This is a genomic window from Bacteroidota bacterium (assembly GCA_018266835.1).
Lineage (GTDB): Bacteria > Bacteroidota > Ignavibacteria > Tepidaquicellales > Tepidaquicellaceae > JAFDZO01.
Genome location: JAFDZP010000004.1, coordinates 115,343 through 230,685, shown reverse-complemented (window position 1 = coordinate 230,685; position 115,343 = coordinate 115,343). Strand labels below are relative to the sequence as shown.

General features: G+C 36.5%; 108 protein-coding genes, 2 tRNA genes and 1 other RNA gene (2 of these 111 running past the window's edge). 56 read left to right on the top strand and 55 right to left on the bottom strand.

The window, feature by feature from the left end; genetic code table 11:
• From JST55_12100 to JST55_12090, 3 genes are all read right to left on the bottom strand, one after another.
• Positions 1 to 795, bottom strand: partial view of a hypothetical protein gene (locus JST55_12100; GenBank protein MBS1494249.1) — the 5' portion only. The gene continues 33 nt to the left of window position 1, outside the view; 795 of the gene's 828 nt are visible here — the first part of the coding sequence; its start codon is at positions 793 to 795; its stop codon lies beyond the left edge, outside the window.
• Positions 792 to 1,787, bottom strand: a complete 996-nt coding sequence (locus tag JST55_12095; protein MBS1494248.1) for a M20/M25/M40 family metallo-hydrolase — start codon at positions 1,785 to 1,787, stop codon at positions 792 to 794. Before JST55_12095 ends, JST55_12100 begins: the two co-directional genes overlap by 4 nt.
• A gap of 61 nt (positions 1,788 to 1,848) precedes the next feature.
• Positions 1,849 to 3,066: a PQQ-binding-like beta-propeller repeat protein gene (locus tag JST55_12090; protein MBS1494247.1), complete on the bottom strand. Its 1,218-nt coding sequence runs from the start codon at positions 3,064 to 3,066 to the stop codon at positions 1,849 to 1,851.
• A 97-nt stretch (positions 3,067 to 3,163) separates the two neighbouring features.
• On the opposite strand from JST55_12090, the gene JST55_12085 reads away from it, so the two are divergent.
• A complete protein-coding gene (locus JST55_12085; GenBank protein ID MBS1494246.1) occupies positions 3,164 to 3,661 on the top strand; it encodes a GNAT family N-acetyltransferase in 498 nt (165 codons plus the stop codon).
• On the opposite strand, the gene JST55_12080 is transcribed toward JST55_12085, so the two are convergent.
• The 4 genes from JST55_12080 to JST55_12065 all read right to left on the bottom strand — a co-directional run bounded on the left by JST55_12080 (position 3,662) and on the right by JST55_12065 (position 9,836).
• Complete coding sequence (locus JST55_12080; GenBank protein MBS1494245.1) at positions 3,662 to 6,058, bottom strand: hypothetical protein; 2,397 nt, start codon at positions 6,056 to 6,058, stop codon at positions 3,662 to 3,664.
• A 23-nt stretch (positions 6,059 to 6,081) separates the two neighbouring features.
• Complete coding sequence (locus JST55_12075; protein ID MBS1494244.1) at positions 6,082 to 7,011, bottom strand: T9SS type A sorting domain-containing protein; 930 nt, start codon at positions 7,009 to 7,011, stop codon at positions 6,082 to 6,084.
• 12 nt (positions 7,012 to 7,023) lie between these two features.
• Entirely contained in the window at positions 7,024 to 8,352 is a 1,329-nt protein-coding gene (locus tag JST55_12070; GenBank protein MBS1494243.1) for a T9SS type A sorting domain-containing protein, read from the bottom strand.
• An 857-nt stretch (positions 8,353 to 9,209) separates the two neighbouring features.
• Complete coding sequence (locus tag JST55_12065) at positions 9,210 to 9,836, bottom strand: DUF1211 domain-containing protein (protein ID MBS1494242.1); 627 nt, start codon at positions 9,834 to 9,836, stop codon at positions 9,210 to 9,212.
• Between the two features lie 82 nt (positions 9,837 to 9,918).
• Here JST55_12065 and JST55_12060 point away from each other — a divergent pair, with 82 nt between their 5' ends.
• The 15 genes from JST55_12060 to JST55_11990 all read left to right on the top strand — a co-directional run bounded on the left by JST55_12060 (position 9,919) and on the right by JST55_11990 (position 23,303).
• On the top strand, positions 9,919 to 10,698 hold the full coding sequence (locus JST55_12060; GenBank protein MBS1494241.1) for a hypothetical protein: 780 nt from the start codon (positions 9,919 to 9,921) through the stop codon (positions 10,696 to 10,698).
• Between the two features lie 145 nt (positions 10,699 to 10,843).
• A complete protein-coding gene (gene icd, locus JST55_12055) occupies positions 10,844 to 12,172 on the top strand; it encodes an NADP-dependent isocitrate dehydrogenase (protein ID MBS1494240.1) in 1,329 nt (442 codons plus the stop codon).
• 11 nt (positions 12,173 to 12,183) lie between these two features.
• Complete coding sequence (locus tag JST55_12050; protein ID MBS1494239.1) at positions 12,184 to 12,981, top strand: class I SAM-dependent methyltransferase; 798 nt, start codon at positions 12,184 to 12,186, stop codon at positions 12,979 to 12,981.
• 17 nt (positions 12,982 to 12,998) lie between these two features.
• Entirely contained in the window at positions 12,999 to 13,640 is a 642-nt protein-coding gene (locus JST55_12045; protein ID MBS1494238.1) for a DUF1211 domain-containing protein, read from the top strand.
• Positions 13,641 to 13,776: 136 nt separating this feature from the next.
• Positions 13,777 to 14,406, top strand: a complete 630-nt coding sequence (locus tag JST55_12040) for a DUF4920 domain-containing protein (GenBank protein ID MBS1494237.1) — start codon at positions 13,777 to 13,779, stop codon at positions 14,404 to 14,406.
• 76 nt (positions 14,407 to 14,482) lie between these two features.
• On the top strand, positions 14,483 to 15,046 hold the full coding sequence (locus tag JST55_12035) for an NUDIX hydrolase (protein MBS1494236.1): 564 nt from the start codon (positions 14,483 to 14,485) through the stop codon (positions 15,044 to 15,046).
• A 16-nt stretch (positions 15,047 to 15,062) separates the two neighbouring features.
• Positions 15,063 to 15,803 (top strand): M15 family metallopeptidase, encoded by a 741-nt coding sequence (locus JST55_12030; protein ID MBS1494235.1) that lies wholly within the window; start codon positions 15,063 to 15,065, stop codon positions 15,801 to 15,803.
• Positions 15,804 to 15,872: 69 nt separating this feature from the next.
• Positions 15,873 to 16,952: a T9SS type A sorting domain-containing protein gene (locus JST55_12025; protein MBS1494234.1), complete on the top strand. Its 1,080-nt coding sequence runs from the start codon at positions 15,873 to 15,875 to the stop codon at positions 16,950 to 16,952.
• 157 nt (positions 16,953 to 17,109) lie between these two features.
• Entirely contained in the window at positions 17,110 to 18,681 is a 1,572-nt protein-coding gene (locus JST55_12020) for a bifunctional response regulator/alkaline phosphatase family protein (protein ID MBS1494233.1), read from the top strand.
• Positions 18,682 to 18,729: 48 nt separating this feature from the next.
• Complete coding sequence (gene tsaE / locus JST55_12015) at positions 18,730 to 19,167, top strand: tRNA (adenosine(37)-N6)-threonylcarbamoyltransferase complex ATPase subunit type 1 TsaE (protein ID MBS1494232.1); 438 nt, start codon at positions 18,730 to 18,732, stop codon at positions 19,165 to 19,167.
• Positions 19,168 to 19,174: 7 nt separating this feature from the next.
• Positions 19,175 to 19,822: a tRNA (adenosine(37)-N6)-threonylcarbamoyltransferase complex dimerization subunit type 1 TsaB gene (tsaB, locus tag JST55_12010; GenBank protein ID MBS1494231.1), complete on the top strand. Its 648-nt coding sequence runs from the start codon at positions 19,175 to 19,177 to the stop codon at positions 19,820 to 19,822.
• Positions 19,819 to 20,616: a DUF1573 domain-containing protein gene (locus JST55_12005; protein ID MBS1494230.1), complete on the top strand. Its 798-nt coding sequence runs from the start codon at positions 19,819 to 19,821 to the stop codon at positions 20,614 to 20,616. Before tsaB ends, JST55_12005 begins: the two co-directional genes overlap by 4 nt.
• A 119-nt stretch (positions 20,617 to 20,735) precedes the next feature.
• Positions 20,736 to 21,575: an acetyl-CoA carboxylase carboxyltransferase subunit beta gene (locus tag JST55_12000; protein MBS1494229.1), complete on the top strand. Its 840-nt coding sequence runs from the start codon at positions 20,736 to 20,738 to the stop codon at positions 21,573 to 21,575.
• Positions 21,576 to 21,598: 23 nt separating this feature from the next.
• A complete protein-coding gene (locus tag JST55_11995; protein MBS1494228.1) occupies positions 21,599 to 22,459 on the top strand; it encodes a pantoate--beta-alanine ligase in 861 nt (286 codons plus the stop codon).
• Between the two features lie 97 nt (positions 22,460 to 22,556).
• Positions 22,557 to 23,303, top strand: coding sequence for an NTP transferase domain-containing protein (locus JST55_11990; GenBank protein MBS1494227.1), 747 nt, complete (start codon positions 22,557 to 22,559; stop codon positions 23,301 to 23,303).
• Between the two features lie 35 nt (positions 23,304 to 23,338).
• Here JST55_11990 and JST55_11985 read toward each other — a convergent pair whose 3' ends face one another.
• Positions 23,339 to 23,536 carry a KTSC domain-containing protein gene (locus JST55_11985; protein MBS1494226.1) on the bottom strand — a complete coding sequence of 66 codons (198 nt, stop codon included), beginning with the start codon at positions 23,534 to 23,536 and terminating at the stop codon, positions 23,339 to 23,341.
• A 114-nt stretch (positions 23,537 to 23,650) separates the two neighbouring features.
• Between JST55_11985 and glmM the strand changes: the two genes are divergently transcribed.
• The 4 genes from glmM (at position 23,651) to JST55_11965 (ending at position 28,619) form a co-directional block, all read left to right on the top strand.
• Positions 23,651 to 25,027, top strand: a complete 1,377-nt coding sequence (glmM, locus tag JST55_11980; GenBank protein ID MBS1494225.1) for a phosphoglucosamine mutase — start codon at positions 23,651 to 23,653, stop codon at positions 25,025 to 25,027.
• Positions 25,028 to 25,099: 72 nt separating this feature from the next.
• Positions 25,100 to 26,110, top strand: coding sequence for an ABC transporter ATP-binding protein (locus tag JST55_11975; GenBank protein MBS1494224.1), 1,011 nt, complete (start codon positions 25,100 to 25,102; stop codon positions 26,108 to 26,110).
• 56 nt (positions 26,111 to 26,166) lie between these two features.
• On the top strand, positions 26,167 to 27,417 hold the full coding sequence (locus tag JST55_11970) for an imidazolonepropionase (GenBank protein ID MBS1494223.1): 1,251 nt from the start codon (positions 26,167 to 26,169) through the stop codon (positions 27,415 to 27,417).
• Between the two features lie 53 nt (positions 27,418 to 27,470).
• Entirely contained in the window at positions 27,471 to 28,619 is a 1,149-nt protein-coding gene (locus JST55_11965) for a PQQ-dependent sugar dehydrogenase (GenBank protein ID MBS1494222.1), read from the top strand.
• Between the two features lie 2 nt (positions 28,620 to 28,621).
• Here the strand turns inward: JST55_11965 and JST55_11960 are convergent, their stop codons facing one another.
• The 3 genes from JST55_11960 to JST55_11950 all read right to left on the bottom strand — a co-directional run bounded on the left by JST55_11960 (position 28,622) and on the right by JST55_11950 (position 32,199).
• On the bottom strand, positions 28,622 to 29,392 hold the full coding sequence (locus JST55_11960; GenBank protein MBS1494221.1) for a 1-(5-phosphoribosyl)-5-[(5-phosphoribosylamino)methylideneamino] imidazole-4-carboxamide isomerase: 771 nt from the start codon (positions 29,390 to 29,392) through the stop codon (positions 28,622 to 28,624).
• Positions 29,393 to 29,399: 7 nt separating this feature from the next.
• Positions 29,400 to 31,688 (bottom strand): hypothetical protein, encoded by a 2,289-nt coding sequence (locus JST55_11955; protein MBS1494220.1) that lies wholly within the window; start codon positions 31,686 to 31,688, stop codon positions 29,400 to 29,402.
• Between the two features lie 202 nt (positions 31,689 to 31,890).
• Positions 31,891 to 32,199 (bottom strand): tetratricopeptide repeat protein, encoded by a 309-nt coding sequence (locus JST55_11950; protein ID MBS1494219.1) that lies wholly within the window; start codon positions 32,197 to 32,199, stop codon positions 31,891 to 31,893.
• A 159-nt stretch (positions 32,200 to 32,358) separates the two neighbouring features.
• On the opposite strand from JST55_11950, the gene JST55_11945 reads away from it, so the two are divergent.
• The gene (locus JST55_11945; protein ID MBS1494218.1) at positions 32,359 to 35,349 is read left to right on the top strand and encodes a S8 family peptidase; all 2,991 of its coding nucleotides are present in this window, start codon (positions 32,359 to 32,361) and stop codon (positions 35,347 to 35,349) included.
• 281 nt (positions 35,350 to 35,630) lie between these two features.
• On the opposite strand, the gene JST55_11940 is transcribed toward JST55_11945, so the two are convergent.
• Both JST55_11940 and JST55_11935 read right to left on the bottom strand, forming a co-directional pair.
• Positions 35,631 to 36,344 (bottom strand): hypothetical protein, encoded by a 714-nt coding sequence (locus JST55_11940; protein ID MBS1494217.1) that lies wholly within the window; start codon positions 36,342 to 36,344, stop codon positions 35,631 to 35,633.
• A 445-nt stretch (positions 36,345 to 36,789) separates the two neighbouring features.
• Positions 36,790 to 37,344 (bottom strand): pyridoxamine 5'-phosphate oxidase family protein, encoded by a 555-nt coding sequence (locus JST55_11935; protein MBS1494216.1) that lies wholly within the window; start codon positions 37,342 to 37,344, stop codon positions 36,790 to 36,792.
• Positions 37,345 to 37,699: 355 nt separating this feature from the next.
• On the opposite strand from JST55_11935, the gene JST55_11930 reads away from it, so the two are divergent.
• Both JST55_11930 and JST55_11925 read left to right on the top strand, forming a co-directional pair.
• The gene (locus JST55_11930) at positions 37,700 to 38,929 is read left to right on the top strand and encodes an ammonium transporter (GenBank protein ID MBS1494215.1); all 1,230 of its coding nucleotides are present in this window, start codon (positions 37,700 to 37,702) and stop codon (positions 38,927 to 38,929) included.
• A 138-nt stretch (positions 38,930 to 39,067) separates the two neighbouring features.
• Complete coding sequence (locus JST55_11925) at positions 39,068 to 40,174, top strand: porin (protein MBS1494214.1); 1,107 nt, start codon at positions 39,068 to 39,070, stop codon at positions 40,172 to 40,174.
• A 155-nt stretch (positions 40,175 to 40,329) separates the two neighbouring features.
• On the opposite strand, the gene JST55_11920 is transcribed toward JST55_11925, so the two are convergent.
• The 3 genes from JST55_11920 to ppk1 all read right to left on the bottom strand — a co-directional run bounded on the left by JST55_11920 (position 40,330) and on the right by ppk1 (position 44,686).
• The gene (locus JST55_11920; protein MBS1494213.1) at positions 40,330 to 40,860 is read right to left on the bottom strand and encodes a transposase; all 531 of its coding nucleotides are present in this window, start codon (positions 40,858 to 40,860) and stop codon (positions 40,330 to 40,332) included.
• A 157-nt stretch (positions 40,861 to 41,017) separates the two neighbouring features.
• Positions 41,018 to 42,508: a carbamoyl-phosphate synthase large subunit gene (gene carB, locus JST55_11915; protein ID MBS1494212.1), complete on the bottom strand. Its 1,491-nt coding sequence runs from the start codon at positions 42,506 to 42,508 to the stop codon at positions 41,018 to 41,020.
• A 27-nt stretch (positions 42,509 to 42,535) separates the two neighbouring features.
• Positions 42,536 to 44,686 carry a polyphosphate kinase 1 gene (gene ppk1, locus JST55_11910; protein ID MBS1494211.1) on the bottom strand — a complete coding sequence of 717 codons (2,151 nt, stop codon included), beginning with the start codon at positions 44,684 to 44,686 and terminating at the stop codon, positions 42,536 to 42,538.
• 134 nt (positions 44,687 to 44,820) lie between these two features.
• On the opposite strand from ppk1, the gene JST55_11905 reads away from it, so the two are divergent.
• The 10 genes from JST55_11905 (at position 44,821) to JST55_11860 (ending at position 53,670) form a co-directional block, all read left to right on the top strand.
• Positions 44,821 to 45,108, top strand: coding sequence for a hypothetical protein (locus JST55_11905; protein MBS1494210.1), 288 nt, complete (start codon positions 44,821 to 44,823; stop codon positions 45,106 to 45,108).
• Positions 45,109 to 45,214: 106 nt separating this feature from the next.
• Entirely contained in the window at positions 45,215 to 46,861 is a 1,647-nt protein-coding gene (locus tag JST55_11900; protein ID MBS1494209.1) for an endonuclease, read from the top strand.
• Positions 46,862 to 46,962: 101 nt separating this feature from the next.
• On the top strand, positions 46,963 to 48,156 hold the full coding sequence (gene kbl, locus JST55_11895; protein ID MBS1494208.1) for a glycine C-acetyltransferase: 1,194 nt from the start codon (positions 46,963 to 46,965) through the stop codon (positions 48,154 to 48,156).
• A gap of 28 nt (positions 48,157 to 48,184) precedes the next feature.
• Positions 48,185 to 48,607, top strand: a complete 423-nt coding sequence (locus tag JST55_11890) for a hypothetical protein (protein ID MBS1494207.1) — start codon at positions 48,185 to 48,187, stop codon at positions 48,605 to 48,607.
• A 23-nt stretch (positions 48,608 to 48,630) separates the two neighbouring features.
• Entirely contained in the window at positions 48,631 to 49,965 is a 1,335-nt protein-coding gene (locus tag JST55_11885) for an LptF/LptG family permease (GenBank protein ID MBS1494206.1), read from the top strand.
• Positions 49,966 to 50,062: 97 nt separating this feature from the next.
• A complete protein-coding gene (locus tag JST55_11880; GenBank protein ID MBS1494205.1) occupies positions 50,063 to 50,482 on the top strand; it encodes an HIT family protein in 420 nt (139 codons plus the stop codon).
• Between the two features lie 193 nt (positions 50,483 to 50,675).
• Positions 50,676 to 50,774: signal recognition particle sRNA small type (gene ffs, locus JST55_11875), an RNA gene on the top strand.
• Between the two features lie 41 nt (positions 50,775 to 50,815).
• Positions 50,816 to 51,823 carry a Gfo/Idh/MocA family oxidoreductase gene (locus JST55_11870; GenBank protein ID MBS1494204.1) on the top strand — a complete coding sequence of 336 codons (1,008 nt, stop codon included), beginning with the start codon at positions 50,816 to 50,818 and terminating at the stop codon, positions 51,821 to 51,823.
• A 37-nt stretch (positions 51,824 to 51,860) separates the two neighbouring features.
• Positions 51,861 to 52,574: a response regulator transcription factor gene (locus JST55_11865; GenBank protein MBS1494203.1), complete on the top strand. Its 714-nt coding sequence runs from the start codon at positions 51,861 to 51,863 to the stop codon at positions 52,572 to 52,574.
• A 13-nt stretch (positions 52,575 to 52,587) separates the two neighbouring features.
• Positions 52,588 to 53,670 (top strand): ATP-binding protein, encoded by a 1,083-nt coding sequence (locus JST55_11860; protein MBS1494202.1) that lies wholly within the window; start codon positions 52,588 to 52,590, stop codon positions 53,668 to 53,670.
• A gap of 12 nt (positions 53,671 to 53,682) precedes the next feature.
• Here JST55_11860 and gatA read toward each other — a convergent pair whose 3' ends face one another.
• From gatA to lon, 26 genes are all read right to left on the bottom strand, one after another.
• The gene (gene gatA, locus JST55_11855; protein MBS1494201.1) at positions 53,683 to 55,110 is read right to left on the bottom strand and encodes an Asp-tRNA(Asn)/Glu-tRNA(Gln) amidotransferase subunit GatA; all 1,428 of its coding nucleotides are present in this window, start codon (positions 55,108 to 55,110) and stop codon (positions 53,683 to 53,685) included.
• A gap of 96 nt (positions 55,111 to 55,206) precedes the next feature.
• Positions 55,207 to 55,398 carry a twin-arginine translocase TatA/TatE family subunit gene (locus JST55_11850; protein MBS1494200.1) on the bottom strand — a complete coding sequence of 64 codons (192 nt, stop codon included), beginning with the start codon at positions 55,396 to 55,398 and terminating at the stop codon, positions 55,207 to 55,209.
• 33 nt (positions 55,399 to 55,431) lie between these two features.
• A complete protein-coding gene (gene purQ, locus JST55_11845; protein MBS1494199.1) occupies positions 55,432 to 56,103 on the bottom strand; it encodes a phosphoribosylformylglycinamidine synthase subunit PurQ in 672 nt (223 codons plus the stop codon).
• A gap of 8 nt (positions 56,104 to 56,111) precedes the next feature.
• Complete coding sequence (purS, locus tag JST55_11840; GenBank protein MBS1494198.1) at positions 56,112 to 56,369, bottom strand: phosphoribosylformylglycinamidine synthase subunit PurS; 258 nt, start codon at positions 56,367 to 56,369, stop codon at positions 56,112 to 56,114.
• Positions 56,370 to 56,450: 81 nt separating this feature from the next.
• The gene (locus tag JST55_11835) at positions 56,451 to 57,284 is read right to left on the bottom strand and encodes a hypothetical protein (GenBank protein ID MBS1494197.1); all 834 of its coding nucleotides are present in this window, start codon (positions 57,282 to 57,284) and stop codon (positions 56,451 to 56,453) included.
• 48 nt (positions 57,285 to 57,332) lie between these two features.
• Positions 57,333 to 57,935, bottom strand: a complete 603-nt coding sequence (locus tag JST55_11830; protein MBS1494196.1) for a sigma-70 family RNA polymerase sigma factor — start codon at positions 57,933 to 57,935, stop codon at positions 57,333 to 57,335.
• A gap of 56 nt (positions 57,936 to 57,991) precedes the next feature.
• Positions 57,992 to 59,014, bottom strand: coding sequence for a hypothetical protein (locus JST55_11825; protein ID MBS1494195.1), 1,023 nt, complete (start codon positions 59,012 to 59,014; stop codon positions 57,992 to 57,994).
• A 397-nt stretch (positions 59,015 to 59,411) separates the two neighbouring features.
• Entirely contained in the window at positions 59,412 to 59,882 is a 471-nt protein-coding gene (locus JST55_11820; protein MBS1494194.1) for a peptidylprolyl isomerase, read from the bottom strand.
• A gap of 154 nt (positions 59,883 to 60,036) precedes the next feature.
• Entirely contained in the window at positions 60,037 to 60,714 is a 678-nt protein-coding gene (locus tag JST55_11815) for a peptidylprolyl isomerase (GenBank protein ID MBS1494193.1), read from the bottom strand.
• 32 nt (positions 60,715 to 60,746) lie between these two features.
• The gene (locus JST55_11810) at positions 60,747 to 61,295 is read right to left on the bottom strand and encodes a peptidylprolyl isomerase (GenBank protein ID MBS1494192.1); all 549 of its coding nucleotides are present in this window, start codon (positions 61,293 to 61,295) and stop codon (positions 60,747 to 60,749) included.
• Positions 61,296 to 61,455: 160 nt separating this feature from the next.
• Positions 61,456 to 62,487, bottom strand: a complete 1,032-nt coding sequence (pheS, locus tag JST55_11805; GenBank protein ID MBS1494191.1) for a phenylalanine--tRNA ligase subunit alpha — start codon at positions 62,485 to 62,487, stop codon at positions 61,456 to 61,458.
• A gap of 77 nt (positions 62,488 to 62,564) precedes the next feature.
• Positions 62,565 to 62,912: a 50S ribosomal protein L20 gene (gene rplT / locus JST55_11800; protein ID MBS1494190.1), complete on the bottom strand. Its 348-nt coding sequence runs from the start codon at positions 62,910 to 62,912 to the stop codon at positions 62,565 to 62,567.
• A gap of 66 nt (positions 62,913 to 62,978) precedes the next feature.
• Positions 62,979 to 63,173, bottom strand: coding sequence for a 50S ribosomal protein L35 (rpmI, locus tag JST55_11795; protein MBS1494189.1), 195 nt, complete (start codon positions 63,171 to 63,173; stop codon positions 62,979 to 62,981).
• Positions 63,166 to 63,885, bottom strand: coding sequence for a translation initiation factor IF-3 (locus JST55_11790; protein MBS1494188.1), 720 nt, complete (start codon positions 63,883 to 63,885; stop codon positions 63,166 to 63,168). The genes rpmI and JST55_11790 overlap by 8 nt, the downstream gene beginning before the upstream one ends.
• A gap of 4 nt (positions 63,886 to 63,889) precedes the next feature.
• A complete protein-coding gene (gene thrS / locus JST55_11785; GenBank protein MBS1494187.1) occupies positions 63,890 to 65,854 on the bottom strand; it encodes a threonine--tRNA ligase in 1,965 nt (654 codons plus the stop codon).
• A 184-nt stretch (positions 65,855 to 66,038) separates the two neighbouring features.
• Positions 66,039 to 66,112, bottom strand: a tRNA-Val gene (locus JST55_11780).
• Between the two features lie 103 nt (positions 66,113 to 66,215).
• Positions 66,216 to 67,535: a T9SS type A sorting domain-containing protein gene (locus JST55_11775; protein MBS1494186.1), complete on the bottom strand. Its 1,320-nt coding sequence runs from the start codon at positions 67,533 to 67,535 to the stop codon at positions 66,216 to 66,218.
• A gap of 68 nt (positions 67,536 to 67,603) precedes the next feature.
• Positions 67,604 to 68,701, bottom strand: coding sequence for an MBL fold metallo-hydrolase (locus tag JST55_11770; GenBank protein ID MBS1494185.1), 1,098 nt, complete (start codon positions 68,699 to 68,701; stop codon positions 67,604 to 67,606).
• A gap of 11 nt (positions 68,702 to 68,712) precedes the next feature.
• Positions 68,713 to 69,906 (bottom strand): hypothetical protein, encoded by a 1,194-nt coding sequence (locus JST55_11765; GenBank protein MBS1494184.1) that lies wholly within the window; start codon positions 69,904 to 69,906, stop codon positions 68,713 to 68,715.
• Between the two features lie 76 nt (positions 69,907 to 69,982).
• Positions 69,983 to 70,219: a 50S ribosomal protein L31 gene (gene rpmE, locus JST55_11760; GenBank protein MBS1494183.1), complete on the bottom strand. Its 237-nt coding sequence runs from the start codon at positions 70,217 to 70,219 to the stop codon at positions 69,983 to 69,985.
• A gap of 77 nt (positions 70,220 to 70,296) precedes the next feature.
• Positions 70,297 to 70,800 carry an HAD hydrolase family protein gene (locus tag JST55_11755; GenBank protein MBS1494182.1) on the bottom strand — a complete coding sequence of 168 codons (504 nt, stop codon included), beginning with the start codon at positions 70,798 to 70,800 and terminating at the stop codon, positions 70,297 to 70,299.
• Positions 70,801 to 71,499, bottom strand: a complete 699-nt coding sequence (gene nth / locus JST55_11750; protein MBS1494181.1) for an endonuclease III — start codon at positions 71,497 to 71,499, stop codon at positions 70,801 to 70,803.
• 133 nt (positions 71,500 to 71,632) lie between these two features.
• Positions 71,633 to 72,526, bottom strand: coding sequence for an agmatinase (gene speB, locus JST55_11745; GenBank protein MBS1494180.1), 894 nt, complete (start codon positions 72,524 to 72,526; stop codon positions 71,633 to 71,635).
• A gap of 215 nt (positions 72,527 to 72,741) precedes the next feature.
• Positions 72,742 to 74,076: a DNA polymerase III subunit gamma/tau gene (gene dnaX, locus JST55_11740; GenBank protein ID MBS1494179.1), complete on the bottom strand. Its 1,335-nt coding sequence runs from the start codon at positions 74,074 to 74,076 to the stop codon at positions 72,742 to 72,744.
• Positions 74,077 to 74,096: 20 nt separating this feature from the next.
• Complete coding sequence (locus tag JST55_11735) at positions 74,097 to 75,362, bottom strand: exo-alpha-sialidase (protein ID MBS1494178.1); 1,266 nt, start codon at positions 75,360 to 75,362, stop codon at positions 74,097 to 74,099.
• 76 nt (positions 75,363 to 75,438) lie between these two features.
• Entirely contained in the window at positions 75,439 to 77,898 is a 2,460-nt protein-coding gene (lon, locus tag JST55_11730) for an endopeptidase La (GenBank protein ID MBS1494177.1), read from the bottom strand.
• Positions 77,899 to 78,175: 277 nt separating this feature from the next.
• Here lon and JST55_11725 point away from each other — a divergent pair, with 277 nt between their 5' ends.
• Positions 78,176 to 79,414 carry a DUF4263 domain-containing protein gene (locus JST55_11725; GenBank protein MBS1494176.1) on the top strand — a complete coding sequence of 413 codons (1,239 nt, stop codon included), beginning with the start codon at positions 78,176 to 78,178 and terminating at the stop codon, positions 79,412 to 79,414.
• Positions 79,415 to 79,480: 66 nt separating this feature from the next.
• Here JST55_11725 and JST55_11720 read toward each other — a convergent pair whose 3' ends face one another.
• Positions 79,481 to 80,395: a GIY-YIG nuclease family protein gene (locus tag JST55_11720; protein MBS1494175.1), complete on the bottom strand. Its 915-nt coding sequence runs from the start codon at positions 80,393 to 80,395 to the stop codon at positions 79,481 to 79,483.
• A 1,336-nt stretch (positions 80,396 to 81,731) separates the two neighbouring features.
• On the opposite strand from JST55_11720, the gene JST55_11715 reads away from it, so the two are divergent.
• From JST55_11715 to pssA, 6 genes are all read left to right on the top strand, one after another.
• The gene (locus JST55_11715; protein ID MBS1494174.1) at positions 81,732 to 82,805 is read left to right on the top strand and encodes a hypothetical protein; all 1,074 of its coding nucleotides are present in this window, start codon (positions 81,732 to 81,734) and stop codon (positions 82,803 to 82,805) included.
• A gap of 462 nt (positions 82,806 to 83,267) precedes the next feature.
• A complete protein-coding gene (locus JST55_11710) occupies positions 83,268 to 84,380 on the top strand; it encodes a hypothetical protein (GenBank protein MBS1494173.1) in 1,113 nt (370 codons plus the stop codon).
• 317 nt (positions 84,381 to 84,697) lie between these two features.
• The gene (locus tag JST55_11705) at positions 84,698 to 85,396 is read left to right on the top strand and encodes a hypothetical protein (GenBank protein MBS1494172.1); all 699 of its coding nucleotides are present in this window, start codon (positions 84,698 to 84,700) and stop codon (positions 85,394 to 85,396) included.
• 142 nt (positions 85,397 to 85,538) lie between these two features.
• Positions 85,539 to 86,252 carry a phosphoribosylaminoimidazolesuccinocarboxamide synthase gene (locus tag JST55_11700; protein MBS1494171.1) on the top strand — a complete coding sequence of 238 codons (714 nt, stop codon included), beginning with the start codon at positions 85,539 to 85,541 and terminating at the stop codon, positions 86,250 to 86,252.
• 10 nt (positions 86,253 to 86,262) lie between these two features.
• Positions 86,263 to 86,937 carry a phosphatidylserine decarboxylase family protein gene (locus JST55_11695; GenBank protein MBS1494170.1) on the top strand — a complete coding sequence of 225 codons (675 nt, stop codon included), beginning with the start codon at positions 86,263 to 86,265 and terminating at the stop codon, positions 86,935 to 86,937.
• Between the two features lie 62 nt (positions 86,938 to 86,999).
• Positions 87,000 to 87,764 (top strand): CDP-diacylglycerol--serine O-phosphatidyltransferase, encoded by a 765-nt coding sequence (pssA, locus tag JST55_11690; GenBank protein MBS1494169.1) that lies wholly within the window; start codon positions 87,000 to 87,002, stop codon positions 87,762 to 87,764.
• A 145-nt stretch (positions 87,765 to 87,909) separates the two neighbouring features.
• Here the strand turns inward: pssA and JST55_11685 are convergent, their stop codons facing one another.
• The 3 genes from JST55_11685 to JST55_11675 form a co-directional block, all read right to left on the bottom strand.
• Positions 87,910 to 89,073 carry a cysteine desulfurase gene (locus JST55_11685; protein MBS1494168.1) on the bottom strand — a complete coding sequence of 388 codons (1,164 nt, stop codon included), beginning with the start codon at positions 89,071 to 89,073 and terminating at the stop codon, positions 87,910 to 87,912.
• A 193-nt stretch (positions 89,074 to 89,266) separates the two neighbouring features.
• Positions 89,267 to 90,013, bottom strand: coding sequence for a DUF3667 domain-containing protein (locus tag JST55_11680; GenBank protein MBS1494167.1), 747 nt, complete (start codon positions 90,011 to 90,013; stop codon positions 89,267 to 89,269).
• A 63-nt stretch (positions 90,014 to 90,076) separates the two neighbouring features.
• On the bottom strand, positions 90,077 to 90,823 hold the full coding sequence (locus tag JST55_11675) for a DUF3667 domain-containing protein (GenBank protein ID MBS1494166.1): 747 nt from the start codon (positions 90,821 to 90,823) through the stop codon (positions 90,077 to 90,079).
• A gap of 291 nt (positions 90,824 to 91,114) precedes the next feature.
• Between JST55_11675 and JST55_11670 the strand changes: the two genes are divergently transcribed.
• The 4 genes from JST55_11670 (at position 91,115) to JST55_11655 (ending at position 93,198) form a co-directional block, all read left to right on the top strand.
• Positions 91,115 to 91,681, top strand: a complete 567-nt coding sequence (locus tag JST55_11670; GenBank protein MBS1494165.1) for a CDP-alcohol phosphatidyltransferase family protein — start codon at positions 91,115 to 91,117, stop codon at positions 91,679 to 91,681.
• 70 nt (positions 91,682 to 91,751) lie between these two features.
• The gene (locus tag JST55_11665; protein ID MBS1494164.1) at positions 91,752 to 92,033 is read left to right on the top strand and encodes an HU family DNA-binding protein; all 282 of its coding nucleotides are present in this window, start codon (positions 91,752 to 91,754) and stop codon (positions 92,031 to 92,033) included.
• 76 nt (positions 92,034 to 92,109) lie between these two features.
• On the top strand, positions 92,110 to 92,556 hold the full coding sequence (gene ruvX / locus JST55_11660; GenBank protein ID MBS1494163.1) for a Holliday junction resolvase RuvX: 447 nt from the start codon (positions 92,110 to 92,112) through the stop codon (positions 92,554 to 92,556).
• On the top strand, positions 92,557 to 93,198 hold the full coding sequence (locus JST55_11655; protein ID MBS1494162.1) for an ATP-binding protein: 642 nt from the start codon (positions 92,557 to 92,559) through the stop codon (positions 93,196 to 93,198).
• A gap of 62 nt (positions 93,199 to 93,260) precedes the next feature.
• On the opposite strand, the gene JST55_11650 is transcribed toward JST55_11655, so the two are convergent.
• Complete coding sequence (locus JST55_11650; protein MBS1494161.1) at positions 93,261 to 94,133, bottom strand: hypothetical protein; 873 nt, start codon at positions 94,131 to 94,133, stop codon at positions 93,261 to 93,263.
• Between the two features lie 254 nt (positions 94,134 to 94,387).
• On the opposite strand from JST55_11650, the gene JST55_11645 reads away from it, so the two are divergent.
• On the top strand, positions 94,388 to 95,239 hold the full coding sequence (locus JST55_11645) for a hypothetical protein (protein ID MBS1494160.1): 852 nt from the start codon (positions 94,388 to 94,390) through the stop codon (positions 95,237 to 95,239).
• 11 nt (positions 95,240 to 95,250) lie between these two features.
• Here the strand turns inward: JST55_11645 and JST55_11640 are convergent, their stop codons facing one another.
• Positions 95,251 to 95,847 (bottom strand): hypothetical protein, encoded by a 597-nt coding sequence (locus tag JST55_11640; protein ID MBS1494159.1) that lies wholly within the window; start codon positions 95,845 to 95,847, stop codon positions 95,251 to 95,253.
• 82 nt (positions 95,848 to 95,929) lie between these two features.
• Here JST55_11640 and JST55_11635 point away from each other — a divergent pair, with 82 nt between their 5' ends.
• Positions 95,930 to 97,717: a tetratricopeptide repeat-containing sensor histidine kinase gene (locus tag JST55_11635; GenBank protein ID MBS1494158.1), complete on the top strand. Its 1,788-nt coding sequence runs from the start codon at positions 95,930 to 95,932 to the stop codon at positions 97,715 to 97,717.
• Positions 97,718 to 97,720: 3 nt separating this feature from the next.
• A complete protein-coding gene (locus tag JST55_11630) occupies positions 97,721 to 98,287 on the top strand; it encodes a HAMP domain-containing histidine kinase (protein ID MBS1494157.1) in 567 nt (188 codons plus the stop codon).
• Positions 98,288 to 98,308: 21 nt separating this feature from the next.
• On the opposite strand, the gene ftcD is transcribed toward JST55_11630, so the two are convergent.
• The 7 genes from ftcD to JST55_11595 all read right to left on the bottom strand — a co-directional run bounded on the left by ftcD (position 98,309) and on the right by JST55_11595 (position 104,945).
• Positions 98,309 to 99,925, bottom strand: a complete 1,617-nt coding sequence (gene ftcD, locus JST55_11625; GenBank protein MBS1494156.1) for a glutamate formimidoyltransferase — start codon at positions 99,923 to 99,925, stop codon at positions 98,309 to 98,311.
• A gap of 16 nt (positions 99,926 to 99,941) precedes the next feature.
• Complete coding sequence (locus JST55_11620) at positions 99,942 to 100,667, bottom strand: class I SAM-dependent methyltransferase (protein MBS1494155.1); 726 nt, start codon at positions 100,665 to 100,667, stop codon at positions 99,942 to 99,944.
• Positions 100,668 to 100,681: 14 nt separating this feature from the next.
• The gene (locus JST55_11615; protein ID MBS1494154.1) at positions 100,682 to 101,539 is read right to left on the bottom strand and encodes a Cof-type HAD-IIB family hydrolase; all 858 of its coding nucleotides are present in this window, start codon (positions 101,537 to 101,539) and stop codon (positions 100,682 to 100,684) included.
• An 86-nt stretch (positions 101,540 to 101,625) separates the two neighbouring features.
• Positions 101,626 to 101,702 (bottom strand) — tRNA-Asp (locus tag JST55_11610).
• A 237-nt stretch (positions 101,703 to 101,939) separates the two neighbouring features.
• The gene (locus JST55_11605; GenBank protein ID MBS1494153.1) at positions 101,940 to 103,439 is read right to left on the bottom strand and encodes a hypothetical protein; all 1,500 of its coding nucleotides are present in this window, start codon (positions 103,437 to 103,439) and stop codon (positions 101,940 to 101,942) included.
• A gap of 27 nt (positions 103,440 to 103,466) precedes the next feature.
• Positions 103,467 to 104,243 carry a cation transporter gene (locus JST55_11600; protein ID MBS1494152.1) on the bottom strand — a complete coding sequence of 259 codons (777 nt, stop codon included), beginning with the start codon at positions 104,241 to 104,243 and terminating at the stop codon, positions 103,467 to 103,469.
• Positions 104,244 to 104,363: 120 nt separating this feature from the next.
• Entirely contained in the window at positions 104,364 to 104,945 is a 582-nt protein-coding gene (locus JST55_11595; GenBank protein MBS1494151.1) for a helix-turn-helix transcriptional regulator, read from the bottom strand.
• A gap of 179 nt (positions 104,946 to 105,124) precedes the next feature.
• Between JST55_11595 and JST55_11590 the strand changes: the two genes are divergently transcribed.
• The 9 genes from JST55_11590 to rpsA form a co-directional block, all read left to right on the top strand.
• Entirely contained in the window at positions 105,125 to 107,524 is a 2,400-nt protein-coding gene (locus JST55_11590; GenBank protein MBS1494150.1) for a S8 family peptidase, read from the top strand.
• A gap of 129 nt (positions 107,525 to 107,653) precedes the next feature.
• Positions 107,654 to 107,968, top strand: a complete 315-nt coding sequence (locus JST55_11585; GenBank protein MBS1494149.1) for a winged helix-turn-helix transcriptional regulator — start codon at positions 107,654 to 107,656, stop codon at positions 107,966 to 107,968.
• A 19-nt stretch (positions 107,969 to 107,987) separates the two neighbouring features.
• Entirely contained in the window at positions 107,988 to 108,434 is a 447-nt protein-coding gene (locus tag JST55_11580; protein ID MBS1494148.1) for an SRPBCC domain-containing protein, read from the top strand.
• A gap of 7 nt (positions 108,435 to 108,441) precedes the next feature.
• Positions 108,442 to 108,870: an SRPBCC domain-containing protein gene (locus JST55_11575; protein ID MBS1494147.1), complete on the top strand. Its 429-nt coding sequence runs from the start codon at positions 108,442 to 108,444 to the stop codon at positions 108,868 to 108,870.
• Between the two features lie 20 nt (positions 108,871 to 108,890).
• Complete coding sequence (locus tag JST55_11570; GenBank protein ID MBS1494146.1) at positions 108,891 to 109,310, top strand: SRPBCC domain-containing protein; 420 nt, start codon at positions 108,891 to 108,893, stop codon at positions 109,308 to 109,310.
• Between the two features lie 183 nt (positions 109,311 to 109,493).
• On the top strand, positions 109,494 to 111,347 hold the full coding sequence (locus JST55_11565; protein MBS1494145.1) for a T9SS type A sorting domain-containing protein: 1,854 nt from the start codon (positions 109,494 to 109,496) through the stop codon (positions 111,345 to 111,347).
• Positions 111,348 to 112,729: 1,382 nt separating this feature from the next.
• Complete coding sequence (locus JST55_11560) at positions 112,730 to 113,626, top strand: hypothetical protein (GenBank protein MBS1494144.1); 897 nt, start codon at positions 112,730 to 112,732, stop codon at positions 113,624 to 113,626.
• A 453-nt stretch (positions 113,627 to 114,079) separates the two neighbouring features.
• Entirely contained in the window at positions 114,080 to 114,766 is a 687-nt protein-coding gene (locus tag JST55_11555) for a (d)CMP kinase (GenBank protein MBS1494143.1), read from the top strand.
• A 246-nt stretch (positions 114,767 to 115,012) separates the two neighbouring features.
• Positions 115,013 to 115,343 carry the beginning of a 30S ribosomal protein S1 gene (rpsA, locus tag JST55_11550; GenBank protein MBS1494142.1) on the top strand. The gene runs 1,571 nt beyond the window's last position, so 331 of the gene's 1,902 nt are visible here — the first part of the coding sequence; its start codon is at positions 115,013 to 115,015; its stop codon lies off the right edge, out of view.

The following is a 115,343-nucleotide window of genomic DNA, read 5'->3' as shown; positions in this document are numbered from 1 at the left end:
AAACTTTTTATTATGTATTTCAACGTGGTTCAATACGTCACTATTGTTTTGAATTAACTTAAGGTGACTACACATATCTTTTTCGACAACAATTATTTTACAATACGGTATATAGAAAATATGATGAAAGTCTCCTAAATCCGAATCCTTGGGAATACGACCTGCTAAATAATATTTTACAAATAAATACGAACAATACAATCTGATTCCTTTAAATAATGAAATATTTAATTTTGATCTAAGATTTTTAATAAAACCTGGATTGATATAAAACAAAATTTGTTCAGTAAGCTGTGTTTCAAACTTTTTTAATTGATTAAGTCCGTACTTTCCATCCTTGTTAGGTGAGAAATTTTTCTTAAAATTAATAATATTTTCACACATCTTGCTAATAAACTCTTTTTGGATTACTCCAGCTTCTCTTACTAATTTTAAACTATTAGTTACGATCCCGTTTGCATCCTTTTCAAACAACAAACTCTTCGTTTCAAAACATAGACTTCTCTTAGTAAGCTGTGCCGGATAACTTTCTATTTCTTGATCAATTATTTCCTGGTAATTTAAAAATGGTTTTGAAAATAATAAAACTCCTGTCAAATTCTTAAAAAGTCTATCCGCTTCGGATATTTCTATAAAGTTAATATTTGAAACCGCCAATAGTAATTTGTTATGCATGCAATACATAGCAAATTTATACCTGATATTTTCGTCGGATGAATCTGCATTTTTTGATATATAACTTAAAATACCTGTATCTAAATAGATATAATCTAAAAATGGAAGTTGTATATTCATACATTTTTTTCCTTCAGCTTCCTGAAAATCTTCTTCACATCCTCAACAGCTCGGTACATATCTTTTATTTTTATTTGCTCATCAGCGGTGTGTGCGACTAATATTGTTCCGGGTCCATAGAGTAATTTATTCGGGACATTTGTAAATGAGGGAGCATCAGTGCCATAGGCTACGATGCCGGTTTCAAATCCTTCGAGCCCGAGAAATTTTAGCGGACCTTTATTGAAAGGATATTCAAGCTCTGTATTCTCATCTTTAATGATCTCAAGTTTTTCTTTGTATGTATCGTGACTTGCGAATGTGGTGCGGATAAAAAGATTAAACGTAACAAGGTCAGGCACAACGTTCTGCGCGTTATCTGATCTCAGCCACCCGATATTGTAAGTAGTTTCTCCCATTACATCATCAACTGGAAATCCAATGTTATCAAGCCGGTCAAGAAATTTTCTCATTCTGTTAATTGCATTGTCACCAAACTGCGGATATCCCGAATGACAGTTCTTTCCCCGTATGGTTACCTTAATTAAGTTCGTTCCTTTTGATGCAAGTATAAGCTTGTTCTCAGTCGGCTCGCCGACAATTATATATTTCGTATTAGTAAGCAGATTGTTTGCCTGCTTTGCTCCGACAGAACCCGTTTCCTCTCCGAAAGTCATAAGCAATCCGAAATCTTTCTCTCCTTCTGCAATGAGCTCGTTCGTAGCCTGCCATAGATAAGCAAGCTGTCCCTTTGCATCACATGAGCCGCGGCCGTAAATAATCTCATCCGTAAAAGTCGGCGGGATGTATGGCGGGACAGTATCCGTGTGCGAGTTGAATACTATCTTCGGCTCGCCTAGCTTAAAAAATAAATTTACTCTTCCGTCGGGAGTGTCCTGAATATCACATGTCATTCCCTTTGGAGTATATTTCTCCGCTATGAAGAGTGCAATATCTTTTTCGGTGCCGGTAGTGGATTCAATTTTAAGAATGTCGGAAAGAAAGTTCAGCATTGTAAAATTTTTTGAGAAACTAAATATTACAATGCTGAACTAAAAGGCGAAAGTTATTCAGTTATCTGCCGAGACAGTAAACATTTCCCTCACTGCTGCTGAAAATTATTTCATTATCTGTAATTGCAGCCGTTGAGTAAATCGCTCCGCACTTATCCAGCGCTGCCTGAAATCCCTCATCATCTTTTACAATATCGATTATATTATCTCTGTAATCGTCATCCGGTTTGAAATAATTCAGATGATATTTATTGTAACCTTCGGTGGAGAACGTCCATTTTATTTTTCCGGTGTACAGATCAATGGCAAAGAATTTTCCTATGACGGTTCCTAAGTAACACATGTTCTGACTGAATGCGCAGTTTGCGAAGCACTGTGTTTTTAATTCTGTGCTCCATTTTGTTGTTTCATATGCGCGGTGAATGGCAAATAAATTTTTCGGGTCAGAAGTGGATAGATATATTATGCTGTCTCTGTCAGGCCGCCAGCTAACTTCAGTTGCCCATCCGGGAGTGAACTCCCTGTTCCATCTGCAGACACCTTTATCTTTATCTATTGCATATAAATTATAATCGCGCGCTGCTATGTAAACTGTTTTACCTATTGCATTGGGAGAAAACTGCACTTCTCCCTTCGGGAAAAAATTGTGCCCGACTGTTTTGAATTTCCATATTAAACTTCCGTCAGATAAATTCAATCCGTAAACGTTGCCGTCGAATGACCCGAAGTATATTTTATCGTCAAGTATTGCAGGAGTAGAATGCACTACATCTTCCGTGTGATAGCTCCAGACCTTGCTCCCATCCGAGACATTCACTGCATACATGTTCCCGTCTCCCATTCCGAAGTAAATTATATTGTTATGAACAACAGGTGATGACTGGTGGTAATCATTTATATCGTATTGCTTATCGGAAGCTTTAAAGGTCCAGATTACTTTCCCGTCTGATTTTTCCAGACAATATAAGTTTCCGTCGAAGCTGTTAAAGAATATTTTATTGTCGAGAATTGACACTGTAGAGCGTATTCCTCCGCCGGTTTTGAATTTCCATTTTTCCTTTCCTGATTTTAAATCAAGGACATATAAGCAGCTATCGAGACAGCCGACGTAAACTAAATTTCCTTCAATTACAGGTGTAGATATAAACGGCTGAGTGGATTTGAATTTCCATTTTACTATAGGAATAGTAGTGAAATCCTGAGGGTATGTCTGTGAAAATAAATGACTGCAGATAAGCAGTGAGAGTCCGATTAAAATATACCTGTAAATTTTTTCCATGCAATTTTCTAAATTTACATAAGCCCTTATGTATATTTCTAAACTAAACAATTATTTTTTAAATTTCAATAAATAGTATTTTGCATTATTATTGTGAATGAATATTTCAATAAACGATATTACAATCAGAACTGATTTAAAGGCAGGTGATATAGGCTACATTACATATCTGCACGGTATCTTTCATCACAATGAATGCGGGTACGGGCTGCAGTTTGAAGCATACGTTGCAGAGGGACTTACAGAGTTTTTCAAAAATTATAACCCCGATAAGGAAAGAATGTGGATATGCGAACACAACAATAAAATCATCGGCTCACTTTTATTAATGGATAGAGGTAACGATACTGCGCAGTTAAGATATTATATACTTGAACCGGAATACCGCGGCATAGGATTAGGAAGAAAGCTGATGGATTTCTTTATGGAATTCCTGAAAGAAAAAAATTACAGGCAGTGCTATCTCTGGACAACAAATGAACTAAAATCTGCAGCGGCACTCTATATTAAATACGGATTTGAACTCTCCGAAGAAAAAGAAACGGACGACTTCGGCAAACACGTTACCGAGCAGAGATATGATTTGTTTTTATAATTAACTGACCGGCTCCAGCTTAAAAAGCTTTCCTTCCCCAGGATTGAACCAGCCTAAATCTATACTTTCAATATTTCTTTTATCAAAGGTTGTCACAATTGTATTTGTCCCTAAATCTATTACTTTCCAGTTATTGTAATTATTCAATTTCCCTTTGCCGTATTTCAGTCTTACATATCTTCTTCCGTCAGGATTACCTGCAGTTACAGGCGAGCATCTTCTGTTAACTATCATAAAAAACTTTGCATCGCGCTCTGAAGGATTATTAAATACAGCAGCCTGTATATATCTTTTTTCAGGACACTCTGCAAATGTTCCTGCCGGAGCGCTGCCTTCAGAACAGCCCGTATTTTCCGGCCTGTAGGTTATCAGATCATTTATAAATGTTTCATCTCTTAAAGCATTTTTTTCACTCTGATAGATATAAGATTTCCCCGTATAATCAAAACTCATTATATACGGCTCCCACTTCAGCAGAAGCTCATTCATACTTTTATATTTTTCCCACTTCGGCTGGCCGTAACTGTTTATATATCTCGGCGACGGATAATTTGTTCCCGGCTCAGGAGGATTGCAAAGTCCGCGCGCATGTGTTTTGCTATCCTCGACATAGCCATACCAGAAATATAAAATTCCTTTTGCGCCGTAGCTTACTGCAAGCGCATTAGTCAGCTCTGCTTCTTCATTTGTAGGCTCTCTTAAAAAATGAGTAGGATATGACCAAAGATGCGCCTGGGGCATATAATAAAACGGTATCGAGCTCAGCCCGGAAATTTCCTGCGAGTGCTTCAGTATATATGTCAGCGATAAAGCATACCTGTTCATCTTTGTATCATCAAGATTCTGCTGCAGCCAGTCGTCATATGCATCGGGAGATAACGGATATCTTCCGAGCGTCAGCTTCGCTTCATCAAATTTATTGTCCTTTAATGTATAGGGAATTGTAGATTCCCTCGCTGCCGGCATTTTATAGAAGTGCTCTTTATCCCAGCCCTCAAAATTGTAGCATTGTGTTAGCACGCTTTTTATTCCGAGGTAGTCCACTAAATATTTTTTTATCTGCGCAGGAGTAAACGTGTAGCCCCAGTCTTCGAATCTGAACTGTTTGAACATATCATGATTATAATTGCACAGCAGCGAAAGCCTGTGCCCGGTAAGACTGTCAATCATGTGATTTACAAATTTCATCGAAGGCATATGGTTGAACGAAAACTCCTCAATATAAAAATCCCCCGTCTTATATCCTGTCTGAAGCGCGCTGTATGCAAGCTTTATTTCCCCTTCAAGCCAGTCAGTCAGTTTTTTTTCATGCATCGTCAGAAGCCTGTGGGCGGGAGTGTTTTCCACGCGCACATAATCTATCCACATATCGCAGTTATCATACCAGTAAACTTTAAAATCTACATAGGATTTTCCTCCGTAGTTTCCGTCGTTATTGAACCACAGCGGCTTATCCTTCTGACTTATAAATAAATTATTTGTATCGCCCTCCTGAAAATAATACTGCTCTTTATAATTTCCGTCATACAGCGAATCCTTTCCGCCCTTAAAATTTCTTACGCGCAGAATTTGTATAAGCGAGTCATTCCCTTTCATGTTCTTTATTACAACTTTACATACACGCCTTTCATAGTTCCCCGCATCATTTGCAAAAGATGCATCAATCCTTACTCTCGGCAAAATATACCAGTCGTAAAGCTGGTCACCGATATATGAATACGGCCAGAAGTTATTTGTCTGCTCTTCATTTGCCCTCAGTCCCTTTACTATATACTGCGCATTTGCGCCTGCTATAGGAGAGTGAAGACATTTCTTTACAATCTCACCGCCCCCATCATATGAGTTATCCTTTATATCAGTAAACCTAACACCGTCTGCCAGAGAAGTATCGTATGCATAAAAGCCGTAGTCATCTTCGGCATTTATTTTTTCGCACTGATAATCGCTTCTCTGCCCGAAGCACAGATACTGAATTTTCGACCTGTCAATAAAAGTATATAATCCGCTGTCCGAGTTCTGATGGATTTTATTGAATACATCCGATGCATAATCGGATACGGGAGCTTCAAATTTATCGCCCGGTATATCTATCCAGTTTTTGCCGAAATCATTTGCGTCGTTATAATTAAGAGTGGGATTTGTATACTTCTGCCAGAAGTTGAATTTCAGCTCGCTCCGTATATGGCTGTAATTTCTGTCCCATGCATCATCCAACGCGCCTATTAAAAATCTGTTATCTTCGCGCGGAGTGCTTTGACTATACTTCACGGCTCTGAACGGAATTTTATAAGATTCGTTACCGGATAAATTATTTTCCGCTCCCTTTAAAATAAATATTTTTGCAAAAGATAAAATCAGCAGCAATATTACAAAGGATATAATCAGTTTTTTCTTCATTTATAAATTTAACCCGCTCTTCATTACTTTACCAGTAACATTTTTTTAGTTTCTTTATAGTTATCAACCTGCAGGGAGTAGAAATAAATTCCCGAGGGTAAATTCGCTCCGATAAACTCCGCTGAATAACTTCCCGCAGATTGTTTTTTATTAACTAAGGTCTGAACTTCTTTTCCCTGTAAATCAAATACCTTTAATGTTACAAAGCTGTTAATTGCTAACTGATAACTGATAATTGTAGAGGGGTTGAACGGATTAGGATAATTTTGTGACAGAGAATATTCTACCGATGTAATTGAGTTTAAAGAATTTATTCCTGAAGGCACTGTACTAGTATCTCCGTACAGAACATTATTTATAATACACCCTTTTAATTCAGATGTTTCATAAACTCCGCCTATCTGCGGACCGCCGCCTGAATATGTATAATAAACCAAACCGAAATTCAAATCATAAGTATTTGTATATGAATAAGAATAAACCGGACTTGAATAGCCTTTACTCATCTGGCGTGAAATATTCATTTGGTTAAACAACGGATGATTTGAGGCACCCGAACATACCTTTCCGCTTCCGCAGCCCTTGCTTGTATCACCTAAATTTACGCACAGGCTATCAAAAAGCATTTCTTTATAGTAATTGGGACATATATTTCCTGTATCTAATGTGAATAAATTGCCGGTTGTACTATCCATTCGCCACCAGTAATTTTTATATCCGCAATAATAGCTCATAAAAAAGTATTTTCTGGAATTTAAAACAGTATCTCTTTGAATTATGGTTTTATAATACCGCGTAACAGTATTAACAGGAAAATAAGTTGATACTACATTTTTAAATACAAAGACATTGCCTGATTTTAACGGAAAGTTTTCTCCAACACATTGCGCTGATAAGTTGTTCCAAGCCTGCATAGATAAAAATACTAATACAAAAAGTATAATCTTCTTCATAATAAAGCTCCTTTATTTTATGAGCAGCATTTTTTTTGTTTCCTTATAATTTTCTGTTTGCAGTGTGTAGAAATAAACTCCGGATGATAAATATGAAGCATTAAAATCTATTGAGTAACTTCCAGCAATTTGTTTTTTATTAACTAAAGTTTCAACTTCTTTTCCGCTTAAATCAAATACTTTTAATGTTACGTAATTCGTAATTCGTAATTCGTAATTGATTTTTGTAGAAGGATTGTATGGGTTAGGATAGTTCTGAAATAACTTAAAATCAGACACCGTTTCATTTAAACTATTTGAAATTTCGGTTAAATAAATTGTAGTATCACCTCCGGTAACAGTATGAATACCGAAAGAAGGCAGAACTGTATATGCCCATCCGTGAAGATTATCAGAAAAATCTATAAAATTATAAGTAGCATTATTTGGAATCGCAACAGGATCAGGAATTTGATAACCCCAGTTCACTCCGCCGTTTGTTGTCTTCCATACAACAGCCCTGTAAGATAATCCGATTCTGTATTTTCCTCCCACAGCCCAGATTGTATCTCTATTTAATACTTTAAAACTAAGAAATCCGGCATCAGGTATTTGAGGAGGATAATATTTAGACCAATTCAGCCCTCCGTTTGTTGTTTTCTCAAAATAAGTTGCAAAAGGTGCTTTACAGCCATTTAAAGTATCCCAAAAATACATTTGGGTGAACCCTCCTGAGTTAGGAATATCAAACCAGTTATTACCTGCATTGGTTGTTCTGATTATGTGGGCTGAAGGTGATGTGGAATAGGTGATAAATCCCGTATTATAATTTATCATATATACTTTTGATGGATTGCCGCTTCCAACCACATTATATTTTCTCTGCCAGTTTACTCCTCCGTTTGTAGTGAGAAATGCTCCACCAAAAGTAGGATTATCATCTACAAGCCACAACGTATCTTTATTTAAAACAAACATATCGTTCGAGTATATCTCAGGTAACTGAATTGTTATCCAGCTGTTTCCGCCATTTGTAGTTTTATAAAGTGTATCGTTATTGCTTGAAACATATCCTGTATTCTTATCTATGAAACCTATCTTTGTGAATTTATAAGTTCGGATAAAAACTATATTCCAATTGTCTCCACCGTTAGTAGTTTTTAAAATGTAACAATTATCTGTGCTTGAACCATCCGTGCAGGCAAATCCAGTTAACGAATCCAAAAACTTTAAATCAGTCAGCTGCCTTCCGCCTAAATCAGGCATGCTCTGTTGATACCAATATTGAGTGGATACATAGTAATAGGTAAAACCTGTAAGGAAAATTAATGCAGATACGATAAACAAGATGTGCTTTCTCATAGCAGTGTGCTGAATCTGTTTTAACTTATTGCAAGGGAGAGTAATATTAAAGGCATATATTACGTAACCGGCTCCATGCCGGAATTTTTTTATCTTCCCTACTAATAGGGAGAAATATTTTGTCTTCACTGCTAATAAACTTACTTCATAGTGGATTTGTGCGGCGTGTATTATATTTAGAATTAAATATTGCAGGGGCGTATTGCATACGCCCTTCATTAATTATATTAAGAATACAAAATGTGACAATAATGTGACAATGCAAATTTTGAATAATCAAAAGTGAAAAAAGGAAAATGTTACAATTTTGCGACTTTGAACTCATAGTTCATAACTGATTTCTTATTTTGCAGAAAAACCCGACCAAAACCCGACATTTTTTTGAAATATTTTTATTGTAAATTTAACAAAAGTATGATTCTGAAGTGAAAACAAAGAATGTGATTCGCCATGGCGAACGTTCCGCTTTTTAAGAAGGAGTAGACATAAATGTTACATAAATGCGACTATACAACATTTGCAATCCCCCCCTTATTAAGGAGGGGGGAAGTGGGTGGTTAACAACAAATAAAATGTGACATAATGTTACTTTGTACTCTTGAGTATATTCTAATTTTGAAGGAAAACCCGACAAAAATCCGACATTTTTTTAAATATTTCTATTATAAATTCAATGAAAGTGCGATTTTGAAGTGAAAATGAAAAATGCGACTTTTTTGCTATTTTTTTTTAAAAGCATCTTGATAGTTAGTCAGGGGAATCCCGCTAAAGCTGGACAGGCAACAACGGCGAAATTGATACCGCCCCCTCAGTCCCCCTCCTTCTAAAAGGAGGGGGAGGATAGGAATGCGACATTTTTACGACTTCTTCTTCTCTACCAATCTTGCAACAACATAGATAAGAGGGATTACATACATAAGAGTCAGACTTATACGTGGACTGAAAAGAGCAACTACAGCACAGATACCGAATGCAAGGGGTACGGAGTAAATCAATTTTGTTGTCCCTCTTATATACTCTTTTGAAAGGTCTTTATCTACCAATCTGTAATTTTTGCAGGCATAGCTCCAGTGAACTGCAAGCGCAAGTCCGATGACGAGCAGGTTAAGAGAATAAAGAAGCTGCGGCATTTCAAGTCCTGTATATTTCATAAGTAATGCAGTAGTAAAAGGGACTAAGCCGACTGCAGCAAGGAAGAATATATTTATCCATAGCAGATTTCTATCTGCCTGCTTGATGTACTTGAACTGAAGCTGGTGTCGTGTCCAGTAAAATCCCAGCAGGAGAAAGCTTACAAAATAATTTTCAAACTGCGGAATCATATTGTAAAGCTTATCACGAAGAAATATTTTTCCGCCTTCGGAAATTACTCCGTCAGGGACATCTAATTTGAAGATGAGAAGGGTCATGGCAATGCCGAAAACACCATCGCTTAAGCCCTCAATTCTGTTTGTAGCTAAGTTTTCCTTGCTGTTATTTTCCATATAAAAAAAATGTATTAAATAATAAAAATATTTAAGTTAAATTAAAAGGAACGTTTTATATTCCAATAAAGTTATCCCCAGTATGGAAAAAAACAAAAGCAAGTCGCTATTAAGATGGTTTGTCTTAATAGTAATTGCCATACATGTACTTTATAACGAGCTGTTCGATTTGCTTTTTCCCGTAAGCACAATTGCATCAATATCTGCTAAGTATAAAAGTTTGTTCACACCTGCCGGATACACATTCAGTATCTGGGGAGTGATTTATATTGCTCTTATAATTTACGGCATCTATCAGGTACTTCCCTCACAGAGAAATAAAGAAATCTACAATAAGATTGCGCTTCCGCTGATGATATCGCTTCTGTTGGGTATCTGGTGGAATATTTCATTTCATCTTGAGCTAATAGGTTTCAGCGAGATTGCAATCTTTCTTATGCTTGTATCTGCTTTTTATATTTACAAAATTGTAGAGCAGTCAATTTTTCTGGGTGAATCGGAAAAAACTCTTCTAATACCATTCAGTCTTTATTTCGGATGGCTTACTGTTGCAAATGTTGCAAGCTTTACTACATGGCTTGTTTACATTGGTTCAAAGGGAAGTGTTTTTGGTGAGCTTGATTTTGTAAGAATACTGATGGGAATAATTGTAGTTGCCGCAATTATTATAAGCGGAATTTATTGGGATTATTGGTATATACTTGCAATCGCCTGGGGTTACATAGGCGTTTATATGGAAAAGAAGAATGATCATCTTCCGATAGCATTAGCAGCTTTTGTTTGCTCTGTTGTTTTAATCATCTGGGGCGTTGTGCTTATTTCTGTTAAAAGAAATCCCAGATCATTGAACTCAAGACGATAGATTAACAAGAAAAACAGCACAAGCCTTATCCGTTAAGTTGTGGTTTATCAGTTATTTATACTATATAAACTGACTATATATCAACTCAATTACTACATTTAATTCCCGCCAAAATTTGTTTAATTTGTACTAATTTAGATTATAAATGAAGAATATAATAACAATATCGAACGGCGTTTTGCACGTTCCCGATAGTCCCGTAATTCCATATATAGAGGGCGATGGAATAGGACCGGATGTATGGAAAGCAACACAGCAGGTTCTGGATTCAGCAGTTGAAAAAGCATATGCAGGCAAGAGGTCAATAAACTGGCTTGAAGTTTTCGCCGGAGAGAAGTCATTCAAGTTAATGAACAGCTGGCTTCCGACTGAAACGATTGACGCATTTAAGTTATTCAAGATTGGAATGAAGGGTCCGCTTACAACTCCCGTCGGCGGCGGAATACGTTCACTGAACGTTGCGCTTAGACAAACGCTTGACTTATATGTCTGCTTACGTCCCGTAAAATACTACCAGGGGATTGAAACACCAATGAAACATCCTGAGTATGTTGACATGGTAATATTCAGAGAGAACACGGAAGATATTTACGCAGGGATAGAATTCAAATCAGGCACCGCAGAAAACGTAGCAATGCTTAAGTTACTGAGAACGGATTATCCCGACCAGTTTAAGAAAATAAGGTTCGGAACTCTTGACCACGTGAATGAATTTTTAACGCAGGCAGGAAGAGAAACAGTTGATAAGGTTGAGGTTGGCATCGGCTTAAAGGTGATTTCAAAAGCAGGAACAGAGCGACTTATAATAGCAGCCGTAAAGCATGCAATCGAACACAAACGAAAAGCAGTTACAATTGTACACAAGGGAAATATAATGAAGTTCACCGACGGTTCATTCCGTGACTGGGGATATGACATTGCTGAGAAGATGTTTGCCGATAAGATTTACTCCTATAGAAATTACGAAAAGCTTATGGCTGAAAAAGGTAAAGATGCAGCAGAGAAAGAAAAATCGCAGGCAGTTGCAGAAGGCAAGATTTTGATATGGGATTCTATTATGGATAACACATTGCAGCAGGTGCTTACAAATCCTAAGGACTTTGATGTAATAGCTACATTGAATTTAAACGGCGACTACTTATCCGATGCCATTGCAGCGCAGGTAGGCGGTATAGGAATTTCACCGGGCTCAAACATAAACTATATTTCAGGACATGCTATATTCGAGGCAACACACGGCACTGCTCCTACGTTTGCAAATAAAGATGTTGCAAATCCTTCATCATTGATTCTCTCGGGAGTAATGATGCTTGACTACCTCGGATGGGGCGAAGCAGCAGACCTGGTAGAAGAAGGGCTTAAGAAAACAATATTGAGCAAAAAGGTTACATTCGATTTAGCACGCGATATGGAAGGAGCAAAAGAAGTTAAATGCTCTGAGTTCGCTCAGGAAATAGTAAACAATTTTAAATGACATTTTAACAAATGAGAAATTGCCCTAACTGTAATTCAGGTGAATATAAAATTTATCTCACAGAGGGCGATTTCAAAATTGTTAAATGCAGCAATTGTTCACTGGTATATTTGCTTAATATACCGGATGAATCAGAAATATACGAAGACTACTACAAGATAGAATTTTCGAAGGAAGATTATACAAAAATTTCGAAATTCCCCCACCTCGCAGAAATTTACACAATCAACGAGCAGCGATTATATTACATAAAGAAATTAAAACCAAGCGCTTCTATTTTAGATATCGGCTGCGGGACAGGATTATTTCTGCAGACTGCAAAAAATTACGGCTATGATGTTTCAGGAATTGATGTCTCTCAGACAGCTTTAGCATTTGCACGGGACAGCTTTGGATTAAATGTATCAGATGCAAAAGTTGAAGATTTAATTGCACAGAATAAAAAATATGATATAGTTTCTTTATGGCATGTGCTTGAGCATTTTGCAAATCCAAAAGAAGAGCTGAAAAAGATAAAGCAATTGTTAAATCCCGGCGGAGTGTTATTAATTGAAGTCCCGAATCTCAACAGTATAAAATTCAAGCTCTCAAAATCAAAGTGGAAGGGCGGCAATCATCCGCTGTATCACAGGTCATTTTTTACTGCTGATTCTTTAAAGAAAACGCTTGAGCTGGCAGGATTTGCTAAAAGTGAAAGATTGAAAATCTCCTATGAACTTGAGGGAAAATCCGCTGTGTATAATAAGTCAAAGGATTTATTTAATATGTTTGCAATGGATGCTTTTTTAGATTTTGCAGCTTACAATTAAATCCATTGTAATTTTTTATGCCTCATAAAAAAATTGATTACAATTTAATCTCAGGTCAGAAAATTCAGAGGACTGAAGCTCTTGCAGACGGAGTTTTTGCCGTTGCAATGACTTTGCTTGTTCTCGATATCAAGGTGCCGATTAGTGATGCAATTCATTCGGAGGCTGACCTGCTTACGGCATTAGGAAAATTGCTTCCCACAATGCTCAGTTATTTTATGAGCTTTATGACTCTGGGAATTTTCTGGATGGCACACTCATCTCAGTATTCTTATATAGAGCGGACCGACCGGCATTTAAACTGGATATCAATTTTTTATCTTATGTTTGTTTCGCTTGTGCCTTTCACAACTGCTTTTATAAATGAACATGATAATTACAGGCTTTCGATAGGATTGTACTGGCTGAACATCCTGATGCTGGGCATTTTAATTTATATACACTGGAGCTATGCTTACAGACATAATTTTATTGCATCAGAATTTGATAAAGAGGCAATCAACAAAGCTATTAAGAAACGGATTCTTATTGCTCAAACATTGTATGCATTTGGAGCGTTGCTTTGTTTTATAAATACAAATCTAAGTATTGGTGTTATACTTTTAGTGCAGATAAATTATGCATTTGCGTTTTCATTCAGAAAGAAAAAAATTAAATAAGATTACCGAGTGAATTTTATCTCTCATTTGAAATTTTTAAATTAAAACTTATGTTTTTTCCTTTGTGAAGATTTTCACTTCAATAATTTTTATTAATGATAAACCTTAAATTTTTTGAAAATTAACCAATAAAGTCATGCTTAACACAATTAAAAATTTTACTTTAGTCCTGGTATTGGGATTATTTATTTCATCATTCTCGCTTGCGCAGGATACAACTCCTACAACAGATGCTCCTCAGCCCATTGACGTACCTATGCCGGTTGAACCTGTGAAAGATGCAAAAACTGACGGCAAGCTTTACGGTGAAGCTCCGAAATCATCTGCAACAGTTGTAGCATTTGCTGACTTAATGGCAGCACCTGAAAATTTTGACGGTAAAGAAGTAGTAGTAAAAGGAAATGTTAACGATGTATGTCAGGCAGAAGGTTGCTGGTTAGTTTTAGGCGATGGCAAAAAAGAAGTTTTAGTTAAAACTCTTCACGTATTTGTAGTTCCAAAAGACAGCTATGATAATGCTGCTGAAGTAAACGGTGTTTTCAAAATAAAAGAAATCAGCGAAGAGCAGGCAAGACATTTAAATGATGAATCAAAGAATACAAAGATAAAAACAGAAGACATAAAAGGACCGCAGAAAACATTTTTAATTGAAGCATCCGGAATAAAGTTAAGCAAAGGTGACGGAAAATCAGGCGCAGAGCAAAAAGATGATTCATGCTGCGATAAATCAAAGAGCAAAACCGAATGCAAAGATAAAAAAGATTAATTCAAAATTTTATATTTTTTAATAAGGGTGCGTAAGTTTCTTATCCACCCTTTTTTATTTTTATCTGATATAACAAATGAGCGATACTGAAAAAATTAAGAACGATAAATTCTGGAAAGTGATTGATTCAAAGTACGGCTTCAAAGGTAACTGGATTGATCTGAAAGTTGAAAAAATAATTCAGCCGACGGGCAAGCAGATTGAATTTGAAGCGCTTAATTATCACAGAGGCGGAGTAGGTGTAGTTGCAGAAAATGAAAACGGTGAAATTATTTTAGTAAAGAGTTACAGGTATATTAGTGATACAACTGCGTGGGAAGTCCCTGCAGGAACGGTACCGCCGGAACAATCTCACCGCGATTGCATAATAGAAGAATTGAAGGAAGAGGCAGGCTCAGTTGTTGCAGATGAAGATTTGAAATATATAGGGAGTTATTATCCGTCAATCGGTTCAAGCAATCAGATCTTTTATTGCTACCATGCAAGGAATGTAAAACAGATAACAAAAGAGTTCGATAAAAATGAAATTCTCGATGTAAAATGGTTTTCTAAGAATAAAATAAAGAAAATGATTTTAGACGGAGAAATTAAAGACGGCTTTACCTTATCAATTCTTATGAAGGTATTTTTATTTTGTTAAAAATTAATTAGTGCAAATGAAAAAGATTATATTTTTATTTCTGTTTACCCCATGTTTACTTTTCTCGCAATCAAGCTCAGTCAAGATGAATAAACTTGGGATGTCTTATCCTGACTTTATAGATTCAGCTTCGAGCAATACGGTTTATTTTAAGGATGGAACGCAGATGCCCTATGATGACGGAGTTAAAAAAGATTATGAAACGATGCTCGATGATCCTGATCTTGAAGACATGATGTCAATGGATTACACTCCCGGAAGCGACTGGGACTCTCCCCCCGCAAAAAATTTTGAGCCGGGCAGAATAAGAAATGAAGAGTTTTTTGAAATGATGTACGGCAACTCCGCAAAGGCTGTTGAAAGCAATTTAGTAAATATTGCATGGATGCCGAAGTCAACCAATTCAACTGTATCTATAACTAAAGTTAACGGCGTAGATAAAAGACTGAAAGAAGTTTCAGATGAGCTTGATGCTCTTCCTGAAAACCTTAAAAAATATGTTACAACAACTGCAGGTACCTTTTACTGGAGACCGATTGCAGGCACTAACAGAATGAGCATGCACAGCTACGGCGTTGCAATAGATATAAATACAAAATATTCCGATTACTGGCAGTGGAATAAAAGCATGAAGTACGTGAACAGGATACCTATGGAAATCGTTGAGATATTCGAAAAGCATGGATTTATATGGGGCGGCAAATGGTATCATTATGATACGATGCACTTTGAGTATCGCCCGGAATTACTTCCATAAAATTTTTATAGTATAATTTTTTTAATTCATATATTAATTCTTTTATTAATTCTTCTTTAAAAAACCCTAATGAAAAAACTTTTTTTCCTTCTTACTTTTTTGCTTTTTGCAAATTTCTCTTACTCTCAATACAGCAGTCCTGAAAGCGTTGCTTATGATTCAACCGGCAAAAGATATATCATCGCCAATACGAATACAAACAGCCTTCTTGCAAGAAGCCAGAACGGTACTGTAACAACATTTGTATCAGGTGCTTCTTCACCACACGGACTCGCGATTTATAACGGCAACGTTTACGTAGCATGCAATGGAACGGTAAGAGGATATAAATTATCAGATGCGAGTTTAATCCTGAATGTAAATTTGGGAGCAACTTTTTTAAATGGTATGGATGTAGATGCAAATGGTATTCTTTATATTTCGGATTTTTCAGCTAAGAAAATATATAAGTTAAATGTAAACACTCAGGCATTCTGGGTTTATGTTGCCAATACAGTTTCAACTCCCAACGGAGTTTGCGTTGATGCTCCAAGGAACAGAGTTTTATTTTGCAACTGGGGAAGCAACGCTCCTGTGAAAGCAATCAATCTTGCTGATTCATCCGTTTCAACTCTGGTAACAACTACATATTCTAATTGCGACGGAATTAAAATGGACAGAAATAATAACGTGTATGTTTCTACATGGGGCAGCAGCGGTGTGTTTAAATACGATGTGAATTTTTCCGCCCCGCCTACTTTGGTTATAACGGGATTAAGCAGCCCTGCAGATATTTTTATCAATAAAAGAAGCGATACACTTGTAAGTCCTAATACAGGCAACAGCACAGTGTCATTTCATTTTTTGAATAATCCGACAAGCATCGGAAACAGCAATATTGAAGTGAAAGATTTTAGTCTGAATCAGAATTATCCGAATCCTTTTAATCCTGTTACTTCAATAAGCTTTAATCTTAACAAGCAGGGATTTGTAAATTTATCCGTCTATAATATTAACGGCAAGAAAGTTAGTGAGCTTATTAATGCAAATATGAATGCAGGTTTCCAAAGTGTTTCGTTCAATGCTGAGAATCTTGCATCAGGAATTTACACATACAAATTAAGTGTTGAAGGACAGTCAGTTTCGAAGAATATGGTGTTAATAAAATAGTAATAGAAACAGTTTTACGTATTAACTTTACAAATGAACTTTTTCTTTATAAATTCGTTTAAATTATTAGTTTAAAACTTAAAGATAGCATATGAAAGCATTTTACCTTTTCTAATTCTAAATTAAACGAAAGGTAGAATTTATGTTTACACAAACTATGTCTGCAGCAGGTAGAAATAACATTTTATGGATAGACGATGAAATAGAGCATCTGAAATCGAACATCATGTATCTCAAAAATAAAGGGTACAATGTTGATGAAGCAACAAACGGAGAGGACGGAATTTCTCTCGTACGAAATAAAGATTTTGACTTAGTTTTTCTCGATGAAAATATGCCGGGCAAAGGCGGATTGCAAACTCTATCAGAGTTAAAAGAGCTACGACCTTCTCTTCCCGTTGTGATGGTAACAAAAAATGAAACTGAATCGCTGATGGAAGATGCCATCGGCAGTAAGATCTCAGATTATCTTATCAAGCCTGTAAATCCTAATCAGGTACTTCTCGTCTGTAAAAAAATTCTTGAGTCAAAACGCATTACAGGTAATCAGGTCTCGCGCGATTATATTCAGGGCTTCAATGAAATTTCAATGGCTCTGATGAATGATCCTTCATGGCAGGACTGGGTAGATATACATGTAAAGATGACAGGATTTGAAATGGAACTTGATGCTCATCCGAATCTTGGACTTAAGCAAACACTCACTGATCAGCGCAAAGAATGTAATATTGAGTTTTCAAAATTTGTTGAAAAAAATTACGTTCACTGGGTAAATGAAACCAGAGATAAACCGGACTTATCAAACCAGATTGTAGATAAATACGTTATACCCCATCTTGATACTCATAAGTCAACTTTCTTTTTTGTAATTGACTGCATGAGATTAGACCAGTGGATGGTTATGGAAAGGTACCTGCATGAGTATTTTAAAATACAGAAAGATTATTATTACTCGCTGCTTCCTACGGCGACTCCTTACAGCAGAAATGCAATCTTCGCGGGATTATATCCTTCTGATTTAGAAAAACATTATCCTGAGCTATGGAGAAAAAATGATGACGATGAGAACAGTAAGAATAACTATGAAAAAGAATTTATGCAGAAGCTTCTTGATAGAAGAAAAATAAAACTACGTAATGAACTGAAGTACACGAAGATTATGGATTCTGATTTCGGACGCGGAATTGAAAATAAAATTCAATCATATTGCAATAATCAGCTCAATGCGATAGTTATAAATTTTGTAGATATGATGGCTCACTCACGAAGTGATTATGCTATATTGAAAGAAATTGCTCCGGACGAATCTGCATACCGTTCATTAACTGCATCATGGTTTGAGCATTCATCATTCTTTGGAATGTTAAGACAGCTTGCAAATAAACCGGACGTGAAAGTTGTAATCACAACTGACCACGGAAGTATAAGATGTCTGCACGGTGTGAAAGCGCTTGGCGACAGAGAAACATCTACAAACCTTCGTTACAAATGCGGAAGAAATGTAAAGGCAGAATTAAGAAATGCTTTATTCATTAAAGATCCTGTTGAATATAAACTTCCTAAGAGAAGCGGAATTGTAAATTATATTATTGCAAAGGAAGATTTCTATTTTGTATATCCTACGGATTATCACAAATATTTGAATCAGTACAATGATACTTTCCAGCACGGCGGAATTTCTATTGAAGAAATGATCCTGCCTGTGATTACGCTGGAACCAAAATTATAAATATTAAAAACGTTCTCCGTCCCAAACCCCTGTTTGGGACGGTAATTTATTTCTATTCCTATTAATAAAATCATTACATATTCACCCGAAGAAACACTTGAAGCAGGATATAATTATGCTTCATCTATAAATTTATCGGATGTAATAGGATTTACAGGTGAGCTTGGTTCAGGCAAGACACAGTTCATTAAAGGCATTTGTAAATTTTTTAATGTTAAGGATGTTGTTAACAGTCCAACATTTTTAATTGTCAATGAATACAAAGGAACAATAGATAACAAGAGTATAGATATTAATCATTTTGATTTATACAGATTGAAAAACGAATCTGAACTTCATTCCATAGGATTTGATAATTACATAGGTGAAAATTCTATTTGTCTGATTGAGTGGCCTGAACTGGCTGCTGAGCATTTAGGCATTAAACTTAAATCCGTTAACTTTGATTACGGAGAAAACGAAAACGAAAGAATAATAATTTTTTGAATATACCTTGAATATACTATTAATAGATTCCTCATCACGCAAAATTGAGTTTGCTCTCTTTACTGAAAGCAAAGAATTATTTCGTCATGTTTTGCCTGAAGAAGAAAACGCCGATGTTTTGATTTACAGAATAACTCAACTCTGCACAGGAAATAATTTTTTATTAAAAGATCTGGATTACGTTTCCATTTCAAACGGTCCGGGCTCATTCACAGGGTTACGAATCTCATCTGCAATTGCAAAAGGAATTTGTTTTGCATCGGATGCAAAGCTGATTGAAATTAATTCACTCGATATTCTTGCCAACAAGATTGAATCAGATAAAACAATTGTATCGCTTATTTTTTCCAACTCAAGAACAAATGAATTCTACTTTGCCAGATATAAAAAATCAGATAAGCAGCTTGAAAGAATTTCAGACTACAGCATATCTCTTCTTTCAAGCATAATTAATGAAGAAGATTTTTTTGTTACAAATGAGAAAGTTGAAGGCTTTGATGAGAAGGTTATGATATTGGATTCTTCCGGCTTAATTTCCCAGTACGAGTTGACGTTAAATTATATTTCACTAAATAAATTTTCTGATTATAATACATCGGAACCTTTCTATATGAAGGAATTTATTCCGCTAAAATCGCAAAAAAAACTTATATGAATATCAAAAAATTCTACTTATCATTATTCTTTGTTTTAATTCTCGGATTGATTCTTTCCGTCAATCTGAAGAGCTCGGATATTCTGGGTAATGTTACATTTACCGGCGGTCCGAAAATAGTATTCGCTGAAAAGCAGAGAGACTTCGGAAAGATATTACAGGGAGATATTATTCAGTATGAGTTTGATTTTACCAATGAAGGTGACTCAGAGCTTGAAATAACAAATGTACAGACTTCATGCGGATGCACAGCAGCAACAGCAGGCGAAAAGAACACTTACGCTGCAGGTGAGAAAGGAAAAATAAAAATTACTTTTAACTCAAACGGTAAAGTCGGCAAGGTTGAGAAGACAGTTTTAATTCAGTCAAACTCCCCTGCCCCTAACGACCAGATAATTCTTACTCTCAACTTCGATGTAAAACTTCCAAGCGAAGAAGAGAAAAAGCACATGACTATAATGGCAGGGCAATCAATTTTTGACGGCGCTTGTAAAGACTGTCACGTAACCAAAGGAATCGGAAAAATCGGCAAAGAACTTTACGATGCAGATTGCGGAATCTGCCACGGTGACCCGAAAGATCACAAGCCGCACGGACCTATAGATAAAAACTCAGCCTCAAAATATTCTGACGACCAGTTAATAAATTATATAAAAGCAGGTTCACCGAATCAGCCGACAATGATGCCGGGCTTCCATAAAGATAACGGTGGTCCACTTACAACAGACGAAATAATGACATTACTTGCCTATATAAGAAGCGACTTGTCTGTCAATTCATTCATAAAAGAATAAATTTTAAAATCCCGTTCTTTGCAATGCATGCAGGGAACGGGAATTACTCTCCAAAACGTCTTTCAAATAATAAACTTTTCTTACTATCAAAATTCAAAAAAACCTTGTAAATTTAGCGAATGGCATGGTTTAAGCGAAATAAGGAAAACATTCAAACAGATACACCTAAGCAAGACGTTCCTGACGGTATGTGGATTAAGTGCCCCGAGTGCGGCGAACTTATGCACAAAAAACAGTGGGAATCAAATTCTTACCTTTGTATAAAATGTGATTATCATTTTAGAATAGGAAGCAAAGAGTATTTCAAACTCATTCTTGATGAAGATTCATTAAAGGAGTTTGACAGAAAAATGAAGTCGGTTGACCCGCTTCATTTCACAGATACAAAGCCCTATGCAAAACGCGTAGAAGATACTATAAAGAAAACTGATTTGTACGATGCGATAAGAACTGTTACCGGAAAAATAAACGGTAAGGAAGTTGTTATTGCCTGTATGGATTTTGATTTCATAGGCGGAAGCATGGGAAGTGTAGTAGGCGAAAAAATCAGCAGAGCAGTTGATAAGGCAATAAAAAATAAAAGTCCGCTTATTATTATTTCATCAAGCGGCGGCGCAAGAATGATGGAAGGCGCAATATCACTAATGCAATTGGCGAAGACAAGCGCAAAGCTTGCAAAATTAGACGAAGAAAAAATTCCATATATTTCATTACTTACAAATCCTACAACGGGCGGAGCATCTGCATCATACTCGATGCTTGGTGATTTCAATATTGCCGAACCGAAAGCTTTGATTGCTTTTGCTGGTCCCAGAGTTGTAAAGCAGGCAACGGGAAAAGAACTTCCTAAAGGATTTCAGAAATCAGAATTTTTACTAGAGCACGGCTTCATTGATTTTATTGTGAACAGAAAAGATCTTAAGCTTAGGTTATCTCAGCTTCTAAATTTAATAAATTAATTCTTCTAAATAAAATTTCATTCATGAAAGTTATCAAAGAGATTGCTGCAATGCAGGATGTTGCAGATTATTTCAGATGTGTGGGGAAAAAAATCGGCTTTGTTCCAACTATGGGATTTCTTCACAAGGGACATACATCTCTTATTGATAAAGCAAAAGAAGAAAATGATATCGTTGTTGTAAGCATATTTGTGAATCCTACTCAGTTTCTTCCCGGAGAAGATTTCGAAAAATATCCTCGTGACTTTTTAAAAGATTATTTTGCATGCGAGAAGGCAGGAGTTGATTATATTTTTCATCCTTCAGCAGAGGAAATGTATCCTCCGAAAAACAAAACCAGAATTTCAGTTTCGGATATATCAGATACTTTGGAAGGCAAGGCAAGACCAAACCATTTTACAGGTGTTGCAACAGTTGTTGCAAAGCTGTTTAATATTGTTAAACCCAACTCAGCTTACTTCGGACAAAAAGATGCTCAGCAGGCAGTTGTTATAAAACAAATGGCTGAAGATTTAAATTATGATTTAAAAGTTTCCATATGTCCCACAGTCCGTGAAGATAACGGACTTGCAATGAGTTCAAGAAATTCTTACTTGTCGGATTCAGAAAAGACTGAAGCATCTGCAATTTATAAAGCTCTTGTTGAAGGCAAGAAAATGATAACCGATAAAAAAGCTTCTGATGCCAACGCTATAATAGGAAAGATAGGTGAAGTATTAAAATCAAATTCAAAAAATCTAACGATTGAATTTATCGAGATAACGGATAACAGTGAACTGAAAAAAATATATGACCTGGCATCGTATAATGGTGAAGTGCTGATTTCATTAGCTGCGAAAATTGGCAACACAAGACTGATAGATAATATTTTATTTACAAAATAATAAAGTTGTTCCTTTCCCCTATTGGAACTAAAATAATTTTCCGGCCTGTAAGCATCTAAAAGATGTTACAGGCTTTTTTATAATCTATTCCCGATAAATGAAAAAACTTGCTACCGTAATACTTGCCGCAGGTAAAGGCAAGCGAATGAGAAATCCCGATAAATCGAAAGTAATGTTTCCTTTAAAAGGAAAACCAATGATACAATATGTTGTAGAGCTCGCTTTGAAAATCCACTCTGAAAAAATAATTTTAATTGTCGGTCATCAGAAACAAGCTGTAATGGATTTTATTAAAGAGACATTTAAAAATGATCTGAATAAAATTTCATTTGCTTCTCAGGATGAGCAGCTTGGAACAGGTCATGCAGTAATGCAGACGAAACCGGAACTTGAAAATTTTGACGGAGACACTTTAATTCTTTCGGGAGATGTTCCTTTATTAAGATTTGAAACTGTTGAAAAATTTTTAAGTTTTCATAATGCAAACAGTTTTTCTGCGAGCCTGCTCTCCGCAAATTTTCAAAATCCGTTTGGCTACGGTAGAATTGTAAGAGATGAGAATGGTAATTTTATAGATATTGTAGAAGAGAAAGATGCAGATGAAGAAATAAAAAAACTTAGCGAGATAAATTCAGGAATATATATTGTTGATAATAAAAATTTATTTGAGGCATTGAAAACTTTAAAGACAGATAATGCTCAGGGTGAATATTACCTGACTGATATCTTTAATTACTTCAAAGATAACAATATGAAAATCGGCGCAGTGCCGACTGAAAACAATATGGAAATTACAGGAGTGAATACGGTTGAGCAATTAGAAGAAATGGAAAAGATGGCGTAAGTTCTCGTTCCTATGCTCCAGCGTTGGAACGTAAATTAATCTACTTCTTCATATTCGTACTTATCGCGAATGTTGAAGTTAAAGTATCTTCCTTTGGAAGTTGCTTTTGAGAATTGGTTATAAATATTCTCGGGAACATTTTTATATTTATAAGTTCTATCAGTTGTAAAAGTAACAGTTAGTACTTTTTTATCTTCGCTGTAATTAAATCTTCTTATAACTGTTGATGGCATAAGTTTTTATATGTTCTAATTATCCTTAACAGTTTTACCTTCTTCGTTGTTCCTTACATTTACAGTGAAAATCTGTTATTTTGATTAGATTTTTTAATTTAAATTCATAAATATTTGTCTGAAATAATTGCCTCTGTATCAGGAGTAAGAGGGATCTTTGGTGATAACCTCACTCCGCAAAACATATCAAAGTTCACATCTGCCTTCGCAGAATATTGCAGAAAAAATTCAAAGTCTAGAAAAATAGTTGTAGGCCGTGACGGCCGATTAAACGGTGAGATAATCTCTAATCTCGTTATAAATAATTTACTTCTATCAGGTTTCGAAGTTGTTTATATCGGTATTTCACCTACCCCGACTGTACAAATAGCTACCAACAGTTTAAAAGCAGCAGGGGGAATTGCAGTTACAGCTTCCCATAATCCACAGAAATGGAATGGTCTCAAATTCTTAAGTTCTAACGGCACTTTTCTTGAGCCATTACAGATAAAGGAATTTCTCTCAATCGCTGAAAAGGGTAATTTTAAATATGCATCAGTCTGGGATATTAAAAAGCTTACGTTTGATTTATCGTGGCTTGATAAGCATATAGAAAAGGTTTTGAATCTTAAAATATTAGATTCCAAAGTAATCAAAAAAAGAAAATTCAGAATTGTAATAGATGCGGTAAATTCAGCGGCATCTATAATAGCTCCCAAATTATTAAAAAAATTAGGATGTGAAGTAATAGAATTATTTTGTGATGGCAGCGGAATTTTTCCACACACGCCTGAACCAATTCCTGAGAATTTAAAACAACTATGTTCTGCCGTAAAAAAATATAAAGCTGATGTAGGTTTCGCAATTGACCCAGATAGCGATAGGCTTGTAATTATCACCGAAAAAGGCGAACCTTACATAGAAGAAAATACCGTTGTTACCGCAGCAAATTTTGTTTTAAGAAAATCAAAGCAAAAGAATAAATCTGTTTGTGTAAATCTTTCTACTACAAGAGCAGTAGATGATATTGCGAAAAAATGGGGAGCAAAATCTTACAGAAGCGCTGTTGGAGAAATAAATGTTGTGAAGGAAATGAAAAAACGAAAATCAATAATCGGTGGAGAAGGAAGCGGAGGAATAATTTATCCTGAAATGCTTTACGGAAGAGGAGCAATAGGAGGCCTGGCAATGATTTTACAGGAATTCGCTGAATCAAAAATTAGCGTCAGCGAATACAAAAATGCTTTACCGCAATATTATATATCAAAAGCGAAAATTGAAAATGTTAAAAATCCTGACAAGATTTTAAAAACAGTTATAAGCAGATATAAAAATTCGGGATGTAAAATTACAACTATTGACGGAGTGAAACTTGATTTCCCTGAATACTGGATTCATTTAAGAAAATCAAACACCGAACCTATTATAAGAATCATTACTGAGGCGAAATCACGAGCTGAAGCTGATTCTATACAGCAAAAATTTATCAGTGAAATTAAGAAACTAATATAATAAATTCCCTTAATCCATCTTTAAGGGTTATTTTTAAGCGCTATTCTTAAGTGAAATTTTAAAACAAAGAGTATGTCCAAACTTCTCGAGGTTAAGAACCTTAAAACTTATTTTTATACCGATGACGGTGTTGCAACTGCAGTTGATGATGTTTCCTACGAAGTAGATAAAGGTGAAACATTAGGGTTAGTCGGCGAATCCGGCTGCGGAAAAAGTGTATCTGCCCTTTCTATAATGAGACTTATTCCTGACCCTCCCGGAAAAATTGTCGGCGGCGAAATATTGTTTAAAGGAAAAGACCTTCTGAAAATTCCTGAGAAGGAAATGCAGCATGTAAGAGGAAATGATATCGGAATGATTTTTCAGGAACCGATGACGTCACTTAATCCTGTTTTCACCTGCGGAAATCAGATTGAAGAAACTGTTATACTCCACCAAAAACTTTCAAAGTCAGATGCTAAAGCAAAGGCAATTGATATGCTTAAGCTTGTGGGTATCCCTGCTCCCGAGCAAAGATATAATGAATATCCTCACCAGCTTTCGGGCGGAATGAGACAGCGTATTATGATTGCAATTGCATTGGCATGTAACCCTGAAATTCTTATTGCTGATGAACCGACTACAGCTCTTGATGTTACAGTTCAGGCACAGATACTTGAGCTTATAAAAAGATTACAGGATGAGTTGGGTATGGGTGTGATAATGATCACTCATGATCTTGGAGTTATTGCCGAGGTATCAAAACGGGTCGCAGTTATGTATGCATCTAAAGTTGTTGAGTACGGCGATGTGAACGAAATTTTTTACAATCCAAAACATCCTTATACATTAGGGCTTCTAAGTTCAATTCCTAAACTGAATAAAGAAAAAGGCAGACTTGCTACTATCGAGGGATTTGTTCCACCTTCAACTTCGTATCCGAAAGGATGCCACTTCTGTACAAGATGCCAGTATGCAATTGAAAAATGCTGGAACGAGCAGCCGCCTGATTTTGAAGTAGCTCCGGGACACACTGCTGCATGCTGGAGAATTGATGAAGTTGCTCACATGAATAAACATTCCGACAAAGTAATTTCAGTATAATAATTTTTAAATTCCCTCTCTTCCTGAGAGGGAATTACTCTTCTTAAAACACTTCAATGTTACTATTAAAAAATATTTCTCAGTTAGTTACCTGCTCCAACGTAAATAATTTTCCAAAGAAAGGAAAAGAGCAGAATGAAATCGGCTTGCGCTTAGATTCCAATATTATTGTAGATAAAGGAAGAATAGAGTTTATAGGCTCATCAAAATCTCTTTCAAAAATATTAAAAAAGAAAAAAATAAAGATAACCAAAGAGATTGATTGCAAGAATAAAGTTGTAACTCCGGGATTTATAGATTCCCATACTCATTTTGTTTTTGCAGGGAACAGAGAAGATGAATATGAGATGCAAATTGCCGGAAAGACTTACCAGGAAATTGCTGCTGCAGGCGGCGGAATTATTTCAACTGTTAATGCAGTAAGAAAATCTTCCTTTAATAATCTTTATGAGATTGCCGAAAGAAGATTAAAGAAATTTGTTGAAACGGGAACAACTACCATTGAAGCAAAGTCAGGGTATGGATTAGATACAAACAATGAGATTAAAATTTTAAAAGTAATAAATAAGCTTAAGGAAAAAAATAAGTTCGGGCTTGATATAATTCCTACATTTCTTGGCGCTCATGCTGTGCCCAAAGGTGTAACAAAGAAAGCGTACATCGAAAGTATCTGCTATGAAATGATTCCGAAGATTGCAAAAGAAAATCTTGCAGAATTTATTGATGTGTTCTGTGAAGTGAATTATTTTGATGCTGAAGAAACGAGTATGATATTTGAACAGGGAATGAGATTCGGGTTGATACCTAAAATTCACACTGACCAGTTTAATTCAATAGGCGGAGTGAAAGCTGCATTAAAACACAAAGCAATTTCAGTTGACCACCTTGAAGTCCTGAAGGATAAAGATATAAAGAAACTATCGGGTAAAAATACCATTGCAACATTACTTCCCGGAGTTTCATACTTTCTGGATATTTCTTATCAGCCGGCAAGAAAGTTAATATCCAATAATGTTCCCGTTACACTGGCAACCGATTTCAATCCCGGAAGCTGCCCGACACAAAACATACAAACTATTATGTCACTGGCTTCACTTGAATTAAAGATGACTGCAGAAGAAATTTTGAACGCAGTTACAATTAATGCAGCTTACGCTGTGAACCGTCAGAACAGAATCGGAAGTATTGAAATCGGCAAGCAGGCAGACTTACTTGTTTTTGATATTCCCTCCTATAAATTTATTACATATAACTTTGGTGTGAACAATATTACAAATGTTATAAAGAAAGGCCGAATTATAAAGTAGGTTTTGTTGTTCTTTAGTATAAGTTCTAACTATAAATTCTTATGAATAAAATTATGATTCCAGTAATTTTTTCACTTCTCATTTTATTTTCCTGCTCAAAACCACAACAGCAAAATACAACATCAACTCCAAAAGAAAACACAACAAAATCTTCAGGTTCCAATAAGGAAGCAGTTGATTATACCATAGAAACGTTTGCAGAAAACCTAACTGTGCCTTGGTCAATTGCATGGACGGATAAAGACAGAATGCTGGTAAACGAACGCTCCGGCAAGATAAGGATTATTCAAAACGGAAAACTTCAGGATGCTCCGCTGCTTGAAGTTAAAGATGTTTCATCAAATGCTGAAGAAGGACTTATGGGACTTGCAATAGATCCCAATTACTCTTCTAACAAGTTTATATATATAAGCTATGCTTACGGAGGTAGTGATAAATTATCTGTAAAAGTTGTAAGATACAAAGATGACGGCAATTCAGTTTCTGATGAAAAAATATTAATAGATAAAATTCAGGGAACGCATTTACATGCAGGATGCAGAATAAAATTCGGACCTGACGGCAAATTATATATTACAACGGGCGATGCAACTGACAGACAAATTGCGCAGGACTTGAAAAACATGGGAGGTAAAATTTTAAGACTGAATTCAGACGGCACAATACCCGCTGATAACCCGTTTCCAAACTCTCCTATCTGGACTTACGGTCATAGAAATCCGCAAGGAATAGACTGGTACCCGGGTACAAGTATAATGTGGGAAACTGAACACGGTCCTTCAGGATTTGACGGTCCCGGCGGAGGCGATGAAGTTAATGTTATCGTTAAAGGCAGCAATTACGGCTGGCCGGTTGTTTCGCATGATGGTCATAAAGACGGAATGGTTGCCCCGGTTCTTGTTTATACTCCGGCTGAAGCACCTGCATCAGGAATGTTTTATAAATCAGGAATTATAACTCAGTTCAAAAATAACTTTTTCTTTGGATGCCTTAGAGGCAGAGGAATTATTAGAGTAATAGTAGATGAAAATAATCCTGAGAAAGTTGTATCATTTGAAAAGATGAAAGATATTAATATTGGAAGAATAAGAGAAATAGCTGAAGGACCTGACGGAGCGATTTATTTTTCTACATCTAATAAAGACGGCAGAGGAAATCCTGCATCCAATGATGACAGAATTATGAGAATAATTAAGAAATAAATTTAATTTACGGAAGGTAAGTCGAGTGAAGTATCAGTTCGTTCGACTTCCCTCCAGATATTCTGGCATGGAAATTTATTTTCGTATAAAGCTCTTGATACAACAACAGAATCCACTCCAAACCCTTCAAGCCCCTGAAGGCTTTTCAAATCTCTGAAGTCACGAATGCCGCCCGCAGATGTAAGCTTTATTTTTATCTTATCTCCGATTTCTTTCAGGCGTTCAAGGTTTGGACCTTTAAGACTTCCGACTCTCCCTATATCCTGATATATAATTCTCTTAACGCCAAAGTCTTTCATTAACTGAGCAAAATCCAGAATAGTACACGGGAAAGAATTTATCCATCCGTCCCTCATCACCTTATCATTTTTTTCATCTATACCTATTATTATTTTACTTGGCCCGAAGTTTTTTATCAAATCCTTTATGAGCTTTGGATTTGCAATAGCTGCAGTCCCAATTACAATTCTATATACTCCTAACTCTTCTATTACTTTTTTAGCAGTGTCATAATCTCTTATTCCTCCTCCCAACTGAATAGGAATATCAATGCATCTTGTAATCTGTTTTATAACTTCAAAGTTCTTCATATCACCTCGTACTGCACCGTCTAAATCAGTGATATGAATTGTTTTAAAATTCTCTTTTCGAAGCAACTTTACAGTATTAATGGGGCTTTCACTGTAATACTCTGTTGTTTCAAAAAGTCCTTCGAATTTCTTTACACATTTTCCGTCAATAATATCAATTGCCGGAATTATTAAAATACCCATAAAATTTTTATTCGCCGTTTCTTATAATTGCAAGTTTACCAAGACCAACTTTACCGCCGTCTTTAGTGTAGGCTGCTACAATATAAATTCCGGTAGGAACATTTTTGCCGCTCTTGTTCAAACCGTTCCATTGTGCAATACGTCCGCCGGGGGAATCGAACTCCGCTACTAATTGTCCGTCTAATGTAAGAATTTTTATAGTTGAGTTTTCAACCAATCCGTCAATATTAAGGCTAACAGTTGAAGGTACTATAAACGGATTTGGTGAGCATATTATTTTATCAAAGGCAGTCAATGGTTCAACAGCATTTGTTTTTAATGCTGAGAGTCCCTTTAATGTTCCGAAGTATGCTTTACCTGTTTTGTTACTGATTGCAATTGTACTGATTTTATTATCTAACAGCGGACTATTTGCAGTTGTATAATTAGCTATCTGTGTAGTACCGTCAGCAGATAAATGGAAAACTCCGTTAGCTGCAGAACCTATCCATTTTTCATTAATAATATCATTTTTAATACGCAGGCAGTTTTCAGTAAAAGGAACTTTCAGATTTCCTGAAATTATTCCAAGCTTAATAAGCGGTGGTTTATTATTCGGGTTTTGTATTGCAGCCGCAGGATTAGAAATTGTAAATACTCCATAGTTAGTTGCAACCCATACTTCACCATTTTTTTCAATTATTACGTCGTTAATATTTGTTATGCTTCCGCCGGGAAAATCTTCAAGAGCATAGAAACCGCTTACATCATCATTAGGATCATTTAAAGTATTATTTTCATTGAAAAAGTACAGACCAGGTCTGTTTCCATTTTCAGAAACTACCCACTTTGTATGATAGTTATCTATTGCAATCTGGGAAAATGATGGTAAACCAATAATGGCAGGATTAGAGAATCCAATCCAATTACTATCTGCAGTGTAACAATAAAGTGACTGATTGTTTCGGCTTGAATAAATTGTTACCCATAGGTTACCTCTATCATCTGCAGCGCCTCCGAATGTAGAGCAATAGTTCTCTCCGTTTTCTTCGCGGGAACCGGGTAAAGGAGAGTTATATGTGTTGTACGATCTGATATAATCGTTCTTAATTACCGTAACTCCGCCGCCGAATGAAATCGGATAAATTGTATTCCCTGAATTAGTAATTTTTCTGAATGTATTGCTTATACCTAATGCAGGTGTCTGAGAGTTATTTAAATTTGTCCATACATTGCCGTCAAATTTATATATTCCCGCAGCTTCAGAACCCCCTGCCACCCAGATATTTCCATTATCATCAATGGTAATATAATCAAAAACACTTGTATGAGGACAGTTAGGGCTTCTATAAGCATAAGAGCTTCCTGTTTTATAATAAATCCCGTTTGCGCTTGTGCCGTATATCGGATTCTGAGATTCATCTGATTGAATCACCGACCAGTTACCGCCCGGCTGTTCAATGGTTATATTCGATAAGTTATTTGCCTGGGAGGAATAAACTGTTCCGCCTGATACAAAATAAAGCTTATCGGAAATTGCTTTTATACTAATAGTATTACTTCCGCTGACAAGTAAATTAGGATATAAGCTCCAGATTCCTGAAGAGTAAACCACAAATCCTGTTGCAGAGCCTGCAAAAATATTTCCGCCAAACGACTCAATAGAAATAACGTTTGCATTCATAGGAGCTGATGCATTGTTTAACCATGAAGACGGGTTATTCAAATTGTTATTGGAAATTCTGGCATAACCTATTCCTGCTTTTGTTCCTGCAAAAATCGTATCGAGATTTACCGTTATACATGTGACTGAAGTTTTAATCGGAATTGAACCTAACTGATAATAGGGGGCATCAATAAAATTCTGATTTGTAATATCAATTTTTTGCATACCGTAACCTGTACCAACGTACATATTATTTCCATACTGATAAAAGCAATTTATGGATTTATTTGTTTCGGTTGAATTCTTAATATCGAATATAGTTTTAAGTATATTTCCATTTAAATCCATAAGAATAAGAGAGCCGTCTGATGCACCAATCCAAATTTTACTTTGAGAATCTATAATCAGAGCTGTGAGATCAATATTTACGAGCCCGTTAAGATTAGTAAACTTACGATATTCTTCTGTACCGGACTGATAGAAAAACAAGCCTCCTGATGTTGCAGCAATATATTTATTTCCTTTAACTGCCAGGGCTCTGACATTTTTCAGGTCGGTAAAGTTTTCCCATTTACCTGTGTTCGATTGAGAAAATACTGATGAGGTTATAAGGAAAAACATTCCGATAACAAAAGCAATTTTTTTTGTCATGACTTTTCTTTCGTCTTTTGATTTAAATTTAAAATAGTAGAAAAGGCGCTAAGATATGGTTTAATTTCGCAACAATAATTTATAAAAATAAGTCTTTAAAATCAGTGGAAATATTATTAAAAGAGTAGAGAATTTAGATGGGCTATTCTATTTTATTTATCTATAAATTAGGGAATTATTTTTTAAAAATCAGCTATAATTTTTAAAACAGGTTATCCAGGGCATCCTGCAGTTCTGCCTTAGTGTGCAAGTCGTCCTGTGATGTTGCAACAAACAATCCCTGATTATATATCTTTCTCGCCTCATCCACTTCACCTTTATCTTCCAAAAGCTTGCCGTACTGATAATAAGTTGCAAGATAACCTGGAGATACAGCAATTAACTCCTTTAGGTATTTTTCAGCGTTATCAGTTTCTTGTAAAGACACATATTCCAAAGCCAGTGCATACTTCGTGAATTCGTCACCGGGATTTTGTTCAAGTAGATTTAGTAATGTTTCTATTCTGCTCATGGAATAAATATTATGTATAATAACTGCAAATTCAATTTAAAAAAACATGAAAAATAACGCCTGTTTTAGTAATAATTTCTTGTATTTTACCTATTTACTTTCTTCTCAAATCTTTTACTTTTATATTTGATTATTCCCTAAACCATCCAATCAATCTCAATGAAAAAAGGATACTTTTCCAAGCTGTCCGTTTTTTTAGTAACGGTATTTCTCGTAGCTATTTTGATATTTACCATTTCTAAAAACACGAAAACAGAAAACTCTTTTTCTTATATATACGAAGATAAAGATTACATAGAAGGACAAATAATCGTTTCGCTTAATGGCGACGCTGATATAAATAAACTCGTCAGGGATTTTTCAAACATTAACCTCAGAGTTAAAGAAAGACTTATTCCGGATATGAATATCTATCTGCTGGAATATGATATCTCAAAAAGCTCTGCTGTTGATGCTTTGATAAGTCTAAAGAGCAAGCATGATGTTTCAGTTGCTCAGTTCAATCACAACAATATTAAAGAGCGTACCGTTTCATCAATCTCGGCCACTACTCCGAACGATACACGTTTCTCTGAGCAGTGGGATATGAATAACACCGGACAAACAGGCGGAACACCGGATGCCGATATCGATGCACCAGAAGCCTGGGATATTGCAACCGGCGGTAACACTGCGCTTGGCGATACAATCGTTGTGGCAGTTGTTGACGGCGGCGGAGACCTTGCCAATACAGAGCTCAGCTACTGGAAAAACTACGGTGAAATTCCCGGTAACGGAATCGATGACGACGGCAACGGATACATCGATGACGTAAACGGCTGGAGCGCAATTAACAACAACGGAACAATTCCTGTAGAATCTCACTCAACTCACGTTGCAGGTACTGTCGGCGCAAAAGGTAATAACGGCGCTGGTGTAACCGGCGTGAACTGGAAAGTTAAAGTAATGGCAGTTCACGGTTCAACCAGTTCAGAAGCTGTTGCAATCAAGGCTTACGGCTACGTTTACAAACAAAGAAAACTCTATAACGAAACTAACGGAGTCAAAGGCGCATTCGTAGTTTCAACTAACTCTTCTTTCGGAGTTGATAACGGTCAGCCTTCAAGCTACCCGCTATGGTGCGCGTTTTATGATTCACTCGGAAGAGTCGGAGTTCTTTCAGCCGGCGCAGGCCCGAACAATAATGTAAACATTGACGTGGTTGGAGATATTCCAACTGCATGTCCAAGTCCGTTTATGATAGCTGTTACAAATACAACAAATACAGATGTAAGAAATTCAGGAGCAGGTTACGGACCCATTAATATGGACTTAGGCGCTCCCGGAACAAACATACTTTCAACCTTGCCCAATAATACTTTTGGTCTCAATACAGGAACATCCATGGCAACTCCTCACGTAGCTGGAGCAGTGGGACTTATGTTCAATGCCGCAGGAGCAAATTTAATTCAGCTCGGAAGATTAAAACCGGATTCACTTGCTTCTTACATGAAGTTTGTGATGCTATCAACAGTTGATACACTTGCCTCGCTTAATACACAAGTTCTTTCAAAAGGAAGATTAAATCTTTTCAAAGCAGTTAATAAAGTTAAAGTAGCAAACGTTCCTGTTCTCAATGCATTCAATCTAACATCACCCACTGCGGGAACCACTGTAACCACTTTCCCCGGTTCACAGACTAATATAACATTTACATGGGATACATCTGCCACAGGAGCGACTTATAAATTTATATTCGGTTCGCCTTCTGCAACAAACAGACAGATTCAGGTTGATGCAGGAACAAATTCATTCACTATAAAATCAGGAACACTCGATAGCATACTTGCAAATCTTGGTGTTGCATCAGGCAGTTCACTCGTAGGTTCATGGGATGTATATGCAAAAAGATTAATACCTGTTAACGATTCTTTAAAAGCAGCTAACGGTCCGAGAACAGTTACATTAGCAAGAGGACTTGTTACCGTAAGTCCTTTTGCATTAGTGCAGCCGGCAAACAATACGACATTGATAACAGCTCCTAACGATAACTCAAATGTAAATATTTCATGGAGAAGCGGCGGAGCAGGAATAAAATACAAATGGCAGTTCGATAGCCCTTCATTCGCAGGACCCGTTATATTAAATATACCTTCCGGCAATAATTCATTTGATACTACCATTACATTAGTAAACTCAGCGCTTGACGGAATGCTTCAGGCATACGGTCTGAACAGAGGCGATTCACTTGTTGGTCAATGGAAAGTGTATGCTTTCAGGAGCCCTACAGATTCCACTGCATCAAGCGAAACAAGAAATTTAACTTTAAGAAGAGTCGGAACATTGCTTCTTAACGAGTCATTTGAAAATGCAACGTTCCCCCCTGCAGAGTGGAGCACAGCAGGAACAGGTACAATTTACTGGGTTCGTTCAACAGGAACAGGCGGTTACGGCAACGGAACAGCATCTGCCAAATATGATTTCTGGACGGCAACAGCTTCCACTGGAGCACAGTCATTAGTATCAAATCAGTTCCCTGCTGTTACAAGTCCGACCAATTATTTAAGATTCAATTATGCCTGCGCATATTACTCTGCAACATCTATTGACTCATGTATTGTGGAGACATCAACCGATGCAGGAACAACATGGACAAGATTACTGGGAATGTATCAGTCAGCTTCGCTGACTTCGGGATATAACTCATCTCCAGTAATGTCAACGGTTTCTTCTACTTCATCATTTACTCCGACTGCATCGCAATGGGCAACTAAAATTTTATCAATGCCTGTTGGTACAAATAAAATAAGACTTACAGCAAAGAGCGCGTACGGAAACAACCTGTACATTGATAACATTACTTCAGGAACTGTAACAGGAATCGGAAACCAGCTGACTCTTACTCCGGAGAAGTATGAATTATCTCAGAACTATCCGAATCCTTTCAATCCGACAACGAAGATTTCTTATTCAATTCCAAAAGCAGGAATTGTAACAATGAAAATCTTTGATGTAACAGGAAGAGAAGTTGCTTCACTCGTAAATGAACTCATGCAGCCGGGAGCATATACAGTTGACTTCAATGCATCTGCATTTGCGTCGGGAGTTTATTTCTACAGACTGGAAGCTCAGGACTTTATAGATACAAAAAGAATGGTTCTATTAAAATAATATTTGAAAATATTTTTACCTATTAGTAGGTAACTTTTATTAGCCGTTTCGATTAATTTCGGAACGGCTTTTTTTGCACAAATCTGACCTGACAGGTTTTTAATCCTGTCAGGTCTTTTTTTTATAAAAATTATATAACAATATTCTGCATCTCGTTCCAATGCAGTTTTTGAAACGTATTGTCACATTTTAACCGCCCCCTCAGTCCCCCTCCTTCGTAAGGAGGGGAAGCTAATTACACTCGTTCCGATGCTCCAGCGTCGGAACGTTTTTTATATATTTCAAAACTTCTTATCTATCCTTCCGATAATAACTTTCCTTACATCTCCTTCTCTATACTTGCTGCCGGTTTCAGTGCTCCAGCAATAGCCCAGAATTTCTCCGGTGCTGTCAGTATAAATTCTGAAGTAACCTGTGCCAATTCCATTTCTGTATTTTCCATTTCCTAAATAACGTGTGTCAGTAGTTCCGTGTCCGTGCCCGCTTTCATCAATTATTTTTATTTTCCATTGTTTGGTTCCTAATACCGTTGGCTCGATCGGTTCTATTTCCTGCGCAGCTTCGGTAATGAGCATTATGTGTCCCGTATCGTCCATGAGCTTTGGAAATTTAATTGCAATTACATCACCCGGCTTTGCATCTTTTATGTTTGAGAATCCCTGAAAGCCGTTTCCTTTTTTTATCTGATTGTAATAATCCCTCGCATAAGCTCTTTTCTTTTTATGCATCCATTTATTGAATGTATCATCATTGATGTTATAAGCCTGTTTGATAAGCTGGTTTATAAGTCCGCTGCAGTCGGTTTTGCATTCGTAGTCAGATGCTCCGTCAATTCCCTTCCATTTTACAACGGGAGATTTATGTGTGTAATAAGTATTATCAGCGGGAGTGTTTTTCTGAAGCAGTTCGCCCCAGTATAAAATAGTTTTTTCCTGCGCAAAGGAAGAAATTACAAATAAGAAAAGAAAACAGAGTAGAAGAAGATTTTTTTTCATTTTGATATTTTTTTATAAGTCGGAAAAAAGTCGGGTTTATTTCTCTGACCTGACAGGTTTTTAATCCTGTCAGGTTTGGCTATAGTTACATTATTGTAACATTATTGTCACTTTTTAGAATACAGACCAATATGATTTTTATGGTGACGCAGATAAAAGTCGCATTATTGTCGCATTCTCATTCTTACAAACTAAAATCGGCAAAATCTCCTTTTTTACTTTCCATCATAAATTCAAAATTCAGCTTCTTCAGTATTGTAAAAACAATTTCTCTCAAAATAATATTTTTCAATTGACGGGTTTTTGATGGATTTCTGCAAAATAATAATCGGCGTATTTCACACCTCTCTGGTCAAATTTACCTATGAACAATTACACCAATGTAAAAATACTTATAATGAAAATTTTTGTAAAGAAGATTCACCCTATTAGCAGGTATAGGGAATTATTTTTTTATTGACAGGTCAGTAGGCAGTCCATCGAGACTTATTAAGTTCTTTTCCTGAATATATTCATACAGTCCTTCTTCTCCTTTAGCTTCTGCCCATTTGAAATGTACGTCCCGGTCAGCTTTAAATTCATACTCCGGCACTCCGAATCCGCACGACATCTGTACTAAATCAATATCGGCAATTATAAGCTGCCTGGTGCTCGGATAAATTTTAAAATGTGAAGAATACTTTTCCCACTCTTCAGAATTATTCAGCACGGCTCTGCCCTTTCCGTACAATCTTAATATTAACGGCTTATCATCAAAGGAGCAGAACATAATTGTTATGCGGCCGTTCTCTAGTGTATGAGCAGAAGTTTCGTTGCCGCTGGAAATCAGATCCATGTATCCGACTTCATTCTCCGATAACACTCTGAAGCAGTCTAATCCTTTGGGAGAAACATTCACTCGCCCGTCTTTGCTGAGCGGAGCAGTCCCAACAAAAAATATATGCTGCTTCTCTATAAATTCTATATTTGCCTGTGAGATTGTATTCTGAAGTTTACCCATGAGAATATTGTTTTATATTTTGTTCTCCGTCCCAATTCGCCGCGGCGAACTGTTTGGGACGGAACTTGGCAGCGAACGGCGCTTGTCCCGACTTGGCGGGATTTCGCTTATTAGAGTCGAAACAGAGTTTCGACAAACATTCCATTCCCAAACCGGAGTTTGGGAATGAGTTAATAATGGATTCTTAAACCAAAAATAATAAATCTCTTTTTACTTCCAAACACATTTTAATTTGCAAATTTTATGTAATTAAAACCAAAAAAAATTTTCCTTATATTTGTGAAGGGCTTACAGTTCTTTGATATACATTTATTCTCAAAACATCTTTCCTAATTAAAATTAAAGGAATAGCGTTATGAATTTTGATACAGGAAATACGGGATTTATGCTGCTCGCTACGAGCTTAGTTATGCTTATGACTCCCGGTCTCGCGTTTTTCTACGGCGGCCTCGTCGGCAGAAAAAATGTATTGGCTATTATGATGCAGAGCTTCGTTTCTATGGGTGTTACTACAGTCCTATGGTGGTTAGTAGGTTACTCAATGTGCTTCAGCGGAGATTTAAAATCCGGCACAGATATCCTTGGTATCATAGGAAATTTTAAGATGTCATTTTTACTGGGTATGGATATGACTACTCCATCACCTCTCAATCCTTCAATTCCACTTTTTGTTTTTGTTGCATATCAGATGATGTTTGCAATAATAACACCTGCTTTAATTACCGGCGCATTTGCCAACCGCGTAAAGTTCAAAGCATATTTAGCATTTTTAGTTGCATGGTTACTTTTTGTTTATTTCCCGTTCGTCCACATGGTTTGGGGCGGAGGCATTTTAGCTCAATGGGGAGTAAAAGATTTTGCAGGCGGTATTGTCGTTCACAATATTGCAGGTATGGCTGCATTAGCATCTGTACTTTACGTTGGTAAAAGACAGGTTGAAGATAAAGGCCTACACTCAATTCCGTTGATAGCTCTCGGTACAGGTTTGCTTTGGTTCGGATGGTACGGCTTTAACGCAGGCAGTGAGTTTGCAGTTGATTCAGTAACAGCAATTGCATTTTTAAATACAGATATCGCAGCTTCTTTTGCAGCAGTTATGTGGCTTGCAATGGCTTGGATGTTTGAAGAGAAACCAAAGTTTGTCGGTCTGCTTACAGGAGCAGTTGCAGGACTTGCAACCATCACTCCCGCAGCAGGTTATGTTACAACTAACTCAGCCGTAATTATCGGATGTATCTCAGGAGTTGTATGCTACGGAGCAGTTTATCTTAAGAATAAAATGGGATGGGATGACGCGCTTGACGTATGGGGCGTTCACGGAGTCGGCGGTATGATCGGAGTAATTATGCTGGGTATTTTCGGAACAGTTGCAGTCAATGCAACGGGAAGCAACGGATTATTATACGGTGATTCTCACTTCTTCTGGATTCAGTTAGGCGCAATATTGTTAAGCTCAATTTATGCATTCGGATTTACTTATCTTATGCTCTTTGTAATAAATCTCTTCACAAAAGTTAAAACAACTGCTGAAGAAGAAAAAACAGGACTCGATGCAACTCTTCACGGAGAGCAGGCCTATATATAATATATACTTTTCCCCTGCTGTTTGCTAAAAAGCAGCAGCAGGGACTTATTTATATTTTTTTTATACTAAACCCCAAACAATTTATTTTCTGTTTATTTTGTTTTCGGCAATTTTGAACAGAAAAAATTAAATCAATTTATGAAAAGAATTCAACTCCTTCTTTTAATTCTTTTATTTACCGTTGCAAGTTTTTCAGATGTTTTTTCTCAGGACTCACTAAGAAGTTTAATCAACTCACTTATTCCGGTTTCACCATTCACAATATCAGGATATGTAGATACTTATTACAGCCACGATAATGATAACTCAAATACAACTGACCGCTTCCCAGGGGTCTCTCCAGTAAGAGATGAGTTCCGTCTAAACATTGCGCAGCTTAGTTTGAAATATATAAAACAAAATGTAAGAGGGAATCTTACAATTCAATACGGAGATTTGCCCGATGTTTCTTATCCTTCTAATCAGAAACTTTTTCCGGAAGCCAATGTAGGATTTTCTCCATGGGAGAATGTTTGGATTGATGCGGGATATTTTGTTACTCATATCGGAACGGAAACAGTCAGACCGATTGAAAATACATTTTCTACCTGGGCGCTTGTGACACAGTTCGAACCGCTTCCTCAGGCAGGTGCAGTGATATCATACTCGGCAAGAAGATTTAACGGCGCGCTATGGGTAATGAATGGGTACAGCGTACTTGCAGATAACAATAAAAATAAATCGGCGGGAATATCACTTACATGGTGGCCTTATAAGAATGTTTCCTTCGCGTATAATAATATAATCGGCAATGAATCATCGGATTTATCCGACGGCAAGATGAGATATTACAATAACTTTATTATCAAGGCAAGCTTAGGAACTAACTGGAATATAATTGTAAACAACGATTTCTGCTTTCAGGAAAAATCAAAGATTGATGATCCGAAATCATACGGTGCATTGGCAGGCGGATTTTTAACAGTGCAGTACACATTCAACGATCCGAAATTTTCACTCGCTTACAGAGGAGAATATTTTGCTGATTTCGACGGAATACTCTCACCGACATATAACGTTACTTCCACAGAAAGAAGCGGGCTTATGTGCTTCGGTCCATCGCTGGCATTCAAATATCAGCCGATGCCAAATGCATACGTCCGCCTAGAAGGAAGATATTTAAAAACACTAAGAGATTTGAAAATATTTACAGATGATAAAGATTACAGGATAGACGGAAGTATTACGATGGGAGTGCAGTTTTAGTTGTCAGTTGATAGTTGTAGGTTGTTCTCCGTCCCAAACTCCCGTTTGGGACGGAACTTGGAAGCGAAACTCCGTTTCGCAAATTTAAAGTCGAAACAGAGTTTCGACTTACCATGCATTCCCAAACAGGAGTTTGGGAATGAGTTCACACTGAATTAAAAACTATCAATATCAATTACACATTTCTTATTTTTCAGATAATATGCCGCAGAGCTGTATTTCCAATCTTCAGGATTTTCAATTAATCCCCTTCTAACCGGATTATAATGAATATATTCTATTTTCTGATTGAAAATTTGTTGTGATGAGATTTGAATTGGATGAAATCCTTCCTGCCAGACTTGAAAATTACTTTCGATCTTATGTTTCTTCTTATAATATTCAAACTGATTTAATACCCATTCCTTGTTATCTTCTTTTAACACTGATAATATTTCTTTTGCAGTGAATTTTTTAAAATCAGAAATTATTCTTGATAAGTTTTCATTAATTGCAATTAAATGAAAATGATTATCCATAATTACAAATGAAAGTATTTTTAAATTTTTATTCGACTGATAAAATTTAAGTGCATTTATAAGAATGTCGCAATATTTGGAATTTGTGAAAATAGGTATCCATTCTATAACAGTGGATGTAATGAAGTAAGGATATTGGTTATCAACTATTTTATATGAAGAACGCATATTATAGTTTATTTAGTGTTGTACTTCTCCGTCCCAAACTCCCGTTTGGGACGGAACTTGGAAGCGAAACTCCGTTTCGCATATTTAAAGTCGAAACGGAGTTTCGACACACAATGCATTCCCAAACAGGAGTTTGGGAATGAGTACTTTCATAAAGCTACATCCTACATCCCCTCAGCTCCACTTCCATATCAACTATATCCTTAACCTGATTCAAAAACCATTTATCTATTTTAGTGGATTGGTACAGCTCATCTATAGATGCGCCGACAAGAAGGGCGTAGCGGAGATAAAAAATATTATCGTTGCGGGGAGTTTTTAATTTGGTGAGAATTTTTTCCTTAAGCAAAACTCTTTCGCTTTTCTTTAATGAAATAAGCTCTTCATAGGAGTATTTATCTTTTCCGTCAGCACCGAGTCCTGCCCTGCCTGTTTCAAGCGAGCGGATTGCCTTCTGGAATGCCTCTTTAAAATTTCTTCCGAATGACATTACTTCGCCTACAGATTTCATCTGTACGCCAAGCACATCGTTATCGGGATTAGAGGAGCGGAACTTATCAAAGTCCCATCGTGGAATTTTTAAAACAATATAATCTATCACAGGCTCAAAACATGATGGAGTTGTCTTCGTAATATCATTTGGAATTTCATCGAGCGTATATCCTACGGCAAGCTTTGCTGCAATCTTTGCAATCGGAAATCCCGTTGCCTTCGATGCCAGCGCCGATGAACGTGATACGCGCGGATTCATTTCAATTACAATTATTCTTCCCGTCTCAGGGTTTACTGCAAACTGAATATTGGAGCCGCCTGTTTCAACACCTATCTCTGAAATAATTTTCTTTGCAGCGTCCCTCAGCTTCTGATATTGTTTATCGGTAAGTGTCTGCGCAGGAGCGCAGGTGATTGAGTCGCCCGTATGCACTCCCATCGGGTCAAAATTTTCTATCGAGCATATCACAACAAAGTTGTCGTTCTTATCGCGCATTACTTCAAGCTCAAACTCTTTCCATCCAATCAATGATTCTTCAACTAAAACCTGATTTGTCGGTGAAGCCGTCAGACCTTTATTTACAATTGTTTCGTACTCATCAACGTTGTATGCTATGCCGCCTCCTGTGCCTCCGAGTGTGAATGATGGTCGGACGATAATCGGAAAGCCGGTTTTCTCCATAGCAATCCGCGCCTCTTCCATATTATGAACAAACATTCCCTCTGCAACTTCAAGTCCGATTTTCTTCATCGCCGCGCTGAACTCTTCACGCGACTCTGCTTTGTTTATCGACTCTACATTTGCGCCGAGCAGTTCAACATTATATTTTTTTAAGATGCCTTTCTCGTGCAACTGCATTGCAGCGTTAAGCGCAGTCTGTCCTCCCATAGTGGGAAGAATTGCCTCGGGTTTTTCTTTCTTTATTATTTCTTCGATGTATTCGGAAGTGATGGGCTCGATGTAGGTTGCATCGGCAATTTCGGGGTCAGTCATTATTGTGGCGGGGTTTGAGTTTATGAGAACAACTCTGTAACCCTCTTCCTTCAATGCTTTAACTGCCTGCGAGCCTGAGTAATCAAACTCGCAAGCCTGACCGATAACAATAGGTCCGCTTCCTATAAGTAAAATTGTTTTAAGGTCTGTTCTTTTTGGCAAGTCTTTTTACAAGTCTTTTAGCAAGAATTATTTTACTATGCTAAGATGTTTTACAGCTAATTTTTTTATTTTTTTCTTTATGTCTTTCTTTGTTTCCGTTGAGTGTTTTTTTATCACTCGTCTTACAAATGTTTCCTGAATATCAATTCTGTTGTTGCTTGTAGATGTCAGTTTTTCATAGGTGCCGTCGCTTTTTAACATTCTTGATTTAACATTATCCGTCAAATACAATTTTAATACTTCAAGTATATCTTCCTTCACTCTTTCATCTTCAATAGGGAACATAATTTCAATTCGTCTGTCCAGATTTCTCGGCATCCAGTCAGCGCTTCCAAGATATAATTTGGAATCTCCGTTGTTATGGAAATAAAATGCCCTGCTGTGTTCTAAAAATCTTCCTACTAAACTGTACACACTTATGTTTTCGCTAAGTCCTTTTATTCCCGGTTTCAGTCTGCAGATACCGCGAACCATAAGTTCAAGCTTCACTCCGGCATTGGATGCTTCGTAGAGCTTCAGAATCACTTCTTCATCTACAAGCGAATTCATCTTTGCAAGAATGTAACCGTTATTGTGGTCTTTATGTTTTTGTATTTCGTTGTCGATTAATCCAAGAATTGTTTTGCGCATGTTAATCGGTGCAACTACTAATTCCTTGAATGAATGTTTTTTTGAATATCCTGTAAGGTAATTGAAAAGCTGCGTTGCATCTTTTCCGAAATCTTCATTCGCTGTGAACAAGCCGAAATCTGTATAAAGCTTTGAAGTAGTCTGATTATAATTTCCTGTGCTAAGGTGAACGTAACGTTTCATCTTCTCATCTTCCTTGCGGACTACGAGAGCAATTTTGCAGTGAGTTTTTAATCCGATCAATCCATACACAACGTGTACTCCTGCGTTTTCAAGTGCTCGTGCCCAGATGATATTATTTTCTTCATCGAAGCGGGCTTTTAACTCCACTACTGCCGTTACCTGTTTGCCATTCTCTGCGGCTGTGATGAGTGAATTAATTATAGCAGAGTCACCGCTTGTCCTGTACAGCGTAAGCTTTATAGCATAAACTTTCGGGTCAACTGCTGCCTGAGCGATGAACTCGCTGACAGAAGAAAATGAATAAAAGGGGTGATGCAGGAAAATATCCTGACGTGAAATATTTTTGAATACGTCGTCTTCCTCTCTGAAGAATGAAGAAATCCTCGGAGTGAATGATTCGTATTTTAATTTTCTGTTCTCAATTTTTGTAAGGTTCATTAAATCACCAAGATTTAAAGGGCCGTCAATTTCATAAATTTCATTCTTCTCTACATTCAGCGCGCTTGTTAAAAAATTCTTCAGCTTATCAGGACAGTGTTTATCAATTTCCATTCTAACTAAAAGTCCAAGACGTCTTTTCTTAACCTCTTCTTCAATCAATGTGAGTAAGTCTGCCGCTTCTTCCTCTTCAAGTTCAAGGTCGGCATTGCGGGTGATTCTGAATGAAGTCACACCAACAGTTGCCATTCCCGGGAAGAGCTTATCAATGTTTGCAAGAATAATTTCTTCCAGCAAAATAAAAGTGTTCTCTTCTCTTCCGTCAATCTGATAAAATCTCGGAACGATATTGGAAGGCACCTGCACTACTGAAAGTTTTTCTTCAATCGTCTCAGTATCAGGGTCATCAAGCAAAATTGCAAGCGCAATACTTCTGTTAATTAAATTCGGGAAAGGATGAACGTTATCTATTGCAAGAGGAGTAAGTATCGGGAAAATTTCGTCTTCAAAGTACTGAGTTATTCTTTTCTTTTCCTCATCAGTAAGGTCTTCGTATTTGAAAATTTTTATATTGTTCTCTGCAAGCTTAGGATAAATATCGGAATTAAATAATCTGTATTGCTCTTCTACAAGCGGGTTCAGTTTCTGGTAAATCTGCTCCATGAGCTCGGCAGGAGAAATCCCGTCAGAAGAAAGCTCGTTTATATCACTCAGTATCTGTCTTTTCACACCGGAGACACGAATCATAAAAAACTCGTCAAGGTTTGAACTGAAGATAGAAAGAAATTTAACTCTTTCCAGCAAAGGATTACTTTCATCCTGAGCTTCTTCAAGTACGCGTTTATTGAATTCAATCCAGCTAAGTTCGCGGTTGAAGAACATTTCGGGACTGCCTTTTTTCAGTGAGTTTTTTGCGATTAATTCCATACCCACAAATTTAACTTTAATACAAATTTAATACCATACAAAAGACTATGGCTTACAGAATTTTATCACAAATTTGAAAATAAATTAATCGTTTGTTTGTAAAATAATTGTTAATTTGCATAATGAAATTTTTTATGAAGAAATATTTGCTGAGATTTTACATTATTACTCTGCTATTTATCTTTGCAGTAAATATTTTTAATGTTTCGATGGAACTGACTTCAGGCAAATTCTATCAGAGTGGTATAATGGTAGCGTTAATATTAATTGCCTACAGCGTACCCGTATTTCTTTTTGTAATTCTACCGACCATTTTTTCAGAGACAAATAAATCTGCTCAGGTAGTTATATATTCATTCCTTTCTTTCTTGTTAATTCTGATAATTTTCTTCGTTTCCGCCGAAAAAATAGAGTTTTTTTAAGTAATCCCCCACAAACCACCTAAAAAATTGACGTTAGTCCCCTTGTTTTCAATTACATATTTGGATAAATTAAGTTAAATTTAAGGTTCGAAAACTAAAAAACTAAATGAAACTAAAACTAACGGCTCTCGCCCTTATTTTATTATTTTCGGAAATGGCATTCTCGCAGCAATCCTTTGTTCAGACAATCAATCTTGATACATCGATAACAAAGACTTACGACAGCGCGTCATTTTATGTAAAGAATCCGACTAATAAAGTAATGACAGTAACAAACGGAAGAACACTGAACTCAATGTTCTTTTTAAGAAGTACTTCATTCACCGTAAACCCGAATGACAGCGTTCAGAAATGGGTAATTTTCAGAACAAATCAAAACATCACCTATAGAGATTTCATTATATACGATGTTAATGTTCTAAAAAATTCTTTAGTATATTACACTGTGGCAACGGGAAAATATGCAGATGTATTGTATGCATTTACACAAGGTCTTATTGATGAAGAATTAAAAACAGCTTTAAAAAATTTCACCACAACAGGTTATATTACTCTCGGCTACAATGTAGCAAGAGACAGAATGTATGAATCAATCGACGACTACGATAATAACGACACTCTGGAATGTGTTTACACAGGAAGACGAGCATACGTTCCGAACAGAGCAGGTGCAGGAAATGTAAACTTCAATTGTGAACATACGTGGCCGCAAAGTTTTTTCAACAGCAATGACCCTATGGTCAGCGATGTGAATCACTTATTCCCTACAGATGACGCTGCAAACAATGCAAGAAGCAATTATCCGTTCGGATTTGTATTAACAAATATCACATTCAATGTCGGCGGTTCAAAACTCGGTAAAGATTTTGAAGGCGCAACAGTATTTGAAGCAAGAGATAAACATAAAGGAAACGTTGCAAGAGCATTATTTTACTTCGCTGTAAAATACGGCAACCAGGGCGGTTTCACAGGCGGAAAACAGGAAGATGTTTTAAGACAATGGAATTTAATTGATACAGTAGATGCCCATGAAAGAACAAGAAACGACAGAATTAAACAATACCTCAATGTAAGAAACCCTTTCATTGACCATCCTGAATTTATAGACAGAATTAAAAGCACATATACAACTATATTAAATATCCCAAGACCAAAGACATCTGCAGCGCCTTCAAATGCTACCTATGATACTCTGGCTAAAAATGACACAGCAAGCTACTACATTGCAATTTTTAATTCAGGTACAGGCAATGCAAGCATCAGCAATGTTTCATCATCTAACGGAGTTTTCACAGTTGAAAGCTTCCCTTCAACTATTGCACAGAACACATTTGCTTATGCAAGAGTGAAGTTCAAACCAAATGCAAACAATCAGACATTCAACGGTTTAATTACTATCACTTCAAGTGATACAGTTAAAACTGTTAACGTTACAGGATACAGCAACAGTCAGACAGCAGGAATTGCAACACTTTCAACACAGGTTCCTGACAGATTTGCTTTATCACAAAACTATCCAAATCCGTTTAACCCGACTACAAAAATAAATTTTGCAGTCCCATACAGAAGCTTTGTAACATTAAAAGTTTATGACTTAAACGGAAGAGAAGTTTCAGCACTGGTAAATAATATTTTACAGGCAGGAACATATCAATACGAATTCGATGCAGCGGCATTACCAAGCGGAACATATTTTTACAAGTTAGAAACATCTGATTTCACCTCTACAAAGAAATTAATTTTAATAAAATAGTTTTTGCGTTACGAAGCTGGAGCTTCGTAACGAGAACGATACTCGTTCCCAAGCTCAGGCTTGGGAACGTTATTATTTTATAATCTTTAATCCAACCTGAAATGTTTTCACAATACAAGGACATACTTCAAAAAGAGCTTCAATCAATTGAAGAGGCAGGGCTATATAAAAAAGAAAGAATTATCGAAACTCCGCAGGGCGCGGAAATCAAAGCGAACGGCAAAGAAGTTATAAACTTCTGCGCAAATAATTATCTGGGACTTTCATCACATCCTAAAGTAATCGAAGCAGCAAAAAAAACTCTCGACGAATGGGGTTACGGAATGTCATCAGTAAGATTCATCTGCGGAACGCAGACAATACATAAAACACTTGAAGAGAAAATTGCAAAATTTCTCGGAACAGAGGATACAATTTTATATGCAGCATGCTTCGATGCAAACGGCGGTGTATTTGAACCCTTAATAAATGAAACCGATGCGATAATTTCAGATGAGTTAAATCATGCCAGCATTATCGATGGTGTTCGTCTCTGTAAGGCAATGCGCTACAGATATAAACACAACGATATGGCAGAGCTCGAAGAGCATCTGAAAGATGCCAGAGCAAAAGGCGCTAAGCAGATAATCATCTGTACTGACGGCGCATTTTCTATGGACGGAACAATTGCAGATTTAAAATCAATTTGCGACTTAGCAGATAAGTACGAAGCAATGGTTATGGTTGATGAGTGTCACTGCTCGGGTTTCCTCGGAAAAACAGGCAGAGGTTCAATTGAGCATTGCGATGTAATGGGAAGAGTTGATATAATTACAGGAACGCTCGGTAAAGCATTAGGCGGCGCAATGGGAGGATTTACATCAGGAAGAAAAGAAATTATAGATTTATTAAGACAAAGAAGCAGACCTTATTTATTTTCAAACTCTCTTGCTCCTTCAATAGTCGGGGGTTCGATAGCAGTTATGGATTTACTTACAGAGACAACTGAACTGAGAGACAGACTTGAAGAGAACACAAAATATTTCAGAGAGAAAATGACTGCTGCCGGATTTGATATAAAGCCCGGCGTTCATCCGATAGTACCAATCATGCTTTACGATGCAAAACTTGCACAGGATATGGCAGCCAAATTAATGGACGAAGGAATTTATGTAATAGGATTCTTCTTCCCTGTTGTTGCAAAAGGAAAAGCAAGAATAAGAGTACAGCTTTCTGCTGCACATACCAGAGAGCATCTTGATAAATGTATAAATGCATTTACAAAAGTCGGTAAAGAGCTAGGAGTACTGAAATAATTTTCTTTAATAAATAAATACAACCCCAATGAAACAAAAAACAATAAGACTGTTCTTTGCAGTTTTTGTACTGTCGGTTATTTCTTTATCTAATCTGTATGCTCAGGATAAATTAATCGGTACCTGGGAAAGAACGGGTGATGACTTAGCAGGTGCGCAGGTAAAGGTTTTCAAGACCGGCAGCACATTTAAAGGAAAAATTGTTTTTTCAACACAGGCAATGAAGGAAGCATGTTTTGATGTTGGTGAAATTAAATGGATGAATATTATCAAGGCAGGTAAAGGATATTATGAGATGGATGACTTATCAAAAAGCAGCAGCTGTGATTCTTGGTACGCATACAAATATATTGAGTTTACGGACGATTCCCATATTACAATTACATCAATGACTACTGACCCGACAACTTCGGGGAATTTTCAGACATGGACAAAAATCAGCGATGATTAATTTTTTGAAATGAAAAACAATGAATGATTCTATATAGATACATATTAAAAGCTCACGTAGGTCCGTTTATATTTTCATTCTTCACGATATTTTTTCTTTTCTTATTCCAATTCTTAATTAAGGCCCTTGACCAGTTAGTCGGCAAGGGTCTTAGTTTATGGATAATCTTCCAGCTAATTACATTCAACCTTGCATGGATTGTTACTCTTGCCGCTCCAATGGCAGTGCTTGTAGCAACTCTCATGGCATTCGGTTCCTTATCTTCAGATAACGAAATTACAATTATGAAGGCAAGCGGTTTGAGTCTTCCCAAGCTTATGGCGCCGGTTTTAATTGCCTCTGTAATTTTATCGTATGCTATGGTAAGATTTAATAACGATATCTTGCCTGAGGCAAATCATAAGGCAAGGGTTCTTCTCACTGATATCTCTAAAACAAAGCCGACATTTATTCTTGAAGCGGGGAAATTCTCCGATGACATAGGTGGATTTAAAATTCTTGTCAAGAAAACATTCGAGAACAACAATAATCTCGAGGATATCTATATTTCGGATTATTCCAATCCCGCAACGAGAAACGTTATCACTGCGGAGAAGGGCGACATTAGCTTTACAAGTGATTTCAAACACATAGTAATGAATCTCTCCAACGGAGAAATTCATCAGCTGAATAATTTAGATTATACCAACAAGTACAGAGTAATAAAATTCGATAAGCACAGGATTATTATGGATGCCAACGGATTTGGATTTCAGCAGTCAGGCGATAACGCTTTTTCGCGCGGAGACAGGGAGCTATCCTCTTATGCGATGAATCAGATTGTTGATAGTTTAAAAAAGTCATCAAATACAATCGGCGAGCAGTTGTTCAGAAGAATTTATCCGGACATAATAAAAATTTCCAATTATAAATTAAAAGATACAGTTTATAAAGCTCCTGTAGGAGTTAAGTTAAATCCCAATGATACGACGGGTAAAAATCCGGCTTATGATACTTTGAAAACATTGTACTCCAGGATTATGGTTTACAGGAATGATTATAAGAACCAGTCCACTATAAGAAAAGAACTTGAAAAGCAGGTTGACCAGTATGATGTGGAGATTTACAAAAAGTATTCGATTCCTTTTTCATGTATAGTTTTTGCTTTGATAGGCGCACCGCTTGGATACAGAGTAAGGCGCGGCGGATTCGGAATTGCAGCTGGATTATCTCTCTTATTCTTTTTATTATACTGGGCATCACTGATAGGCGGAGAGAAGTTTGCGGATAGAGCGCTGCTTAGTCCCCTGCTTGGTATGTGGTTTGCAAATATTGTATTGGGAGTATTTGGATTAATCTTGATGAAGAAATCATCGTAAAAATTTACAGAAAATCTCGTTCCAATGCTCTAGCGTTGGAACGAAAGAATGGTTACGACGCTGGAGCATCGTAACCAGAAGACTAGAATTATACATAATGGAAGACTGCACATTTTGTAAAATAATAAATAAAGAGTTTCAATCTTCAATTGTTTATGAAGATGATATAGCAATTGCCTTCATGGATATTCAGCCGGTGAATGAAGGGCATACACTTGTTGTGCCTAAGAAACATTATGAAACATTGGAAGATTGTGATGAGGAAACTGCAAAGCACTTGATGGCAGTCACTAAAAAATTAAACAACGCTGTTTCAAAAGCAGTAAAGTGTGAGGGTGTGTTGAATCTTATTGCAAACGGAGAAGCTGCAGGACAGGAAATATTTCATCTGCATATACATATAGTCCCAAGATTTAAAAATGACGGCTTCGGCTTGCAATTTTCCGATGAATATTTTGTTCCAAAAGAAAGAAATGCACTTGATGAAACTGCAGAAAAAATAATAGGAGAATTATGAAAGTGATCATTCCCAAACTTTATTTGGGAATGCATATTCCGCGAAACTCCGTTTCGCAGTGAAGCAGAGCTTCGCTACAACGTTCCTTCCCAAACAGGAGTTGGAAAGGAGAACAAAATGAAAATTTAGAAATAAAAAGGTATTTTTTAGTTTATTTAATTTTCAGTCAGTTAAAGTTATATTGAGTTAAATTTGTCAAGCCCCGAACAATGTGACATTACCCAACCCCGCCAGGTCAGGAATGAAGCAACGGTAAGTAATAATCATATGTGATTCGGGTGTCTTGACTTTTTACTCCTTCAACAAAAACTTCAAATTCTAACCAACTTTTCTATGAGCAAAACCCAACTCGCAATTGTAGGACTAGGCGGAATAGCACAGGTAAACCATATTCCTATTCTATCAAAAATGAATGATGTGGAAATCACCGCTGTATGCGATCTTGAGCTTTCAAAAGCAAAAACTATTGCCTCCAAATACGGAATAAAAAAATGGTACAAAGATTTTGATAAAATGCTTGATGAGAATCCTGAGATTGCTGCAGTAATCATCACTGCTCAGACCGATGCGCACAGAGAGCTTGCGTTAAAATCATTTGCTGCGGGTAAAGACGTACTTGTAGAAAAACCCATTGCAAGAAATTATGCAGAGGCAGAAGATATAGTTGAAGCTGCGAAGAAACACAAAAAGAAATTGATGATCGGTATGAATAACAGATTCCGCAACGATGTAATGCTTATGAAAACATTTGTGAAGGGAAAAGAAATTGGTGAGCCATTTTATGTTAAAACAGGATGGATAAAAACACAAAGCTCTGACCAGAAATGGTTTCTTGAAAAAGAAAAATCAGGTGGCGGTGTGTTACTCGATAACGGAATTGTAATGCTTGACCTTGGAATGTGGATGCTTGGTTTTCCTGAACCGTTAAGTGTATCAGCAGTAAATTATAATCACAATACAAAGAACGTAGAAGATTCAAATATAAGTTTAATAAAGTTCAAGAACGGTTCAACACTTTCAATAGAAACAAGCTGGAGCCTGCAAAGAGAAGGTGAATTATTTTATTGCAACGTATTCGGAAAGACCGGAAGCTCGGCAATAAATCCGCTGCGTATCTATAAAAGAATGGGAGATAAATTATTCAACATCACCCCGAATAAATTACAGATGCCTGCGAACCAATTCAAGAAGAGTTATGAGTTCGAACTGCAGCATTTTGTGAAAGTAATCAACAACGAAGCTGAAATTATCTGCAACGGAGATGAAGCGCTTTCAAGAATGAAGATTGTGGACGCTATTTACAAGTCTGCTAAGCTCGGAAAGGAAGTAATTTTTAAATAAAAACTTTACGGTTTCTTTACATTAATAGTGTATATTGATGAAAAACAATAAGGTGAAAAAGAAAATACTTGTAGTTGATGACGAAAAAGATATCGTCGATATACTGAAATACAATCTTGAAAAGGAACATGAGTTCGAAGTTTTAGCTGCGTACAACGGTAAAGAAGCGCTGGAGTTAGTTGAAAGCCACCCTGATTTAATTCTGCTTGACATAATGATGCCGGAGCTTAACGGCTTTGAAGTCTGTAAGCAGCTTAAACAAAATCCCGCCACAGCAAAAATCCCTGTAATATTTTTAACCGCAAAAGAAAACGAGATAGATGAAATTCTAGGCCTTGAGCTCGGTGCAGATGATTATATTCATAAGCCGCTCTCACCAAGAAAAGTAATTGCCCGAGTAAAATCCGTTATCCGCAGAAGCAATGTTGAAGCAGAAAGAAATACAAAGCTTGATGAAATAATTAAGTTCAAAAATCTTGAAGTCGACAGCGTTACTCACTCAGTGAAAATAAACAAAAAAGAAATTTTCTTCCCTAAAAAAGAATTTCAGCTCTTACATTTTCTAATTGCTAACCGCGGCAGAGTTTTCTCCCGTGAGATTTTATTGAACCAGATTTGGGGAGAAAACATTTACGTAGTAGATAGAACCGTTGACGTACATGTTGCGAAGGTGAGAGAGAAACTCGGCGAGTACAATGATTACATAGAAACCATCAAAGGTTTAGGATATAGATTTAAAGAAGCGAAGTAATTATATTTTACGTATGAAGAACAGGTTAAAGCTATTCACGAAATTCACACTCCTTTATTCATTACTATTCCTTGTCTTTATTATTTTTTTATCAAAGGTAATTGATGTTTCTAATGAGACACTGATTGCTTCTGCTGTTATTATGCTCGTTTGCTACGGAGCAACGTTTGCGTTCATAAAATTTGAGTTATTCAAACCGCTTCAGGACCTTTCAAAAATTACAACTAAGCTCAGCTCAAAAAAAGATAACAGCGAAGAACTGGATAATGAAATTTCTGCAGTGAATGAAATTCTTGCAGAGCTTATTCATTACAGAGATGAAAAGTCAAAATCACTTTATATTTATAATATAAATAATCTTCTCATTGATGTTGCAGAAAGATTATCAAGTGATTTACAGACTGCAAAAACTTTCAAGGTAAACAGAAACGAATTTCTCGGCAACGTAACTCATGAACTCCGTACACCAATTTTTGCAATACAACTTTCATTAGAGACACTTCTTGATGGGGCAATGAATGATAAAGCAGTTGCTGAAGATTTTCTTCAGAGAGCGATAAAGCAGACATACAGATTGAAAGACTTAGTCGATGACCTGATAAGCATTTCAAAGCTTGAAGCAGGTATGAAAATGAGTAAAAGATACTTCAGAGTGAACGACATGATTAAAAAGACTATCGATGACTTGCAGGGAATTGCAAGCAAAAAACATATTACTATTGAGTTCAATCCGGGAAGCTCAAACGGAGTGAATGTTTTCGGAGATGAAGAGAGATTAAAACAGGTAATGATAAACCTGATTGATAACGCTGTGAAATATACAAATGCAGAGGGAGTGATAAAGGTAACGACTGAAATGAAACCTAAAGAAGTAACTATTGCAGTGGAAGATAACGGAATCGGAATTCCTAAAGCTGACCTGCCAAGACTCTTTGAAAGATTTTACAGAGTGGATAAAACGCGCTCACGTGATGTTGGCGGCAGCGGATTGGGACTCTCAATTGTGAAACACATTCTTGAAGTGCATAAGAGCCAGATAAAAGTAGAGAGTGAAGAGAACAAGGGAACGCGCTTTGAATTTAATCTTACAAGATAGACTACTTAGATTTTATTCTGATAATAAATTTGCCATTCTCAACAATCCTGCCTCATCGAATTTTTTACCCATGACCTGAATGCCGAACGGAAGCCCTTCTTTATCTTTTCCAACCGGAACAGACAAGGCGCAGTTGCCTGCAAGGTTAGCAGACACAGTGTAAATATCGTTCAGATACATTGCAAGCGGGTCATCTATTTTATCTCCGATTTTAAATGCAGCGGTCGGAGTAGTAGGTGAAATTATAAAATCAACTTTTTCAAATGCCTTTTCAAAATCTTTCTTGATAAGATTTCTTACTTTCTGACCTTTTCGGTAATACGCATCATAATATCCCGATGAAAGCACGTAAGTGCCAAGCATAATTCTTCTTTTCACTTCGTCTCCGAATCCTTCTGAGCGTGTGTTCACGTACATATCTTCCAATACTTCAGATTTTTTAGAGCGGACTCCGTATCTTACTCCGTCATATCTTGATAAGTTGCTCGATGCCTCTGCGCAAGTTAATATATAATAAGTCTGAATTCCGTATTTAGAGTAAGGCAATTCAATTTCAGTGACCTCAAATCCTTTATTTTTTAAATGCTCAAGCTTGGCTAAGATTGTTTGTTTAATTTCTTCATTAAGTCCTTCGCCGAAATATTCTTTGGCAAATCCTATTTTTATTTTCTTCGGATCTAATTTTCCTTTTATCTCTTCAGTGTAATCAGGTACTTCAACATCGGCAGAAGTTGAGTCTTGTTCATCTCTTCCGGCAATTACTTTAAGTACTCTTGCAATGTTTTCATTTTCCTTTGCAAAAAGACCGATAGAATCGAATGATGATGCAAATGCAACAAGACCGAATCGTGAAATTCTTCCGTAGCTTGCCTTCAGCCCTGTGATTCCGCAGAATGATGCCGGCTGCCTTATTGAGCCGCCTGTTTCCGAACCGAGTGATACCATACACATATCTGCAGCTACAGATACTGCGCTTGCTCCCGATGAACCGCCTGGAACTCTTGTTTCATCTATCGGATTTTTTGTTACTCCGTAATATGAATTTTCATTGGAGGAACCCATTGCAAATTCATCACAGTTAACTTTACCTATTAAAATTGCATCGGCATCCTTCAATCTTTTTATAACTGTTGCATCATATATCGCATTAAAGTTGCTGAGTATTTTTGAGCCGCAAGTCAGCAAAGCATCTTTAACAGAAATTACATCTTTGACTGATATCACCATCCCTGCAAGCTCGCCTGCAGTTCCGTTCTTGATTTTCTCATCTACAATCTTTGCCTGTTCCAGCGCTTCATTTTCAAATAAAGAAATAAAAACATTTAAGCTTTCTTTAGCTTTTATATTTGAAAGATAATGCTCAACAACATATGTGCATGTTATACTTCCTGAATCTAAATTTTTTCTGAGTTCTGAATATGTTGATGGGATTGCAGTCATATTGATATAATTTATAAATAAAGCAAAAGGGATTTAAACATATAAATCCCTTTGAGGTAAATATTAATTAAAGAATCGAATTTTTACTTTTAAATATTACGCAGCAGGTTTCTTATCGTTATCGCGGTCGTGATTCGTTATATCTTTTTCGATATCGCTTGAAGCCTTTTTAAATTCTCTGATTCCTTTTCCGAGTCCCTGCATTAAATCCGGGATTTTCTTAGCTCCGAACAGCACTAAGATAACCAGCGCGATTAATATTATTTCGGGTGTTCCTAATCCAAACATGTTAATTGATTTATTTTATTTGTATAAACTCTTTTATAATATACTTTCTACAACGCTTTCAAACAACCTCTTTCCGTCATCGTTACCAAGCACCTTCTCAGAGGCTCTTTCCGGATGAGGCATCATTCCTAAAACGTTTCTGTGTTTATTCTGTATTCCGGCTATATTGAATAAAGAACCGTTTGGGTTCTCATTATAGCTGAATAAAATCTGGTTATTGCTTATCAGTTCACTCAGTGTGTTTTCATCGCAGTAATAATTTCCCTCGCCGTGGGCAATGGGAATATTAATATTTTCTTTTATATCGTATTTGCCTGTAAAAATACTCTTATTATTTTCTACTTTCAATGAAACAGTTTTGCATATAAACTTGAGATTTTCATTCCTTAAAAGCGCTCCGGGAAGCAAGCCTGACTCACACAAGACCTGAAATCCGTTGCAAATTCCTATAACTATTCCGCCATTGTTCGCAAATCTTATCACATCCGTCATTATTGAGGAAAATCTTGAAATCGCTCCGCATCTTAAATAGTCACCGTATGAAAATCCGCCGGGCAGAATAATTACATTCCTGTCATCAATACTTCCCTCTTTATGCCATAGGAATTTTGTATCTGCATTAAGTACGTGCTTGCATACGTTGTATGCATCATGATCGCAGTTTGAACCGGGAAAAACTACTACGCCAATCTTTGCCTTACTCATTCTATACCCTACGCCTTTAATTCAACCGTTTCAAATTCATAATCTTCCATTACAGGATTTGCCAAAAGTTTCTTGCAGGCATCTTCCGTAATTTGTTTTGCTTTCTCGGAAGAGTCAGCCTCAACAAGAAGCTCGATGAACTTCCCGATTCTTGTATCTAAAATAGAATCATACCCGATGGATTTAAGCGAGTGTTCAATTGCCTTACCCTGCGGGTCTAAAATACTTTTGCGTAAAGTAATTTTAATTTTTGAGCTGAATTTCATTAGTTAGATGATGGGGAGAGTAATAAGTTTAATACAAAATTAGCTATTAAAAATATTAATAGAAATTGGAAAAGTGCGGGATTATTTTACTTTATCTCTTATAGATTCTAGACCGGATTTATTTATCTCAATAACGCCGTTTAAGTCTTTTTTCTTCGGTTTTATGTTTGCTTTTGCGGTTTTTGTGTCAGTATTTCCTCTGCCGCCTTCATTGACGGTTTTTTCCTTTTCGGTTGAAGTCACAGGTGCCTCAGTCTTCATCGTTTCTTTTTTCGGTTCTATTGATGAAGATTCTGCATCCTTAATTTTGTCCGTTTTTTTCTCAGGAATAACAACAGGCGCAGGTTTTTCTTCCATTGTCCTTCCGCTTTGCTCCTGGTCAATATTTACATTTTTCTTAATATCCTGTACACTTTGCTGCAGACTTCTTTCGTCAGTGACTTTTGGCTGAGCAATTTTATTACCGTATGTATCAGGTGTTTCTCTTGGCTTTTCTTCAGTCTTTGCTAAAACTTTTTCTTTTATATCGGTGAGTTCCTTTTGGGTAAGTTCTTTTCCGGTTACAACAGGAGAATTCGTTTCGCCGGGTTGTTCCTTTGTTATAATCGTTTCAGTATTTTTACTGCTCGTCATATTGTTTACAACGGCATCTTTTTTATCTCCTAAAATGAAGTATACTAAAAATGCAGCTACAACAAGTGATGAAATTCCCAATGCAGGAACAAGTCGTGCTCCGAATAAATTTTTGAAATAGGATGAGGCTGTGCCTTTATCAACAACGTCTCTTGTTCGTTCTTCAGAATCTAAAATATCGATTTGAATCTGAAGTCTTTTCAGAAAATTTTCGTCGGCTTGTAATTTAGGAAGTCGTAAAAGTTTTTCTCGTATGTCTAAATGTTCGTTTTCGTGTTCCACAAAATTGTAAAATTAATTTATAATTAATTCTCCCTTAAATTTATAAAATTAGGAATTGGGTTTATATATATCCTGTAATAATTCTTTAAGCTTTTCGCGTCCTCTGTTAATCCTGGATTTCACTGTGCCTAACGGCAGCTTCATAATTTCAGCTATCTCTTCGTAGTCCATATCCTGTATGTCGCGCAGGATTATTACTTCTTTGAACTTATCATCAAGCGAGTTAATTGCCTGCTGAATAAATTCGTTCTCAATTCCTGCCTGAGCCGTTTCCTCGGGAGATAAAACATCGGCCTTTAAATCAAAATCTTTTTCGCCATCGGGGTCAAAATCGCTTATAGAAATTGAACTGTAATTCTTCTTTTTTCTTAAGTTCGTCTTTGCAATGTTAATTGCAATCGTATAGAACCATGTAGAAAACTTTGCTATCTCTTTGTATAAATGTTTCGATTTATATAGCTTCAAAAATGTATCTTGCGCAAGGTCCTCAGCCTCTTCACGGCTGCCTGTGTATCTGAATAAAAAGTTAATCAGCTTATCCTTATACCGGAGTACAATTTCATTGAACGCCTCAACCTTTTCTTTCTGAAACTCGGCTATCAGCTGTTCGTCGGTATAACCCTTATAAACGGAATTCGATTTTAAAAGCATCTAAGCTTAATTTATATACTAATTAAATTGTAAAATGTTCCGCCGATAGTCTTTTATTAAGTATGAGTTAAACTAAAAATTAAGTTAGTTATTACGTTTTTTTTATCGGGATTAGATGTCTTTAACAGCTTATCAACCTCAAAAATTCTCTGTAAATGCTCTTTTACTGCCGGCAAATTCGTAGAATCCTTATACTCTTTCAGCGTACTAATCAATTTATCTGAACCAAACCACAACTTCAATATTCTTTTTAAATCCTTACTGTAGGCGGCTACAGAGGGGTCAAAAAGCTTTGTGATGCCGATAAACGCATTGCTTATAAGATACATCAGGTAAATCTCAACATCTCTCTGCAGTGAGAGCTTATCGTATATTGTAAGCGCCTTCTCAAAATTTTTGGTAAGCACCGCTAAAAGAAAATCGTTCTCGTCAAAGTCGCGGGAAATCCCCGAGCTAAGATTTATTATTTCCTTCGTAATAACTTTTTCTTTGAAAGCAAAAATCTTCAGCTTCTCAGTCTCATTATATAATTCATCAACTGAGCTTCCTGAGAGTGAAATAAAATAATTTATATTCTCATCGGTGATTTCATATCCTTCGAATAATTCCTTAATCCAGTTGAACAGCTCTGCATCTGAAAAATCTTTTACGTTAATAACTTTCAGATTACCGTGAGAAATATCTCCCACGTTATCTGCTATATCTGCAAAATCATTTGCCAGTAAAATTATAAGTGTATCCGGATTATAATTATTAAGATACCTTAAAAATAATTCCCTGTCATCTTTTAAAAGTTTTTTAAAATTCCTGTATACTAGTACTTTTTTTGAGGAGAAGAAACTCACATTCATGCTTTCGCCCATCATCTCTTCAAAATTCTTATCGTCGGCATAATAATACTTCAGTGTCTCTTCCGTGATTTTTTCTTCCTCTAAAAATTTCTGCGCAATGCTGTTAAGCAATATAGAAGTCACGACTTTATATTTTGAAGCAAGAACTAAATTAGGGGGAATTTTTCCTTTGCTGATATCCAGGGTAAATTCTTTGTAGGAAAGATTTGTGGCTGAAGCACCTTTCATATGTTTACAATTTAATAAAAACTAATGAAAGGATAAGTAGATTTATTTGTAGGTAGTATGTAAGGTATTGGGTAGTGGGTATTGGGTAGTGGGTATTGGGTATTGAGATAAGTTTTAAAAATTCTCCCCTTGAGGGGAGTCCCGACGAAGTCGGGGAGGGGTGTTTGAACGAACACCCTCCGTCTCGCCTTTGGCGAGCCACCTCCCTCAAGGGAGGAATTTATTGAAAAATAAAAAGCCCTTCCGGGCAATTCCCTAAAGGGCTTATAAAATTCTATCTGATTGTTCCCCCTCCTTTTCAAGCGGAACTTCCGCCTTGGCGGAGAGGGGGTAGGGGGGTGGTTAACTACAAAAATTTTAAATATACGTTACGAAGCTGGAGCTTCGTAACTAGAACTTAGATAGCATACACCTTTGTCATCACCACATCTTCAACAGGCTTATCGTAGTGGTCAACTTTTGTCTTACCGATTTTCTCAACCACGTCCATACCTTCAATCACTTCACCGAAGATTGCATGCTTGCCGTCAAGCCATGGAGTAGGAACAAGTGTAATAAAAAATTGTGAGTCGCCTGAGTTAGGTCCTGCATTTGCCATTGAAAGAATGCCTGGCTTATTGTGAATCAATCCGTCGCCGAATTCATCTTTAATTTTTTTGCCTGAACCGCCGCGACCCGTTCCGGTCGGGTCTCCGCCCTGAATCATGAACTGGTCAATCACTCTGTGAAAAATGATTCCGTCGTAAAATCCTTTTTCAGCGAGCGAAAGAAAATTGCCTGCAGTGAGCGGCGCTTCTTTCATGAATAATTTAATTTTGATGTTGCCCATATTGGTTTCCATCATAATGTTTTTGTCCTGTTGTTCCATGTGAGAGATATTTTTTCTTTTAAATATTTTTAAGAACATTGTTAATTACAAAATTTGACCTGGTCCCGCTTGAGCGGGATCAGGTCGGATGAAAATAGACATAAAAAAATCCCGGAAGAAATCAATCTTCCGGGATTATCTTAAAATTTTTTTATCACTTATCTACCATTGTTACTTTAGTCATCTTCACATCTGTAACAGGTTTATCTGCTCCTGCTGTTTTTACTTTTCCTATTTTCTTTACAACGTCCATTCCGTCAATAACTTCACCGAACACTGCATGCTTGCCGTCTAAGTGCGGCTGAGGAGCAAGTGTGATGAAGAATTGTGAGCTTCCTGTATTAGGACCTCTGTTTGCCATGGACAATATGCCTGCTTTATTGTTCGTTAAGCCGGGACCGAATTCATCCTTAATTGTCGTTGGTGAGCCGCCGGTACCTGTTCCTGTCGGGTCTCCCCCTTGAATCATGAAACCGTCAATTACTCTGTGAAAAATAATTCCGTTGTAGAATCCTTTATTTACAAGCCCGATAAAGTTTGCTGTTGTTATCGGAGCTTCTTTTGTAAATAACTTTATTTTAATGGTTCCCATGGTTGTTTCCATCTTTACAATATTTTTTTCTTTACCATCAGTTTTCTTTTCATCGCCGTTTGCATCACTTTTAGTTGTTGCTGTGTCTTTCTTTACTGTATCAACCTTTGTAGGTACAGGAGTAGTAGTTGTCGGAGGAGTTGTAGTAGTTGTTGTTGTAGATTCCTCTTTTTTTCCGCATCCTGCTGCAATAAATGCAAAAAGAACGAATGCAGTTAATAATAAATTAATTTTTTTCATTTTTGTTTATAGTGTTTTTATAAATAAAACTATTATTCTAAAATTGTTGCTTTAATAATTTTTACATCTTCAACCGGTCTGTCATTTAAACCTGTTTTAACTTTGCCGATTGCAGATACAACATCCATTCCTTCGATAACTTCACCGAAAATAGAATATCCCCCATCTAACCTTCCCTGAGGAGTTAGAGTAATAAAAAACTGTGAGCTTGTTGTTCCAGGACCTGCATTTGCCATAGAAACAATGCCCGGCTTGCCGTGCGATAACCCTGTTTTGAATTCATCAGGAATTATTTTTCCTGAGCCGCCCATTCCTGTTCCGGTAGGGTCTCCACCCTGAATCATAAACCCGTCTATTACCCTGTGAAAAATTATTCCGTCGTAAAAGCCTTTATTAATAAGGTCAATGAAATTTTGTGATGTCAAAGGAGCTTCTTGGGTAAATAATTTTATTTTTATTGTACCTAAAGATGTCTCAAGCTGCGCAATTTTTGTTTCACTATCCTGCGCATTTGCGTTATTAAAAATTAAAGCAAAGCAAAAAATAAAAACTGCTGTTATTAATATTAATAAATGTTTCAATGTGTTTGTTTTAAATTATAATACTTATTTAAACTGTCTTCCACTCCTTTACAAGGAGAGCCTGTCCCGCTAAAGGCGGGAGGGATTAAGGGGGTGGTTCAATAATTAAAATTTAGAATACGTTACGAAGCTGGAGCTTCGTAACGAGTTCGACACTTCATTAAAATTGTTTTAAAAAGCGGACATCATTTTCATAGAACATTCTTATATCCGGAATTCCATACTTCACCATTATCGTTCTCTCTATTCCCATACCGAATGCAAAACCTGTGTATTCACCTTCTTCATATCCTACGTTTTCAAATACCTTAGGATTTACCATACCGCAGCCTGCAATTTCTACCCAGCCCGTATGCTTGCAAATTCTGCATCCTTCCCCTTTGCAGATGAAGCACTCTACATCAACTTCAGCAGAGGGCTCAGTGAACGGGAAGAACGAAGGTCTCATTCTTGTTTTTAAATCGTCTCCGAAAAATTGTTTTGCGAAGTAATCCAGCGTTCCTTTCAAATCACCGAACGTAACATCTTTATCAACATACAATCCTTCAATCTGATGAAATTGCGATAAGCTTCTTGCGCTTATTGCTTCATTTCTAAACACCTTACCGGGCAAAATAATTCTTATCGGAGGCTTGTGCCCCAGCATTGCGCGTATCTGACCCGGAGATGTATGAGTTCTTAATAAAATTTTACCGTATTCATTCGAAGGTTTGCCTTTTTCATCTAAATAAAAAGTATCCTGCATATCTCTTGAAGGATGATAGTCAGGAGTATTGAGTGCATCGAAGTTATGAAACTCAGTTTCTATTTCAGGACCGTCGTAAATTTTAAATCCTATCTTTACAAATATCGAGGAAATTTCTTCAAGCGCTTTTGAAATAAGATGGCGTGTTCCTACATTGTAGGTTCTGCCTTCTAAGGTTATATCAATGTCGGATTTTTCTTCAGCAGAGCCAAAGGAATTTTTCTTTTCTTCGAAAAGATTATTAACAAGATTTTTTAATTCGTTGAGATGCTTTCCGTAAGCGCCTTTTTCTTCTTTAGGAACGTCTTTGAGATTTTCAAACAGGGAGGCAACTATTCCTTTTCTGCTTAAATATTTTATTCTGAATTCTTCCAGCGAGTTTAAATCGTTTACCGATTTTATTTCATCCGTTACTTCAGCTGATATATTTTTTAAGTTGTCAAGCATGGTCAAAAAGGATTATATATAATAAAGGCGAGTTTTCGCTCGCCTTTTGTAAAAATAACCGTAATGTAAAAGAAAAATTACGCTAAAGCGAATCTTACTATTTCATTGAATGCAGGAAGATTATTGTAAGCTAAATCAGAAAGAACTTTTCTGTTTATATCAATATTCTTTTTGTTTAACGCATCGATTAACTTTGAGTAAGAAGTGTTGTTCAATCTTGCAGCAGCGTTAATTCTTGTTATCCATAAGCTTCTGTAAACTCTCTTCTTTGTTTTTCTGTCTTTGTATGCGTGAGTTAAACCCTTTTCTACGGAGTTTTTTGCAACTGTATAGACTTTACTTCTCGCTCCGAAATATCCTTTAGCTTTCTCGAGGATTCTTTTTCTTCTTCTGTGCGATGCGACTTTGTTTTTTGAACGTGGCATTTGTTTATTTTAATTTTTAAAATTATTATACGTTCCCCGGCATTTAAGCGGGCTTATAATTGTAAATTATGCTTGGATTAATCTAAGCATTTTTTTCGTTTCCGGTGCGGAAACCAAGGTAGCTGTACCAAGATGTCTCTTTCTTTTGCTGGACTTCTTTGTTAAAATATGTCTTTTGTAAGACTTACTTCTTTTCAGTTTCCCTGTAGCTGTTACTTTGAATCTCTTAGCAGCAGCTCTGTTGGATTTCATTTTAGGCATTTTCTATATTCCCTTCAGAATTATTATCTGATGTTTGTTTTTCTTCTTGTTGACTTGCGTCGTTTTTTACTTCTTCATTTACTACCGGCTTCGGAGCGGTCTGTCCTGATTCCATCGCATTCTCTTTAGCTATTAACTTTGCTTCTCTCTGTCTGAACTTGTTAATCGCAGCGATCTTTGCTTTATCCGGCATGAAGTAAGCAATCAATTGCTTTCCTTCCATTTTCGGCGGAGCTTCAAGCTTACCGACTTCACTCAGCTTGTTCACAATATCGTCCATCAGTTTTCGTCCGAACTCAGGGTGCGTAATCATTCTGCCTTTGAACATAACGTAAGCTTTTACTTTATGCCCTTCCATCAAAAAATTGTAAAGATGTTTCGTCTTAAATTCAATATCATGCGTATCGGTATTCGGGTTAAAACGCACTTCCTTAACCGTCATTACTACCTGATTTTTCTTGGCTTCCTTCTCCTTCTTCTGTCTTTCATAATTGAATTTACCGTAATCGGAAATTCTGCAAACAGGAGGGTTTGAATTTGGCGAAATTTCGATTAAATCGAGCCCTTTTTCCTGCGCTAATTTCTTTGCTTCGAAATTAGACAGTACACCTAAGGCATCGCCGTTTTCGTCAATCACTCTCAGTTGAGGAGCGTTTATGTAGTTATTGGTTCTTTCGCGGAAGCGTTTATTATCTTTAATACTGTATTGGATTTAATTAATAAAAAATATCTTTTTTGGAAACCTTTAATTTAATAATTTCTATAAATTTATTCAATTCCATTTTTCCGGTATCGCCCTTTTTATGCTCGCGAATCGAAATTAATCCCTCATTTACCTCTTTATCGCCCAAAACAAGCATATATGGGATTTTTTTATTTTCAGCTTCTCGTATCTTATAGCCCACTTTTTCGTTTCTTTCGTCTAAACTGACACGAATATTCTGAGATTTCAATTCATCATGCACTTTCTGAGCATATTCTTTGTGGTTATCTGTAAGCGGAATTACCATCACCTGCACCGGAGCTAACCAGAGCGGGAAGTATCCCGCAAAGTTTTCAATCAGCAATGCAACGAATCTTTCCATAGAGCCAAACGGCGCTCTGTGAATAACCACAGGTCTGTGTTTCTGTCCGTCTGCGCCTGTATATAGCATATCGAAGTTAACAGGCTGAACGTAGTCAACCTGTACAGTTCCAAGCTGCCATTTTCTGTTAAGCGAGTCTTTTAAAATAAAATCAATCTTCGGACCGTAGAAGCTGGCTTCACCGATTGCAATCGTATAGTCAAGTCCCATTCTGTCTGCAGCATCTTTTACATCCTGCTCGGCTTTATCCCATAGTTCATCTGTTCCGCCGTACTTTGATTTATTTTCTTTATCTCTGAATGAAAGTCTTATGTTCAGATTATCAAATCCTACTGTCCTTGCAACAAACTGAGTAAGCTCAATCACGTTACAGACTTCATCAAGCAACTGGTCCTGTCTGCAGAAAATATGTGAGTCATCCTGTGTAAATCCTCTTACTCTTAATAATCCTGCTAATTCACCAGATTGTTCATAACGATAAACAGTACCGAACTCAGCAAGTCTCACCGGCAAATCTTTATAACTTCTCGGCTTATGATTATAAACCTGGAAGTGATGCGGGCAGTTCATCGGCTTCAATAAATACTGCTCTTTTTTTCCTGTCTCATCTTCAAACTCCAGCGGAGGAAACTGTGACTCTTTATAGTAGGGATAGTGTCCCGATGTTTTATATAATTCAATTTTTCCGATATGCGGAGTATAAACGGGCTCGTAACCTCTTTTGAACTGTTCGCTCTTTAAGAAATTTTCCAGTTCCATTCTTACAATAGAACCCTTCGGCAGCCATATAGGAAGACCGCTTCCCACTGCCTGAGAAATCATAAATAATTCTAATTCCTGCCCGAGTTTTCTGTGGTCTCTTTTCTTTGCCTCTTCAAGATTATTTAAATGCTCATCTAAATCTTTCTGCTTAGGAAAAGATATTCCGTAAATTCTCTGAAGCATCTGACGCTTTTCATCGCCTCTCCAGTAAGAACCTGAAACGGAAAGCAGTTTAACTGCCTTCACTTTTGCAGTTGAAGGAAGATGAGGACCGCGGCATAAGTCAGTAAAGTTACCTTGTTCATAGAGCGAAACGTTATCTTCATCCTTAGCAATTGTTTCAAGAATTTCTACTTTGTACGGGTCGTTTCTTTTTGATTTAAAGTATTCAATCGCTTCAAGTCTCGGCATTTCAATACGGCTCGGCTTCAGGTCGCGTTTTGCAATCTCAAGCATCTTAGCTTCTATCTTTTTTAAATCATCTTCAGTGAATTTTTTATCCGAGTCAACGTCGTAATAAAATCCGCCTTCTATAGGAGGACCTACGCCGAATCTTGCTCCGGGAAATAATTCCTCAATAGCCTGCGCCATTATGTGCGAAGTTGTATGCCAGTAAACTTTTTTGCCTTCATCTGAATCGAACTTGAACAATTTTATTTCAGCATCTTCGTTTATCGGAGCGTTAACATCTTTATCAACTCCGTTTACTTTTGCAACAAGTATTTCTTCAGCAAGTCTTTTGCTAATGGAGTTTGCAATATCGAATGCAGAAACCCCTTTATCGAATTCCTTAACGCTTCCGTCAGGGAAAGTTATTTTAATTTTGTTATCCATATAGTTAAATGAATGACCCGCCTCTTGCGAATCAATCTTCAAATTTTAATTTTTAAATTTTGTTTAAAAGAGTGAGCTGGGTATAGCGTGAGGCGTTCGCGTGAAGCGTGAGAATTGAAAAATGGCTATATTTATCTTTATAATGTGAATCATGATTTATTGAATCTGTAAAAAAGAAATTCAGTGGGCGGTAATGGATTCGAACCAATGACCTCTACGATGTCAACGTAGCGCTCTAACCAACTGAGCTAACCGCCCAAAATGTACTGCAAAACATATTGCAAAAGACATTGAATACTTAAAATACTCAATATTCAAAATTTATTCAATTGACTACAATTGCCCTATTCTGCAAAATAGATTACTTCAGCAGAACAAGTTTCTTTGTTTCGGAAAAGTTTTCACCCGTTGCTTTGAGCAAGTATGAACCGGTTGGTAGATTATTAAGGTCAATGTTAAGTTCTGTTGTTCCTATATGAATATCATGATAATCAGTTGACTTCATAAGTTTTCCTGATAAATCATAAAGATTTATTGTAAGAAAATTTATAGCCGAGCGTGTATCTACTTTTAATTTAGTAGATGGATTAAAAGGATTCGGATAAACAGATAAATTAAAATTGTTAACTACTGATTCATTGTTGGAAACAGATGTTACAACCTGTCCTCCTGTGGTAGTTTTATACAATCTGCCGCCTGTATTTAAAAAACCTGTAACATGTATTACAGTATCTGCCGGAAACATAAAACAGTGTGATGAGGAGTCATAAGTGAATCCTACATTAAGTTGATCTGCAAAAGCACTTCCGCCGTCTGTTGAAAATTTAATTTTCCCTTCAGTATTTAATCCCCACACGTATTTATTATTTAAAGTAGATATATCCATGAATGCGTGAATACTAAGTGTCGAGTTCCAATTAACACCATAATTTGTTGTTTTAGTGGGTAAACCGGTAGCATAAGTAACTATGCATGTTGCGTTTAAAAATTCAAAATGGTTTTTATTTCGAATTTGACTGCCGGGAGAACCTGTCTGAACCCAGTTTATTCCTGAATTTGTAGAATATTTTACTATGGCTCCTGGACCTTTATAAAATGTGGTTAAACGGTAAATGGAATTTGCCGAATCAATTGTATTGACCGTAAAATAATCCACAAAAGTATTTCCCAGATTACCTGCTACACTATCCCATGTGGCTCCGCCATTTGTTGTTTTAAAAAGTCCGTTGCCGCCGTTTTTTGTTTTCCATCCTGTATTATCGTTAGAAAATTTTATACAGTTTGTATAGTTCGAATTTGTAACATATTCAGTCTCAGTCCAGCTAGCTCCGCCATTTGTTGTCTGATAAGTAAAGTAGTAATGTCCGGGAACTTCATAATTTATCCTGTCCCCGAGTATCCATCCGGTATTAGCATTTTTAAAATAGGCATATTGCAAAATTACATTGGTGGATGTAAGAGCAAAAGTATTTCCGCCATCCGTTGTCATATAAATTCTTCCGTCTCTAAAATACGGCGCATAGTTTTGTTTATAGTATAGAAACCCCAGATCTTTTGAAACAAAAAATATTGTGTTAAAAGTATATGAAGTGTTGGTTGGAGTTGAAATTTGCTGCCAGCCTGATTGGGCGAACAAATTTGTTGTACAGAAAACGGCAAGAAAAAGAAAAAGTTTTTCCATAAACATTTTTCTTTAAGTTATTATTTTTTTAAGTATGATACAAGCGAAATGTTTCCAGAATTTCAATTCTACACCTTCTCCCACCACTTACTCTTAGGCAATTTCTCATTCATCACTACAACTTCACCAATCATCGGAGTAGTTATCTCAACTTCATTATTCTTATTCGCAGCTAATAACCTATGCATCGGCTCATCCCATGGATGCAACGCCAATGCAAATTTTCCCCAGTGAACCGGGAATAAAACTTTTGTATTTATATCAACTGCTGCATGATGAGATTGTTCGGGAGTCATATGTATATACGGCCAGCCTTCACCATACTGCGCGCACTCGAGCAGTGCAATATCAAATGGTCCGTACTTTGAAATAATTTCTTTAAAGTGTTTTCCGTATCCTGAATCACCACCTACATAAATTTTAAAGCCGAAGAACTCCAGTACAAATGAATTCCACAGTGACTGATTTCTTTTAAACTGTCTTCCCGAAAAATGTCTTCCCGTTAAGGCAGTCAGTTTAATATTTTCAGAGACGTTCTCAGAGTAGTTCCAGTCCATCTCGTTAATCTTACCCTGCTCAACTCCCCATCTTAATAAATGCGGACTAACTCCAAGTGAAGTATAAATCTTTTTTACCTTTGGATGCAGCTCAGTTATTGTCTTGTAATCGAGATGGTCATAATGGTCGTGTGTTAAAATCAGAATATCAATCTCAGGCATGTGTTCAGCCTGATATTCATTAGTACCTTTGAATGCTTTTCCTCCTATAGGAACAGGTGAAACTCTTCCACTGAAAACAGGGTCAACTAAAATATTTATTCCTTTGAATGAAATTAGATATGAGGAATGTCCAAACCAAACAATTGCCGGCGCATCGTAATCAAGATTTTTCAAATCAGTTTTTACAAACGGCAGCGGTCCGGGCGGCCGTGTATTCTTCGGCTTATTTAAAAATTTCCATAGTGCACTCAGCATAGTCATTTGGTGCCCCGATGTTTTATCACCCATCATGGGAGTTACTTCAAGATTTCTGAACGCTCCGTTTTTGTAATTCGGAGATGAAGAATACTTTCCTTCTTCAGGCAAAGCTCCAAACACTTTCGACTTCAAAAATAAAAGAACACTTATTACTAAAATTATTATTACAACTAATACAACTATCCAGATCAAATTTTATTTTAATATTTTGCTTTAATTAATTTTTCAAATTCCTTAGTCATTTTTATTCCGCGTCTGTTCATAACAATCTCACACGTCTTTAATGCATCAGGAATTTTATACTTCGCAGGCTTTTTACCTATGATATACCATGAGAACGAATCAATGAACTTATCCGGAAATCCTCCGCCTGCTATATTTACAAATGCGCCGATGACCGTGCCTGTATTCAGCATTGTGTTAATGCCGATTTTCGTATGGTCGCCGATTATACTTCCTAAGAACTGCAGATCAGTTTCATATTCTTTTTTGAAGAGCTTCGCCCTTACTTTTGAATAATTATTTTTCAGATTGCTTGTAACTGTATCCGCACCAAGATTAACAAACTCAGAGAAATAAGAGTTGCCGACAAATCCGTCATGCTGCTTATTCACTCTTGCATGGAAAATACATCCTGATATTTCGCCCGAAACTCTCGAGCCTTCGCCGATAGATACGGGTCCGTAAATTTTGCTGCCCGATTTCACCAGCGCATTTTTACCTATGAAACAAGGTCCTTTAATATAAGAGAATGGTTCAATCACCGCATGCTCGGATACGTAAATCTTTCCTGCTGAATCATCCAGTATCACAATAGGAGCAACTTTTGCTTTCGGATGAGTCAATGTGTTTGAATCTTTGCAGAGGAAGTGCAATTCTTTTTTCAACTCCCCCTCTAAATATCTCATCGTATCCCATGAGTATTCCATAACTTTTACATCTTTCTCTTTGTACTCAGTCATTTTTACCTTCGGCTTTTTGAAATCAAGCAATGTAAGCGGCGCGCCTTTAGTAATTTTTACAGAAATTTTCTTTACATTAGGTCCTGATACTGTTGCATACAAAACAGTTTTATTCTTATCGATTAAAACTACATCGGTCTTTGCCTTCGGAAGATTCTCAAAAAAACTTTTTGAATAAATTACTTTTGAATTAAGAAATACATACGACTTCTTCACGTCAACCTTATTAATAGCCGCCTCAGGATATTTCATAGTAACATATTCCTGCAATGTTTTGCGGACGTGAAGTGTTACCTGCGAACCCTCGGGAACACGTCTTAAATGCTTCGCCAGAAGATTCGATACTCCGCATTTTATTTCAAAGTTAGGACGGAGAATATTTAACGGAAAAAGATTTTTGTAATTCCCGTCTTCAAATAGTATTATATTCATATTTTTTATATAAAATAAAAAAGCCAACGTTGAAGTCAACATTGGCTTTTAAAATTATCTGATATTTATATAGAATTTACTTTTCAGGAGTAACTTCTATTTTCTTTTTGCCGTATTTTTTATTGAACTTTTCAACTCTACCTGCTGTATCTATAATTTTTTGCGTACCCGTGAAGTATGGATGACATAATGAGCATATTTCAACCTTGATTTCAGGAACAGTTGAACGTGTTGTAAAAATGACTCCTCTATTCTCTCCGCAGTTGCAGATAACGTCGGTTTTATAATATTTCGGATGAAATGCTTTTTTCATATTCTCTTTATTTTTAATGAATCTACAATTTAATAAATTATCTCAAAAATTTCAAGGGGAAGGGACATACATATATGTTATATCAAGCCCTTAGCCTTCAAAATCATGTCAATAATCTCCCTTACACAGCCCTGACCGCCGTCTTTTGCGCAGACGTAATCAACATTCTTCTTTACTTCCGCCATCGCATTATTCGGGCAGCATGAAAATCCCACAAGTTTCAATAAGCCAATATCAAACTCATCATCGCCAATATACGCAAAATTTTCATCGCCGAGCTTATACATTTCCTTCAGCTCTTTATAAGGCAATGTCTTATCATCAACATCCTGATATAAATGATCTATTTTAAGTCTGTCAACTCTTCTCTGGTTCACAAGCGAACTCATTCCGCTTATAACTCCGAACTTTATTCCGAGCTTCTTTGCCCTTGTAATTCCGTAACCGTCATGAGTATTGAATATTTTTAAATCTTCGCCTGAGCTTAAGTAAACAATATGGCCTGTTGTGAGGCATCCGTCAAGGTCCATTAATATAACTTCTATCTTAGAAAGTGTTTCGTTCGAGAAAGGTTTTGGCATTTAATTTTTTGGTTTAGAAATTTTAGCAGTCTTAGTAATTGCAGGCTGACCGTCTTTTACAAGACTTGAAGGACATGACTGATTGAAAGCACACTCAGGGCAGTTCGGCTTTCTTGCATGGCACACAACTCTTCCGTGCTCACCGATTCTCATTGAAAAATGCCACTGGTCAGTCGGAGGAATTAACTCTTTCAGTTCAAATTCTATTTTTGTAGGGTCTTCGTTCTTTATAAGCCCAAGCCTTCCTGCTACTCTTTTTAAATGAGTATCCACAATAATAACGTCATGCACTCCGCATGTATTGCCCAGCACAACGCTGGCAGATTTTCTTCCGACACCTGCAAGTTCAGTAAGCGCATCCATATCACAGGGGACTTTCCCTCTATGTTTCTCCACTAACATTTCGCAAATTGCAATTACTGCCTTCGCTTTATTATTGTAAAAATTAATTGACTTAATTTCTGTCCGGAAATTTTCTAATCCGTCATCCAAAATATCCTGCGGTTTTTTATACTTTGATTTATACAGAGGCACCATCGTAGCATTTACTCTTATATCAGTGCATTGCGCTGCAAGGACGGTTGATATCAATAACTGAAATGAATTCTGATAATCTATATGGCACTTAGCATTGGGATATAATTCGCCGAGCTTCTTATTAACTACAAGAGCATACTTTTTTACATCGTTCTTATTCATTTTGAAAGGGATTTAAAAACTTAACCACAGAGAACACAAAAAATTATACAGAGAGCGCTGAGAAATACACTGTTAAAAATTTTGTGCCCTCTGTGTATAATCTCTGTGTCCTCTGTGGTAAAAAAAATAAAAATTACTTTATAAAATAATTCAGCATCTTATAAATAAGTTTCGCAGTCATAAAATCAGGGTATGTAAAATCTTTTCTCGGTGCAAGTTCAACTACGTCAAATCCAACGACGTTCTTTGTCTCCCCTAAACGTTTTAATAAATTCATTGTCTCTGCCCAGTATAAACCGTTCGGTTCGGGAGTTCCGGTCGAAGGCATAATGGAAGGATCAAAATAATCCACGTCAAAAGTTATGTAAACGTTATCGCTTAAAGTCGATAGCACCATGTTCTGCCAGTCAACTCCGTATCTTCCATTCCTTATTTCATAAGCATAAAAAGTTTTTATATCTTTTTCTTTAATGTATGAATACTCTTCTATGCTCTGAGCTCTTATGCCTACCTGCGTAATATTCGTAGTAAACTCCGATACTCTTTTAGCAAAACATGCATGAGAAAATTTAGTTCCTTCGTACTCTTCTCTTAAATCAGAGTGTGCATCGAAGTGAAGAATTGTCATATCGGGATATTTATCAAAGTGTGCTTTTATCGGAGCAGTGGATATTGTATGCTCGCCGCCAAGCGTTACAACAAATTTATCATCTGCAATTAATTGAGCAACATGCTTTTGAATATACTCAAGCGCTGCGCTTCCCCGTTTATCCGTCATATCTAATTGCTTTACGGAGCAGATTCCTTTCTCAAAACATAATTCGCGGTTGAGTTCTTCATCAAAAAATTCCACGTAATGAGAAGCTTTTAAAATCGCCATTGGTCCTTTAGCAGTTCCTTTACCATAAGAAGTTGTTACTTCATAAGGCACGGGCAGAATTGCAATTTTTGAATTTTTGTAATCTGAGTATTGCTCCTCTATCGCCAGAAAATTTTTCTTTATAGAATAGTATTTTTTATCTTTCATTGTTTTTAAAATAATAACGGATTCTATACTATTTTTACTTATGAGACTCCGGGCTTAACCACAGAGAACACAGAGTGAAAATGCACAGAGAACACGGAATTTTTATTAATTATTTTTAAAAATTTTATTGATATAATGGAAATTCATTTCAACTTTTAACATCTGTGTTCTCTGTGTAATAAATCTGTGAACTCTGTGGTTAAGAATATTACCAATCAATTCTGAGGTATCTCGTAATCTTCTGCATTGAACATCTCTTTTATCATATCTGCTAAAGACTTTTTCACCTGAGCTTCAGTATTAATTTGTTTCTCTTCATTTCTTGCAATTGCCTTATCTACTTCAACAACTGACTGTGTAATTCTGAAATTCTGCTTTACCGGTTTTGCTTCGCCGCTTCTGTTCTTCAGTGCATTTACGACTGCAATCATTTCGGCTAAGTCTTTCACTTCTGCATTCACTCTGCAAAGCTCAATCAAAATTGATTCAAGTAATAATTTCTGATTGCCTGAAAATTTAAATCTTCCTTCGCTCTCAAATAAAATTTTAAGAAGCCTCAATACCTGCCCTTCTGTATATTTTTTTGAAGTCTCTAAATAACGGCTTCTTATTACATCCGATTCGTTCAATAACTCAACATTACTTGTAGAAGTTATGATTAACAAATTTCTTAAGTGCTCGATTAACCCGTTGAAGAAAGTCTGCAAATCAAATCCCTGGTCAATTAAAGAATTGAAGAAGGAAATAATTTCTTTTGAATTTCCTTCCTGTATGTAATCTGAAATTTTGAAGAACGTTTCTTTATCGGGGAGATTTAAGAATTTATTAAGTTCTTCAAACTTTATATTCTCTCCGCAGAAAGAAACAGCCATATCAAAAATTCCCTGTGAATCTCTCAGCGCGCCGTCACCCAGCTTCGCAATTAAAAACAATGACTCTTCATCAATTTTTATTTTCTCTTCTTTAGCAATCTCTTTTATGTTGCCCATTATCTCGTCTATCTTAATACGCTTCAGAATAAATCTCTGACAGCGGCTTAAAATTGTCTGCGGGACTTTCTCGGGATTGGTTGTTGCTAAAATAAATACAAGATACTCCGGCGGCTCTTCAAGGATTTTAAGCATTGCATTAAACGCAGCTCCCGTGAGCATATGAACTTCATCGACGATAAAGAATTTTTTCTTTCCTTTTATAGGATAAAACTTTGCAGCATCCTGAATTGCGCGAACGTCATCGATACCTCTGTTTGATGCAGCATCGAGCTCGAATACATCGGGATGTGTTCCCTTTGTAATTTCAACGCAGCTATCGCAAACATTACACGGCTCGCCGTTCTGTAAATTTTTGCAGTTAAGCGCTTTCGCAAAAATTCTTGCTATAGTAGTTTTGCCTACACCCCGCGGTCCGCTTAAAATATATGCGTGCGCAATTTTTTCGGTGATGATTGCATTCTTAAGTGTATCCGTTACAAATTCCTGTGAAGAAACTTCATCGAATCTCTGCGGTCTGTACTTCCTTGCCGATACCTGATATCCTTTACTCTCTGCCAATGTAGTTAGTTATAAATAGATTAAAATTGTTTTGTAAAATTCTGAACTGATAACTGTGTGCCTTCAAGTCTCATCCATAAGCACGATACAAGATTATTATAGGAAGAAATTCCGATATAATCACCGAAGAAAATTGATTTGACCGGAGTAAAAGGCGAATCGCTTATCTTTATATTTTCAAACGTTGCTCCCCCGTCCCTGCTTCGCGCAAGATAAACATCGGTCTTGCTGTCCTCATAATTTCTTCTGTCATAAAAAAGAACATTGATAACTCCCGTAACAGGGTCAACGCAGAAGTGACTCATGAACTGCTCTTTTCCGTTGCCGACTGCATCATCATTTACTCTTATCGGCGCGCTCCAAGTCTCGCCTTCATCGGTTGACTTTACTATAAAAATATCGTGGTCGTTATTCGTGCTGTCTGAGTAGTTTATATAAATCGTTCCTTTGTAAGGACTGTTTGAAATATCGCAATCAGTGAAAGGCAATCCTCCCGCTCTGTAAATTCCCGCAACATCATAAGCCCATCCGCCGATTTGTTTGGTAACAAATTTTTCTTTTGTAAAAGATACTCCGCCGTCAAGTGATTTTGTGAAAACAATTCCCTGCGGTCCGCTCCATGCAATGTAAAGGTTGCCTTCGGGACCTACACACGGCACTGCGCCTTCAACAGTTGAATCTCCGTCCTTTGCATCACCAAGATATTTTGAAATCTGTATAGGAGAAGAGAACGTCTCACCGAAATCTGTTGAACGTGAAAATAAAATTCTGGATGAGTCTTTTGGATTGCTGCTTCCGTACTTATCAAACTGAGTCCAGGAAATATACAAATTATTTTTAAACTTCGAATCGCTTCTATCCGATGTAAGCCATTCTTTATCCATGAAAGGAACACTTCCGTCATTGCCGTAAATTTTTTTGCTGTTGCTCCATGTCTTCCCGCCGTCAGATGAACGTGCAATCATAATTCCCGTATTGCCAAATGGTCCCAGGTGGCAATAGTATGCATTGCCAAGCATATCAAAGTAAACCATAGGGTCACCGTAGATTACCGGCCCCGGCATTTTGCCCTCAGTCCATGTCTTACCCTTATCCGTTGAGTAATAATACCAGTCGAGGTTCGCACCGCCGATGAAATTATTCGGATTAGTGGGATTGATTGCAATCGTAACTTCCTCCGGCTCAAAAAAAGTTGACTTCGAATTCACCTGCACATTTTTTTTAACATCATTCTGCGCAAATAGTAACGAGGGTAGTATTAAAATAATGACAAAAAATCTCTTCATTGAAAATAAAAATTAGGTGTGAATTAGCTGCAATGGCAATTCATAATTCTGAATTCATAATTCTACATTAAAAATTTTATTTTTTAAATAAAATCTTCGAAGTTCCAAACACATACTTAAATCCTTCTTCAACTTTCTCTACAGGAATAATAGTCAGCTTCGATTTTATCTCATCTGAAATTTCAATCAAATCCTTCTCATTCTCCTTAGGAATCAACACCGTCTTTATTCCGCTTCTTAAAGCAGCAAGCAGTTTTTCATTTAGTCCTCCGATTGCAAGCACATTGCCTCTCAGTGTAATCTCACCTGTCATAGCAACGTCTGTCTTCGCCGGCATTTTTGTGATGGCAGATAGCATTGCCATTATCATCGTAATTCCTGCTGACGGACCGTCCTTTGGAATCGCTCCCTCAGGCAAGTGAATATGTATCTCTTTATCTTTGAACCAAGTTGCAGGGATTTTAAACTTCGCTGCATTTGCTTTTATGTATGAAAATCCTGCGCTTACCGATTCCTTCATCACGTCTCCCAGCTGTCCCGTAAGCGTAAGCTTAGATGGAGTTCCTTTCATTACAGTTACGTCTATGTACAATACATCACCGCCGACTGACGTCCATGCAAGTCCTGTAATACTTCCGATGCGTGTCTTTACTTTTTCATCCTGAGCTTTATTTCTGAACTTCGTTACTCCAAGATATTCATTTATAAGCTCGTCAGTAATCTTAACAGGCTTATTGGACTTCTTTTTGTCCATTACTACTTTACGCGTAACTTTTCTTATTATAGTAGAAAGCTCACGCTCAAGATTTCTCACCCCTGCCTCTCTTGTGTAATCTCTTATCACTCTCAAAATCATATCATCGGGGAATTCAACCTGCTTCGGCTCAAGTCCGTGCTCTTCAATCTCTTTCGGAATTATATGTCTCTTCGCAATCTGCAGCTTTTCAAAGTCTAAATAGCTGCGCATTTCTATCGTTTCCATTCTGTCCTGCAAAGGCAGCGGGATCTGATACTGCACGTTTGCAGTCGTTATAAACAATACCTGCGATAAATCGTAATCTACATCTAAGTAATGGTCATTGAACGTCTGATTCTGTTCCGGGTCAAGCACCTCCAGCATCGCCGATGACGGGTCGCCGCGGAAATCACTGCTCATTTTATCTATCTCGTCAATCAATATTACGGGATTTATAGTTCCTGCCTTTTTCATCGCCTGGATTATCTTGCCCGGCAATGCGCCGATGTAAGTCCTTCTGTGACCGCGTATCTCCGCTTCATCTCTCACACCGCCGACGGAAATTCTCACAAACTTTCTGTTAAGCGCGCGCGCAATTGAGCGGCCGAGCGATGTCTTCCCGACTCCCGGAGGCCCTACGAAACACAATATCTGCCCCTTAGGCGGCTTGATTATATTTTTATCTCTTAGCTGCTTCAGTACTGCAAGAAGGTCAAGCACTCTGTCCTTCGGCTTATCAAGTCCGTAATGGTCTTCATCTAAAATTTTCTTTGCGTTGTCCAGGTCAAAGTTATCGTCAGTCTTCTGCACCCACGGCACTGATGCCATCCAGTCCAGATAATTTCTTATTACGGAAAAATCCGGTGACATCTGCGGAATCTTCTTTAGCTTTGCAAATTCCTCCATCGCCTTTTCTTTTGCTGTGCCGTATATACCCGATTTCTCCAGGTCGTCCTTCAGCTTTATCATTTCCGGGTCAGTCTCTGTCTCGCTGCCAAGCTCATCTTGTAAAATCCTTATTTGTTCCTGAACAATAAACTTCCTCTGATTCTTCTGCATGGCGTTGTATATCTTCGCGTCGATATCTTTTTCCACGTTCATAATTTCCATCTCCGAGCTCATCATGTAAATAATCTCAAAGTACTGCTTATGCAAGTCCTCAATTTCAAGTATCTGCTGCTTCTTCTGTGTATCGATATTAATTGCCGAGGCAATGTAGTAAAGCTTTCTGTCCGCTTCCTTTATGTTATCGAATGCAATTGTAGATTCCTGCGGAAGATTCCTGTTCGACTGCACGTACTGATGGAACAGCGTAGATGCGCGTCGCACCAGCGCCGTAAGCTCATTATCTTCAGTGTATTCCGTCATCTTCACGCCGACAGTTGCCGAGATATACTCTGCATTGGAGAACTTCTCTATCGTAGCCGGAGCGATGCCGTCAACGAGCACTTTTATAAGTCCGTTAGGCAGGCGCAGCACCTGTAATATTTTCGCGACTGTTCCCGTCTTGTAAAGATTTTCAAAAGTCGGCTCCTCTATTTTTTCATCTACCTGCGTAACAAGCAGAATGTATTTATGAGACTCCAGCGAAAAGTTAATCGCTTTTATAGTGGAGTCGCGCCCTGCAAGTATAGGGAATATCATGTACGGAAATACGACTATATCCTTTAAAGGAAGTACGGGAAGCGTTTCGGGAATAAGCGAAAGGTTGTCTTTTTCGTTTGATGTACTGGTTTGAAAGCTTGTGCCGGGAGAGTCCTGAACGTTACTGTCGTCACTTTGCTCCTGGGTTTCTTCCATCGTTTGCTCATTTAATGAATCTTGTAATGAGTCGTTATCAAAATTGTCGTCTTTCATCAATTATTATTGTCTTTTGTAATGGTTATTTATTAAGGGATTAAAATTACAGATAGGGGGAAAGAAGTTCAATGTAATTCAGATAGGAGTTTTTGCAATTTATAATTCATAATTCAGAATTCATAATTGTACTACTTGCCTATTGGTTAGGAAAATTTGTAATTAGGATATGAGATTGAGAAAACAAAGAGGAATGAGTATATTAATTTCATTTAAAATTATGGATAAAGATAAAATCGAAAATAGTTTTAGCCCATATTCAAAAATGGTTGCACAGTCTTTGCTAGAAATTTATTGGTCAAAAATTTATCAATTAGTAAAAGCTGACCCTACTTTAATTAAAACCGTTACAGGATTTTTATTAAAACCAGAAAAAATTGTTTTATATTTTGGTAAGACACACATAGCTCTAGAGTATTTTGGAAAAGAAACGCTCGATGAATTACAAGATGAAAACAAATTCGATCTTGTTTATTTTGATTACACTCAAACGGAGAATAATTTTTTTGATCAAATTGTTGGATTCAAGTTTGTTAGTACTCGGGATGAAATAGAATTTCCGTTGATGGGAATAGTTGAAGATTTAGTAATTCCTACAAACGAAGGTATGACAAAATTACTGGAACTTGGATGGAATTTTGATGCACAAAATTTTATTCTTTCAATGAATGGGGGTAAATATTTTATTCCTGAAAATAAATTTTGTAGAATAATAAATGGTTTGTTTTTTGATGCCGATTCAAATGGATTAAAGACTCGTCAAATTAAATGGATAGATTTTATACCAATTAAGTATGATGATTCAAATCCAGATTACGATACATTAGCTATTGATCTAAACCCTTATGAAACTTTCGTTGAAGGTGATACTCACTATATTTACCCTTTACCTGAACGAAATGAGTATAAATATTCCAAACTTCCACAAATTAATAGATTCATAGAGTTATGTGGTGATAAGAACACAACTGAACCTATGATAACCACTTTTTTAGAACAAAGTGAAAATTTGTTTATACTCTCAATGGCTTTTTTTGGAAAAAAAATTCGTGCTCAATTATTATGTGAATGGCAAAGCGAAATTAAACCTTCAATAAAACCAGATTTTTTCATTGTAGGACCAAATGGATTTGCAAATATAATAGAATTTAAGCTTCCTTATTTAAAATCAAAAACTATAACAGGACGAGCTAACAGAGAAACTTTTTCTGCCGAAATACAATCTTATATTTCCCAAACACGTGCTTATGAATCATATTTTGATGATCCCAATAACCGTAAATGGTTTGAGGATAAATATGGATTTAAAGTACACAAACCTAAAAGAATTCTAGTTGTGGGAAGAAGATGGGATTTTACTAACGAGGAGTGGAGAGATATTGTAGCTGACTTTAAAAACGTTGAAATAATAACATATGATGATTTAGTTGATGGAGTTACAGCACAATTTTACATATAGTAAATTCGTTAATATTTTTGCACTTGTTGGTCTTCTTACCAACAATCCTACCATGTTTGAAATTAGTTACAAATTATTTAATATAGTTATCTTATCTTTGCATTTCTTTATTAGTTGAGACTTTTCAGTATCGCTAATTCCATATAAATTGTTACTATAATTTTCAATTGAATATTCATAAAGTGAAACTAACTTGGGGATATATGAGATTATTTCTTCAATGAACTTTATTTCTTTTTTGCTTTCTATTTGTTCATCAAAATAGTAACGAATAGCCATTAAACTATCAACATCATCTTTACCTTTTATTGTATCAAATAATAGTTTTAAACATTTTCCCGCATTTTCGATTTGTCCTAATTCAGTATAGTATTTTTCCATAATAACATAACATTTTATTTCTCCTCTTTTTACTCCTTCTCTAAGATACTCAAAAGCTTCTCTTTCATTTTTAGAACAACCTTCCCCATAGAATTTAGATTCAGCTATCCAAACGCATGCTTCCCCTGAACCTAGATTGTATGCTTTTAGAAAAAGGTCAAAGGCTTTAAAGTCATCTTGAAAATATTCATCACTTCCTAATTTATATCTATATGCTTCTTCCAAAATACTTTCAAAAGGAGATACATCGTAATCTTCGCCTTCAAAAATATTTTTAGATTCCATTTTGCTCATAAGTGTATTATAGTATTTTTTAGTCTCATTTAATATTCCTATAGCATCTTTTAACGCAATATCAAAAAATTCTTTATTGGGAAATACATGATGTCCCATATTTTTTAAAACTTCATGAACGTGATTTTCTGCTAAATCTATATCTTCAAAAAATTCGTCATAAGCGACCATAAATTGAGTTGGAACACCAGTGGCTGAAGAAAGTTCTTTTGCTCTTTCTTCAGATGTCTTTGAAGTTTTTCCTATTTTTACTAATCCATTTAAAGTTGGATTTATTAAGATGTAAATGTAACCTGGCTGGGGCATTTTAGGTATGAATATTGTTAAATTTTAAAATTATATAAAAGAAAAAATAAAATCGAGATAGTTGCATTACCTAAGAGGACGTATTTGTGTTGCACGCCATCATCTGTCAAGCAAAATAAAAATATTTTTACCTATTAGTAGTAATGGGCAGGAATATATTTATAATTTTCTCACCAATAATTATTTTGCGAATGCAAATCCGGGGGTTCAGTTTTCCTGATTGCTTCTGCTTCCCAACGTCCCCGTTAGGAAGCCATTCTGAGTTTACATTCCCAACGAAGATCCCGCTAAAGCGGGACAGGCAGTTGGGAATGAGGAGGAAAGAGGACTACTGACGGATTTCTAAAAATTTCTGTATTGTTTTAACAACACTAATTTTTCAAAAACCCGTCAAAAATTCATCAAGATTGAAAAAAATTTGGGGATGAAAAATAAAATTTGACAATAATGTTACAATGTAACATTAAAGCAAAAATGATTTTCAGTAACCCCACCCTTCAGGGTGGGGATTAACACACTCGTCGACAAATCCCCCTCCTTGATAAGGAGGGGGCAGGGGGTGGTTAACAAAACTTTAGCCCTAAAGGGCGCATTTTCCATTTGGTAAACCCCATCCTAAAGGATGGGGTTACTGAAAATGTGACAATAATGCGACTTTTAAACCGCCCCCTCAGTCCCCCTCCTTCTAAAGGAGGGGTTAGGGGTGGTCTGGCGAAGGTTATGAAAATCTATTCTGCATTAAACCCCCTCTAACTCCCCCTTGTTAAGGGGGAGAACAATCCCTCACATGATGCGGGGTATCAAGACAAAAAGAACAATGAAACAAAGTTTCATAGATAAAATGCACGTTCAAACGCCGGAGCCCCGCTAAAGCGGGATGTGCCACATCGGAACGAGGAATGAGATATAAAATGTGGCAATAATGCAACACTGTTACAAAACGGCATTATAAATTTTTCCGTTAAAAAAATTACGAGAACAGTCGTCGCGAGAAAAGCTGTTTGAGTTCCGATTGACAAATCGGAACGAGTTCTTTTCGAGCAGACTTTCGGAGTAATTTTTAGGGAAAATTTATAGAGCCTTGAACTTTTTGATTCTTTTTGGTTCAAGCCAAAAAGAATAATGAAACGAAGTTTCATAGGATAATTTAACGTTCCGAAGCCGGATTATCAGAACGAGAAAAATTTATAATTAAAGTAACCAAACTCTTTTCTAAAACTCCTTTAAATATACAATGATTGAATACTTGCCTATGGGGTAGAAAATTCCGTATTTTGAACAGAGTATTGGAATAACCAATAATAAATATTTATCTTACTGAAATAAATTAACTGGTATGAAAATTATTTTAAGTATTACTTCTAAATATTTATTTCCGTTTTTTATATTAGTAAGTTTTATTTCATGCGAAAGATTAGATAACAATATTGACCCTGTTTCAAATGAGGCGGAAGTAACAATTAACTTTCTTTATTTTACTCCATACCGAATACAAATAAATTCTACTATTGACGGCTGGGCTACTCATAATATCTGGCAGCCGGGCACAAACACTTTTAAATACACCTATAATAATGTAACAGGCACCAATAAAATGAGTATTAAATTTGCTGTTCAGAATACTACTGTACCGCCTGATTTTTATAACTTAGATTCGGTTTGGGTTAACGGCGGAGGAGGGATAGCTTACGCAGATGTAAAAATTAACGGTGTTTCGTTAAACTACCAGTATGCAATTGATAATGGTCAGCGTGGCTCTGATATAATATTTAAATTAAATTCCGATGGAACACCTGCGCCTTCGGGATTAACTCCTGTCAGCCCTGATGAAAGAGTACAACCTGAAGCAGCTCATGGAAGGAGAACTGTTATAAATCCTTTGCCTCCTCCTGATAAACCTTATATGCAAGCCTGGTTTCAGGCATTGCAGGATCATGGTTCTTCTTCTGAAAGTACTGTGGAGGTAAAAAATATAAGAGTGTATGCCTACTTAGGTAATTCATCCACTCCAACTCTTCTTCAGAACTACACATATACTCCCGGAAGTACTTTTTATGATGGAGGTCTTTTTTACAGGTATCCTTTTTTTCTGCAAGGCAGATATGATTATCACAGCCCGATGACTACCTATGCAAATATTAATTCTTCAGGAAACTTAGTATTTCATCCAAGCTATATTAATAACAAAGTATGGCATTGGTGGAACGAACCGAGAATATCGATACCTAATAATGCTACAGGGTTCAGAGTTGAATCTGAAATGATAATAACAGGAAGTGCATCTGTACAGGCAGGTCTTGATTTTAAAAGTTCAACAGCAGCGCAAGGAGACGAATGCGGGGCAGGTGAATGGAAATTTGGACAGCCCGGCTGGCAAACAGTAGTGTTTGACTCTAAATATAACAATTAGGTAAATGCTAACGCGTTCTCAATTTCTTTCTACGACCGTCGAGCTAGCGGGAGCAAATTGCAAGATGTAAGTGAATGCTTTAGTCGTATTGGAAAAGCTCATTTTTTTTGAATAATATTAACAAACTCAAACTCCTATTACTACTAATAGGCAAGGACATATATTACTGTAAAAACAAAGTTAAAGAACTTATCTTTCTAAATATATACTGATATAACATATATTTACCCAAAACTTACGAGGGGGCGTAAGTTTTGCCTATGGTTTTTTCAGATATTTACCCCTTTCTCCGCCATCACTTACCCGCTATGACAAGTCTGTCATTAATTATTATTGAAAACATCAAAAAAAGCCGAATTTCAAGCGTTTCTTAACCATTACATTGGACTGACATTTGCTTGTATGACATCTGAAGGAGTGCGTAAAATGCATTCTACGTTTTTATAAATTAAATACAATGTTATGCAGCACTATAAAATTATCAGGAATATTCTATTAGCAATGTTCATTTGCGCAGTCACATTTGTTATATCAGAATTAGCGGTTTCAAAAAATGAGACATCAAATGCAACATCAAACAATTCGTTTGCAATAGTAAAAGACGGCATATCAGCCGACTCAATTTCAAAAGCAGAGATAGCCGAGTACAGAAAGAATTTTGAATCAGTAGAAAAGATGATTAGCAGAAGGATGGGCTCTTACGATGAAGCAAAAAGAAGCTTTAACAGTATCAGCGGCTCAAGAGTCCGCAGCCTGCCTGAGTTTGCAGGAAGATACAGCGCGATGCAGCAGAAGCTGAGCGCATGGAACCTTGAAGTAAATCCTAAAGAACCGCCTGTAAAAGTACCGAACAATCCTAACAATCCGAGAAACAGCGGGAAAGGAAATGAGCAAAATGCAAAGCCGATTGAAGAAGATAAAAACACCGGCGAGATGGAACGCAAGAGCGCAATGCTTTCGTATTTTCCTGACACACTAACAGTCGGAAATGATTTTCTTGCATACGTGGAAATTACAAAGAATAACACTATACAATATGATAACAGAAACGGAAATGTAAACTCAACGCTTGACTCGATTGTGCTGGGAACATACGGAATGAGAACGGGAGTAGTGAACTCATCGGTAACTGTTGACCTAAGCTTAGACGGAAGCAATTCGGGATTCACAATTAATCCGCGCTCAGAAAGCAAGACGAAGGTTATCGGAGATAACGGTGACGCAAGATGGGAATGGATGATGCATCCGAATACAGAAGGTGAATACAGACTGAGACTGACTGTAAAATATCAGAAGGTAAATAAAGACGGAACAACACAGGAAGCGCCTGCTATTACAAAAGTTTTTGTTGTTAAGGGATTGCCGAGAAAAGTTGCAGAGCCTTCATCTAATTTATTGTGGATAGCATTAGGATTGCTTGCGCTTATAATTATAGTCGCTGCAGTAATGCTAAGCGGTAAGAACAAACGCAATAAATACAGAGATGAACAAGTAAGAAACGACAGACTAAGAGAAGAACAAATAAGAAACGAGCAGATAAGAAAAGACAACAACAGAGATGATTTGAACAGGTAAGTAAATTTAGATTCCTTCGTCCCCTTCTTTTAAAGTAAGGGGACGCTGTTAAGCTAAAAATAGTAATTAGTGCGACAATATGTCAGTCTTGTGACAGATTATGTAATAAGCGCTCTTTGTTATCTATATATTTACAAAATGTTAAATGAATATATTGTATTACTATATTTTTATTATTTAAGATAAAGTGATAAATGCAATATTAACAATAATTTATTATTAGGGCTGATATCCTTATTTAATGGAACATTGTTTGAATATACTTGTTCAAGGACTGTACTGTAATTCAGTACAGATTAAACTAAACCAAAATAAACATGAAGAGATTTAATGAATCTTTTAAAGTACTATCGCTTATTTGCGCATTCGTAACTTTAACGATAATCGCCGGCTGCAAAAGCGACGATGTAGTAGCACCCCAGTCAGATAATCTTGATGTGAGCATGATGAGCTCACCGGGAGTATCTGATAATCCAACAGCAAATGCTTTAGTATTAGACTCAGTCAAAATACTTTTAAAAGATATTAAGCTTAATGTTTCCTCTGCATCAGACGATTCAGTTAACTTCAAAACAGGTCCTTTTGTATTAAAGCTTAATCTCAATTCAAGCGTCAACGTTATTACCACTGCTTACATTCCTACAGGAACGTACAATAAAGTAATGTTTGAAATCCATAAGCTTGAAGACAGTGAAACAATCGGGATCGACACTGCATTTTCATTCGGCGGCGGAAGATATTCAGTTGTAGTGTATGGTAAATTCAATTTAGTACCGTTCATTTACCGTTCATCAAAATCAGCTAAGCAGAAAGTTAATTTCAATCCTGCAGTTACAGTTACATCTACAACAAAATCTAATATAACTCTTAAAGTTCAGCCTTATACATGGTTCTGGACCGGAAGTGATTATCTAGACCCGCTTAATGTATCAAATCAAAATGATATTGATAACAAGATTAAGGCATCTTTCAAAGCAATTAAAGATGACGACCATAACGGAATAGAAGATAACTAATATTCAATAAGATTCGGAATTATACAAAGCCCTTGACAGAAATGCTGAGGGCTTTTTTGTTTGTATAAATTCATTACAACTACTAAATACTTCCATAGTATAATCCCTAAAATTTGCCTAATTTTGTATTCGGATAACCAATATGAAAAAAGAACTTTTATACGAAGGTAAAGCTAAGCGCATCTGGTCAACGGATGAGCACAATCTCGTCGTTCAGGAATTCAAAGACGATGCAACTGCATTCAACGGGCTTAAGAAAGATCAAATAAAAAACAAAGGGGTTCTTAATACAAGCATCTCCTCAGGTATATTTGATTATCTTATTGAACACGGCGTTAAAACTCACTTTGTCAAAAAGCTGAGCGACAATGAAATGCTTGTTAAAAAAGTTCATATCATTCCGGTTGAAGTTGTTATAAGAAATATTGCTGCCGGCAGCTTGGTTAAAAAGTTTGGATTCTCCGAAGGCGAAGAGCTTAAGTTTCCATTGGTAGAATATTACCTTAAAGATGACGCTCTCGGCGATCCGTTATTTTCACTTGAGCATATTCATTTGCTTGAGCTTGCCACAAAAGAAGAGATGGATACAATTCATTCGATGGCTTTGCATATCAATGAACTCATGAGAAAATTCTGGTACGACAGAGGAATTGACCTTGTTGACTTCAAACTAGAGTTTGGCAGAGACGAACACGGCGAAGTAATTCTTGCCGATGAAATTTCTCCCGATACATGCCGCCTTTGGGATATACATACAGGAGAAAAAATGGATAAGGACAGATTCAGATTTGATATGGGCAAAGTTGAAGAAGCATATGAAGAAATAAGTAAACGAGTTTCCATTCACAATAATTAAAGGTTAGAGTTTGTTTAAAATTACATTCTACGGCAGAGACGTTGTACTTAAAATGGTTATAATATGCGCTCTGATTTTCTGCGGTTCTTTATTCGTTCCGATTTTCATAGTGAAAGTCATTTTACTTTTGCTTGTTATATTCCTGATGTCATTCACTTTCTATTTTTTCAGGGACCCTGAAAGAAGCATTCCCCAAAATTATGACGACAGCATGATACTCGCTCCCGGCGATGGAAAGATTGTCGTTATCGAAGACATCATAAATAAAGAAGATAACTTATACGCAAAGGGAGAGCCGCTTAAACAAGTAAGCATTTTCCTTTCTCCGCTTAACGTTCACGTAAACAGAAATCCCACTAACGGCACTGTTAAATATTACAAATACATCGAAGGTGAATACCTTGTAGCATTCGACCACAAATCATCCGATAGAAACGAACGAACAGAAATAGGCATCGAAGACAGAATGGGACGTAAAGTCTTGTTCAAACAAATTGCCGGATTCGTTGCGCGCAGAATTGTATGCGATCTTGACGAAGGCGATACCGTAAAAGCAGGCGAAAGATTCGGCATGATTAAATTCGGCTCGCGTGTTGATATTCTATTAAAACCCGATACAGAGATAAAAGTAAAATTAAACGACATGGTTACCGGCGGCGAAACTGTTGTAGCTGTTAACAAATGATTAATCATCGATGATAAACAATATTGCAAATATATTTGTTAGTACTCCAAAGGAACGATTGAATGATTAATATTCCGCGTAACTTTATACCGAGCTTATTTACAATCCTTAATGCCTTCTGCGGATTTATGTCCATCATAAGTTCTGCCCAAGGCAACTACGATAAAGCAATTCTTTTCATTGTATATGCTGCTCTCTTTGATGCAGTTGACGGCTTAGCTGCAAGACTTACAAAGTCAGCCAGCAAGTTCGGAGTAGAACTCGATTCCCTCTCCGATGTTATCTCATTCGGAGCCGCTCCTTCATTCATGATTTATAATATCTATTTCAAAGACCACGGAGACCTGGGAGTATTCTTAGCTTCTCTCATTCTTCTGTTCGCAGCAATAAGATTAGCAAGATTTAATGTACAGTTAGTAGGATTTGATAAGGATTACTTCAGCGGAGTTCCTGTCCCTATGGCTGCAATGACTATCTGCTCATACATTTACTTCTATCACAATAAGCTATTCGGTTATGACTTAAGTGAGAAGTTTATCATAGGGCTTGCAGTTTTATTACCAATATTAATGGTAAGCAAGTTCAGATATGACTCCATTCCGAAAGTCTCTTTTACTGCAATAAAGAAATACCCTGTAAAGTTTATCTTCCTTTTTGTCGGGATTATTATTTGTATCGTTACAAAAGGCGAAGGATTATTTTTATTCTGTCTGTTCTACCTGAGTACAGGAATTTTCAGAGGTGTGTACAATCAATTGAGTAAAACCAAAAAGCGCCAGCCGTTTTCCGAAGAAGAAGCTGAGACTAAAAAAGTTAAGGTAAATTAATCTTTTTAATTGCCACGCCTTTCAAGGCGTGGCATAATTTGTTTTTTTATTGATGCCCTTCAGGGCAATTTTTTTTGGCTAAAGCCAAATTTCAGGATATGATTTTTATCCACGGCTTGAAAGCCGTGGCTATACAATTCTTAAATCAGTTCACGCTTCTCTTCTTAGCAATATTTCTTACAATCTCAAAGAACTTATCTATTTCAGCTGTAGTATTATCTCTTCCGAAGGAAACTCTTACCGAGCATAATGCAGTCTGGTAATCTAGTCCCAGCTCCATTAAAATTCTTGATGGCTGCGGAGAGCCCGATGTACATGCAGAGCCGCTTGAACAGGCGGTGCCTTTCAAATCAAGATTTATAAGAAGTGTTTCTGAATCAACATCGTAGTAGTTCTGATCAAATGATATATTGATAATATTATCTAACGTATGTGCTGAATCTCCATTGATAAGAACACCTTCAGGGAAGTATTCATTCAGCTTTGCTTTGAAGTATCCTTTTAATTCTTTGTAGTGCTGCAAGTCTTCATCCATTCTGGCAATTAAAATTTCAAGAGCCTTTTTCAATCCGACAATACCAGCAATGTTTTCCGTGCCGCCGCGCATATTTCTTTCCTGCTTGCCGCCGTGAATTAATTTATCAATAGGAGTGCCGTCTTTAATATACATAACTCCAATGCCTTTAGGTCCGTAAATTTTATGACCGCTCATGCAGGCAATGTTAACATTAAAATCTTTTGTATTGAACGGAGTCTTCCCTATCGATTGCACCGTATCAGCGTGAAAAATAACTTCGTTTCTATCGGTATTATCTGCAATTGTTTTTATATCGTTCACTACTCCGAGCTCATTGTTCGCATGCATCATTGAAATCAAATGTGTCTTCGGAGTAACTGCTGCAAGAACTTTTTGCGGGTCGATTGAGCCGTCCCGTTCAGGTCGTATAAAAGTAACTTCAGTTCCGAATCTCTCAGTAAGATACTTCACGCTTTCATTCAGAGCTGAGTGCTCAATTGAAGTTGTTATGATATGATTCTTACCTGAGTTTAAAAAATGAAATGTCGTTCCTTTAATTGCAAAGTTATCGGACTCCGTTCCGCCGGATGTAAATAAAATTTCCTTCGGCTTGCATTTCAGAAAATCTGCAACCAGGTCGCGTGTGTCTTCCAGGATGACTTTCACTCCCTTACCAAAATGATGCACTGAAGAAGCGTTCCCGAACTGGAACTGAATATAGGGAAGCATTGCTTCAAATACTTCGGGAGCAACGGGAGTAGTTGCTGCATTATCAAAATAAATTCTATCCATTTTTTTGTTTGGTAAAAATAGTAAAAACGAACATTAAATGTGCAGGCATTTGTTTAGTTTATTTTGCACAAAAGTCGGGAAAAAGTTGGATATTCCATTTATCACTTAGTAGTTTAACCACCCCCAACCCCCTCCTTGAAAAGGAGGGGGTTTAATTGAGAAATGTAACAAAAAATCGGGGGAAAGTTGGGTTTTAATGAGTCAGTCTCAAGTAGCCCAGCACTAAAATTACAACGGTCAACATATAGAATAAATAGCTAATTATAATCACACCAAGCGATTTAAAGAATCCCGGAAGAATATTCGAGCGCGAAAACTGAATCATTGCATATATATAATATCCGAACGTAAAGAAAAATCTCAGGTTCCATAGCTTAAAGCTTATCATTAAAAATAAAATGAGAACTGAAGAAATCAGCATTCCCTGACCGAGTACATAAAATGAAATTACCAGGGACTCTGCAAAATTTATTTTAGTCTTGCGAAAGAACAGTATAAAAGAAAAGCCGAATGCCGGAGGCAATATGAACATGAAGTAATTCAGCTTGCTTGATATTAAATGCTGCAATTCAGGAACCGTCATTCCGTAAATTGAAAGGCTGTTTGACCTCTCACCCATCACCATCTGGTTTATATAGTTCAGATAGTTTTCACTGATAAAATGAAACAGTATAAGAAATATAGTAAGCGTCAGAATAAAAAATGAGACAGGAGAAGAATAAGATTTTCTTTTACCCTCTATATAATTTCGCATGAAATTTCCCGGGGAAATTAACAATTCTTTTATTGTAGATATGAGAGTAGATTCCCAGTGAAAAGAGCTGTGAAGAAAATCATGGAACAAAGATTTTACCGAAAATCTTTTCGAAATCTTTTGCTGGCCGCAGTTATGGCAGTATTTCCCGTTCAGTTCTGTACCGCAGTTTAAACAATTTTCCATTCTGCTTTATGAAAATGATAACATTAAATTTTATGGGAGTTGTGAATTGATTTATAAAATATATTAATGTGTTAATTTTAAATATCCTATTACGATTGCCGATGCAGTAATTATATATGAAACACTTCCCAGCAGTAATACCGCAGCAGATTTTAAAATTCCGGAAGCAGTTTTTGACTGAGTAAACTGAATCATTGCATAAATTTCGAAAACAGCCATAGGAAAGAATCTTAGATTCCATATATTAGAATTTATCAAACTAAGAAAAATAAAAAGAGCTGCTATCAGAAATCCCGCTCCCATAATATAAAAATAAAAGATGAAGCTTTCGGCAATTTTTATTTTTGGCTTTCTAAAGAACAGTGTAAAGAAGTACGCATAAAAAACCGGCTGAATGAAAATCATGTAATTCATTTTATTGGTAATAAAATGCTGAAATTCTGCAACCGAGACTCCAAGAATTATAATTTCCTTTGAGGTTTCACCTAAGAAAGTTCTGCTCATATAGCTGAAATCATTCTCGCTGAAAGTATGGAATGTTATTATGTAAAACGATACAACTAAAATAAAAAAAGTTACGGGCTTTATGTAAGGCTTTCTTTTTCCCTCAATATAATTTTTTATAAATATTCCCGGCGCTGTAAATAATTTTTTGATAGTAGCAAAATATGTGGACTCCCATCGAAATGAGTTCCGGAAAAAATCCTTGAGAAGAGCCTTCATATTCGAGTCATCAACAATTTTTTCCTGACCGCAATGATAACAAAACTTACCCATCAGTTTTGTTCCGCAGTTTAAACATTTTTCCATTGTCACTTAAAATAAGTAAATGCAATAAAAGGAAAAATGCTTAATAAATTTGAGAAGCAAATGTTTTTATTTTTTAACCTGATTTTATGAATTCTAATAAAACCATTTCTTAATTTACTCGTTTAATAATGAAAGAAAAAACAATATAATTTTATTTTAAATAATTTGAAAAATTTTGTAAGTTAATAGTTGATTGTTATTCTAAAATATTATAAGTTGAGTTAAAAGAAGAATAAATAAATTTATATATTCATTTTGTTTAAAAAAAACATTAATTTTACTTGTGGATAGATGCTAAAAGAATTATTTTATATTTCAAATTTTTTATCTATTTTTAGGATAATTCTTTTATTTCCCCTAAGTTATCTGTTGATTACTGATAATGAAGGAAGCAAAGGCTTAATAATAGTAATATTATTAAGTATGTATGCAACTGATTTATTAGACGGCTTTTTGGCGAGAAAGCTAAATCAGGTTACAGAGCTAGGGAAAATAATAGATCCACTGGCAGATAAAATATCCGTAGTAACTCTTGTTTTGATTCTCCTGATACTAAACAAAATACCATTATGGTTTGTTTTGATAGTAGTATTGAGAGATATCTTAATCCTTCTTTTCGGATTAATATTAAAGGGACGAAAAAAAATTACCCTTATGTCAAACTATCCGGGCAAAATTGCCGTATTTAGTATTGGCGTGGTAATTTTAATTTCGACTCTTAATTTATCTGCCCTATTTAGCATTCAGTATTATTTAATGCTGGTCTCAACAGCATTAATATTGTATTCATCTTTTTTATATTTAAAAAGATTCAACCAAACAATAGGAGAAAAAAATGGCACAAGAGACTTACATTGAAATCAAAGAGACGAAGAAAAGGAACATTGACCGTGTAAAGACACTTACAAGAAAAGATGTAGAATTAAAAATGGAAGAAAAATTGATCGGAAGAAGAGTAACGAGAAAACTCATCGTTGACTCTCTTTTTGATTCAATGAGGGAGCTTATCATGATGGCTGACCCTACTATCCGAATTGAAATAAGAGATTTTGGTGTTTTTGAAGTAAAGAAAACAAAACCAAAACCAAAGGCAAGAAATCTTAAAACCGGCGAATTTGTATTTGTACCCGGCAGAAGAAAAATGCATTTCAAACCGGGTAAAATTCTTAAGAATTTCCTTAAAGAGAAAATCGCTAATCCTTTAAGCTAAATTTTTACCTAATATTATAATTTCAAAAAAGATTAACTGTTGCAGTGTGTGCAACATTTAATCAAAATTTACTGTTATTAAAAAAGTTATCGCAATAGATTTCGGTGCTAAACGTGTAGGTCTTGCCGTATCTGACGAGACACTTCGCTTTTCATTTGAAAGAGGCGCGATACTTAATGACAGTAAATTGCAGGAAAATATATACAAGTTTATAAAGGATGAAGATGCCGATGTTATTGTCGTCGGCTATCCTTTAAATCTTAAGTCTGAAAAAACTTTACAAACTTTGGAGGTCGATAATTTTATCGAACGCCTTCAAAGTTTTTTTTTATCAAAAAAAGAAGATATAAAAATCGAAATTTTTGATGAAAGATTTACAAGTAAAATGGCTTCGGGCTACATTGCAAGCTCTTCAATGAAGAAAAGCAAACGGCAGAATAAGTCGATGATAGACAGCATTTCCGCGCAAATTATACTTCAGGATTATCTTGATAAAAATATTAACATAAGGAATCAGACATAAATGTACTTAATTGAGCTTTACGAATTAATTGAAGCCGGTGAAGGAATAAAGACAGAATTCAAAAGAAAATTTACAACTCCCGAAAAAATTGCTAAAGAAATTTGTGCCCTTGCAAATACTTCAGGCGGGGTAATACTTTTCGGAGTAGATGACGATAAAACCATCTACGGCATTGAAAGCGAAAAGGAAGAAATAGAACTTATCTCCACCACTGCCAAATTTTATTGCGAACCTGAAATTGAATTCGATTCAGAAGTTCTTTACATAAAAAATAAAGATATACTTGTTGTAAAAATTCCCGAGAGCAAAAATAAACCGCACCGCATAATTTCTGAAGATGAAAATGAGAACGGCAAAGTTTATGTCCGCTTCAATGATAAAAGTATAATAGCATCTAAGGAAGCAGAGAAAATTTTAAAGAGCTCCGTTGATACGGAAACTCCTCTTAAGCTTTACATCGGTGATATTGAAAAAGCTTTATTCGCTTATCTGGAATTGAATCAGAAAATAACCGTGAAGGGATTTAAAAGGCTGGTAAATATTTCTGAAAGAAGAGCAAGCAGGACACTTATAAATCTTGTAAGAGCGCAGGTAATACGCCATCACTTTTTAGATAATGAAGAATTTTTTACACTGGTATAAGTGAAATAATTTTTAAAAAGAACAGCCGGATACAGCTAACTGCAGTACCCGGCTTTTTAATTTTAAAAATTTGTTGTTGAAAGGTCAACTGTCTTGCTGAAAGAACCTCTGGTAAATTTCACAATTGCATCACAGCTTCCGGAGTTTGGCGAAAAATCACAGCCCGTCGTTACACCTCCCTTTGTAAAATTAGCAGTTCCTGTCAGAGGATATTTACATGTAGAATTAAACAAAAGCGGCGTTGAAGCAGCGATTGAAATTCCGTATGATGCACTGTTTCCGCTGTCATCTATATTGCCTGTTCCGTAAAGAGTGTATGTATCGTCCGTTACATCTGATAATGAATTGAGATTAGCTGTGCCTTCCAGTGAAGTGATTACAAAATCTTTATTACCGGTGTATAATGTCTGGAGAAATACTTCTCCGCTTGAATGAAACCTGTAACTTGTACCGCTGACTCTTTTGGAAGAAAATTTAAGTCCGCCAATAATTCTTATAACCGTATCGCTCAAATCATTATTCTTATAGATTCTGAAATCATTAAAAGAAATTTCTGAATAAAGAGAATCACCTGCTGAATTCAAAGTATATGAAAGCGTATATTTCCCGCTTCTTCTTACCCCATCCATTCCTGCACATCCCGGAAATGCTGAATAAACGACATCTAAAACATGCGGTACCTGAGCTGAATCATTATATAAATTGGGACAAAAATTTGTGACAGGAGTAATGTTATTTGCTTCCGCCCACCCAAATGAATTAGCGTCCGTTAAGAACTTTATTACCATGGAGATGTTCTTTGCCGAAGCCGATTCCTTATCAACATTTTCATCTACAACAGGAGTAATTACTTCGTCCTCTTGTTTGCATCCATTATGTGTTACGAGGGAAAGAAATAGCAGGATGAGGGGGAGAGTACATATTATTTTTTTCAAATTATTCTCCGTAATTTTTAATTTCAATATAGTAAAATAAATCGAAATTGTTAATTAAGATAGGATAATACAATAAAAGTTATATAAAAAATTCTTTCAAAATTATGCATTTGTTATTAAATCTCATTTTTTTTAATATCCTGAAACTATTATTCAATAACTCTAAATTGTTTAATATGAAATACAATCTGCGTATTTCCCTATTTATTTTTTCTTTCTTCCTATACTGTAATTCTTATTCCCAGATTAATGTAGTGCCTAAAGGATGGGGATGTGAGTATGGCGACAATATGAATCCCACGGATGCTTCAAAGGACGGCAGTACAATGGAATATGATATGTATATTTATCTGATTAGATGTATTGATAATAAAGCTATCGATGCCGGCGCAGATTACAATTCTATTCCATCATCTGTATATGCCGATATATGGATATTTAATAAACAAATAAATCATTTCAAAAGCGGTATAATGAATCTCAGTCCTGTTTCAGGAGGAGTAGAAGTTCCCTATCTGAAAGACTTTGACCATAACAACAGAGAACACTGGATAATAAAAGATCCGGTAATAATTAATCCTTATGAATCTCGAAACATCGAGGTTATGATAGGATTTCCGGACCCACAGACACCGGATGTTTACCGTAACCATATCATTCCGTTTACTAATTATAGTTTTCCTCAGTCCTACATGATATCTCAGGGACCCGCAACAATAAGTATAAACTCACTTCAGGATTTTACTGTTGCAGTTTCAAATTCAATGTCTGTGCCATTTGCCGGAGCTTCATTACCTGCACCGGACGCGCTGTCACTCTATTTTTGTTCAATGAAACTTCCGGCATTAAGAAACGCATTCAGAGTACCGATTCAAACTATTCCGACAATTGGAGGAGCGCCTTTTACTATTGTCTTCCCGGGCAAGACGGTGAAAGAATCGTACGATGCAAGGGAGTTTGATATGGGAGAAGGAGCAGCAGTTGTTAAGGCTGTGAAATCTTATGAGTATATGCTTACATTCAAGGAGTTTAATCTGAACATAGACATGAGATGTTTGATTACTCTGGTAGATAAATCACAAAAGATTTACAATTTTGTTCCCTAAACATAAAGACTTTATCTCAGAGTAATTGTTTTATTCGTCGGCGCAAATTCAACACGTAAACCTGTTGGTGCATATCCGTTATTTACTATAAAGTCGAGTGTATTTACTCCCTGCACGAATCCTGATTTTATTTCAAACGGAAACAAACCTCCTTTAAATGCTTCAAACGGTGTTGCGAAGCCTGTGCTTTGTCCGTTGATCAAAATATCCACACCGTTGTTATCTGTGCTCCATCCGCCTTTTATTACAGTGCTGTTCAAATCATGTCCCGTGAGATCAAAATATAATCTGTAGATATAAACTCCTTCTTCATTCCATTTGCCTGCGTCTGTGCGCGGAGCAATCCATTTTGATTTATCGCCGTTCGGATACCAGTTTCCCATGGGAAACTCGTTGGATAAAATCACTTTTGCATCAGGTCCGGGATAATTCATATCGGCGCTTTCTATTAAAAGATAATGCGAGTCAGTTTCTCCGTCGGCGAGGAGATTATTGAAATCGTCCATTCCAGTATTATATAATCCAGGTACAAATGAAGACTGCGAATATGACTCCCTTGCTGTTGAAATAAAAATTAAAAGTGCTATTAAAAATTTAAAATATTTCATATGCTTTTTTACTGAAACCAATTTTTAGGAAATTTGTTTCAATTAAATTTTTATTTATGAAATTCTTTGTTAATTTGTTCTAATGTTCACTGCTGAAACTGATAATATCCTGCAACAAATCGAAACTGCAAGAGAGTTGGGCCGCTCCGGTAAACTTAAAGAATCAAACGAATCTTTAAAATCTATTTTATCCTACTGCAAACAAATAAATTTTGAGCGCGGAATCGCCGACGCCTCCTACGCCATTGGTAATAATTACGATAAACTTGAAACCCCTGAAAAAGCCGTTGAGTACTGCAGTGCTGCTTTGCCTGTATATGTTAAATTAAATGAAGGCAAACGTGAGGCATACTGCTGCCTTATTCTTTCCAAAGCTTATGCAGATATCGGCGATACTTCAAAACAGGCCGAGTTTTTATTCCGGGGACTTGAGAAATCCATTGCTGTTAAAGATTTGCTCCTTCAGCATAAATTTTATAACAATGCTGCAAACTATTATCAGAATATTTTAAATGATTTAAATAAAGCAATCGAATTTGTAAAGATTTCATCGGAGATAGCCTCTGAAATAAATGATAACTACGGAGTTTGTGTGACTAACTGCAATCTCGGTAATATGTATGCCATCACAGGAGAGTATGATAAAGCGCTTGCTCATTTAAAAATTGCAGAGGATGTAAATGCAGACGGGCTGAACAATGAAATACTCAGCTGCTATATTATTATGTTTATAGGTACAGTGTACTGGAAGCAGAAAAAATTTGATATAGCACTGGAATGTTTTGAGCGCGTAGTAAACCTTGCAATAAAAAATAATAACTGGGGAGTTTACGGTGAATGTGTTACTGCCATGGGAGAAACATATCATTTTCTGGGAAGAACGAATGATGCTATACGGCTTTACAAAAGCGCAGTTGAAATATTGAGAGAAAAAGGGATGTTCAGACTTTTAATAACTGTGTATTCAAATTTTTCCGAGTTATATGAGAAACTTGAAAAATATGATGAAGCCTTGCATTATCACGAGCTGTTCAGAAGTACACGCATAGAGCATCTTTCCTTACTTAACAAAAAGAATCTCGAGAATATAAAAATTGTCAGTCATCTGCATGAGTCCCAAAAGGAATCGGAAATTCTTAAAGAAAAAAATGCAGAGCTGTTTGAAATAAACCGCCAGCTTATAGAAGTAGATAAAGAAAAAAATGATTTTCTCGGAGTGGTAGTGCACGATTTAAAAAATCCTCTCACAAATATTATTCTGATAGCGGGGAATATTAAAAGAAATTTTGAAAAACTCGCATCTGAAAAGAAGATAAACTCATTTGAGAAAATATTTCTTACATCTCAAAGAATGCTTCAGATAATCGACAGCCTTCTCGATATAAATAAAATTGAATCGGGAAATATCACACTGCATCCCGAAGAAATAAATGTGAAGACCTTGCTGGAAAATATTATATCGGAATTTGAAACATACTCAACACAAAAAAACGTAAAAGTAAATTTGATCGGCGAAGCAAATGCAGAAGTATTGAACAACGATGCAGTGGTGATAAAAGAGATATTAATAAATTTAATCTCGAATGCTCTTAAATATTCTCACAAAGACAGTGAGGTGAAAATTAGTTATTATAAAAATACAGATACAAAAACAGTTTTTGAAATTACCGATAACGGACTTGGTATAAAGGAAGAAGAAAAGAGCAGAGTATTTCAGAAGTTTGCAAGAATTAGCAATAAGCCGACTGCGGGAGAAAACTCTACAGGGCTGGGTCTTTCAATCGTAAAAAAATTAACTGAGCTTGCAGGAGGAGAGATTTCATTTGAATCTGAATTCGGCAAAGGAACAACTTTCAAAGTAACATTTTAATTTATGTATCTTGAACTGGAAAAAGCCAGAGGGCTTATTGAAAAAAAGAAGTTTACGGAAGCGCTTGAAATGCTTCTCCCACTGGAAGATTCGGATGAAGGCGGACCGGAAATCCTGAAGCTGATTTCACTATGCTATAAAAATTCGGGAGATTCCAAAAATGCATTTGTGTACTTTAAAGCTTTTACTGATTCTGAACACAAAAAAATTCTGCAGGAAAATAAGGCGAAAACGGAAGAGCTTAATAACGCTCTGACCATTCACCAGTCACGAAAAGAAACAAAACTTCTACAGGAAAAAAATACTGAGCTTCAGAAAGCAAATGACGAACTGAATAATCTTAGAAAAAAGAAAAATGAAATTCTTGAAATTATAAGTGAAGAACTGAAACTGCCTATTGTAACTATTCAGGGAATTTCAATGAATCATTTCAGAAAAATATCAGACGATAAATCAGAAAGCTTTGATGAAATTAAAAAAGATCTGGAGCTTGTTGAAAACCTGTCTCAGGATATTCTGAAAAATGTAAACTCCATACTAGAAAAAAACAAAGAGGAACATAGAGCTTAATTTATTTCTTTCTATCTCTTACTATCTCTTCTCTAAAATCGAGCAGACTTTTTTACAGTTTTTCTCTGCATTTTTTAAAATCTCTTCACCTTTTGTAATCATATCAGATTTGTAAGCTTCGTCATCAATGTTGTTCAGATTTATAAGAACATTTTTATAAGCACCCCATATACCTGTCTCCAGAGATTTAGCACCGACTTCCAGATCACTTGCAGAAGAAATATTCCCATCCTTCGCCATTTTAATCATATATTCCCAGCACGAATCAGAAATTGTCATTACTGAGAACGGAACTGTGATAGCTTTCTTCAGTCCTTCCTGCATTTTTGCATGACGCACTTTTTGCTCTTCTTTAGTTTTATTAGGCATTTTCATTGCAAGCATGTAATCATTGAATGCATTTGTATCGGCATCAATCAACGGAATAAGCTCTTTCATTTTATAATGAAGCGGTCCTATGAGTTTTCTCATTGTAGCATCTAAATGCTCGAACTTTTTATTACCATAAGTCATCCAGCCTACCATTGCTCCAAGCGCTGCACCCATCGAAGCAATCAGAGCAGAGACGCTTCCGCCGCCCGGTGCAGATGTACGCGCGCCGACAAGCTCAACAAAATTTCTTACTGTTAAAGAAGCAAGGGGCTCTGCGCCTTCTTCTTTTATCATGTACTCAATAATTCTTTTTTCAGGAATGAACGGAGAGATGGATGAAAGTCCCAGACGCTCAATTACTAATCTTATCTTCTGCGCTTCATCTACTAAAAATAAATTTTCTTTCTCTATATAATAATCGGCAGCCATGAGCATTGCTTCAAGCGGAATGAGTCCGATAAGCTCAGAACCTGCAACTGCAAGATGCATTTTTCTTGCATCGGCAGCGCACTCTTCGAATGCAATATGAGGCGGAGTGATTTTATAGTTATCAAGATTCATTGAGACCTGCGCCATGTTGTACTCAGTAACATACCATCCGATACCCTTGACGGCTTTCAATCTTCCCGGTTCATCAGCGCTTCTTCCCTGCTCGCGGACATTCAGCGCAATTTTATGCGCCTGCTCTTTTGTGCCGAGTATATTAACATTGTATGCTATTAAAAAAAATCTTGCGCCTGTAACAGTTGCGCCTGATTTGGGAATAAACTCCTGCGGACCGAAATCCGGTTTCCACTCGGGTTTATAAATTTTGTCTTTGATGCCTTCGTACTCACCCTGACGGATTTGCTTAAGCATCTTTCTGTCGGGATTGTTCGAGGCTTCTTCGTATAGATAAATAGGAACGTTAAGTTCTTTTCCCACGCGCTCACCGAATCTTTTTGCGCACTCAACACATTCTTCAGTGGTAACATTGGCAACGGGAACGAAAGGCACAACGTCCACTGCTCCCATACGCGGATGCTCGCCTGAGTGCTTAGTCATATCAATTAATTCATATGCCTTCTTTGCAAACTGAAACGCACTTTCTACTACTGCATCGGGATCGCCAACGAATGTAAATACAGTTCTGTTGGTTGATTTGCCCGGGTCAACATCTAGCAGTGTAACTCCCGGAACTGCTCGCACTGCATCAGCGCATGCATTTATAATTTTTTCATCTCTTCCCTCTGAAATATTAGGGACACACTCTATAATTTTTTTCATACAAATAAAAATTAGATTATTTTTGTTTAACTACGCAAAATATTCTTAAAGAATTTTTTGCTGCCTTTTTGAAATTTTCGTTATAAGTATTTAATAAAGTAAAATTCTTTTTTACTTCAGATAAAATCTTTGTGGTTTCGTAACCTGATTCAGGAATCACCGATTTTATTAATTCATATTTTGCCGCTGAAACATGCTTGAAGTACTTTATCTCCCAATGAAAAAGATTTTTAGTTTCTTTTTTTACATTAAGGAGAAGTGTATCTTCGCCGGGAAACTCAGGATAAATATCGGATTGCGATAATATATTCAGTTTATACAAAGTATTAAAATCAAAAATAAAAATCCCGCCTTCATTCAAATGATTCCTGACACATTTAAAAAGTGATATCCATGAATAAAAATTATCCAGATGATTTATTGTATCATACACGCAAAAAATCATATCAAACTTTTCCTCAAGACTGAAGTTTGAAATATCTCCCTGAACAAATTTTGCTTTCTTGATTTTTTTGCACGCAACTTTAAGCATGCCTTCGGAAATATCAATACCAGTTAAAGAATATTTGCTGCTGAACTCTGCAAGATTTTCAGCAGTGCCGCAGCCGAGCTCAAGAATTTTTGAACCTGTCTTTAAATATTTTTTCGCAGTATTAAGTAAGAATTTTTTTGAAGAATTGTTTTTACCGATTACGGTATCGTAGAATGGCGCTAAGGAATCGTAATGATTTTTTGAAGCCACTATAAGATGTTAGGTTAAGAAACAGAATCGTAAACTAATTTTAAAAAATGACCTACGCCATCTTCATCATTAGTTTTCTCTGTTACATAATTTGCTTTTTCTTTTAGTTCAGGTACCGCATTATTCAAGGCAACATTTAAACCACCGAAATCAAAGAGATCTCGGTCATTGTACCAGTCCCCAAAAACAACGACTTCATTTTTTTTCACCCCAAGATATTTGGTTAATTCTTTCAATCCCGTTTTTTTGCTAACACCTTTTCTCAATATTTCAAGATTGTAAATTTTATTCATGCTGTTGGAACGGTAGTATTTTATCTTCAGAGAGAAATTGAAAGGAAATTTCATCTTGCTCATGATACTCTTTACGTTAGCTTTGTCGTTACCCATAAGAATAATTTCAAGCACATCATCCATATAATTTTCATAAGAATCTACAAGACGGTATGTTGTTCCCACTCGGGACATAAAATCTTTTAGAACTGAGTTATCATCAGTGTAAATAATTTCATCATTATAGCAAAGTGCGATGCGAACCATAGAGTTTTGTGCAAGAGTAATTGCTTTTGCAACGGTTTTTGGATTGATGACAGATTTGTTAAGCACTGTTCCGTTTCTTCCCTTTACTAAGGCTCCATTAAGAGAAATAAGTGGAATTTCGATATCAAGACTGGAAGCAATAGGAATTAAAGATGAATAAATTCTTTGTGAAGCGAGAGAGAATAAGATATTTTTTTTCTTTAGTTTGGCAACTAAATCTTTTGCAAGCTCTCCGATTTGATTTTGATTGTTTACCAGCGTTCCGTCAACATCTGACACAAGAAGCTTTATTCTTTTCAGACGCGCTTTTATTTCTGAGATTGGTAAGAGCAATGTGAATCAATATTTGTTAAGAATTTGAACTCTTTAGAGTATAAAAAAGAAAACCCGAAAGCCTTCCGGGTTTTAACTTTTTAGCTTGGCGGAATCGACGAGACTCGAACTCGCGACCTCCTGAGTGACAGTCAGGCGTTCTAACCAACTGAACTACGACTCCATTGGTGTAATCTCTAAATTAGTCAGTTTTTACGACTTTTGCAATGGAGATTTTGGGGGTATATGCTTATTTTTTAAGTGAGACTAACTTCTTGTAAAATCTTATACCAAAACTTACGCCCCATCGTAAGTTTTCAACAAATTATTGTTTTATTAGTTGTTTATTTGATATATTCTAACCATTTACATAAAATTACACAAGATTTTGGTTTTCCTATTGCCTCTTATAGATACTATGCTATTTCATTAACATAGGAGATAACTTAAGATAAATCTGAGCCGAAACCGGATTCTTTCCATAGTAAGTTTCCAGATCCGACGGTATAAAATACAAACTTCCCTGAAGCCCTAACGAAACATCCGCTCCGACCGCATTTCCAATTTTGTAATTTGTCCCAAGTGTAAAAGCATTTATACTGAATTTTCTTCCGTGTTCAAATCCTGAAAGCGCAAGCTCCTCTGCATCCTTTTCAACAAACTCATATCTACCGTATAAATTTGCTTTGTTAATTTCATAATTACTTTCAAGCAGCAAAGAATGCTCTTTATGATTATCACCTTCACCGCTTTTCTTATCGTTCATTCCCCATGCAATAGTTGTGTTCAGATTCGAGGTCTTTGTAAAATTGTAACTGTGTGTTACTGAAGCCGTCGTTCTGGTTACATCTACTTCAGGCTCTAATGCTTCGGGAGCTTTTATAAATCCCTGCGAAAACTGCAGCGCAAAATTTCTGTCGGGATTAACGGACACTCTGTAACTGTATGAATTAAATTCACCTTTATCAAAATTATACCTGTTCTCATCAGGTTCCTTTCCATTAAAAATAGAACCTTCTATTTTAAATATATTATACCGCACTCCAAATGTACCAACACCAAACGTAATATGTGTTGCATCCTGCCAGTGATGTGAAAGCGGCGCATCGGGATTATTTCCTGCCGATACTCTGTGCATAAATGCAACGGGACCCAACGCAGGCTCGCCGGGATAACCGAAGTACCCTGTTACATCAACATCTTTACTCAATCTTTGAGTGTATGCAATACTCAACTCTGAAAACAAATCATGCGGATGCTGCCTGTTCACCAACGGATTTCCTTGCCATGTTTCACCTGACTGGAACAGTAAAGGATATCCGTCTCCCCTTTCAGTTAATCTATCCAATGACATCATCAGTCCGAATTTTATTAATCCGTCTGCACCGATTTTTCTCTGAGCCATTCCCATGAACCAGTTCGGCGCATCGAACATGCTCGCCCCTCCTTTACCTTCATTGTTTATATTAGTACTCGTATATCTTAAAAATACTCCCCCGTGAAACATAAGCATCCAGTTATTTGAGTGAACCATATAACCGTACATAGGTGATGCATCGGGCAGCCATCCTGTTCCCGAACCGTTCCTGTTCATTGGCAGACTGAGTGAATACGAATGTGACATTGCCATATCATCCATATTTCCGTGCAAATGCATATCATGGTTATTCATGGAAGGATTTTCCGAAGAGTTCATAAAAGAATTCATTGTGGAATCGGACATATTCATTTCTCCATCCATATTCATTTTTGAGTGGTCATGCTTATTCGAATCACTCATGTTTTCAGGTGTTTCATTTGGCATCTTCATATCCATTGTATCTTTCTTTGTTTTAGTTGTATCGTCATCGTGATGATGGTGCTGAGCAAAAGATGTATTTGTTAAAAGAACTAATAAAGTTAATGCGAAAATTATTTTTATTGATTTCATTTTTATAATTAAAAAATTTTAGTTTAAAAAAATTAACATTACTACAGCCATTATAACCATCAGTAAGTCTTCTATTATTGTTATCGTTGTCATCGGTAAATTAAAAACAGTTCCAAGACATGCGCATTGAATTTTATTTTTCTTAAGAACGCTTTGTATCACTCCAATGGAGCTTATACTCATTACCAACAAAGTAATTATGTTAGTAGTTTGCGGAAACGTGTGGAATAAATAGCTGACACCTAATCCAAGCTCAATGAACGGATAAATAAATCCATATCCTCTCCATTTTTTTGCAATCACGTCATAAGTCGAGTAAGCATCTGCAAATCCTGAAAGGTTCAGGAATTTGAAAAACGAGAAGATTATAAAAAATCCTCCCATGAAATTATTCATTTCATGCATCAGTTTGAACTCACCTTTGTTAACTGCTGAAAGAATTACGAATCCCATTAAGTAAATAAAAATAACTATTAACGGAGTGAAAGTAGTGAGTTTGCTTTTCTCTTCTTCAACTGCTGCAAAAGGATTCAAAGGCTTATTTGAATCTGAATGAATTTCTGTATGAATAACTGAATGAGATTCATGCATTTCTTCGAGTGAATACTTGCCAGCGCTTTTTATAGCTTCGTTTAATTTCTTTGTTTCAATGTGCTTTCTCATCGTAACAACTGCCTGCTGAGGATTGAGAGTTACCACAACATTTTCGACATCAGGGATTTGCACAATTGCTTTCTGCACTTTTCCTACACACGCTTCACAGTGCATTCCTGTAATTTTATAACTGTGTTTCATATTAGATTTTAAATTTTATAAATAATCTTAACTATACAAAATTATGAAGACTGCAATGAAAGTCCGTTACATAATTCCGAAAATGATTTATAAAATTTTAAGGAAGGATTTTAAGGATATTTATGAAATCTTATCCAGCGGTTTACGCGCCGATAAAGATTTTGAGTGGGTTTGTTTGAACTGAGAAGGTGTTATTCCTGTTACGCTTTTAAACTGATTAGATAAATGCTGCACACTACTGTAGCCGAGATTGAATGCAATTTCCCCCAGTGAAAGCTCATCATAAACAAGAAGCTCTTTCACTTTTTCTATTTTTTGAAGTATGGTAAATTTTTCAATAGTTATTCCTTCAATTGATGAAAACAGGCTGCTTAAATAATTATAATCCAGATTAAGTTTTTTTGAAATATAGGAAGAGAAATTTTCTGTTTCCTTCTTATCTCCTTTATTGTAATGAACAGATTCAATAATTAAATTTTTGATCTGCTCAATAGTCTTTGCGCCTTTTTCGTCAAGAAGTTCAAATCCGTTTTGCTCTAATACATTGGAAATTTTTGTTAACTGTGAAGCTGAAGGTTTTTTATCAAGTGTAACATTTCCAAGATTGACTTCAGTAATATTTAAACCCAGACCTGTTAACTCATCCCTGACAACTTTTACGCAGCGCGCGCAGACCATATTTTTTATTGAAAGATTATACATGCCGTACATTCTATATTAAAAAGAATAATAAAATATACTCCTTTTAAAAAATTATTATTATACTATAATTTGAATACACCGCAAAATAGCACATTTACCTATGAAATTTTTAAGGATATTGCTTAAAAAAATAAATACCTGTATGTTTAATTAATCCACTCAACTTAAATTTTTCAAGTATGAGTAAATTAATTGTATTAATTTTACTTACAGGATTTTTCTGCCCTCTTTGGGCAAATCCCAAAATCTCCCCTTCGCTTCAGCAAAAAATGAATCAATCGACGGAATCTGAATTTATTCCGGTTTATGTTTTGTTTGACAGCCATCTTACTTTACAGGATTTTGCAGATATACCTTATGATACTCCCCGAAATGAGAGAAGAAAAATTGTAATCGAAAGACTGCAGCAATATGCTGAGCATCATCAGGCAAATGTTAAATCTTTCCTGAACATGCAAAAGTCAATGAATGCTGTTCAGAATTATGAAGTATTATGGGTTAGCAATGCTATAGTGACAACATCAAATCGAGACGCTATTCTTGAGCTGACAAAGTTTAACGAAGTGAGCATGATTTATTATGATTACCCTACTCCGACTGAAGAGTTAACTGATGTAGTCACTCCGCGAATTCCTTTTAATACTAATAATGCAAATCCAATGACAATTAACCCGGGGATTCCTTTTTTGAAAGCTGATTTATGCTGGGCTGAAGGAAATAAAGGGAAGGGTGTTCTTGTCGGAAATGTTGATAACGGATTCTGGTGGAGGCACCCCGACCTCGTAAAAGGTGTTTATCAGAATCTAGGTGAAGACGCAAATCATAATGGTATGACTGTTATCTGGGGAACGGGAACAACTTCTGCGTTTGATGCGGGAGATGTAAACGGCATCGATGATGACGGAAACGGAAAAGTTGATGATTTTATCGGATGGAACTTTGCTACCAATACAAACAACCCTGCAACTAATGACCATGGCACAGCAACATTAAGCCAGATAATTGGTGATGGTACAATGGGAACACAAACTGGTGTAGCGCCTGAGGCAAAATGTATTATAATGAGAAACGACGGAACTAACGGAGGCACACAGGCAAATCAATGGCTCGGATTTCAATACGCTTTATTAATGGGCGCAGATGTTATCACCAGCTCATTGAGCTGGAAGTGGGGTTCGCCAACTGACCCGCCAAATTATTCTCAATTCAGACTTGTAACAGATATATCTCTTGCAGCAGGTGTGATGCATACAAACTCAACAAGCAACGACGCAAATATTCGTGGTATACCAAATAATATTTCCACTGCAGGAAATTGTCCTCCGCCATGGCTTCATCCAGACCAGTTAAAAAGAGGAGGAATAGGAGGAGTAATTGGAACTGCCAACATAGATGTGAGTACGGGACTGATACATTCAACATCACCTTACGGTCCAACTACATGGGGAAACTGGAGCCTATGGGGAAGCTATACTTTCCCAATAGACAGCGCTCACAAAGATTATCCTTACAGCAGAGTAGCGCCTATTGAAGTTCCGGACTCGATGGGTTTATTAAAACCTGATGTTGCTGCTCCGGGGGACGGTACCCTTGCATGCTATGTATTATCAGGAACCGGTTATGGCTCTCCTTTTCTTGGAACATCTTCAGCTACTCCACACACTGCCGGCGTAGTTGCTTTGATGCTCTCTATAAATCCCGAATTGCTTCCGCAGGATATTGCGAAAATAATTCAGATGACTGCAATTGATATGGGTACTCCCGGTAAAGATGAACGGTACGGAGCAGGAAAAATTGATGCATACGCTTCGACTAACTCTCCTAAATTTGTAGTAGCGGGAATAAACGGAGGAAGTAATATGCTTATTAATTCCACTCTGGCAGCATCTGATACGGCACGCGAATTAGTAGGAATAAAAATATCGACAAGTTTAAATCCGCAAGTAGGCTCTTTAAGAACTCTGAAGTTCGGTATGACAACAACTGCAACTGCTTCGAACATTACAAGCTTCGATTTATATTTTGATAAGGATAAGAACGGATTTGTGAGTACAGGTGATGTAAAGTTGAAGAGCAGGGCCTTCGCTTCAGGACCAATCACATTTGATTCAATAAAATTTAAATTTCTTGATACAGCAAGAACATTACTGCTTGTTGCAAGAACTACCGCTTCTGCATCAGGTTCACAGACTGTGAATATCGGGCTAACTGATACCAATCAGGTTAAAGCATATTACAATACAACTGCAGCAGGTACAAATTTTCCATTCGGTTCAGTTACCGGTACAGGCAATACGAACATGCAGATTATTTCTTATAGTCTTTCACAGAATTTCCCGAACCCGTTCAATCCTTCAACACAAATTTCATATTCTCTTGCAAAGGAAGGGTTTGTAACAATAAAGCTATACAATATTCTCGGAAAAGAAATTGCGACTTTAGTAAATAACCATAGAACTGCCGGAACATATGAAGTAGAACTGAATACAGACAATTTAAAATTGTCATCGGGAATTTATTATTACACAATTGAATCCAACGGATTTTCAGATACAAAAAAAATGATACTTCTGAAATAATCTTAATTATAATTTTTTTATTTAGGGAAGAAACTTTCCACTTGACACGTAACCATAAAGTTACGTATTTTTGTGTAACTAAAAAGTTACACATTTTTATTTTTAAAGTTTATTAACATCATAAATTAAATGAGCAAAAGAATCGACGGTATATTTTCTGCGCTGGCAGACGGAAGCAGAAGGCAGATGCTTATGATGCTTACCGAAAAAGAAATGCATGTGAACAACATCGCAAAAAATTTTAAGTTCAGCCGTCCTGCAGTATCGAAACATTTAAAAATCCTTGAGACCAGCAAGCTTGTTAAAGCGCGCAAAGACGGAAGAGAAAGATATTACAGATTAAATCCGGAACCGCTGAACGAAGTTTACAAATGGCTTGAGTTCTATAATAAATTCTGGGACGACAAGCTTAACTCCTTAAAAAACTTTATTGAAAATAATTAATAAATCTTAAAACAATAAAATGAACTCAACTGAATCAGCCGTAATAGAAGGAACACTCTGTAAAGAAGTAATAATAAATGCGCCTGTATCGAAAGTATGGAAGGCATTAACTGAAAAAGAACAAATAGACCAATGGTTTATGCCGCCGGAAAATTTTAAGCCTGAAATCGGTAATACATTTAAAATGACAGGCTCTAAAGACGGAGTAAGTTATCCTCACACCTGCACAATCACAGAAATCATTCCCGAAAAAATATTAGCATATACATGGAGCATATCTGCAATCGACGGAGAAACTCTCGTAACATGGGAACTGCAGGAAATGAATTCGGGCACTAAACTTACACTTACACATTCAAACTGGGATAAGGTTAAGTTCAACACAACTGCAATATCTACCAATGATTATATCAACGGCTGGAATCACTTTACAAACAAATTAAAAGAATATTCAGAAACATTATAAAACAAAAATGAATAACACAGAACCTGTAATAAAAGAAGTTACTATAGATGCTCCTGTCTCAAAAGTCTGGAAAGCTATAACAGAAAAAGAGCAGATAGCAGAATGGCTTATGCCATCAAATGATTTTGAACTGAAAGCCGGAACAACATTCCATATGACCGGGTCAAGCAAAGGTGTGGAATATCCGCACATCTGTACCATAACAGAGATAGTTCCTGAAAAGAAACTCTCATATACCTGGGCAGTGAAAGATAAGCTCAGCGATACTCTTGTTACATATGAACTTGAAGAGCAAGACGGAAAAACAAAAGTTACTCTTACACATTCCGGATGGGATAAAGTTACACTTAACACTGTCGGAGCGACAAGAGAAGATTACAACAACGGATGGAATCATGTTCTTCCAGGTCTACAGAAATATGTTGAAGCGAATTAATTCAGTTAAAACTTACAACAATGACAGAACCTATTATAAAAGAAATCATGGTTAACGCTCCCATAGCAAAAGTATGGAAGGCGTTATCTACTAAGGAAGACCTTGCAAAATGGTTTCATGCCTCCGGCGATTTTGAACTCGAAGCAGGACATACATTTCACATGGATGTTCAGCATGAAGGAAAAGATTACAAGCATACATTAACAATAACTGAAATCATTCCTGAGCAAAAGCTCGCGCTTGACTGGTTCATAAACGGAGACCCCGGTATAACCCATGTTGAATATGAACTTGAACCAGAAGGCTGTAAAACAAAAGTAAAAGTTACGCACTCAGGTTTTGATAAATACGGAGAAGCAGGTGCTGAAACCCGCAGCGGATACAACGGCGGATGGGACCATGTGCTTAATAAATTGCTTAAAGAATTTGTAGAGAATTAAAATTTTAAGACCAGTTCCTTGTTTTGCAGGGACAGGTCTTTCACATTTTACAAATTTTTGTTCGTTTTTACGCTAAAAACAATGTTTTTTAAAAATTCCCTTTCACACTCCTTAAAAACTTACGATTGATAAGCCGTTCATTTCCTTTTAGTTTTACAGCAGTTCATAAAACTAAATTAAAAAATGAAAAACATTACACTCGCAGTTCTACTCTTTATCTTAACAGCAGGAATTACTTTCTCCCAAAGTAAATCCGTTGGAACAATCACACAGACACAAAACATCGCTCCCGATGGAACAAACAATTACTCAGCGCAATCTATCTCGCCCGAGCTGCAGAATTTATATAAGGAATTAAAACAGGCAAAGAACGAAGGCAATCTTTCCAACATCAAACTAATTCAGAACCAAATCAATAATCTCTCAGGTTCTGCGCAGCCGAATATTACACACATTACAAATGTTGCTTCATCACAATCAAGTGAAGGAGATAATTTTAATTTCACAGCGATCAACTCAACTCATCCGGTTAACTCAGGCGCAATTGCTACCGATAGAATAACCGGATATATCTACGCAGCTTATACACGTTACATGGTAGGTGAAAGCGATGAAATGTGGTTTTACAAATCCACTAACAACGGATTGACATGGAACAGCTTCTATCACTTTTCATTCCCCGAATATACTGAGCTTGATTATAATCCTAATGAGCTGGATATAGAGGTAATAAACCGAGGCGACTCTGCTTTCATCTGGGGAACTGCAGGAGTAAGCGTAACAGGCACGTTCAGCTCTGCTTTAATTTTCAGAATGAGAGCTGACGGAGCAGGATTTAATTCCGGAGTTCTTAATACTGAAGAATTGAGCATCAACTACCGCTTCCCAAGAATGACAAGCGATGCATCACGCTATACTACCGGAGCATTTGTTTACTTTATGTACACTCAGGATTCCCTCGGTGCAGGTAATAACAAGTATCTGAAATCAAAATACCTGTACATCTCAAATCCGTTTGATACTGAACCAAACATACACGAGCTTGGAAACTCCCCTAACGGAGCGTACTTTTATTATACATCATCGGCTGCAGGTGATAGCTGCTATATGCAGAATGATATTGCTTACGTAAACACTCCGGGAGATTCAGACCTTGTAGTTACCGCTACTGTTGTAAGAGGCAACTTTGCATTCGCAGGGCAATCAATCTACTTTACAACTTCTTCTAATTACGGAGCCGCTGTTGACTACAGCTACAATATTATGGATACCAGATATCTGAAAGCTCCAAGAATTTCTTCGCCGGGATACAGAAGCAGAAACCTGATGGTTGCCGCTAACAGATTATATGCAAACGGCGACTGGGACCCATACTACTATTATTCAAAGAACTACTCGCATAATACATCTAACTTTTTGCAAAGCGGTTATCTTGATAATACAGCCGATACCTGCTATACCGTAGATGTAAAAGCAAGACCACGTTCAACCGATAACTTCCTTTTTGCTATTGCAAATAAAGTACAGAGCTATGACAGCAAAGCTTATGTTCTGGGATTACCATTCAAAGCAGGAGTTTTTCAATCTGTATATGTTGCAAATCCTACGGGTAATTTTGGTACAGGTAACTTTGCCGCCCCCGTTGCGGGATTCCGAAACGTCAACAACGATTCATGTATCATTGGCTGGCAGTATGCCTCCGGCATGGGCTATAACGTTACAGGCGGACAAAGCGGAACAATGACAGGCACAGGAAATAACTCAACAACTCCTGATAATTTTTCATTGGGGCAGAACTACCCTAATCCGTTCAACCCAACAACTAAAATTTCATTTACGATTCAGCAGAACTCTTTTGCAAAACTGACTATATATGATATCATGGGAAGAGAAATCACAAAGCTTGTTGACGGGCAGCTAAATGCCGGAGTGCACAGTGTTGATTTTAATGCATCGGCTTTACCAAGCGGAGTTTATTATTACAAGCTTGAAGCAAACGGATTCAGCGATGTGAAGAAGATGATGCTGGTGAAGTGATTTAAGAATTAAGATTTAAGATATAGGATTCAAAGTCGCATTATTGTCACATTTGTTCTTTGACCACCCCCTTCCCCCTCCTTAGAAAAAGGAGGGGGCTTGTTCTCCTCGTTCCGATGTTATCAATTATCGAATCCCGCTTTAGCGGGGCTTCTGCGTTGGAACGTATATTTCTAAAGCCGCATTATGTCACAATAACATTTTAACTTTTTGATTATTTAAAAATTGGCCTGATTCTTTTTCAAAATAAAGTCAGGTCATTTATGAACGAAAGCCTTCGGAACTCCAATGCCGAAGGCTTTTTGTTTAACACAGATTTTTATGATGACTAAGATGACACAGATAAAAAGTCGGGTATGATTTTACAGCTTGTCATCCCGTGCTTGCTTGCCTAGCTTTAGCGGGGACCCGAGGGATCCAATCATATTCTGCTTATGCGACCACCCCCTTTCCCCCTCCTTAGAAAATGAGGGGCTTCCCTTGCTCCCTTCTAAACCTAAGTTCACTACTTCCCAACAGCCTGTCCCGCTTTAGCGGGATCCTCGTTGGGAAGTTTATTTTAAAGAATGTAGTAAAATAGTCGGATTTTTAAAACTCCGTTGTTGTTTTTTCAATACTACCATTTTTTATTTTCAAATTTTGACGGGTTTTTGATGAATTTTTCTGCAAAATAAGAATACGAATTATCCAATTATGCATCCTCTACTTTACAAGGAGGACAGAGGGGCTGAAAGTCCGCCGAGGCGGAGCGGTATCAATTTTGACCTCACCCCTAACCCCTCTCCTTTGTAAGGAGAGGGGAACTTTTCCCGCGCAATAAATTTAACAAGAATAGATTTGGAAGTAAAGAAGATGTTCCCTATTAGTAGGAATGGGAAGAAAAACCTGACAGGTTTTCAATCCTGTCAGGTTGTTATCAGGACCCGCTATGTCATTCCCGCGAAAGCGGGAATCCAATCATCAAACTTCGTTTGATTGTTCTTTTTGTCTTGATACAAAAAGAACCAAAAAAATCAAGGCTCTATAAATTTCCCTAAAAATCACTCCGAAAATCGCGCTCGAAGTAAACTCGCTTCGCTCAGACATGCTTCTCGCCTGCGATTGTTCTCGTGATTTTCTTTACGGAAAATTTATAAGGCCGGCTAGCTTTGTGTTCTTCCGTTCCGACGCTGAAGCATCGGAACGAGAGGTTTATATTTTTACACAAGCTTCCCCCTCCTTTTTGAAGGAGTGGGACTGAGGGGGCGGTATCAATTATAAGAATAGCTCAGAAACAATTAATAAACTGACAACAAAACATGACTGCATAAAATTGAAATGAATACCAGAAAAAACTTCTATATTAATTTTTTTATTTATATATTCATAGATAAAGCACCGCCATGAAAAAGCTAATTTTATTTTTTTTATTAGCCCTCGCAAATATTACCTTCGCAAAAACATCCCTTACAATTAAACAATTCATAAGAGACAGTTACATAAATTTAAGCTCTTATAAAGTTGTTTTTATATCAGGTAAAGACACAGTTGCAAATATTCAATCAGCTTTCAGCCTGAATGAAAAAGTACTTTTCAAAGACAGTTTAAATCTATATTCTGAAAACGAGATAACTATACTTTACAGTAAGAACGATACAAATTGGAAAGAATCAAAATATAATTTTCATTTATATGGAGATGAAAAAGAAGTAATAATTGAGGCCGAATACAACAGAATTATTTTAGAAAATATTGATATTTATCGCTATTATAAAGCTCCTAAAGAGATAAAAATATTTTCAAATTGGGATGAGTTAATAGGAAGCGAACCTGCATTTAAGATAATTAATAATTCATCATTTACTTTTTTTAGCTTATTTAATGAATTTTGGGGCAGCACTTATAAACTAGAGAAAAATGAATGGGTTTTAGAAAGCATTGGCGGAATATGTGGTACAAGAAGCGACGGCCCACCTTTTAAACCGGGTGATACAATAATTTCTAAGGTAGCGGATTATATCGGTGAAGATTATGCGGTTCAAGAAAAAGGGAAATATAAATATGTAGTTCTAATGAGCACAGGTAATGCACTTAATTTTGGAAGGCCAGTTCCACAATCTTACCCTGATAAAAAAACTTATGATATATATTCTCTGGAAAAGGATTTTGAAATCACAAGTGATTCAATTCATTATCCGCGATCTAAGTATGAGAAGAGAGAAATAAGGGGAATTTCCAATTTAATGCAAAAATTGGTAGAAAAAGTAATTCTCAGCGAGCCTGCAACAATTAAAAAGTAGTCAGAGAATTTTTCTTCATAAATAATTTGTTTTATTTAAGAAATACAACAACTTCCCGCCCTCCTCCTCTCCCTTGAAAAATTCATAAATAATTGTTAAATTTAAGGTTTCCAATAAAGAAGACGATTTTTATTTGTGAGCGAAAATACTGGTGAAAGTACCGAAAATACTTTGAATGCAAACGAGGTTAAAAGTGCAGAAAACGCGACTGAAATCCGGCCTGCAGGTGAATCTGTAACACCCCCAACTGAGACTAAAAGCGAAACCGTAACTGAAAAAGTTACAACCCCTGAGAGCACACAAAAGGATACGAAAGAAACTTCCATAAAAGAAGTTCAGAATAATAATACACAGGAAGCAGCTAAAGAGGTACCAAAAGAAGAGATTCAAAACGAGATTCGTGAATCTTTTAATGAATCAACCGCAGAAGCTGAAGCCGAGCAGGTTGAAGAAATTAAAGCTCCCGAGCCTCCGGTAAATCATTACAACGGAAACACAGTTGTTGCTATCGACGGTCCTTCAGGAACAGGCAAAAGCACAACTGCAAAGCTTCTTGCAAAAAGACTGAACTACTTATACATAGATAGCGGCGCAATGTACAGAGCCGTTACGTACAGCGTTCTTCAGAATAAAATTCCTGTTACTGATACTGCTGCGATAATAGAGCACACGAAGGGATTAGATATAGTTTTAGAAGATGAAAAAGTTTTGCTTAACGGAGAAGATATTTCCGCTCCGGTAAGAGGCGTACAAGTTACATCGAACGTAAGCACGATAAGCGCGATAAAGGAAGTAAGAGAAATGCTCGTTGCCAAGCAAAGAGAATACGCAATGACTAACAGCGTTGTTATGGACGGCAGAGATATCGGCACAGTTGTTTTCCCTTACGCTCAGTACAAATATTTTCTTGTATGCGACCTGAAAACAAGAGCAGCAAGAAGGCAGCAGGACTTCAGAGATCTAGGATTAGAAATTGCCACGAATAAGATTGTAATGGAGCTCCGCAAGCGAGATGACATTGATACAAAGAGAGAGGAATCCCCTCTTAGAAAAGCAGATGATGCAATAGAGGTCGATACGACTAATATGATTATCGAAGAGCAGGTTGAGTGTATATACAGGAAGATAGTACCGAAGTAAGTTTCAAATTACGAGTTTCAAGTTTCAAAAAAAGAAACATATATAGAAACATAAAGAGTTTTAGAAATTGGTTTTAGTGTTGTACTCAATACACATTACTCACTACCCAATACTAAAAAAAGCCCGGGATAAGAGCGGGGATTTATTAACTAAAGCCTTAAGAGACTTTTTAAAAAATCCATAACAAGGATTGCAGAATATTTCTGCGAAAGCTCAAGAAGGAAAAAACAAAGGACACAAAATTAAATGAGTGAAACACTAACACAGGACAAGAAAAACGGCGCAGCTACCGATGAGCTCGAAGCGAAACCGAAGATTGTTAAAGTTAAAAGAATTAAAGGTAATCTTTATGATGAAGCCGAGTATGAAAATATGCTTAAGCTTTACGAAAGAACCTTCAGTGTAATTAAAGAAAACGAAGTTGTTACAGGTAAAATTGTATCTGTTAGCGGCGACGACGTTCTTATCGACATCGGTTCAAAATCAGACGGAAGAGTTTCTGTAAATGAATTCTCTGACCCGAGCGAAATCATTGTCGGTAACGATATTGAAGTTTTCTTAGAGAAGATTGAAGATA

What these genes read in the sequence shown, in the direction of transcription:
- JST55_11670 (MBS1494165.1), top strand. Translation starts at nt 91,115, where the DNA reads ATGCTAAAAGAATTATTTTATATTTCAAATTTTTTATCTATTTTTAGG.
- JST55_11890 (MBS1494207.1), top strand. Translation starts at nt 48,185, where the DNA reads ATGAAACAAAAAACAATAAGACTGTTCTTTGCAGTTTTTGTACTGTCG.
- JST55_12085 (MBS1494246.1), top strand. Translation starts at nt 3,164, where the DNA reads ATGAATATTTCAATAAACGATATTACAATCAGAACTGATTTAAAGGCA.
- JST55_12070 (MBS1494243.1), bottom strand. Translation starts at nt 8,352, where the DNA reads ATGAGAAAGCACATCTTGTTTATCGTATCTGCATTAATTTTCCTTACA.
- JST55_12065 (MBS1494242.1), bottom strand. Translation starts at nt 9,836, where the DNA reads ATGGAAAATAACAGCAAGGAAAACTTAGCTACAAACAGAATTGAGGGC.
- JST55_11725 (MBS1494176.1), top strand. Translation starts at nt 78,176, where the DNA reads ATGGATAAAGATAAAATCGAAAATAGTTTTAGCCCATATTCAAAAATG.
- JST55_11820 (MBS1494194.1), bottom strand. Translation starts at nt 59,882, where the DNA reads ATGGAACAACAGGACAAAAACATTATGATGGAAACCAATATGGGCAAC.
- JST55_12075 (MBS1494244.1), bottom strand. Translation starts at nt 7,011, where the DNA reads ATGAAGAAGATTATACTTTTTGTATTAGTATTTTTATCTATGCAGGCT.
- JST55_11860 (MBS1494202.1), top strand. Translation starts at nt 52,588, where the DNA reads ATGAAGAACAGGTTAAAGCTATTCACGAAATTCACACTCCTTTATTCA.
- JST55_12040 (MBS1494237.1), top strand. Translation starts at nt 13,777, where the DNA reads ATGCTTAACACAATTAAAAATTTTACTTTAGTCCTGGTATTGGGATTA.
- JST55_11885 (MBS1494206.1), top strand. Translation starts at nt 48,631, where the DNA reads ATGATTCTATATAGATACATATTAAAAGCTCACGTAGGTCCGTTTATA.
- JST55_11825 (MBS1494195.1), bottom strand. Translation starts at nt 59,014, where the DNA reads ATGAAAGGTGCTTCAGCCACAAATCTTTCCTACAAAGAATTTACCCTG.
- speB (MBS1494180.1), bottom strand. Translation starts at nt 72,526, where the DNA reads ATGAAAGATAAAAAATACTATTCTATAAAGAAAAATTTTCTGGCGATA.
- rpmE (MBS1494183.1), bottom strand. Translation starts at nt 70,219, where the DNA reads ATGAAAAAAGCATTTCATCCGAAATATTATAAAACCGACGTTATCTGC.
- JST55_11930 (MBS1494215.1), top strand. Translation starts at nt 37,700, where the DNA reads ATGAATTTTGATACAGGAAATACGGGATTTATGCTGCTCGCTACGAGC.
- JST55_11990 (MBS1494227.1), top strand. Translation starts at nt 22,557, where the DNA reads ATGAAAAAACTTGCTACCGTAATACTTGCCGCAGGTAAAGGCAAGCGA.
- JST55_11565 (MBS1494145.1), top strand. Translation starts at nt 109,494, where the DNA reads ATGAAAAACATTACACTCGCAGTTCTACTCTTTATCTTAACAGCAGGA.
- JST55_12090 (MBS1494247.1), bottom strand. Translation starts at nt 3,066, where the DNA reads ATGGAAAAAATTTACAGGTATATTTTAATCGGACTCTCACTGCTTATC.
- JST55_11735 (MBS1494178.1), bottom strand. Translation starts at nt 75,362, where the DNA reads ATGAAGAGATTTTTTGTCATTATTTTAATACTACCCTCGTTACTATTT.
- JST55_11600 (MBS1494152.1), bottom strand. Translation starts at nt 104,243, where the DNA reads ATGAAACACAGTTATAAAATTACAGGAATGCACTGTGAAGCGTGTGTA.
- JST55_11985 (MBS1494226.1), bottom strand. Translation starts at nt 23,536, where the DNA reads ATGCCATCAACAGTTATAAGAAGATTTAATTACAGCGAAGATAAAAAA.
- JST55_11590 (MBS1494150.1), top strand. Translation starts at nt 105,125, where the DNA reads ATGAGTAAATTAATTGTATTAATTTTACTTACAGGATTTTTCTGCCCT.
- JST55_11685 (MBS1494168.1), bottom strand. Translation starts at nt 89,073, where the DNA reads ATGGATAGAATTTATTTTGATAATGCAGCAACTACTCCCGTTGCTCCC.
- JST55_11880 (MBS1494205.1), top strand. Translation starts at nt 50,063, where the DNA reads ATGGAAGACTGCACATTTTGTAAAATAATAAATAAAGAGTTTCAATCT.
- JST55_11755 (MBS1494182.1), bottom strand. Translation starts at nt 70,800, where the DNA reads ATGCCAAAACCTTTCTCGAACGAAACACTTTCTAAGATAGAAGTTATA.
- JST55_11635 (MBS1494158.1), top strand. Translation starts at nt 95,930, where the DNA reads ATGTTCACTGCTGAAACTGATAATATCCTGCAACAAATCGAAACTGCA.
- JST55_11815 (MBS1494193.1), bottom strand. Translation starts at nt 60,714, where the DNA reads ATGAAAAAAATTAATTTATTATTAACTGCATTCGTTCTTTTTGCATTT.
- JST55_11925 (MBS1494214.1), top strand. Translation starts at nt 39,068, where the DNA reads ATGAAAAGAATTCAACTCCTTCTTTTAATTCTTTTATTTACCGTTGCA.
- JST55_12030 (MBS1494235.1), top strand. Translation starts at nt 15,063, where the DNA reads ATGAAAAAGATTATATTTTTATTTCTGTTTACCCCATGTTTACTTTTC.
- JST55_11640 (MBS1494159.1), bottom strand. Translation starts at nt 95,847, where the DNA reads ATGAAATATTTTAAATTTTTAATAGCACTTTTAATTTTTATTTCAACA.
- JST55_11595 (MBS1494151.1), bottom strand. Translation starts at nt 104,945, where the DNA reads ATGTATAATCTTTCAATAAAAAATATGGTCTGCGCGCGCTGCGTAAAA.
- gatA (MBS1494201.1), bottom strand. Translation starts at nt 55,110, where the DNA reads ATGACTGCAATCCCATCAACATATTCAGAACTCAGAAAAAATTTAGAT.
- pheS (MBS1494191.1), bottom strand. Translation starts at nt 62,487, where the DNA reads ATGCTTGACAACTTAAAAAATATATCAGCTGAAGTAACGGATGAAATA.
- JST55_11765 (MBS1494184.1), bottom strand. Translation starts at nt 69,906, where the DNA reads ATGAATATAATACTATTTGAAGACGGGAATTACAAAAATCTTTTTCCG.
- JST55_11675 (MBS1494166.1), bottom strand. Translation starts at nt 90,823, where the DNA reads ATGGAAAAATGTTTAAACTGCGGAACAAAACTGATGGGTAAGTTTTGT.
- JST55_12000 (MBS1494229.1), top strand. Translation starts at nt 20,736, where the DNA reads ATGGCATGGTTTAAGCGAAATAAGGAAAACATTCAAACAGATACACCT.
- rpmI (MBS1494189.1), bottom strand. Translation starts at nt 63,173, where the DNA reads ATGCCTAAAATGAAATCCAACAGAGCTGCTGCTAAGAGATTCAAAGTA.
- JST55_11865 (MBS1494203.1), top strand. Translation starts at nt 51,861, where the DNA reads ATGAAAAACAATAAGGTGAAAAAGAAAATACTTGTAGTTGATGACGAA.
- JST55_11700 (MBS1494171.1), top strand. Translation starts at nt 85,539, where the DNA reads ATGAAAAAAGAACTTTTATACGAAGGTAAAGCTAAGCGCATCTGGTCA.
- JST55_11830 (MBS1494196.1), bottom strand. Translation starts at nt 57,935, where the DNA reads ATGCTTTTAAAATCGAATTCCGTTTATAAGGGTTATACCGACGAACAG.
- JST55_11665 (MBS1494164.1), top strand. Translation starts at nt 91,752, where the DNA reads ATGGAAGAAAAATTGATCGGAAGAAGAGTAACGAGAAAACTCATCGTT.
- kbl (MBS1494208.1), top strand. Translation starts at nt 46,963, where the DNA reads ATGTTTTCACAATACAAGGACATACTTCAAAAAGAGCTTCAATCAATT.
- JST55_11950 (MBS1494219.1), bottom strand. Translation starts at nt 32,199, where the DNA reads ATGAGCAGAATAGAAACATTACTAAATCTACTTGAACAAAATCCCGGT.
- JST55_11960 (MBS1494221.1), bottom strand. Translation starts at nt 29,392, where the DNA reads ATGGGTATTTTAATAATTCCGGCAATTGATATTATTGACGGAAAATGT.
- JST55_12050 (MBS1494239.1), top strand. Translation starts at nt 12,184, where the DNA reads ATGAGAAATTGCCCTAACTGTAATTCAGGTGAATATAAAATTTATCTC.
- JST55_11585 (MBS1494149.1), top strand. Translation starts at nt 107,654, where the DNA reads ATGAGCAAAAGAATCGACGGTATATTTTCTGCGCTGGCAGACGGAAGC.
- JST55_12005 (MBS1494230.1), top strand. Translation starts at nt 19,819, where the DNA reads ATGAATATCAAAAAATTCTACTTATCATTATTCTTTGTTTTAATTCTC.
- purS (MBS1494198.1), bottom strand. Translation starts at nt 56,369, where the DNA reads ATGAAATTCAGCTCAAAAATTAAAATTACTTTACGCAAAAGTATTTTA.
- JST55_12025 (MBS1494234.1), top strand. Translation starts at nt 15,873, where the DNA reads ATGAAAAAACTTTTTTTCCTTCTTACTTTTTTGCTTTTTGCAAATTTC.
- JST55_11655 (MBS1494162.1), top strand. Translation starts at nt 92,557, where the DNA reads ATGTACTTAATTGAGCTTTACGAATTAATTGAAGCCGGTGAAGGAATA.
- icd (MBS1494240.1), top strand. Translation starts at nt 10,844, where the DNA reads ATGAAGAATATAATAACAATATCGAACGGCGTTTTGCACGTTCCCGAT.
- JST55_11570 (MBS1494146.1), top strand. Translation starts at nt 108,891, where the DNA reads ATGACAGAACCTATTATAAAAGAAATCATGGTTAACGCTCCCATAGCA.
- JST55_11970 (MBS1494223.1), top strand. Translation starts at nt 26,167, where the DNA reads ATGTTACTATTAAAAAATATTTCTCAGTTAGTTACCTGCTCCAACGTA.
- lon (MBS1494177.1), bottom strand. Translation starts at nt 77,898, where the DNA reads ATGGAAGAAACCCAGGAGCAAAGTGACGACAGTAACGTTCAGGACTCT.
- nth (MBS1494181.1), bottom strand. Translation starts at nt 71,499, where the DNA reads ATGAATAAGAACGATGTAAAAAAGTATGCTCTTGTAGTTAATAAGAAG.
- JST55_11935 (MBS1494216.1), bottom strand. Translation starts at nt 37,344, where the DNA reads ATGGGTAAACTTCAGAATACAATCTCACAGGCAAATATAGAATTTATA.
- JST55_11705 (MBS1494172.1), top strand. Translation starts at nt 84,698, where the DNA reads ATGAAGAGATTTAATGAATCTTTTAAAGTACTATCGCTTATTTGCGCA.
- JST55_11905 (MBS1494210.1), top strand. Translation starts at nt 44,821, where the DNA reads ATGAAGAAATATTTGCTGAGATTTTACATTATTACTCTGCTATTTATC.
- JST55_11580 (MBS1494148.1), top strand. Translation starts at nt 107,988, where the DNA reads ATGAACTCAACTGAATCAGCCGTAATAGAAGGAACACTCTGTAAAGAA.
- ppk1 (MBS1494211.1), bottom strand. Translation starts at nt 44,686, where the DNA reads ATGGAATTAATCGCAAAAAACTCACTGAAAAAAGGCAGTCCCGAAATG.
- JST55_11680 (MBS1494167.1), bottom strand. Translation starts at nt 90,013, where the DNA reads ATGGAAAATTGTTTAAACTGCGGTACAGAACTGAACGGGAAATACTGC.
- JST55_11995 (MBS1494228.1), top strand. Translation starts at nt 21,599, where the DNA reads ATGAAAGTTATCAAAGAGATTGCTGCAATGCAGGATGTTGCAGATTAT.
- JST55_12080 (MBS1494245.1), bottom strand. Translation starts at nt 6,058, where the DNA reads ATGAAGAAAAAACTGATTATATCCTTTGTAATATTGCTGCTGATTTTA.
- thrS (MBS1494187.1), bottom strand. Translation starts at nt 65,854, where the DNA reads ATGGATAACAAAATTAAAATAACTTTCCCTGACGGAAGCGTTAAGGAA.
- JST55_12035 (MBS1494236.1), top strand. Translation starts at nt 14,483, where the DNA reads ATGAGCGATACTGAAAAAATTAAGAACGATAAATTCTGGAAAGTGATT.
- JST55_11710 (MBS1494173.1), top strand. Translation starts at nt 83,268, where the DNA reads ATGCAGCACTATAAAATTATCAGGAATATTCTATTAGCAATGTTCATT.
- JST55_11955 (MBS1494220.1), bottom strand. Translation starts at nt 31,688, where the DNA reads ATGACAAAAAAAATTGCTTTTGTTATCGGAATGTTTTTCCTTATAACC.
- JST55_11560 (MBS1494144.1), top strand. Translation starts at nt 112,730, where the DNA reads ATGAAAAAGCTAATTTTATTTTTTTTATTAGCCCTCGCAAATATTACC.
- JST55_11920 (MBS1494213.1), bottom strand. Translation starts at nt 40,860, where the DNA reads ATGCGTTCTTCATATAAAATAGTTGATAACCAATATCCTTACTTCATT.
- purQ (MBS1494199.1), bottom strand. Translation starts at nt 56,103, where the DNA reads ATGAGTAAGGCAAAGATTGGCGTAGTAGTTTTTCCCGGTTCAAACTGC.
- JST55_11850 (MBS1494200.1), bottom strand. Translation starts at nt 55,398, where the DNA reads ATGTTTGGATTAGGAACACCCGAAATAATATTAATCGCGCTGGTTATC.
- rplT (MBS1494190.1), bottom strand. Translation starts at nt 62,912, where the DNA reads ATGCCACGTTCAAAAAACAAAGTCGCATCGCACAGAAGAAGAAAAAGA.
- JST55_11900 (MBS1494209.1), top strand. Translation starts at nt 45,215, where the DNA reads ATGAAACTAAAACTAACGGCTCTCGCCCTTATTTTATTATTTTCGGAA.
- ftcD (MBS1494156.1), bottom strand. Translation starts at nt 99,925, where the DNA reads ATGAAAAAAATTATAGAGTGTGTCCCTAATATTTCAGAGGGAAGAGAT.
- JST55_11715 (MBS1494174.1), top strand. Translation starts at nt 81,732, where the DNA reads ATGAAAATTATTTTAAGTATTACTTCTAAATATTTATTTCCGTTTTTT.
- JST55_12095 (MBS1494248.1), bottom strand. Translation starts at nt 1,787, where the DNA reads ATGCTGAACTTTCTTTCCGACATTCTTAAAATTGAATCCACTACCGGC.
- JST55_11870 (MBS1494204.1), top strand. Translation starts at nt 50,816, where the DNA reads ATGAGCAAAACCCAACTCGCAATTGTAGGACTAGGCGGAATAGCACAG.
- JST55_12045 (MBS1494238.1), top strand. Translation starts at nt 12,999, where the DNA reads ATGCCTCATAAAAAAATTGATTACAATTTAATCTCAGGTCAGAAAATT.
- JST55_11720 (MBS1494175.1), bottom strand. Translation starts at nt 80,395, where the DNA reads ATGCCCCAGCCAGGTTACATTTACATCTTAATAAATCCAACTTTAAAT.
- JST55_11975 (MBS1494224.1), top strand. Translation starts at nt 25,100, where the DNA reads ATGTCCAAACTTCTCGAGGTTAAGAACCTTAAAACTTATTTTTATACC.
- JST55_11775 (MBS1494186.1), bottom strand. Translation starts at nt 67,535, where the DNA reads ATGGAAAAACTTTTTCTTTTTCTTGCCGTTTTCTGTACAACAAATTTG.
- JST55_11945 (MBS1494218.1), top strand. Translation starts at nt 32,359, where the DNA reads ATGAAAAAAGGATACTTTTCCAAGCTGTCCGTTTTTTTAGTAACGGTA.
- JST55_11575 (MBS1494147.1), top strand. Translation starts at nt 108,442, where the DNA reads ATGAATAACACAGAACCTGTAATAAAAGAAGTTACTATAGATGCTCCT.
- JST55_11940 (MBS1494217.1), bottom strand. Translation starts at nt 36,344, where the DNA reads ATGAAAAAAAATCTTCTTCTACTCTGTTTTCTTTTCTTATTTGTAATT.
- pssA (MBS1494169.1), top strand. Translation starts at nt 87,000, where the DNA reads ATGATTAATATTCCGCGTAACTTTATACCGAGCTTATTTACAATCCTT.
- JST55_11630 (MBS1494157.1), top strand. Translation starts at nt 97,721, where the DNA reads ATGTATCTTGAACTGGAAAAAGCCAGAGGGCTTATTGAAAAAAAGAAG.
- JST55_12060 (MBS1494241.1), top strand. Translation starts at nt 9,919, where the DNA reads ATGGAAAAAAACAAAAGCAAGTCGCTATTAAGATGGTTTGTCTTAATA.
- JST55_12020 (MBS1494233.1), top strand. Translation starts at nt 17,110, where the DNA reads ATGTCTGCAGCAGGTAGAAATAACATTTTATGGATAGACGATGAAATA.
- JST55_11965 (MBS1494222.1), top strand. Translation starts at nt 27,471, where the DNA reads ATGATTCCAGTAATTTTTTCACTTCTCATTTTATTTTCCTGCTCAAAA.